Below are 106,469 nucleotides of genomic sequence, written 5' to 3' on the forward strand. Positions count from 1 at the left end.
CGAGCAGCCGCGTTGATGCGGGTGATCCAGAGACGGCGAATCTCGCGCTTCTTGTTGCGACGGTCGCGATAGGCATACTGCAGCGAATGCTGGACCTGCTCTTTAGCCGCACGATACTGACGGGACTTAGCACCGTAGTAACCCTTTGCGCGTTTGAATACGGTACGACGCTTCTTCTTGGCGTTAACTGCGCGCTTGACACGTGCCATGTTTATCAACTCCTACTAACAACTGAAACGGATACGGGCTTGCGCGCTTTACGCCTTGCCCAGATTCTTCTTGACGACCTTCACATCGGCCTCGGCGACAACCGTCTCGTGACGGAAGTTACGCTTACGCTTCTGGGACTTCTTGGTCATGATGTGGCTCTTGAAAGCCTTGCCGCGCATGATCTTGCCCGACCCCGTGGTGCGGAAGCGCTTGGCAGTGCCCTTGTGGGTCTTCATCTTAGGCATGGTGCTACTCCTTGTCTTCGTTTTCCTTGCCGGAATTCTTGCGTGCGTCCTTGGGAAGCGGCGCCACCATCATGTGCATGTTGCGCCCTTCCATCTTTGGCTGCTGTTCTACGACGGCGAGGTCCTTGAGGTCGTCGGCAAGCCTCTCGAGAATGGTCAGGCCCTGCTCGGGATGAGCCATCTCGCGACCGCGGAACATGATGGTGATCTTGACCTTGTTGCCCTTACCGAGGAAGCGAAGCACGTGGCCCTTCTTGGTCTCGTAGTCGCCCGTATCGATCTTGGGGCGGAACTTCATCTCCTTGACCTCGATCTTGGTCTGGTTCTTGCGCGCCTTCTTGGCCTTGACCGCCTGCTCGTACTTGTACTTGCCGTAATCCATGACGCGGCAAACGGGCGGATCGGCGTTGGGAGCGACCTCTACCAGATCGAGACCCTGGTCTTCGGCAAAGCGTTGTGCCGCATCGTTAGCCATCTCGTACTTGGTGCCATCGACACCGATGACGAGGAGCTGCGGCGCATGAATCTCACCGTTGATCCGTGTGTCCTGAGCTGCTATGACAAACACCTCCTAATAAAAAACCTGCCGAGCTGCATTCAGCCGACAGGCACACACAAAGACCCCCGAAGGGCTAATTGTAAGTGACCAGACAACTGAGCGCTTGCTCGTCGAAAGGTGGAAGGTAGCTTGCGCACCTTCACTTCGTAGATACGGACGCATAGTTTACACGTGCCCACGGGCACATGCAAGAAGTATTTCTAGCGTAGGTCGACGCTCAGCGTGCGGATGACGCTGTTATCGCCCACCGTAACGCCAGCCGTGTGATCGTACGTCTCGGTCACCTTCCAGGTGCCGGGGACGCCCTCGATGTTGGTGGGGCCGGTGAACTCGGCCACCTCCTGGGCGCTCGTGTCGCGCGAGAGCACCGCCTGGGGGTTTTCGACGATAGTGAGCTGTGCGGACTCGACGGCGGCAGGATCAAGGCCGATGCCCGCGAGAATCGAGGAGGCGACCACCTTGGAGGCGATGAGCTCGTCGAACTTCGCATCGGCGACGCCGAAGGCATCGAGGTCGAATGACGCGAAGATGTAATCGATGTCGCCCGCCGCATTGAGACCGAAGGTGATGCTCGCAAGCGTCTCGCCGTTGGGGCCGACAAGCCATCCATTGCGCGTCCTCACGACATTGGGCAGCGTCGCATCCGAGGCAGCCGTCGCCTCGGCATCGAGAGCAATCGAGTTGCCGCTTGCCTCGACAGCGGCCTCGGGCGTCATGCCGAAGTAGGTGATGAGATCGGGGATACGCGCAGCATCGATTGCCTGGAATTGCGCGGCGTTTGTACCCGCCGTCGAGGTTTGCAGAACATCGGAGTCCGGCTGCTTAACGCCCGGCGGTGTGCTGTTGCGCCAGATGAACAGGCCGATGACGGCGATAAGGACAAGCAGGATGATGATGAAGAAGACGAGCAGGTTGCGCAGACGGCGTCTGCTACGCATCGCGCGTTCGGCAGAAAACTCGTCATCGTCCTCGACGTATTCGACCGTTTCCTGCTCGGTAATGTTGATGGACTCGGAAAGCTCGTCAAGATCGGCGCTCTCAGTGAGACGGTCCCCCTTGCTGCGAGCCGCGACCACGTCGTCTACGTTGACGACGGCATCGGAAGACATATCCCCCGGATCGAAGTCATCGGCATCGGCGGCAGCTGCAGCGCTTATGCCATAGAGGCTATCGGACTTGATGTCATCGAGCATGGACTCGGCGGCCTCGCCGAAATCCACCGTGATCTCTCCCTGCGGAGTTTCCTCGGCAGGGCGACCGTCGTTAAAGTCCTCCTCCGCGAAGAGGTGGACCTCGACCTCGTTTTGCTCGTCGTTCTCGCGCTTATCCATATGCGTCCCTATACGAAGTGAACCCAGCTATTAACAATATACAGTATTGCGACAATTACGACGACGACTGCGACGACAATCAACGCCTTGTGTCCAGCTCCCATGGGCGGCGTCGTATCCAGCCCGTGGAACTCCTCTTCCTGCTCGGCGCTCATGTCGCCTTGCTCGGAAACGGGCTGTTCTGGCACTGCAGCCTCAGGCTCTGGTGCGACGGTCTGCGTCACGGTTTGCCGTGCCTGCTGTGCGCGACGCTCGACGTCTTCGATATGGCTGAGCTTGCTCATCGTGCCTCCTCGCCTCGCAAAGAGCCGATTATCCCTTGCTCACGACGTCGGCAACCGAGCGCACGACATTATGCGTGATCGGCTTCCACTCGACCTTCTTGAAGACGGCAATGAGGGCGATGGGGACGTAGGTGAGCATGAAGATCGGGAAGGTGAACAGATACTTGATCTTATCGGAATTCTTCGCGTGGATGTGATTCCACTCGGTGATCGTCGTAAGCGTGCCAAACACGAGCATGACGACCGCGAAGCTCAGGAAGCAGCCGGCAAGGGAGAGCACCGAGGTAACGATGGTCGCGCGTGCCTCGGCATAGGCGAGCACGGTCGAAACCTGGCTGATGTTGAAGGAGCTCAGCGGGTCGCCCTCGAAGACGGAGCCACTCATCATGCCCGTGGCCATCGAGAACCAATTGGGGTCGCTCGCCACGACACCAGCGCCCCCCGAGGTACTCGCGGCAACCGTTTGCACCGATGCCGCAATGCCTGCCATCTGCACGATGCCGGTGAGGCAGAAGACGAGGTTGACGGCGACGCCGGCCAAGGTGAGCAGCATGGCCGGCGCAATGGTCATGAACATGTCGTAGCAGGCGAAACGGCCCTGCTTGCCACGGAAAATGCCGTTGAAGAGGAAGGAGCCGTACTTGAGTAGCACCTGGTAGAAGCCCTTGGCCCAACGCATGCGCTGACGCCAGGAGTCCTTCATCGTCGTGGGCTGCTCGTCGTAGACGTAGGCATCGGCGCAGTAGCCGATGCGGATGCCATGCGCGATGCAATCCGTCGAGAACTCGATGTCCTCGGTGAGCAGGTGATGGATCCATCCGCCGTTGGATTCGAGGATATCGGCGCTGATCATGAAGCCCGTGCCGCTGATGGCGCACGAGCTGCCCATCATGTAACGGGCATTGGAGAGGAACTTGGCCTCGCGCAAGAACCAGAGGGCGCTGCCGGCGGAGATCCAGTTGGAGTCGTAGTTCTTCGAGTTGCGATAACAGGTGAGCACCTGGTAGCCGCGGTTCACGCCGCGGTTCATCGCCGCGACGAATCCGGGATCGAGCACGTTGTCGGCATCGAAGACGAAATAGGCGTCATAATCCGTACGCCCCGAGCAATCGCCGTAGAGCACGCGGATGCGATTGAGCGCGAAGTCGAGCGCATGGCTCTTGCCGACGACCAGGCGGTCGTTGCGGACGAGCACCTCGGCGCCAGCCTCCTCGGCAACCTGCGCCGTGTTGTCGGTACAGTTGTCGGCAATGACGAAGATGTCGATGAGCTCTTCGGGGTAATCCTGGTTCTTGATGCTGCGCACGAGCTCGCCGATAACGGCCTCCTCGTTGCGACCGGCAATCATCACGGCAAACTTGTGCAGCGGCTCGTCTTGCACGGGCGTGATCTTGCGTCGATGGTCCTTCACCAAGACAATGACGGCATAGACGGCCTGATACATGTAGCAAAGGCTGAATACGAAGAACAGAAACAGGTTAAAGGTGTTGACGAATGTCGCCATATTCCCGCTGCGGTACCCCTCCAGGTATTGTCTGCAGATTCGTTGTTGCATTGTAATGCAAGCCGTTAGCAAGCGCCAATCGCTCCACAGTTTGTGCACGGGATGTTAAGGGGACATTCAGGCGAGCAGATTGCAGACTTGCTCTCGCACTTGTTATTCAGCTCGCGCTGGCAAGCTGCATCGCTCCGACGGTCGCTTCCCGACAGCCCGCTTCGCGGTCTTTACGGCGCGCTCCCTTGGACCTCCGCTTTGCAGCTTGCCGGTGCGCTCAGATAGTCCTCGCAAGGTCGCATCGGGCTCAGCGCAACTCTCCTCGAGATGTCTGCAATCTGCTCGCCTTCATTTCTGTAAATTAAGGGACGGACATCCTCACAGAGCCAGCAACACAATAGCCATTTGCAGGTAGGTTTCGGGCTCGAGAGTTTCGCCGCGCACCGTGGGGGCGATGCCGCATTCGGCAAGCAGACGGTCGACGACGTCCTTGGGGTAGCGGCTGCTCATGGAGTTGCGGATGGTCTTGCGCCGCTGGGCAAAGGCCGCATCGGCTAGAGCGCTCGCGACTTCGAGCAGCTCGGGAGCCGGTGCGTCCTCGTTTCGCTCGATATGGACGACGGCACTCTCGACATGCGGCGCAGGCATGAAGCAGGCAGGCGGAACCTGGAAACGGTCGGTCACGTGCGCGCGCAGGCGCAGCTTGACCGTGTAGGCGCCGTAGTTCTTGGTGCCCACTTCGGCGCACATGCGATCCGCCACCTCGCTTTGCACCATGACCGTCATGGCATCGAGAAACTCGAAGCGCTCAAGCCAGTCGAGCACCACCGTGGCGGCAATACCATAGGGCAAGTTGGAGACGAGCTGATGCGGCAGAGGCGCATCAAGGGCCGCGCTGGCTCGCTCGACCTCGTCACGCGTCAGCTTCAATGCGTCCTTTTCGATAAGGACAAGACGATGGGAAAGGTCGGCAGTCGTCTGCGCGAGCACATCGAGAAGATCACGATCTCGTTCGACAGCGATGAGCTTGGCCCGCTCGAGCAGTGCGATGGTGAGCGTGCCGATACCCGGGCCAATCTCGAGCAGCGTGGGGAGCTCTTCGTCCGGCTGTGGATCATCGAGATGCGCGAGGTGCAGGATGTTACCGATGACGTTATCGTCCACGAGAAAGTTCTGGCCAAGCGCATGCTTGGCGCTCAGACCAAACTCCTGCAAAACACCCCTGGTCGCCCGGGGATTCGCCAGCGGCGAGTACGGCATTAGCGGCTCCTCGGTACGTCGGCCCGCACGGCACCGGCCACTTGGACGGCATAGGACAAGTCGAAGGCATCGCCGATAAGGCGATGGATGCGCTGGGGCTCGATGCGCAGATCAGCGCAGTTGAGCGCCGAGGTGCATATGGTCTCGAGGGGCTCGGTGCCAAAGGGGTCGCCGCCATCGCCGATGACGACAAGATGAGCCGGCCGCTTGCGCGGAACCCAATTCCTGAGCACGTACTTACGTGCCCAGTACATCTGGCAACGGTCAAGGGCGGCCTTGAGCCAACCGGAAGGTCCCGCAAAGTAGACAGGCGCAATAACGACGAGCGCCGCGCAGGAGTTCATGTGCCGCGAAAGCACGTTCCACGAATCGCCCTTGATGCAGCATTCGCCGGTCTGGCTGCACACGCCACAGCCCGTGCAGGCGGCAATTGGATACTTCGAAATCTCGAACAACGTGACGGCAAAACCTGACAGGCGCAGGTATTCCCTGAGCTTGCGGCCGAAGAGAGCCGACTTACCATCGCGATGTGGAGAGCCCACGAGGATGAGGACCTCGGGCGACTTGGAGGCATCCTCGGACTCGGAATCATCGGCGGACTCCGGGTCGGGACGAGCGGAAACCCCCTCGGCAGCCGCGTCGGTGCTGTCCGCATCAGAGGTGTGCACGACAGGCTCGTCGTTGAGCTGGGTAAGGGGCTTCGCGTTGACCTGATTCAGAAAGCTCTGAGGTGACTCTCCGAAGAGCTCCTCGAAGCTTTCCTCGTCCAGGGTGCCTTCGGGGCTTCCGTCGGGGTCGTCAACATTTCCGGCGCCAGTGACATCTCCGGCAAGCGAAACCGATATGCCGCCATCGACGTTGTATGTGGATCGGGTCGTGTCTTCGGTGGCGGGATTTCTCGACTCCGCTTCGCCGCGGTCGGAATGAGAATCGGGGGCGGTCCCCGATTCACCCGGTTTGGGAGCGCTCAGCTTCTCGAAGTCCTTCTCACTTGGGAGCTTCTGCCTTCTTGACTTCTTCGCCATGGAGGCTCCTCTCAGACGCGCTCAACATCGAGCAAATCGAGAGCGTTCTGGAAGACACGCTCGGCGAACTGCGGCTCGGTGAGCCCCCGTTGCAGGGTCGCATAGTCTGGCATGGACGTCACCGGCGCCACGGCGCCTTTGCCGATGTCGCTTTGACGCGGCTGCAGGAGCTCGAAGGCGTGCTCGGCCCCCGCATATCCAAAGCAATCGAGCAGCTCGCGCAAGGTGAAGACGGTCTGACTCGGCGTGCAGACCGTGCCGCGCAAGGGCTCGGGAGCCATGTAGGGAGCATCGGTTTCGGTTAGCAGGCGATCGACGGGAACATCGAGAGCGGCCGCACGCGTCTCCCAGCTCTTCTTGAAGGTGAGCGGCCCGCCAAAGGCAACGTAGCAGCCGAGTTCGAGAAACGGGGCCAGCGTTTGGGCGTCAAGGTTGAAGCAGTGCACGATGCAGCCAGCTTTGGGGACGCCCGTCTCGCGCAAGATGGCGAGCGCGTCGTCATGAGCCTCGCGCAGATGCAGGCTTACGGGAAGCCCGTGCTCCTGCGCCATTTGCAATTGCGCGGCAAAGACCTCGCGCTGCACATCGCGCGGGCTGAAATCGTAATGGTAGTCGAGCCCCACCTCGCCCAGGCAGCACGTCTCGGGACGGGCAAGCAGGACGATAAGCTCGTCTCGTGCCCGCTCGAAGTACTTGGCGTTGTGCGGATGCACGCCGCAGGCATAGCGCACGCGCGGCATGACGGCCTGCGCCATCCCCCACTCCTCGAGCAATGCCGCGGCATCATCAAACCACGAGCCGAGCCCATCGTAGGTATCACGCGCCGTCCGTCGTGTCACGTCTCCGTCGTCGCCGTCAAGCTCGGGTCTTGTCGGATCGGTCATGCAGCAGATGAAGTCGACGCCATGGGCCGCCGCCTGCGCAAGCGCGAGCCCTGGTTCGGGAAACATGCCCAGGTGACAATGCGTGTCGGCAACAAGCGTACCGTACGGCAATTCGGGAGCAGGCTTGACCTTGCCCTTCGAGTTGCGAAAGAGCGCGTCGCGTTCGTCGAAGTGTTTGAAGTCGTTGTAGCCCATTACTTCTCGAGACGCGGAAAGAGAGCGTCACCCTTGGTGACCTCGTTGCCGGCTGGAAGCCCGCCCCACAGCGCGAGCTCGGCGGCGTTGTCGACGGCGCACGGGTCTTCCAGGCCCAGACGCCTCCACAGCTCCGTCGACGTATTGGGCATGAAGGGGGCAAGGAGCAGCGCGGCGATGCGGCAGGTCTCCAGCGCGTTGTAGAGCACGAACGCCAGCTCGCCCTGGGTCTCCTCGCTTTTGGCGAGGTTCCACGGCGCACTTTCCTCGACGTAGAGGTTTGCGCGATGCAGAAGCTCCATGACATGAGCGGCGGCACCACCGAAGTCGATGTCGTTCATGCACGCGGCGTAGCGTTCGTAGAGCCCCTCGGCAATCTCCGAGAGCGGATTTTCCTCCAGGCCGAGCTCGACGGGGACCTCGGGTACCTGTCCATCGAAGTACTTGATGACCATATTGCTCACGCGACTGAAGAGGTTGCCGTAGGTGTTGGCCAGATCGGCGTTGTAGACCTGCGTGATGCGGTCGTGGCCAATATTGGCGTCGGAACCAAAGGTCACGTCACTCAGGAAGTAGTAGCGATAGGCGTCCACACCGTAGCGCTCGATGAGGTCGCGCGGATAGAGCGCGTTGCCCTTCGACTTGCTCATCTTGGAGCCATCAGCGGCCATCAGAAAGCCGTGCGCGAAGACGTGGCGCGGGCACTCCATGCCAGCGGCCATGAGCATGGCCGGCCAAATCACGCAGTGAAAGCGGATGATATCCTTGCCCACGAAGTGGAAGTTCGCCGGCCAGAAGCGTTCGAGTAGCGTGGTGTCATCGCTGCCGTAGCCGAGTGCGGTGAGGTAGTTGATGAGCGCGTCGACCCACACGTAGGTGACATGCTCGGGGTCGAATGGCAGCGGGATGCCCCAGTCGAACGCCGTACGGCTCACGGACAGGTCATGCATGCCGCCCTCGATGAAGGAGCGGATCTCGTTCTCGCGAATCTGCGGGCGAATGAAGTTGGGATGCTCGTCGTAGTACGCGAGCAGCTTGTCACCAAACTCGGAGAGCTTGAAGAACCAATTCTCCTCGTGGATGACCTTGACCTCGCGGCCGCAATCGGGGCACTTGCCGTCAACCAGGTCACCTTCGGTGAACTGCGTCTCGCACGGCGTGCAATAGTAGCCATCGTAGGTTCCCTTGTAGAGGTATCCGTTGTCATGGAGCTTCTGCATGAAGTCTTGGACGCCCTTCACGTGGCGCGGCTGCGTCGTGCGGATGAAGTCGTCGTTGGTGATGTCGAGGTCGCGCCACAGCTCGGTGAATTGCGTCACCTGGCTGTCGCACCACTCCTGCGGCGTCATGCCGTGCGCGGCAGCGGCCTCGGCGACCTTCTCGCCATGCTCGTCCATGCCGGTGAGGAAGAAGACGTCGCGCCCGTCCATGCGCGCGAAACGCGCGGTGGCGTCGGTTGCAACGGTGGTGTAGGCGGTGCCGATGTGCGGCTCGCCGTTAACGTAGTAGATGGGCGTGGTTACGTAGAATGGATCTTTGCTCATGGGGTCTTGGTCCTCACTCGAACGGATATGCTGGTGGAGATTATAGCGGCTACATCCCCAGGATGAGCTCGTAGAGCTTGTTTTTAGGAAGGCCAAGTTCGCGAGCGAGCTGCTTGGCGAGAGCCGACTTGGACGTGCCGGCGGAGAGCTCAGCGGCGATGCGTTCGCGCAAAGCGGGATCATCAAGCGAGGCTTCCTGTTGTGCCCGGACATCCGGCGGGGCGATGACGAGAGCGATCTCGCCCTTGACAGCATCGCGGGCGACGAGGTTTGCGGCAAGCTCGTCAGCAGGCAGGCGCAGGACCTCCTCGTGCAGCTTGGTGAGCTCGCGGCACAGCGCAACCGGACGGGCGCCATATGCCTGCGCGATGGATGCAACGGATGCGGTGACGCGATGGGGCGACTCGTAGAAGACGAGCGCGGCATCGAGGTTTGCCAGCGACTCGAGCAGCGCGGTGCGCTCGGCCTCCTTGCGCGGCAGAAAGCCCCCAAAGTAGAAAGCGTTGTACTTGAACCCCGAGGCAACGAGCGCAGTCGTCACGGCAGACGGACCCGGCAAGACGTCTACGGGCACATCCGCCTTGCGTGCGGCATCGATGAGCACGCAGCCCGGATCGCTGATGCCCGGCATGCCCGCATCCGAGCAAAACGCCACCGTCTCTCCATCGAGCATGCGGGCTACGAGGGCCGGTGACTTTGCGGCGATGACGTTCTCGTCACAGCGCTCGAGATGATTCTCGATGCCGAAATGTGCCAGCAACTTGCCGGTCACCCGCGTGTCCTCGGCGCAGACGACGTCAGCCTGCTCGAGCGCCTCAAGCGCACGGGCAGTCATGTCGCCTAGGTTGCCCAGCGGCGTGGGCACTATGATCAGCTTCCCGGTCATCGTCGCCTGCAAATAAAATGAGACAGTTGCTCTGAGCAACTGTCTCATTTTCATGGATTCGGCACTTACGCCACCAAGAACTTGGCAAGATCGATGCAACGTGCGGAGTAGCCCATCTCATTGTCATACCAGGAAATGCACTTCACGAAGTTACCCTCGCCGCCAAGCACCTTGGTGAGCTTGGAGTCGAAAATCGAGGAATGCAGGTCGCCGATGATGTCGCAGCTGACGATGGGGTCGACGCAGTACTCGAGAATGCCCTTCATCGGGCCTTCGGCAGCAGCCTTCATGGCGGCGTTGATCTCGTCGACCGTGACATCCTTCTCGAGCTCGGCCGTAAGGTCGACCATCGAGCCCGTCGGGGTGGGAACGCGGGTCGCGAAGCCGTCGAGCTTGCCTTGCAGGCTCGGAAGCACCAGGCCGACAGCCTTAGCGGCACCCGTGGAGGTGGGAATCATGGAAAGGGCAGCAGCACGCGAACGGCGGAAGTCCTTGTGATGCACGTCGAGGATCTTCTGGTCGTTGGTGTATGCGTGGATGGTGTTCATCAGACCGCGCTTGATGCCAAAGGAATCATTGAGGACCTTGGCAAACGGGGCAAGGCAGTTGGTGGTGCATGACGCATTGGAGACGATGTTCATCGTTGCCGGGTCGTAGACGTCCTGGTTGACACCCATGACGATGGTGGCGTCCACGTCCGTGCCCGGAGCGGAGATGACGACCTTTTTGGCGCCGTTATCGAGGTGCACTTGGCAGGCCTCGCCGGTCTTGAGGCGACCCGTGGACTCGATGACGACCTCGGCGCCCACGGCACCCCAATCGAGCTCCTTGGGTTCGCGCGTCTGGAACGCCTTGATCTCGTGGCCTTCGACGACGAGCGCGCCCTCCTTGGCATAGCACTCCTCGAAGACACGGCCTTGGCTGGAATCGTACTTGGTCAGATACGCCGCGCACTCGAGGTCACTCGGGTTGTTGATGGCGACGACTTCGACGTCCGGATCAAGCTCTGCAAGACGGAAGACCAGACGACCGATGCGGCCAAAACCATTGATGCCGATTTTGAGAGACATTCCAGATTCACCTTCCCTGAAAGGTTACATAACGACATAAGTATAACGGTGCTACTTTGGTCTCGCCGCAATCGTTCGGCAGGCGGGATAATGAACGGGCACCGGTTGATAGTGGGACAAATGACCTGTCCATTTGTCTCATTTAGAAGATGACGAGCTCGTCTCGATTGATGAACTCGCGGGCACCGTGCTTCCCAAGCAGTTCCGAAAGCTCGTCGGCGCCATACCCGGCAAGTCCGCGACCAATGATGCGTCCCTGCAAATCGACGACGTCGACCGGATCGCCTGCGTCGAAGCAGCCTTCGAGCGATGCAATGCCCACGGGCAGCAGCGAGCCGCCGTGGTTGAGCAGCGCATTGCAGGCGCCATCGTCGCAGGCAACGCGACCCTTCACCTTGCCACCGAGTGCAATCCACGACTTGCGCGCCGCAAGACCGTTCGAGCTCTCGTCGAAGAACGTCGTGCCGACCTGACGCCCGTGAACCGCATCGGTGATTGCTCCGCGACGATGGCCCTCGCAGATGACCATGGGAATGCCCGCCGCCATGAGCACGCGCGCAGCGGCAATCTTGGTGAGCATGCCGCCCGAACCGCTGCGGCTGCCAACGCCACCGGCACCATTCTCGATCTCCTCGCTCATCTTGCTCACGGTGTTGAGCAGCTCGGCGTCCTCGTTCTTACGCGGATCGGCCGTGTACAGGCCGTCGATGTCGCTGAGCAGCACCACAAGGTCGGCGTTGATGGATGTCGCGACCATGGCCGCGAGCGTGTCGTTGTCGCCAAAGCGAATCTCTTCGACGGCAACGGTGTCGTTTTCGTTGATGATGGGCACCACGCCGAGTTCGAGCAGACGCTCGATCGTGTCGCGTGCGTGCAAGTACGATTCGCGCTGCCCGGTGGTCGCACGCGTCATGAGGATCTGTCCCACCGTCACGCCAAAGCAGGCGAAGGTGTCGGTGTACTGGCGGATGAGGCCGACCTGGCCGATGGAAGCAGCAGCCTGCAAGGTGGGCATGTCATCGGGGCGTTCGCCGTGAATGCCGAGCACTTCGAGACCCAACGCGATAGATCCCGAAGACACGATGATGGGTTGGATGTCCTCGTCATGCATGAGGTTGGCGCACTCGGAGGCAAGATGCCCCACGAAGACGGCATCAACCTTGCCATCCTTCACGAGGGTGGACGAACCGATCTTGATTACCACGCGCTTCATCGCCTAGCCCTCTCGATCAATGATGTTATCGAACTCATCATCACCCCAGCCCGCAGGCTCGAACTCGAAGGCGATGTCCATGATGCGCACCTCGTCGCCGGCATGCGCCCCCGCTGCGGTAAGCGCGCGCTCGACACCAGCACGCTCCATGCGGCGCTGCAGGAAGGCGACGGCCTCGTCGTTGTCCCACTCGGTCTGGACGACCATGCGCTCGACGCCCTTGCCGTGCACACGCCATGCATGCGGCTCCTCTTCCTCGACCTCGATGGCGCGATCGCGCTCGAGGCGCTTGTGCTCCCAAATCTGGTCGTACTCGGGCATTGGGTCTTCGGCCGCTTGCTCACGCAAGCGATGGACCTCGGTCGCGGTTGCCGCGATGAGCGAGTCGATGCCCGTTTGCGTTACGGCACTCACCGCGAAAAACGGGATGGGATTGGGAATGTCTATGCCGTCGTCGAGCAGACGCTCGGAGAGCTCCTCGCTCTCGGCCTTCACGTGCGCGCGCAGGCGCTCGAGATTCTCCTCGGTCCCGGGCACGTCGACCTTGTTGCCCACGACGATGACGGGGCGATCGGCGAGCTCGGGGGCGTACAGAGCCAGCTCGCGTTTGATGATCTCGTAATCCTCGACCGGATCGCGTCCCTCGAGGCCGCCCGTCAAATCGACGACGTGCAAGATGAGGGCCGTGCGCTCGACATGACGCAGGAACTCGTGACCCAGGCCCTTGCCCTCGGCGGCACCTTCGATGAGACCGGGGACGTCTGCCACCGTGAAGCTCAGGTCGCCGTAGCGCACCATGCCCAGATTGGGTGTGAGCGTGGTGAACGGATAATCAGCGATCTTGGGACGCGCAGCCGACATGCAGGCGATGAGCGAGCTCTTGCCCACCGATGGCATGCCCACAAGCGCGGCATCTGCCATGAGCTTCATCTCGAGCTCGATCCAGAACGGCTCGGTCGGCTCGCCCAGCTCGGAGAACGACGGGGCGCGCCTCGTGGGCGTGACGAAGTGCGTGTTGCCACGGCCACCACGGCCACCCTTGGCGACGATGACGCGCTCGCCGTTATGGGTGAGGTCGGCGATTTCCTCGCATGGCTCCAAATCCTCATCGAGCAGGCGCACGACCGTGCCCACGGGCACTTTGAGGATGAGGTCCTCGCCGTTTGCGCCGTGCATGCGCTTGCCCTGCCCATGCGTGCCCTTCTGCGCCTTGAAATGGTGCTTGTAGCGATAGTCGATGAGCGTGGAAACCGTGGCATCCGCAACGATGATGATGTCGCCACCGCGGCCACCATCGCCGCCGTCAGGACCACCCTTGGGAACATGGGCCTCGCGACGAAACGAGGTGCATCCGGCACCGCCGTTGCCAGATTTGACCTGTATGCGAACCTGATCGGTGAAGGTTCCCGCCATGTTAGATCCCCTTGAAGTCCATGAGCGGTTCGAGATAATCCGCTTCGACGCCCAGGCCATCGGGTGCAATCTGGAAGAGCAGCCCAATCCAGCTCTCGAGCGTACGGCCATAGATCACGGCATCGAGCTCATCGGTAATCACAGCATCGATGGCATCTTCGACACTTTGCTCGGTATAGGGCCAAATGCCATCCTCGCCCACTCCGAGCGCGCGTTCAATGATGTCGAGATTGGTCTCGCCATAGAAAATGCCCTTGATGAGCGCGGCATATCCGAGCGCAACGTCGAAGGGCACCGAGTCGCCCTGACGAATCTCGACGTAGCGCTTGAGGCGCACGTCTGGCCACACCATGCTGAACAGGTGCTCGATATCGGCCTTGTCCATAGGCGCATCCGCATAGGCTTCGGCCGCGGTCATCGTTCCCGTGGAATGCACGTCAGGGCGCGTGATGAAGATAGGCGGAACGGAGAGCAGCCAATCCGCGTAGGCGGCAAAGCCGAATCCCTCGTCGAAGAGGCCCGGAATGGCACCGCAACGAGCAGGATCGACCTCACGCCACACCTTCATGCGACGAAGCGGCGTAGAGTTGGGCTCGCCTTCGAAGACGGGAACGTTATCGAGCAGATATGAGAAGACGGGACCAAGCAAAGTGGCGATGCGCAGCTTGCGCACGGCGTCGGCCTCGTTCGCGAAGTCAATGGAAACCTGCATGGAGGTGGTCGCGCGCATCATGCGCTCGGCGTGCATGCCAGGTAGCTTCGAGAAGTACTCGTCCATGAAGTGATAGCGCGGCTTGGGGATGATGGGAAGGTCTGCCGCATGATTCTTGGGGTCGTAGCCCAGTGGGACGAGCGTGTAGTCGAAGGGCCTGAGGATCTGCTTCATGCGCAAGGCGAAGTTGTCGTACTCGTGCTCGACGTCTGCTAGCGAGAGCATAGGCGATATGGAGACCTCAAGCTGTGCCGCAGGCTCAATGGTCACGTTGGAATCGAGGCGGAACAGTGACAGGATATCGCCCTCCTCGTTGCGCACGACCTCGGAATAGTACGGACTTAACTGCTCGAGAATGTCGCGCACGCCCAGACGGCCGTGCTTCTCGATGTAGGGTACGCGATCGCCGTCCTCGTCGAGCACGAACTGCTCGATCTCGACACCGATGTAGCCCATGTCACCGCCCTTGCACCCCGATTCGAGGTACTCGATGATTAACTCGCGATTGTCGAATTGGTCGCTCATGACAGCCTCATTCGTTGACGTTGTAGTTAACCCGATATGGTACCGCAACTCACTCACCCAGATACCTCGCAACGAGCGGATTGCTCTTGATGACGGCACGCAGGTTGTCGATGTAAGACGCGAGCAGACCGTCGAGCACACGATCCCTATGGATGAGATATCCCACAGTCATGGTGATATCAGTATCAAGCGGAATGGAGACGATGCCGTCCTGCATCTCGGGCGTGAGTATGCCCGTCGAAAGCGTGTAGCCATCGAAGTCAGTGAGCAGACTCGTGAGCGTCGCGCGATCGGAAATGCGAATCTTGCGCTTGTGCGGCACCTCGGAGAGCGGTTCTTCCGAGAAGAAGAAGGAGTTGGCGACACCCTGCTCGAACGAATAGCGCGGGTAATCTTCCAACTCATCGAGCGTGAGCATCTCACGATGCGCCAGTGGATGGTGCTCGCCCACGAACACGTTGACGGGTGCCTCAAAGAGCGGCGTGAACACGAGCTGGGCATCTTCGAAGGCGCTGCGCAGCACGCGCGCATTGTGTCGGTCAATGTAGAGAATACCAATGTCAGAGCGATGCGTGCGCACGTCATCAATAATCTCGCCAGTCGCCGCCTCGCGCATGATGAAGTCGTATTCCTCGTCATCGCAGCTATCCACCGTGTCGATGAATGCGCGGACGCAGAACGCGTAATGCTGTGTCGAAACCGAGAAGCGCGCCTCGTGGCTCTTGCTCGCGTAATGCTCCTCGAGCATGTTTGCCTGCTCGACGATTTGTCGCGCGTAGGCAAGCAGTTCGTTTCCCTCGTTGGTGAGTGCCACACCACGATTGGTACGCGTGAATATCTCGATGCCAAACTCGCGCTCGAGTTCCTTGACGGCAATCGAAAGATTCGATTGGGATGCGTACATGTGCTTGGCCGCTGCGCTCATGGATCCGGTCTCGGCAATTGCGATGAGATAACGAAGCTGTTGGAGGGTCATGGTTTCCTTCAATCGTATATATTGCTTATCAATCTATTTTATCAATAGCAAGGTATCGAAACTACGCATGGGCAAAACTCTATGCAACGAAGTCGAAGAGTGGTGAAATAGCGGACGTCTATCCGAGAGCAAGACCGATACCACACGAAAGGAGCTCGGCATGGCAAAGAAGAACGTTCCATATGACCAGGAGTACTACGACAAAGAGATCGAGACCATGCCGCGCGAGCAGCTTGAGGAGTTGCAGCTTGGCTATCTCAAAGACGAGCTGAAATTCGCCTACGACAACTGCCCCTATTACAAGCGCGCCTGGGACGAGGCCGGCGTCTCGCCCGAGATCGAGACCCTCGCCGACCTGCAGAAGTTCCCCTTCATCAACAAGCAAACCGAGCGTGACACGCAAGGTGTCGGCAGCTTCTTTGGCGAGCTGTGCGGCGTACCCGAAGACGACGTCGTCTACATGGCGACCTCATCGGGATCGACCGGCGTTCCCACGATGAGCCCGTTCACGCAGGGTGACTTCGAGGACTTCATGAAGGCCGAGAGCCGCCTGTTCTGGCAGGCAGGCATGCGTCCCAACGATCGTTACCTGCACGGCATGAACTTCGCGCTCTATGTCGGCGGCCCGTGCGTCATCGGCGCCCAGGAGCTCGGCGCGCTCGGCATCTGGGTTGGTGCCGTCCCGAGCGACCGCCTGCTGTGGGCCATGAAGCAGTACCAGCCCACGTTCTTCTGGTCGTCGCCCTCCTATGCCTGGCAGCTCGGCCAAAAGGCCATCGAGAAGGGTTACGACCCCAAGACGGACTTCGCCTCGCTCAAGCACATCATCATATCCGGCGAGCCCGGCGGCTCCATCGAGTCGACGCGCAAAGCCATCGAGGAGATCTGGGACGCGAGCGTCTACGACTTCTTCGGCCTCTCCGACATCTACGGCGCCTGCGCCGCCATGTGCGACGCCAAGGACGGCCTGCACATCATCGAGGACCAGATTCTCGTCGAGGTCGTCGATCCCGTTACGGGCGAGGTCCTGCCCGATGGCGAGCGCGGTGAAATCGTCTACACCACGCTCAAGAAACGCGCGCGTCCGATGATCCGCTTCCGCAGCGGCGACATCGGCCACGTCAACCGCGAGACCTGCGAGTGCGGCCGTACCATGACCCGCATCTACATCCAGGGCCGCAAGGACGAGATGTTCATCGTGAGCGCCGTCAACGTGTTCCCGAGCGATATCGAATACATCGTCCGCAACGACAAGGGCTTGTCAGGCGAGTACCTCATCCGCGTCTACGACGAGAACTACACGACGCGTTACGAAGTCTCCGTCGAGCGTGCGTTTGGCTCCGACGAGGCGTACGATGAGATCGCCAAGCGCGTCGAGAACGAACTCAAGACCCATACGGGCGTACGTCCGGCAAAGGTGCTCGTGTTCGACACCGACAAGCTCGGCACCTCGAGCGAGCACAAGGCCAAGCGCTTCATCGACGAGCGCAACCAGAACGCGTAGGAAGGCAAAGGAGACATCATGACCAAGAAATTCGCAATCTCCGGACAGCACTACCTGTTCGATGTTCAATCCTTCGCAAGCCTCGTGCTTTCGCTGGGCGGTGATGATTACGAGTACGCGCTGCGTGACCGCACGACCAGGCGCGTCATCGAAGACGTCGCGAATGGCGAGAGCGAGATCGGCGTGCTCGTCGAGACGACGCGCTCGAAAGACGGGCTCGAGGAGGCCTTCGCGGAGGCAGGCGTTGAATTCGTCGAGCTCATCGAATCGACCCCTCGTGTCGCGCTTCCCAAGAGCCACCCGTTCGTGAACGCCGAATCGCTCACACTCGATCAGCTCGAGGATTTCCCGTACATCTACTTCGAGCAGGAGGAGGATGCTCCGGTCTATTTCGCCGAAGAGGCCCTCGCGGACGAGAAGCGCCACAAGAGCATCGCCTGCACGGACCGCGCCTCGCTCTCCGAACTCATCGTCGCGCTCAACGGCTACACGGTGACGAGCGGCATCCTCGTCGGCATCTCCGATGGATCATCACTGGCCACGGTACGCCTCGACACGGACGTGACGCTGCACCTGGGCTACATCGTGAAGAAGGGCGCGGAGCTTTCCGATACGGCCAGGAAGTTCATCGAGAAGCTCGAAAGCAACCTCAAGAAGTACGCGAAGTTCTAAAAGCGACTCTCAGACTCGGCAGTCGCACAGGGGTGGCCCCTAAGGGCCACCCCTTTTTTGATGCTCCTGTCATCTCGACTGGAACAGCCGCCAGGCCGCGGAACGGAGAGATCTCTCGCTTCGCTCGAGATGACAGGGGAGATCAATCGTCGCTTATTCCAAGCAGCTCGATTTCGTACTCGAGCGTCTTGCCGGCAAAGGGATGGTTGAAGTCGACTTGGATGAAGTCCTCTGTCGCCTTCGTGCAGATGGCCGGAATCCTACGCTGAGATACCGGATTGACCCAACTGCCCACGAAACCTTCGTAGATGTCGTCACCATTGGGAAAGTCGCGGCGCAAAAATCGCTGCACGCCAGCCGGATCATGCTCTCCGTAGGCTTTCTCGGGCTCGATTACGACGGTGCGCATCTCGCCAATCTCCATGTCATAGAGTGCCTCGTCGATGCCGCGTATGACCTCACCCACACCCATGCGAATGGTCGTGGGCTCATCCCAGCAGACATCCTCGGGAGGTTGCCCCTGTACACCACCTCGATAACGCACGTGCGCCGTCTTCCCTGACCGCTCGATATTAGGAAGCGTCATAAAGACCTCCTTGCAGAGACGGAGCGCCCCTTTCAACGACACTCCGTCTTCGTTTCTAGTCTCTCAGCTTTTCGTATGGTTTGTAGACCGGCGTGAAAATGACCTGACGTCGCTGTCCGTCCATCTTCTGCGCAAGCTCGGTGACTGGTCCGTAATACATCACGTTGGCAAGACAGTGATGCACGCAAATGGGCTCTCGACCGCGGCTCGTGCGATCGATGCACAAGTCGCACAGATCCGTCGGCACCGGAATCTTGTTCCAGTTGTAGTGGCCGGGCTCAATCTCCCATGGGCCATCATCAAACACACGGATACCCCATTTGCCCACGGGGTAATCGTGCTCTTCCTTGCATGACACCTCGCATGATTGACAACCCGTGCATAGTTCGTAATCGATAAGCAGTCCCATTGCTTCCATGACTACCTCAACTCCCCGAATTTATCCTGGATAAGCTGCATGTCCGTATCAAAGTTCTCATCCGTGCCTTCGATATTGCAGAGCATGCATTTGAACGGTGCGCCGAAGCCCAGCTTGCCGACATGGAAATTCGGGATGAGATTGTTGATGTTGGAGCGGTATACACCGTAGTTATGCGGCGCATTACCGTCCTCCTCCGGGAACCACCAGCCGTGCTGCGCATGAATCACATCAGGCTTCACGGACACCGTCAGCTTCGCCTTGAGATAGGCCTCGCCAAACTGGTTGTACACACGGCACCATTGCCCATCGACGATGCCAAGCTTCTTGGCTGTCTCGGGATTAATCTCCACGAGCGGATTGGGGTTCAACTCGCGCAGGCGAGGAATCTGGCGATGCTCCGAGTGGAAGAACGCGTAGGTGCGCGCACCGGTCGTGAGCACGAACGGATAGTCTTTCAGGAGCTCCGGCGTGCTGATGGGGCTGAAATCGGGTTCTTCGTAGTACGGAAGCGGGTCGTCGCCGAACTGCTGAAACCCAAGGTTATAGAGCTCGACGCGGCCGGTCGGCGTATTGAAGCCAGGTGCGCCGTCAGGACGCATCAAGCCCTTCTCGTACTTGTAATACTCGTTCTTGCTCTGGATGCACACCTGCTCGCGCAGTTCCTCGAACGTGCGGCTCTTACCAAAGCGCAGGAATTGCAACAGGTCATAGTAGCTATCAAACTCCTCGAAGCGCTTGGGGTTGAGACGCTTGCCGAGGATGTAGAGCAGCTCGAGATCACCGCGGCAATCGCCCTCGTCAACGCATTTGTTCTGCGTGCCGAAGTACAGGGGCGCCGATCCATATGCGGCAGCCACCGTGCTGTCGCGCTCGACGACCGTGGCCAGCGGCAAGACGATGTCGCAGACTGCCTGGATGGACGGCGTCATGAAGCAGTCGAATCCGATGACGAACTCGAGTGAGCGGTTGATGGCCGCTTCCCAACGCTTGGGCTCGGCCGACGTGCAGGCAAGCAGGTTGTTGCCCGCAAAGGCGCCGATGCGCAGAGGATACGGATCATCGGTCTCCATGCAGCGTAGCGTGAGGTCGGCGTGCGAGTTCTGGCTCATGCCGCAGTATGCCGGGTACTCCTTGAGGCCTATCATCTTGGCGCGCAGCTCGTCGTCGTCAAGTGCCATGTAGGGCATGTACTCGTCGTCTTCCTCGGTGTCGGCGTCGAGCGCGACAGCGCCGCCTGTGGTTATCTGACCGCCGGGACGGTCGATGTTGCCCGTGATGGCCATGAGGGCGATGATGCACTGCGCCTGCTGCATGCCGTTGGTTTTCTGGTCGGTCGCAAGACCCCACTGAATCGTGGCGGCCTCGGCGTTGGCGTACATGCGCGCCGCTCCGATGATGTCCTCGGCGGGAACGCCGCAGATCTCGGCAGCCTTCTCGGGCGGCATGGTGGCAACACGCTCGGCGAGCTGCTCGAAGCCGTAACACCACTTCTCAACGAACTCATGGTCGTAGAGACCCTCGCGGATTATCACGTCGAGCATCGCCATGGCAATGGCCGTGTCGGTGCCGGGGCGCAATTGCAGGTGATAGGCCGCGCGCGTCGTGAGCCAGTTGACGCGCGAGTCGACCATAATGAGCTTGCTGCCACGCTTCATGAGGTCGATAACCGCATGACCAAACGCACCGTCCGGATTCGATACCGTGGGCACCTTGCCCCACAGCACGACTGCCTCGGGGATGTGGTACTCGGGATCCTCATAGCGGCCAGGCAGACAACCCGCGTAGTCCATCTCGGGGTAGACTAAGCCAGCAGACATGGTGCCAGCGGCCAGACGCGGGAAATAACACGCGTACCCTGACTGCGTATAGCAGGCGTTGGGCGTTTGCCACACCATCGCAGTGTAGGTCATGCACGAGACGCCGCCTTCGCGCCCAGTGCCTCCGAAGTTCACGAAGCTTTCCTTGCCGTACTTGCTCGTGATCTCGGTGTAGCGCTTCTCGATGAGATCGAGCGCCTCGTCCCAGGTAATCTCCTCCCACGCGTCTGCCTGCCCGCGCTTGTCGCGATCACGCTTCATCGGATGCAGAATGCGGGAGTTGTTGTACTCGTAGTCCTTCAGCGCAATGCAGCGTACGCAGAGGCGCCCCTGGGTGACGGGATGGTTCTCGTCTCCTTCGACCTTGACGAGACGCCCGTTCTCGTCGGTATAGAGCTTGAGACCACAGCCAACCGGATGACAACCCGGCGGCGACCACACGCAGCTCCTCGTAACGGTTAGCCCCGTGTCCTCATCTGTGAATCTCCAGGGCTTACCCAGGTCGTTCACGTCAGAGAGACTGTCCAGCTTGACAGCTGGTGACGCGGTCTTTCTTAACGCCATGTCCTGCTCCTCTCGCTCGAAATGCACAATGATTCGCCATAACGCAAGCATATGAGCGTGAAGGGGTGCCGAAAAGCTATCGCGTGGTGCCGTATGGCTGGACAGACCCGAACGCTGCGGCCAGTTGCGATGAGACCCGTACTCAGAGTACGGATTAGACAACATTTTCCTGCCTCCGAGTACAAGTGTCTACGGGTATTTCCAGGTGATAGCTATAATTCTACCGAGAGCCCGTGCGTTCGATTCCGTACCAATCGTACGGAATAAGTGAAATGAGATGGTATGTTCCTGAGCATGGAGATACTGGCAGGCGACCTTGCACAATGGCATGCGTCTGCACATGTGCGCAATGCGGAAGGGAGCAGGCAGATTCGCTATGTGACGCCTGCTGGCGCTCTGCCGCTTGATGATGCCACCGCCTTGTATGCCATGCGCGCAAACGAGCTTGCAAGTTGCGCGTCCCGAGCTAAGGATGGCACCAACCTATTGTGTGTGGGCATTCCTGATGAAGAAGACCTGCTTGCATGCGAAGCGCTCAACGTCCTGATACTCGATGCACCGGAAAGTGACTTTGATCGTGCCCTCAAAGACTGCGCCGAGGCCAGCGCCTGGTATGCGGACGGCTTTACGAACCTTGCCGATGCTGTTGAGCGTGGCGACGAGGAGGCGATGCGCCGTGCGGCTGCACTCTTGCGCTATTGCCTGCATGATGAACCGACGCAGGATGCCGATCCGAGCGCCTTGGCCGAGCAACTTAACTTGCTGCTGCATCGCAACATAACCTCGTGGCAACTGCTCGAGGACGCCATTGCCGATTGGGGTTGGGATCTGCTCGATGAGTACCTTTGCGTAACGAGCACAATTCCCGACGGGGCGTTTCGCTCAATGCTCGCAACCATTCAACCCGAGGTGACGGACAAGGCGCCTGCGCATGTGTATTTGCCTCAAGAGGAGTATCTAGTCGTCGTCGTGAATCTCACGCATGCCAAGATGGGGTATCGCGAGGCGGCATCCGAGATCGCCGCTCGCCTGCACACGCTCTCAAAAGAAGCGCACGTTGGGGCGAGCAATCCATTCAGCGAGCTGCAGGATCTCTACTACTACGGCCAGCAGGCCAAGTCAGCCGTGCAGATGAGCATCGCGTTGAGCGCCGACGAGGACGTGTCGATCTTTCACGACCGCTTCCTTGATTTCGTGGCGCTGCACCTATTGGAGACGTGCCCACCGACGACGCTGTTTCCACCAGGGTACAGTCGCCTGCGCAATTACGAGCATGGCCAGGCGCGCGCGGGTTCACTGCTGCACTTCCTCGATAGCTATATCGAGCATGACTTCCAGATGAAGCCCACGGTTGCGGCAGAATATTGCTCGCGCACGACAGCATTCGACAAGCTGCGTAAGATCAAGCAGATAACGGGCATGGATCTCGATGACCCCAATACGCGCGCAGCGCTGCGTTTGGCAACGCATGCAATCAGGCTCTCGAAGATATCGCCTCGTCAGCCGGAATAGGCGAGAAAGGGCGAGATTTCTCGACTACGGCGCTGCGCGCCTCCGCTCGAAATGACAAGGGGCGTTATTGTCATTCCGACCGGAGAGGCCATGGGGCCCCGAAGCGGAGGAATCTCGCCATTCTGCTCGAAATGACAGCGGAGTGCAGCCGCGGAACGAAGAGATTTCTCGACTCCGCTTCGCTCCGCTCGAAATGACAGCGGGGCTATTTGCGGGCGTTGAGGGCGACGGCCTCGAAGCGGACCGTTTCGGTGGTGGGAACAGTCTCGACCACCGTGCTCGAGGTGAAGCCACGATCGGCTTCGACCGAATACGAGTCGACGACCTCGACATCCGCGAATCCCGCGGCCTCCATCTGGCTACGCAGCAGATCTTCGGTACGTGCCGCTTGGATGCTATTGCCGATGCCGCGCGCCGCCTCGACCACCGCATCGTCGCGCGTGACGTCGGAGACGATCGTCTCGCAGATGAGCAATCCGCCCGGTTTGAGCACACGGTAGAACTCCTCAAGTGCTTTGCCCTGGTTGTAGAGCAAGGTCATAACGTTGTTGATGTAGACGACGTCGACCGTGCCCTCCCCGATGCCAGCCTGCATGAGGTCCTCGGGGTAGGCAACCTTGAAGCTCATGTTATTGGCCTTGAGGCCGTTCTTGCGCCACGCCTTCTCGGAATCGACAATGGCCTCCTCGATGTAGCTCGGCGACCAGTCGACGCCGATGACGTGACCCGTACCGCCCACCTTCGCGCTGAACTTGAAACAACCCTTGCCACGCCTGCACGCCACGTCGAGCACGGTCTTGCCCTTGAGCTGCGCAGCATCGGGCAGGGTCATCTTGCTCATGGACGCAAAGCCATACTCGAACTGCTTGCCGCCGTAGTACTCGGCGATCGTCTGGCCACCCGTCGCGGCAGTCTCGCCCGGCTGCATGGCCTCCTCGGCGTTGATGTCGAGCGTACGCACGCGCTCAGCGAGGCTACGGCGATGTTCATCAACCTGGAGCTCGTCATTGTGCGCGTAATACTCCTCATTGCCATAGTGAGCGATGAACTGAGTGGTCGTTTGGCGCGTCGTAATCTCGGCGATCGCAACGAGCATCTCGCGTCCGTTGCCCCAGGCCTCCTCGATGAACTTGATCGCATTGGTCATCTGCGTGTCCGCCGTCTTGACGAGCGGATCGATTGCGTTGACCTCATCGCGGTACGCATCGCTGATGGTCGCGAAGGCATCCTCGCCAGCCACCGTACCCGCAAGTCTGCACTGCTCCACGAGGCGTTTGAGCTTGGCGATGACGAGACCCTCCTTGCGCTCGAAGCTCGGCTTGGCAGTGCCGGAAGCAACCTTGCGCGCCAAGCTCTGCTCGCGCGCCGAGATGACGACTCCAACGGTATCATCCACCACTGCCCCTTCGAGCAATCTCGGCTTGGCATCGCGCAGGATGTCGCGCAGCTCGATGACGACCTCCTCCTGCTCAAGGGCATGCGCACACGACGTAGAGACTGCATCGAGCATGAGGCCTAGCAACGCCACGCGCTCATCAAACTCGGCACCACGCGCACGGTTAATGATATCGAGTCCCGCCTCGCCGGCGAGAATGCTCATGATCTGGTAGTCAGAGCGGTACTTGTCGAAGAGGTTGTAGTACACCGAGAAGCTATCGGCGATGTCGTCGTCGCGCAGGAACTGTCCGATAAGATCGCGGCTGATCGGCTTGCCCATTTCCTCGTAGAGCGCGATGGCCTCGGCCAAATCCTCCCAACCGCGTGCGGTGACGAAGCTCTTGCCACCACCGGGCTTGGACTGCACGAGGTAGAAGCAGTCGGGCTTGGCCTCGAGGAAGGTCGTTACCGCCGGATGTATGCCCTTCTGCGTGGCGTAGCGCTTCCATGCGGCATACTCAGGCTCGACCTCGATTTCGCGTAAGCGGTCGAGCGTAACGATGTCGAATTCATGTACCGACTTGTTGTACTCAGGCGGGTTTCCCGCACAGACGATGATCCAATCATGCGGAATGCGATGACGTCCAAAAGTCTTGAACTGCAGGAACTGGAGCATCGAAGGATATAGCGTCTCGGAGACGCAGTTGATCTCGTCGAGGAACAGGATGCCCGCATGCAGGCCTGTCTCGCTCATGTAATCGTAGATGGACGAGACGATCTCGCTCATCGTGTACTCGGAGGAGTCGTACTCGAAGCCCTCGAACTCGTTATGCACGATGCGCGGCAGACCCAGCGCGCTTTGACGCGTGTGATGCGTCATGGAGTACGAAACGATGCCGATCTGGAGTTCCTGGGCAATCTGCTCCATGATGGCGGTCTTGCCAATGCCCGGTGCGCCAATGAGGAAGATTGGCCGTTGGCGCGCGGGGTTGATCTTGTACATTCCCGCGTCATCCTTGAGAAGGTAGGCCTCGACGGAGTCCTTAATCTGTTCCTTTGCGTCGGCAATGTTCATGGCCTTGATCCTTTCTTCGAGACCGTCTTATCACGAATAGGCGCGCTCGGCGCTCTTGAATCGGTTGATGCCGTCCTCATCTATCACGACGCGCATGGCCCACGGCGGCACACTTGGCAGATGCGTTTCGCCGTTGTCGATGAAGACGAACGCCACGTCATACGGTGGCATCTTGTCGGGGTAATAGCCCAAACCGTCCGTAAAGTACAAAAGCCCCTGCAAGTTTTCGAGCTCTCCGCGGTCTTGCAAGTCGGACACATAGTCGAAGACCGGTCTGAAATCGGTGCCGCCGAAGCCTCGCACATAGAAGTTGGCGAGGTAGTCCTTGAGCTGCTCGGGGTTCGTGATCTTGGTGTCAGATTGCACGCGCGCATCGCATTGGATGATGTGGATGTTCACCTTGGTACCGAATTCCTCGGAGTTCATGAGAATGTCAAAGGTGTGCTCGATGAAACGCTTGCAAAGATCGCCGCTCACAGACTCGGAGGTATCGATGGCGATGACGAAGTCACGCACGCTCTTCGTCTCCTTGTACTCAAGCGGCTCGACAAGTGGCATATTGCCGTAGAGTTCCAGCCCGTAGGTGTAGAAGATGTAATCGAACTCATCGTCATTGATGCGCATGTCCTCGTGCACTGTCGCGAAACGACGCAGGAAATCGCTGTAGTCGTAGGTCTTGCGGTTGGCGATAGCCAAACTCGAGATGAGATCACGCGCCTCGTCGCCCCATTCCTTGGAGAAGGTCTCGAGGTTCATCTCGATCTGACGGCTGATCTCCTCCCACTCCTTTTCCTCGTGAGCGGTCTCGTCGTTGACCTGCTGCTCCGTGTCAATCTCGCTGCTCGAACCCTCAAGCTCGTCATCGCTCGTATCGAGCCCCGAGCCATCGACGTTAGAGCTCGCGTCCTCGGCATCGTCGTCTTCGGAAGCCTGCTCGTCATCACCATCATCCTGACCTTCTTGTTTCTGGTCGGAGGAGGGGTCGGACTGGCTCATGTCCATATCGCTCGTCGACTGCAGGCTCTGGTCACTCGTATCCGCCACCTCGTCGGCGTTGTCGTCCTCCTCGCCGATCTCCTCGATATCACCAGGCTTTTCTTCGCCCTCCTGGTCATTGAAGGCTGGCCACGACTCATGGTTGTCGCGTTCGAACAGTGCCTGCATCTCGACGATGTTGCTCTTCGAGTAGTTGAAGTAGCTCGTCCCCTCCGGATTCTTCATGATGCGGTCGAACAGGTGGTAGAGCTTGGCCGGCATGAGCGTGCCCACGGTCTGCCTTACCTGCGAGAGATATTGCTCGCGGTCCGCATCCTGCTCGCTCGTGAAGCGCGTCGCGCACATCTCCATGGCAACGCTTTCGACAATGACGTCGCAGGCTAGCGACCATGCCTCCCGGTTGCGTAGATAGTCGCGATTGTACGGATGGCGAAAAATGCAGTGCAGGACCAGGTGCAGGTAATCACGCACCGCCTCGTCGAAGGACTCTCCAAAGCGCGCCAACACGCTGTAAGGTTCAAAATAGATGTTCTTGCCGTCCGTCGAGAGCGGATAGCGGGCATGCGCGTGCACGGGAACGAGCTCCATGCGCCATAACGCAAGGTCGAGAAAGCGGAACTTGAGCATGAGCTGGACGCGACATTCCTCGATGATATCGGTGGCGAGACGCGCAGCCCGATTGAAGCGCTCGGTCTTCTCGTCGGTAATGTGCGCCACGCCGCGTCCCCTTACAAGTCGAAGTCCACGGCGCTTCGTTGGAACAGCCGCCGTTTTATCTCAAGAAGGTATCCCGTCATTGCCGCATCTTGAAGCTTGCCGATGTGGTCAATGACATCAAGCAGATTATCCTTGTTCAGAATCTCCAATTCAAGAAGCTCGTCAATTGCCGTGCGATCGTCATGGCGCGTAATCGCCTCGCACACTTCCTCAAGGTTTTTGGTAAGGACTTGCGTGAGCATAATCTTGTTGGTGCTGCTCATGAGGATGGGATCAGCCAGGCGCTCTATCGCGAGTTTGGCCTGCCCGTATACGTCGAAATCATCGTGCGCACCACTCGTCTTCTTGTCGAATTCGTGCATGTTGACAATCGCGCTGTCGTAGTGCTTGAAAATGCGCGCCAGGTCGACCGAGCTGCTCAGGTTAAACGCGAGCTGGATTTCGTGCGCGCTACGCGGGGCATCTGGAAAGTAGAAATCGAAGCTTGCATGGCCCTCATGGGGCTCGTCCAGATCGATGTGGAAGTGCTCCACAAAGCAATCGAGGCTCAATCCGCGCATGCCGACGTGCCGAATGCGATCGCTCAGGAACAGCTCACGCAGATGACGAGCGCCGCCAAAGGCATAGGGATCGATGGCACTCACATCCTCGGGAATCCTCACGCTTTCAACGCCATCGGCATAGACGACGACGTGCGAGCCACCCTCATCATGGCGCTCGATGAGCAGCCCGGGGACGGAATAGAAGCGCTCGTTGCCCTCCTCGACGCCGATGCTCGTGAGGGAAGGGGCCTCGTCACCGTTGTGCGCGCCATGCGTGATGAGCGCGGTGTTGCCAAGGCGCTTCAGCTTGCGGGGAATGAAGGCGCGCGAAAGCGAGGTGTCGAGGAAGGCCTCGTCGCCCACCTCCTCGAGCGTCGAGGGAAAGTCGGCGATGGCAAGCTCGTGGCAATCGCGAAACGCCGCATCCCCGATGCGCAGCAAGCCCACGGGCAGCGTGACCTTCGTGACGTGCGCATGATGCGCGAAGGCATGCGGCTCGATTTCGATCGTGCCGGGCTGCACCGCGTACTCACGTGCCTTGTCATCGAGCAGATGCACGAAGTGCTTGCCCTCGGGCGTGTTGCGGTACAGGCCGCCCTCGCGGTCGATTTCGAGAATGCCACCTGCGGCGATGGAAAAGCCCGCATCATCCCCGGAGAAGCCGAGCTTGGTGTCGGCCGCGATGCTATTGCCCAGCGTCTCGAGCGTCGCGGGCACGCGCAAGGTCTCGATACCCGTCCCGGTGAACGCGTCGTCGCCGATGGACACGAGCCCTTCGTCGAGGGTGACCTGGGTGAGCTTGCGGCAGCGGAAGAAGACGCGCTCGCCGATGGTGCGCAGGTCGCGCGGAGACGTAAAGCTCTCGAGACCCGAATAGGAGAACGCGTAGTCCTCGATCGTGGTGATGGTGTCGGGGAGCTCGACTTCGTAGAGCTCGGAGCGATTCGCAAAGGCCTTCTTCTCGATGACCTCGCAGCCATCTGGCACGGCGTAGCGCTCGCAAGACAGCGCCAACACGCGCAAATGCGTGCCTTCGTGCGCGAAAATGGCTTGCCCGTCGGTCGTTATGTAGGGATTCTCATCGTCGATGCTAATCTGCTCGAGTGCTCCCTGCGCGAAGAGCCCAGGCGCAAAGTCATAGGTGCCAAACCCGATGACAAGGGCGCGTAGCTGGCCCTCGTCGAAGATGCTCGAAGTGACGCGCGCGAGCATGCCGGGCAAGACGAGCTCCGCGAGCTCACGACAACCGCGAACCCACGACGAGTCATAGGTCTCGACGTTGCGGGGTAAGACGAGGCGCTCGAGCTTCATGCACGAGCGAAACGCGCAGTTGCCGATCTTCTCGATCTGCGGCGAGCAGATGATCTCGCGCACCGATTCGAGATACGAGCACGCATCGACGGCTAGCTCGGCCACCGGTTTGTCCTCGATGGTGGCGGGAATCTCGAGCGTGGTGGCATCGGTCTTGCAGCCGATGATGCGCACGTACTCGTCATGCACGGTCACGTACTCCCACAGCGTACCGTCATCGAGCATGAGCGCGCGCTCCTCCGAGCACGCAGCCGCATCCTCGCGAACGAGACGCTCGTGTTCGTCGTGGTTGCGCGCGAAGATCTCCTGCATGCGCTCGACTTCCTCGACGCTTCTCAATCCATCGCTCAGAGCCACGACAGCCACTTCCTTGATTCTCGAGAACTCCTCGTCGCCTTCGGCGTCAAGGCCACCAGTCATAACCGGCATTTCCCTACCCCAGCCCATCTCTAGCGAAAATCGCTCATGTCCTTGAGCAGGAAGGCCTGGTAGTCGAAGCCACCGAGCTTCTCGACGTTCACGACGCAGCTCGTGAAGCGCGCCTCCTCGTCCGTCTCGACAATGGGCGCCTGCCCGTCTGCGGCCACGGCGTCGCAGGGCTGGATGGGACGCGCCTCGAGCGTCTCGTAGGTGGGCATGTCCATACCGGCGTTATGCAGCCAGAGCGCGAAGTTCTTGCGATTCGGGGCCGCCTGGACGACGTTTCCGATTGCGCACGCTTCGGCGATGACCTTCTTGTCGCGCGGTGTCGTGGCGAGCACCGTCTGGCACACGAGCTTGCCGCCCGGCACGAGCAGGCGGCCGATGAGCTTGATGACGTACGCCGGATCGTAGAAAAGGTTGAGAGCGCTGTTGACATAGACGTAATCGAGGCTGCCCTCCTCGATGCCGATCTGGTCGATCATCTCAGGATAGGCGACGACGAATTCCATGTTGCTCTTGGTGAGCTTGTTCCTCTCGACTGCATGAGCCTCACCCTCGCGGGCGCGCTCGATGAAGGGCTTGCGCCAATCGATGCCGATGACATGGCCGGCCGGACCCACGTGATCAGAGAGCTTGTAGGCGCCCTTGCCGCGGCGGCATGCCAAGTCGAGGACGGTCTGATCGTTCAAGCCGCCGGGAACGAACATCTCGCAGCGACTATCGAGGCCACCTGCCTCGGGAAGCTGCGCGTAATATGCCGCAAGATCGTCGAGCGTGAACGCCATAGATGCCTCCTAGAAGAAAAAGGCCCGCGACGCGGGCCCTGGGTTTTGCAGGGTGACTCATTATTGTACGCGACCATCATCCTGCCGCATGCTCAATTTGTAAGCTGGGGGATGAGCGTATCCGTAATCATATGTCGCAGACATCGTGGCACTAGGCGCGCGGAAGGCCTTAGACGGAGTCTCCACCAGCCTTGTTGGAGAATTTCGGCAGCAGAATGACGAAAACAAGAGCAGAACCATAGATGCAACTGAATATCGTGAAGTTCAATCCGTAGTCTGCTCCGGCAATGGCGGATACGGCTATAGGCAACGCGAATGACAGCAGCAGGCTCACCTCGGCTATTATTCCGCCGGCGCTCCCGGCATAGCGCGGTCCGATCTTGGGCAGGATGACTGGAAGCGCCTGGATGACCGGACCAAGCAGGCTCGTCGTGAAACCATTGAGCAAAAGTACCGCAAGGAGAGAGACGCCGTTCCCCGGCATCATCCACGTTGCGAGCATGACCAGGGTTCCGACCACGCCCATGCATACAAGATAGCCGCGCGTCGATGGAAAGCGCGAGCATAAGAAGGGAGTGACAATGCAGCCAACCATGCTCGCGAGCGTCAAAAGGGATGCCATCTGGCCTGCTGCCAGCGTATTCAAGCCACGATCGAGTTCGAGAGCCTGAGGAAGTATTCCCGCAAATCCCGTAGTAGCCGCCAGTGTCAGTCCAGCACATAGGGCAATGAGCCAGACGTCCTTGTTCTTGGCGGCACGACCGAACGCGGGAGCAGATGCAGCATTCTCGGGCAGGGGCACGCCTTTAGGAACATTGCGGTCAAGAACCCACCACAAAACGACAATGGCTGCAAGGGCGATATCTCCCATGAGGAAACTGCCCTCGATGGAACCGGCAAGACCTGCTGTCGCCTGCGAGGCCGATATGCCCAGACATGAAAACGCGTAGTAGAAGCCCATAGCGAAGTCGGTGTGCCGTCCAAACCACAGCCCGAGAGTCTTGGCGTTGTTCGCCGTAAGTGCCGTCATACCGATACCCACGCAGAACATGGAGACAAGCTGCAGAGGAAAGTTCGAAAGGTCGGCGAGTCTGATTACGCCGCCGAGCAGCGCGATGAGAAATGCAATTCCCACCACGCGTTTCGGACCAAACTTATCACCCAGCACGCCGAAGGGAATGCTAAAGAAAACGGCGGCAAGCATCGGAATGAGAAAAAGAAGCTGGAACCCTGCGGTATCAATGGTTAGAACTTCCATGATCCCGACAGCGAGCGCAGAAATCTGATACTGCAGATAATTTCCCATGAAAGCAAGGGCACATGCCAGCGCAAGTATCACGAAGCAGTATGGCCGTCTTCTGTCTTCATCCATGGCTGCTCCCGTTCTAGCAGGCTCGCCGGCAAGCGCCTAGAGAACGGGCTTGCCGGCTTTTACTCCGCTTACGCGGCTATTTCCGCGAGGGCTTTTCTATTTCAGTTCGTTTGCCTCACCGGGAAACTCGTTGACGCCGACCTTCGCGTCGCCGTCGCCCAAGTCCTCACCGGGAAGCCCCAGCTTGCCTTCCTTTGCGAGCTTGCCATTTTTACCAGTCTCGGGAAGGAAGAGGATGGGGATGAGGCTCGCCGCAAACAGAGCAGCGCACACCAGCAAGTTCAATACCCAGTTGTCGCCGCAGCAAGCAGCAATGATGATGGGGATGAAATAGGCCATGAGCACGCCGATAGTGGTATTGAGGCCACCGGCACTGCCGGCGTACTTGGTGCCGATGCCGGGCAGCATGGGGATCATCGCCTCGATAACGGGACCGGAAAGCGCGCTGAAGAAGCCATTGAGGATGAGGACGGTCCACATTGCCGGACCGAGCGGAACAAACCAGTTCACGCCCATGACGACGGCACCAAGTATGGTGCTCCAGATGAGGAACGGCTTGTTCTTGCCGCGCCACATGACCCATGCGGGAGCTGCGAAGCAGGCAAAGAAGCTGCCTATCGTGATAACAGATGCCATCGTTCCGGCAGTCTGCATCTCGATGCCCATACCGAGCTCAAGGGCGCTGGGCAAGATGGAGCAGAACTGCGTTGTCGTGCCCAGGGTCAGTCCGTACGCGATGGCGATAAACCAAACGTTGCGGTTCTTTATGGCAACACCCAGATATTTAGTGATTGGCTCGGCAGGAGGCAGCTCCTCGCCGACGGGAACGTTGCGCATGAGGATAATCCACATCGCAGCAACCACCGTTAGGGCAATCGCAGCGACAAGGAACGACATGAACATGGTGCCAAACATGGTGGAGCATGCCTGGGCGAGTACGATAGCCGTGCATGATGCCGCATAGTAAATGCCGACGGCAAGACTCGTCTGCTGCTTAAACCACACGCCGAATATCTTCGTCATGTTCGCGTTTAGCATGGCGATGCCAAAACCGAGCGTGAACATCGCGACCATCTGAACCGGATAATTGCCAATCATGAACGTACGGATGTAGCCACCGATTACCGCCACGATCATGCCCACCGTCACGACGTTCTTCACGCCGTACTTATCTGCCAGTGCACCAGCGGGAATCGACAAAACGACACCAGCCATCATCGGCAACAGCATCATGCTCGTAAGGCCGGCCACATCAATCTGATTGATATCCATCACCTCGACACCCCAGGCGGATATCTGGTACTGCATGTAATTTGCCATGAAGCAAATCAGGCACACGACGAGCAGTACCACCCAGCGATAGCCAGGCAATTTATTTGTCCCTGCCATGATGAACCTCCTTTTTCATCACTTACGACGCCTCCCCGTGGGCGCCGATTGCCTACTCGTTTATGAGAACGTCGCACATTCCGCGGAATAGGGCGTTGTTCTTCTCGTTGATGTCGCGTTCCTGAATCCATGCCTTCTCGTCAATCACCATGGCAGCGTGGAACTCGGCGGTATAGGGGAGCCAGGGCCTGCCATCGGGCATGACGGGAACACCGCGCTTGGCAAACGAATACCAGCACGCGCTCATTTCATGGGATAGGTGCTCAGGCGGATTAGGACCCGTGAATTCGAGACCGTTGGGCGTATCCAAGTTGTTCAAGACAAAGGGGACCTCTATGGCATGGCACGATCCCATACCCTCGATGGTCGATTTGTATCGGAACAAATAGTCATAGACCAGGTTATATGCTGACTGCATCTCGGCCATGTAATCGCCCATCACGCGAAATCCGGTTTGGTTCATGAACTCGATGTAGTTCTCGATGAGGTCAAGCTCCGGATATGCCTCGACAAAGACCTTTTCCCAGTCGCGTATGTCCAGCTCGCCATCGAAGTGAAATGGCGTCTGTCCGCCCCAAAACGCAGGCATGTCCTCTGGCTTGAAATAGAACTTGAAGTAGTTGAACTCGTCTTCAGTGCTGCCAATCATGAACTGTATGTCCTTGGCAGCACCTTCCTTCCATGCCTTCATGGGCTTGCGCGGAAGAAGCGTTCCATCGCAGACCGGAGCATATGTGAGCGACACCTCGAATGGATGACGATCACAGAGCACCTGCATGGCTTCGATGAGCTCGTCAGCGCTCTTCGCCACCATTTGTTCTACGTTCGTGCAATCAAGAATCTCCATAAGTTCCCGGGCGTAGGGGGCTCCCTTTTCTGGAGTCTTGTAGAGGTCGATGGGACCGGATTCCATGATGACGCGTCGGAACAGGCCTTTCGCTGCCGGGCATACGGAAAGAAGCGCCGCACTCGACGATCCAGCCGATTCGCCAAACAGCGTGATGGTGTCCGGATCCCCTCCGAAGGCGGCAATGTTATCGTTTATCCATTTTAGAGCGCATATCTGGTCAAGGATATTGAGATAGCCCGCCTCCCTGTAGGCTTCGCCACCAGGCAGAACATCGAGACACAAAGATCCAAAGAGGTTGATGCGGTAGTTCAGGCTAACCATGATGACCGGATGCTCAGCCACGAAGTTGGCTCCGTTGTAGAGCGGATCGGCCGACCCGCCGCTGAAGTAGGCGCCACCGTGGATGTACACCATGACGGGAAGCACCTCGTCGCATACAGAATCGTGTCCCGCAGGACGCCACACGTTGAGAGTCAGGCAATCCTCGCTCTGACGATGAAGTGATGCCGGTTCCACCGGATCCTCGAACTGCATGGCCGATGCGCCGAATTCATCGCATCGAATCACCTGGTCCGATGGGCCCAAAGCCACTGGCGGTTTCCAGCGCAAATCACCTACCGGCGGCTGTGCATAGGGAATCCCAAGGAATGCTTCGACTCCGTTGTCGAGTTCTGCTCCCTCAATTACTCCCGTAGCAGTTTTGACGCTCATATTGCTGCTCCCTCCATAGCTCGAGTTGGCGGGAACATCGTAAGGTCAGGACAAGAACCGGGGTCAAGGGATTATTTCGAGTAAATTGCAGATCTTTGAACTTGTGTTTTATGATTTTTCGATTCAGGGTGACTCAAAAAGCGTACAATAACCTTTGGGTCAACCCAAAGGTTATTCAGTCTGCAAATTCAATCAAGGAAACCATGGAAGAGCCCTTATCCTACACCTATAGCATCAAACAAACGGCGACGCTCTATCGCATCAGCATCGATACACTTCGCTATTACGAGGAAATAGGGCTTGTCGTCCCCTCGCGCAACCCGAAGAACGGCTATCGTCAGTATCAAGCGCAGGATTTCAGCCGACTCAATATCATATCGTCACTACTCGAGATGGACTTCACGCTCGCGCAAATCAAGGAACTCTTTGATAATCATAGCCTCTCGAAGAGCCTTGACCTCATCGCCCTGGAGGCAGGCAAGCTGACCGCACAGATTGATACCTTGACCAAAAAGCGTAAGAAGGTGGAGTCCTGTTTGCTCGAACTCGCGCGGTCTATTCATGCGGCACCAAACGAGACTATCACGCTCAAATCATATCCCGAACGCCCATACCTGAACGTCGGGTCATTTCACGGCAACTCAAACGTAATACCCCTCGCAGTCGCTCTAAAGGCACATGAGCTTGGCTTCCCAATCGACGCGTTTCACAGCATTCCCTGTTTTTTGCTCAACACCGAACAGGTCGACGACGAGGGCAACTATTCGTCTAGCGAAGTCTTCATGTACTCTGCTTCGCCATCATTTTCCTCGGAAGATAGCTTCCCGGCTGGAGACTACGTTTGCGTCACCTTTTCCGGTGGCGCGGCAAAGACGCCTCATATGTACAAAAAACTATGCCAGCACATGGAGAAGAACCGCTTGATACCCGATGGCAGCCCCATCGAATTCTGGCATGTGCACGAGTACATTTCCGATAATCCAAGTGAATACATTCAGACGCTCGAGCAGAAAGTGACACAAAGATAGAAGACCAGCTGCAGGAAGCAGCTGGCCCTGGGTTTTGGTGGTGCCGACGAAGAGACTCGAACTCTTGACCCCCGCATTACGAGTGCGGTGCTCTACCAGCTGAGCTACATCGGCCTGGCGCGTATCGCGCAGTTGCAAAGTCTAACAGACTTACATGCGCTTGTGGGAAGAAGTTCGGTGGCGGTTGCAGAATCGTGATAATGAGACAGTAAGACTGAGCATTTGTCTCATTCCCGTTGCTTGAAGTCCCATTGAGCGGGGCGTATACTGGGAAACCCGCTTGAGCGGGCGTTCCTTGAAAAGGGTTTGAAACTGGGGGTGACTGGTTTCGACAGGATAGTTTGAGCGAAGGGCAGCAGGCCGTGGTCTCCTCGCCACGTTAAACAGGGGTAAAGCCAATTAACTGGCAAAGTTGTTTCTTTCAAGGGTGCACAGGCTCAGCCTGTCGCCCTGGCTGCCTAATTTAGGTTCAGCCCTCCCAACCAGTTGCTAAGCCTCTGGCGTCTGCACGGGATCATTTAAAGGGGGCTGCTCCCGGGGACGTAGTCGGTATGCCCCGGGCTAAGATCGAACCGACAGGAAGCTGGCAGGTTTGTCGGTGTACCAGCTAGCTTCCTACCGAACATCGACTGAGCTTGGAGACACCTTTCGCAGGATTATCGTGGACCGGAGTTCGATTCTCCGCACCTCCACCAACACAATGAACCCGGCAAGCTGCGGATTCGTTCGCGGCTTGCCGTCATTTCAACCCAAGTCACATCATCATAGGAGGATTGCCGTGTCCGAGAAGGAAGGCAACCGTTTTCATGCCTTTTCCGAACCTCTTCGGGAGGGAATCATCCTCGCACGCCCCAACCGCTTCATCATGGATATCGAATTAGATGGCGAGGAGCTGCGCTGTCATTGCCCCGTGGTCTCGCGCATCGGCGGCTTGGACCTGGCCGGCAGGCCCTGCCTCGTTTCGGACAGCCATAACCCCAAGCGCAAGTTCGCTCGCACCGTCGAAGCGTTCTCGCTGGCACGCCCCGAAGATGACGCCAAGCCCTGGATCGGCATCAACCAGAACGCCTCCAATCGCCACGTGGAGCATTTCCTCGAGCGCGGCGCCCTTGCTAAGGTCACGGGTCCGGTGCATGCCCTGCGTCGCGAGGTCTCACTCGGTGACTCGCGCCTGGACTTCCTTGTCAATGACGAACTATATCTCGAGGTCAAGACGCCGCTCGTGCAGATTCAGGCCGACGTGCCCACTTACGTGCCTCATCTGCCGGAGGCGCCCTTCAATTCCACGGATCGCGCCATGCGCCACTTGCGTGAGCTCGCCGCGAGCCTCGAAGACCACGAGCGGGCAGTCATCCTGTACTGCCTCTACTACGACAACTTCGGCTTTCGCTACTACCGCGGCACCACCTACGATGAGGTGATGAGCACCGTGGATGCCTGCTCCGCAGCTGGCGTCGAGCTTTGGCAGGCAGACTTCAAGGTAAGCCCCGCAGGCGTGAGGTTCAAGGGTGTCCATCGCATGGAGGAGTGGTAGCGCGACGAAGGCGCAAGTGTTGAGGAGTATATACATAAGGTATATACTATCTCTGCCAGCAAAGCCCAAAGGATGTGATGGCGATGATTACGGTGCCAAGCAAACCGCAAACAAAGATTTCGACATGGGGCAATTCCGATGCCGTAAGAATTCCCTGCGCCATATTGCGTGCGGTCGGCCTTTTATCAGGCGATGACGTTGAGCTCGTCGTAAACGAGCGCAACAACATCGAAATCGTCCCGGCCGGAAAAGCGCATCGCAGCGTGCGCCCCAAGCGCGGCGTCACGTTCGACGCGCTGTTCGCTGGCTATGAGCCTCATGAGCAAGATTCCGCCCCCGCCTGGCCCGATGATGACATGGTAGGTGCCGAACTGGAGGCGTGGACTCGATGATATGCGAACAGGGCGACATTGTCTCGCTAAACTTCAATCCCTCCCACGGTCACGAGCCCGCAAGTCGCCATTACGCTATCGTGCTCAGCCCCTGGCGCGTCAACAGCATGTGCACGCTCACTCTGCTTGCTCCCGTCACCTCCGTTGACAACGGCTATCCGCTCCACGTGCGCATCGCCGACGACAATCCCATCCACGGCTTCGTCCAATGCGAGGCGATTCGTGCGATGGACCTCGAGGCAAGAGGAAACATCAACTCAGTCGAGCGCGTCGGAGCAGTGGACGACGAAACCCTTTCGGAAGTGCTCGCCCATGTTCTGATTGTCCTCGGGCTCGAAGAGCAGTAGACAGCACCAGCGCAATACCCCTTAACATCTAAACCCAAGAAAGCGGTGAATTCATGGCATACGAATCACGTGACGAAATCGAAGAGCGCTATCGCTGGGACCTCTCCAGCATCTACGCGGATGACGAGACATTCCTCGCCGCTCTCAACGAGGCGAGAGGCTATGCGGCCAAGCTCGCGGCGTATCGCGGCGCGATATCGCAATCGGCCAACGACCTGCTCGCCTACCTGCGACTGAGCGACGAGGCGGGCGTCGAGCTCGGCAAGCTCGTGAACTACGCGCAACGCAAGCTCGACGAGGACACGCGCAACGCCACCTACCAGGACTACTCCGCGCAGGTCATCTCCGTCTACACGGAGGTCTCGAGCGCGACGAGCTGGTTTTCGCCCGAACTGCTCAAGCTCGACGATGCGCAGATGGAGCAGTTCTTCGCGAGCTGCCCTGAGCTCGAGCTCTACCGCCGCGCCCTGGATGTCGTCTTTCGCCAACGTGGCCACATACTTGGCGATGCCGAGGAAGAGCTGCTTGCCCGCTCGCAGGAGATGGCCATGCAACCCGAGCACATCTTCTCGCTCTTCAACGACGCCGACCTCAGGTTCGAGGACGCCATCGACGCGCAGGGCGAGGCTCATCCCGTCACGCACGGCAGCTACGTGCCGCTCATGATGTCGGACGACCGCGAGCTGCGTCGATCCGCCTACGCCTCGCTATACGCGGCCTACGAGCAGTTCCGCAACACCGCCGCGGCAACGCTCGGCGCTCAAGCCAAGCAGCTCAAGTTCTACACGGACGCGCGCAAGTACCCGAGCTCGCTCGAGTACTGCCTCGACCAGAACGAGGTGCCCACTGCGGTCTACACCAACCTCATCTCATGCGTACACGAGCACTTCGCGCCCATGCACAAGTACGTCGAGCTGCGCAAGCAGGTGCTCGGCGTCGACGAGCTGCACTTCTACGACCTCTACGTGCCCATCGTCGAAGACGTCGACATGAGCTTCACGTACGAGGAGGCATGCGAGCTCATCCTCGAAGCACTCGAACCCATGGGCGAGGAGTACCTGCAGATTGTGCGCGAGGGCCTGTCCCAGCGCTGGATTGACGTGTATGAGACGCCCGGCAAACGCAGCGGCGCGTATTCCGCCGGTGGATACGGCATGCATCCGGTCATCCTTCTGAACTTCCAGGGCAAGCTCGATGACGTGTTCACGCTCATTCACGAGATGGGCCATTCCATCCACACCTATCTGAGCTGCAAGACCCAGCCGGCCGTCTATTCCGATTACGTGATATTCGTCGCCGAGGTCGCCTCGACGGTCAACGAGGCCCTGCTCACACAGCACCTACTCAAGACGAGGACCAATCCGCGCGAGCGCGCCTACATCCTCAATCACTTCCTCGAGCAGTTCAAGGGCACGCTGTACCGCCAGACGATGTTCGCCGAGTTCGAGCTGGCCTTCAACGAAATCGCCGCCCGAGGCGAGGGCATCACTGCCGAGGCATTGGGCGAGATCTACCGCGAACTAAACGCCAGCTACTATGGCCCGGACATTGTTGTCGATGACGAGATTGCCGTCGAGTGGGCACGTATCCCGCATTTTTACTACCAGTATTACGTGTATCAATACGCGACGGGTTTCTCTGCCGCCATTGCGCTGTCGAACCGCATCCTCAATGAGGGCGCTCCCGCCGTGGCCGACTATCTTGGCTTCTTGTCCGGCGGCTCAAGCAAAACGCCCATCGAGCTTCTCAAGGGTGCGGGTGTCGACATGACTACGCCCGAGCCGACGGCGGCGGCGCTCGCCTATTTCGATGAGCTTATCGATGAGCTAGCCGATGCGCTAAGATAACGGGGTTATGAACAACGCCCCGATTGGCATATTCGATTCCGGCTTTGGTGGCCTCACCGTCGCGCGCGCCGTCCACGAGCGCTTGCCGCAGGAGTCGCTCATCTTCTTCGGCGATACGGCACGCTGCCCGTACGGCCCGCGTGACCTTCGTGAAGTGCGTGGTTTCGTGCATCAGATCGGCAGCTGGCTTTCCCAGCACGACGTCAAGCTCATCATCATCGCCTGCAACACGGCAACCGCGGCCGGGCTGGCGCTTGCGCAGATGGAGTTCGACGTGCCGGTCATCGGCGTGGTCGAGCCGGGAGCGCGCGGGGCTGTTCGCATGACGCGCAACCGCCGCGTGGGTGTCATTGCTACGCAGGCGACGATTGATTCGGGTATCTATCCGGACACGATTCGCAATCTCGACGCTGGAGTGACCGCGTTTTCCACGGCAACGCCGCGCTTCGTCGAAATTGTCGAGGACGGTATCCGTCGCTCCAATAGCCCCATCGAGCGGCTCACAGCCGAGGCGAGTGACGTGTACCTGCGCCCGGCATTCCAGACGATCGCGCGCGATTATCTCGATCCCATCAAGAAGGCCGGCGTCGACACGCTTGTCCTAGGCTGCACGCACTACCCGGTGCTTGCCCCGCTTATTCAACAGGCCGTGGGCGAAAACGTCTCCATCATTTCCTCGTCGGAGGAGACAGCCAAGGAGGTTGTCGAGACGCTTTCCTATCGTGGTCATCTGGCCGACGGCTCGATACCGCAACATAGCAGTTTCTATACCACGGGTGAGGATTTGGACGATTTTCGTACCATCGGCGGGCATATCTTCGGCCAGCCTATCGAGGACCTTACCTATGTGGGTGTCAACGAACTCTAGACAGGAGAGAACATGACGGTCAATATCGGTTTGGGACGCTCCTATGGGCGCGGCCCCGAAGAGAAGCGCCCCACTAAGATCACGCGGCACTTTCTCGATAACGTCCCCGGCTCGTGCCTCATCGAGACGGGCGCGACTAAGGTCTTGTGTGCGGTCAGCATCGAGGAGCGTGTCAAGGCGTGGCGCAAAGGCGCCGGTGCCGGCTGGATAACCGCCGAGTACGCAATGCTTCCGGCATCAACTGCCAAGCGCACGTCGCGCGAGCATCTTACGCGACGCGGGCGCAGCATGGAGATCGAGCGCCTCATCGGACGCAGCCTGCGCTCGGCAGTCGATATGACCGGCTTGGGCGGCGAGGTCACCTTCACCGTTGACTGCGACGTGCTGCAGGCGGACGGCGGTACGCGCACGGCGGCCATCACGGGGGCGTGGGTCGCGCTGCACGACGCGCTCGAGATGTGGCAGAACGCCGGCAAGATCAAGACGAGCCCCATCATCGACCAGGTCGCCGCCATCAGCGTCGGCCAGGTGGACGGACGCATCCTGCTCGACCTCGACTATCAGGAAGACTCGCGCGCCGAGGTCGACCTCAACCTCATCATGAACGCGCGCGGCGAGATTATCGAGGTCCAGGGCACGGGTGAGCAGTGCTCCTTCGATCGCAGCAAGCTCAACAAGATGCTCGACGTTGCGACCGTTGGCATTGAGGAGCTGCTCGCAGACCAAAGAAGAGCCTTGGAGGAATAGGCATGGCTACGAAGAAAGTCGTTATCGCGACGAACAACGCCCATAAGCTCGATGAGATTTCTCGCATGCTCACACCGGTGACGGGTTGGGAATTCGTGAGCCTCAAGGACTGCGGCACGTATCCGGAGCCCGTGGAGGATGCCGATGACTTCGAGGGCAATGCCCGCATCAAGGCACTGGCTGCGCGTGACAATACGGGACTTCCTGCGCTTGCCGATGACAGCGGGCTGGTCGTCGATGCGCTCGACGGCGCACCCGGCGTCTTCTCGAGCCGCTTCGCAGGCGAAGACGCGACCGATGCCGACAACAACGCCAAGCTGCTCGAACTGCTGGCAGACGTGCCCGATGACGAGCGCACGGCGCGCTTCGTCTGCACGCTCGTCTTCGTCGATACGGACGATTCCGAAATCGTGGCGCACGGTAGCTGCGAGGGAAGGATTGGCTACGAGGAGCGCGGCAACAACGGCTTTGGCTACGACCCACTCTTCTATGCCGATGCCTTTGACGGCAAGCTCACCACAGCCGAGGTGCCCTCCGAGCAAAAGGATGCTATCTCCCATCGTGGCGAGGCGCTGCGCGCCTTCATCCGCGCGTTCGAGAAGCGGTAGCGGGACGCGGGTGAGACACATTGGACAGGTACATCTGTCTCATTCGCGAATGAGACAGATGTACCTGTCCAATGTGTCTCACCCGCCGTATCATCCGCATCATCGATTGCTGTTCTTCATCGAGCGGGCGATCTCGCGCTTGGCGTCGCGCTCCTTGATGGAGGCGCGCTTGTCGTAGAGCTTCTTGCCCTTGCAAACGCCGACCTCGACCTTCACGCGGCCCTCTTCCGTGAAGTACATCGAAAGCGGGATGAGCGAATAGCCCTGCTGGGATGCCTCTTGCTCGAGCTTGAGAATCTCCTTTTTGTGCAGCAGAAGCTTGCGCCGGCGCTCGGGCTCGACGTTGAAGATGGAACCGTTGCTGTAAGGAGCTATGTGCACGCCGTTAAGCCAGGCCTCGCCTTTGCGAATCGTGATGAAGCAATCGCGCAGCTGCGCCGAGTTCTCACGTAGCGAGCGAACCTCGGTGCCCGTGAGTACGATGCCAGCCTCGACGCGATCCTCGACGAAGTAATCGTGTAGTGCCTTACGGTTCTTGGCGATATATGTCCGTTCCTTTTTCACGTGCCGTCCGCCTGTCATGTTTATCCGTACGTCATGTAAGCCATTCTAGAATACTATCCCCCGTTTACGGCTCAAAACCGCCCGTAAATTGTTTGCGAATCGTTTTATCTCTGCAACAGAATGAGGTTTCTTTATAGTAGGTTCGGTGTCATAGCTTCGCTGCGATTTCGTGTGAGGGGCACGCGCGGCGAGTTTGATTGGAAGATGGAGGTATCTATGCAAGATTCGTTTATCGAGTCGCTTGAGTCGCGTGGTTTGACACGTCGCGCCTTTCTCGGCTTCTGTGGCACGATTGCAGCTGCAATCGGCATTGAAGGCGTAACGGCTGCCGATGTTGCCGAAGCCATCGAGAGCAACTCCCTTATCGGTACGAACGGAGGTTTGGGCCAAGGCGGCCTCGCACCAGTCATCTGGATGGAGCTTGGTTCCTGCACCGGTTGCACCGAGTCTTTTGCCCAGTCTGATAACCCCGATCCGGCAACGCTGCTCCTCGAGTATCTCGCGCTCAACTACGCCGAGACCCTCTCTGCCGCTGCTGGCTACTCCCTCGAGGAAGCTCGCGAGGAGACGATCGAGGCTGCTAAGGGCAAGTACGTCGTCGTCATCGAGGGTGCTGTCATGACCCGCTACGATGGCGAGATTCTGCGCATCGCGGGTGCCCCCACCTGCGCTCCGCACGAGAGCCACCTGCTCCACACCTGCAAGAACGCTGCTGCCGTCATCGCCGCAGGTTCCTGCGCTGTCGACGGCGGTTTCTGCGCGGCATATCCCAACCCGGGCAATGCCGAGGGTATCCAGAAGTACCTCAAGGACAATGGTGTATCGACTCCTGTCGTCAACCTTCCCTCTTGTCCCGTCAATCCCGCCAACCTGGTTGCAGTCATCGTTCAGTACCTGCTGCTGGGAGCCGAGTCCGTCGTTGCCGGTCTCAACGAGTTCAACATGCCGAGCTCCATGTATGGCCAGACCATCCATGACAACTGCGAGCGTCGCGGCCACTTCGAGAACGGCGAGTTCGTCTACGAGTTCGGCAGCGAAGAAGAGGCCAAGGGCTACTGCCTGTACGCTCTCGGCTGCAAGGGTCCGCAGACCAAGGCCAACTGCCCGCAGGTTCGCTGGAACCGTCGCGTGAGCTGGTGCGTCGCCTCTGGTGCTCCCTGCATCGGCTGCTGCAACGGCGACCCGCGCGTCACGGTCCGCAACTGGATCGACGTTGACTCCCCGTTCCTGGGCCGTCTCAAGACCCTCAGGCTCGGCAGCATCGCATTCCAGCCGACCCCGATTGCACTCGGCGTCACCGGTCTTCTGACCGCCGCCCTCGTCGTCCATGGTATCGGCATGAAGGCTACGGGCCGCACCAAGGGCGGTGCTCCGTTCGAGAAGGAGCGCGAGTGGGACGTCAAGCACGGCAAGAAGGAACCCTCCACCGTACCTGTCGTCGAAGAGCAGGTCATCGTTGACATTGAGGAGGGTAAGTAAACATGGCTAAGCATTCTATTATCGATCCGGTTGATCGTATCGAGGGCCACCTGCGCGTCGAGATGGAAGTCGAGAACGGCGTCGTCACTGACGCTTGGGTCTCCGGCGGCCTTTTCCGTGGCCTCGAGCTCATCGCCGAGGGTCGCGATCCCTATGACGCGGCCATGCTCGCCCAGCGTGTCTGCGGCGTCTGCCCTGTCTCGCACTGCCACACCTCCGTCTTCGCGGCTGAGGAGGCCTACGGCATCCAGATTCCCGAGGGCGGCCGTCTGGTCCGCAATCTCATCGAGGGTGCGCAGTTCATGCACAGCCACATCCTGTGGTTCTATCAGCTGAGCGCACTCGACTACGTCAACCCGCTGCACGCACTCGAGGCTGACGTCAACAAGACCTATGCCCTGTGCGAGACCCTCGGTCTTGCTCAGACCGACTTCGCCGCGCTCAAGGATCGCCTCGCGAAGTTCGCCGAGAATGGCCAGTACTCCTGGTTGTCCGGTGGCTGGTTCATGGAGGGCCTGGCACCCGAAGCCTACAAACTTCCGGCCGAGGTCGACCTCATCGCCACGGCGCACTACATCGAGGCCATCGACATGCAGGCAACTGCCGACGAGATCTCCGCGATCATCGGTGGCAAGATGCCGCACGTTCAGACCTCGATTCCCGGTGGCACCGCCTGGTACCCGAGCGTCGAGAAACTCGATGACATCCTGTTCCGTGCCAAGAAGCTCAAGGACTGGGTCGACAACGTCATGATCCCCGACGCCATCGCCATCGCAAGCGTCTACCTCAATGACGTTGCCACCATCGGCAACAACAAGCATGGCAACTTCATGGCCTACGGCGTCTTCGACCGTCCGTCGCGTGAGCTCGAAGATCGCTTCTTCCCCGCGGGCATCGTCCGCATGAAGAGCGGCGCTCCGGTTCTCGAGCCGTTCGATGGTGCCTACATCACCGAGGGCACGACGCATGCCTACTACAAGGACAGCGGCGAGCCGCTGCATCCCACGGTTGGCGTAACCGAGCTCCCCGAGACCTTCCCCGGCTACTACAAGAACGAGGCCGAGGAAATCGTCAACGACAAGTACACCTGGTCCAAGGCTCCTCGCTACGACGGTGAGCCCATGGAGGTTGGCCCGCTCGCTCGCGTGCTCGTCTCCTACATGAGCGGCAACCCGGAGATCATCGCCGGCGTCAACGCCGTTCTCGCTGGCCTCAACCTTCCGCAGACCCCGGCCAGCATCATGGGCCTCAACTCCGCGCTTGGCCGCCTGGCCGCCCGCCCCATCGAGGCTTCCGCTGTCGCTGGCTACATGATCGACTGGTGCGGCGAGCTCGTCGAGCTCCTCGGCCTCATCGAGGCCGGCGCCGTCGAGGGCAACCCCTGGTTCGCCGAGCGTGTCCGTGACACGGGCCTGGGCGAGGGCTTCTGGGAGGCTCCGCGTGGCGCTCTCTACCACACCGAGACCCTCTCCGGCAATACGATCACGCATTATCAGGAGGTCGTCCCCACCACGTGGAACATCTCTCCGCGTGACGAGTACGGCGTGCCTGGCACCATCGAGCAGGGCCTCATCGGCACCCCTGTTGCCAACATCGAGGCTCCGATCAACGCCCTGCGCATCGTCCACGGATATGACCCGTGCGTTGCCTGCGCGGTCCATATCGTCGAGCCCAAGACGGGTCGCGAGTTCAAGATGCACACGAGTCCTTGGGGAGGTCGATAATCATGGCACATCTCGTACACTATCCTGAGGCACATCCGTTCGTCTTCCGCTTTACCCACTGGGTCAACCTCATCTGCATGCTTCTCCTTATCCTCTCGGGTATCGAGATTCACTACCCGGTTGTTCCTGGCCTGATGGGCATGGCTCGTGGCGTGCACATGTTCTGCGCGTTTGTGATCCTCATCAACCTCATCTTCCGTATCGTCGCCGCTGGCTTCATCAAGTCCGCTCCGGCTTACGGCACCCGTGAGACCAAGCTGGATATGTACACGTTCTTCCCGCAGAAGGACAACCGCCACCAGCTCTGGCCGTGGATCAAGTACTATCTCTTCTTCAAGAAGGACCATCCCCTGGGTGGCAAGTACGGCGTACCGCAGAAGCTGTCCTACATCCTCATCGCTGTAGCTCTCCTCTTCATGGGCTACACGGGCTTCTGCTTGTGGGTTCCGACGATGAACATCCCGTTCTTCGCTGGCTTCACTGCGCTCGTCGGTGGTCTGATGAAGGTGCGCGTCATCCACTACTTCATGATGTTCTTCTTCATCTGCTTCACGCTCATCCACATCTACCTCGCCAACATCGAGGGTATCGATCCGACCAAGGTCATGCTGCTTGGCACCAAGCCGCATGGTGGTCTGACCTATAGCCTGGAGACCATGAACGTCTCCGGTTACGATCCCATGGACGAGGAGATCATCGTCATGGAGGACAAGGTGGTCCTCGAGAAGGAGTAAGCGCTTCTCCACAAGATGACGATGGGGCCCGCGGGAAATCCTGCGGGCCCCATCTTTTTCGAAGCGTGCGCATTTCTGGCGGATGTCTAGCGACGAAAGGCGATTGCAAGCGCAGAGATCGCGAAAGTCTAGGATTTAAACGCTTGAACCCTAGACTTTCCTCATAAATGCGCACGCAGGTAAGCCAAATCCTAGAGATTCGCGAAAAGTGCGCAACGCAGAGCAACAAGGCTAGACATCCGCCAGAAACGCGCATCCCTTCGCATGGGCAGCGTTAACAGCGAGCATCTCGTTGATGATAAGATTGTGCCCATGCAAAAACACGACAACATCACGCTCATTGGCATGCCCGGTGCTGGCAAAAGCACGCTCGGCGTTGTGCTCGCCAAGAAGCTCGGGTATCGCTTTGTCGATACCGACCTGCTCATCCAGGAAGGCGAGGGCATGTTGCTCTCGGAGATACTGGAAGCACGCGGCACTGAAGGCTTCATTGCCTGCGAGAACGAGTTGCTCGCGAATCTCTCGTGCGCTCGCCACGTCATCGCGACAGGCGGCTCGGCCGTGTATGGTACCGACGCCGTTGCAAACCTGAAGTCGCTGGGAACCGTCGTCTTCCTCGATTTGAGCCTCGACGAGATCTCCCGTCGGCTTTCGCCCGACCTACTCGACCGCGGGGTCGTCATCCACCAGGGAAACACGCTCGAGGACCTTTACGAGGAGCGCCACCCGCTCTACGAGAATGCAGCTGACCTCATCGTGAAGCTTGACGGGCTCAGCACACTCGAGTCGGTCGAAAAGCTCGCGGCAGAGCTTGCATCATACCTGCAGGCATAACGAAGGAGACTCTGTGGAAGATATCAAGCAGATGGTCGTCTGCGTGGGAAACATGCTCATGCTCGATGAAGGTTTTGGCTCGCACATGGCCAAGGTGCTGACTAATTACGATGTCGCCCGAGAAGCCTTCGATGATGCCCATGCCCGGACGCTTGTCGAAACCTTTCGCGAATACGATGCCCATGACGACGACGGAGCTGACGAACGCATCCCCGTCATGGATGCTGGCACCATGGGCATGGGGCTCATCCCGTACATTCGTGATTTCGACCGCCTGGTCATCGTAGATGCCGTGGATTGCGGACCCGATGCGGCTCCCGGCACCTGTTACACCTTCACACCCGAGGATATGGCAGCCTATAGCATCATGCACTCGCTGCACGACATGCGCGTCTCGGACGTGCTCAATAACGCACGTCTGGCTGGGCATGACTGTGACATCCGCTGCGTGGGCGTGCAGAAGAAGGACATTTGCCCACGGGACTTCACCATCGATCTAACACCCGAGGTAAAGGCGGCCGTGCCCTACGCAGTAGACGCGGTGCTCGAGCTACTGGAAATCAGCCTGTAGGTGCTGAGATTTCTCGACTCCGCTACGCGCCGCTCGAAATGACAAGAACGAGCGCTCAGTTGAAAGACACAAAAAGGGGCTCACAACAAGAAGGCCCGCAGATGCGGGCCTTCTCTTGCATATATGTCTCTCGAAACTTAGCGCTTGGAGAACTGCGGACGCTTGCGAGCCTTCTTGAGACCGTACTTCTTGCGCTCGACCATACGCGGATCGCGCGTGAGGAAGCCAGCCTTCTTGAGCTCGGCACGATAGTCACCAGCCTCAAGCAACGCACGGGCGATGCCGTGACGCAGAGCACCAGCCTGACCGGAGATGCCACCGCCATTGAGCGTGGCAATGACGTCGAAATGCTTGACCGTACCCGTCACGGTGAAGGGAGTCATCGCATACTCGACGAGCGCCTTGCGGCCGAAGTAATCCTCGGCGTCGCGCTTGTTAACGGTGACCTTACCGGTACCGGGGACGAGACGAACGCGCGCGATGGCGTTCTTGCGGCGACCGGTGCCATAGTAGATGGCTTCTTTCTTGGTATCTGCCATGGGTTATGCCTCCAGGTCAATCTTGCGGGGATTCTGCGCCTGATGCGGATGCTCGGGGCCTACATAGACCTTGAGCTTCTTAGCCATCTGACGTCCGAGCGTGTTCTTGGGGAGCATGCCCTTGACGGCGTGCTCGATGACGCGCTCGGGATGCTTCTCCATTGCCTCCTGGAAGGTCTCCTGACGCACGCCGCCGGGATAGCCCGTGATGCGGGTGTACACCTTATCGGTGACCTTGGCGCCAGTCACTTTGATCTTGTCGCAGTTGATGACGACAACGAAGTCGCCCGTGTCAACGTGCGGCGTGTACGTCGGCTTGTTCTTGCCGCGCAGAATCTGCGCAACGGCGGAAGCAAGACGACCAAGGGTCATGTCGGTCGCATCGACCAGAAGCCACTCGCGCTGGACTTCGCCGGGCTTCGCATAGTAGGTCTTCACGTGTGTTCCTCCAACTAAACTACCATGTTGTTCAATCACAGAGTTTCACGGGGCTCTGAAAGCGAACCCGTTAAGAATACTCGTGGTGCGACACGAAAGCAATAAAAATATGCTAAGTGGATGACGCTTTTTGCCCTCTAGAGCTTGTCCTCAGACTGACGCTCCGTCATCTCATCCTCTTCGGAGACGACAAGATTGGGATCGACATCGTCGACAAACGGCGACGCATCTGCATCCTTCGCGTCGTCACCCGCCTCAAGCGCAGCCTCGGGATGCTCCGCATCTTCTTCCGCGGCGATAATGCCAGCCGCCGCCTCCTCGGGCTCGGCCAACTCGGGATCGACAACGTCGACGTGCGTTGCCTCATCGCTCACGTTGTCATCAGCCGCATCGGATGCAGGCAGCTCGGGCTCGGCGTCAAGTGCCTCGGCGACCACCACGGGATTGAGCGCCGCAGGGACCTCGGACGCAGCTGCAGAAGCTGGTTGCGGAGCGGCAACGTTCACAGGTTCACCCGTGGGCGGAGCAGGCATATCACCAGATGCAGCCGGAGCATGGGGCGGATGGGGCGCATCGGGCTGTCCACCGGCAACCTCAAAGGGCAGCGGGTCATCCTTCGTACCCCAAGCAGACACGTCAAACTGACGCGTCCAGTAACCTACCGCCCTGGCAACGAGCAGTTCTATAAATGCGCTGTACACAAACCAGACGTAGGAAAGGACGAGGACAACGGGGAACATCGTCATGATGAGGGTCAGGACATAGCCGAACATCGCCGAGTCAGAGTACATGCCGTTACTCGACATGAAAATGAGCGGTGCAACGGTAGCACCGAGCACGGCCACCACGATGATGAGAGCAACGATGCCGATGATGATGCCACCGACAAGGTCGAAGAGAATCGCCATGCCGAAGATGCGCATGAGGCCGCCGAAGTCCTTTTTGATCATGGTCCAGATCTTGCCGAATTGCAGGCCCGTACCCAGGCGATCGTACATGGTCATGCGGATGGTGCCCACCCAGATCATGACGCTGGCAAAGACGGTGAGTACGATACCGGCAACGTAGAGAATCCAGCCGATGCCGGCAAAGACGAAGTTGCCCGGCGTGACGACCATGTAGCGGCCCGTTGCCGTGTAGATACCGGTCTCCATGCCCATCGAGCTAAACCAGCCGCCGATTGACAAGACGATGCCCGGAATGATGGTCATCACGATTGCGATGACGAGCGCAAACCAGCCCCAACGCAGCATCTTGCTACCCGGACGACCGTAAATCTTCTTGGGCATGGGCGATTCGACACCCCATGCCGCTTTGTGTGCCCACTCCCAGGCGTATCCATAGACGGTCATCTGGCCGAATATGGGGATAAACGAGATGAGGCCGAGCAGACAGATTTTGCCAAACCAGCCTTTCGATGACTTGATGTCACCATAGCTCGTACGGAAATACTTCCCGCTGTAGTTCGTCTGATCCATAATTTCCTCCGTTTAAACGGTTATGAGATTAGTCTTTGCTTCATAGTATCATGAGCTGCGTCTTCAAGAGCATCATCAAGACGAGAAAGCTGCACCCCGGGATATCTGCGTTGCAGCGCAAGCTCGATGAGCGCATCTGCCACACGTGGATTTTTGGGCAGAAGCGGGCCATGGCTGTAGGTCGCAATGACATTGCGGTAGCGTAGGCCCTCGGTGCCGTCCTCGCCATTGTTGCCGAAGCCCTTCACCACCGTGCCGAGCGCTCGTGCCCCCTCGCGCAGATGTGTGCGGCCTGCATGGTTCTCGAACCCGACGACCACGGGCGCGCCCTCGATGGCGTCTGCCGTGAAGACGATGTTGCCGATGAGACGCGTATCACCCGCCTCGGTATACATGGGCAGCGCGCCGATATAGGAAGCCTCGTGGCCTTCGTGATCGACATAATACTCGCCGAGAATCTGGTAACCGCCACATATGGCGAGTACGGGGACATCGTTCTCGATGGCCCGCTGCAAACGCGAGGCCTTAGAGCCGGCAACCCCCACGCCCAGATCTGCCAACAGCGTGCGCTGGTCGAAGTCCTGGCCACCCCCGATAAAGAAGAGGTCGATATCCTCGAAATCCGCATCCTGGCCTGCGCCCAGGTCAACCACCTGCGCATCGATGTCACGCCATTCGCAGCGCTTGGTGAGCGCAATCGTGTTGCCACGGTCTCCGTAGAGATTGAGCAGGTCGGGGTAGAGATGTCCGATCGTGATGTGCATGCGCCCGTCAGTCACTGCCTAGCCCTCCCAGAATCCCGCGAGGCCCAGAACGCTTGCCGCTTTCGCGCGAAAGCCGAGCATCGCCGAGTAGTTGGCGACGACCGTCACCGCATGGTCCATGCGATTAAGCTCCTCGATGAGCTCGCCATAATCGTGGATGATGCGGATGCCGGAGGCGGGCATCCCCGCATACTTGAGGCGCAGCGCCATGTCCTCGGCGCGGTCGCCACTGCAGATGGCCTCGGACTTGCGTGCGCAGATCGCCTCCCAGCCGGCATCGTAAATCCACGAGACATCCGTCCCGTCGCATTCCTGGTCATTGAGTATGCATACGAGACCCATACCCTCGTCGGTCTCGTTGAGCAGTAGGTTGATAATCTGATTGCAGCCTGCCGGATTCTTCATGAGCATGAGACGCACCTTGGTGCCGTTGATGTCGAGGACCTCCGAGCGACCGAAACCGTGCTTGAATTTGCCAAGCGCCTCGAAGGCCTGCTCCTTGGAAAAACCAAACGCCAAAAGGCCAGCCACGACGCATGCACAATTGTAGATATCGTAGCTTGCAGGCACATCAACCGGCACCGCCGAGCTTACGCCGTCAACACTGATCTCGAGCACGCAGCTATCGCTGTGTCGCTCGAGAATCTTTTCCACCGCGACTGCGGGAACGGGGCGAGCATAGCCGCAAGCCGGACAGCGAAATCCGCCCAAATGCGCAAACGTGACATAGTCGTAGGCATATTCGGCACCGCACATGATGCAGTGCGTCGCATCCGAAAGGTCGGCTACGCGCTCGGGGTAAATCTCGCAGCTCACGCCATAGAAAATGACATCGTTATCAACCTTGTCGGCAATCGAGGCAACCATCGAGTCATCTGCGTTGAGGCACAGCGTCGCATGCGGAGAATTCGTCACGCCCGCCATGATGTTCTCGAGCGTGTGAGTGACCTCGCCGTAGCGGTCGAGCTGGTCACGGAAGACGTTCGTGACCACGAGCACGTCCGGGTCAAGCTGCTTGCACACGCGCCGCAACGCGCCCTCATCGCACTCGATGGCGGCAAGCTTGTAGCGTGGCTTGCCCGTGATGCTCGAACGGATCGCAAACTCCGTCGTGATGCCCTGGATGAGGTTTGCGCCACTACGGTTATAGAACGCTTGCTCGCCCATGTTCTCGAGCGCCTGGGCAACGATATGCGTGGACGTCGTCTTGCCGTTGGTTCCCGTAATCACGATGGTACGGACGCCACGGCTCAGGCGGTGCAGATATTCGGGATCAATCTTGAGGGCAAGCTTACCTGGCAGCGAGGTGCCACCACGTCCGAGCAGGCGTAGCATATGGTACGTCGCCTTGCAGACGAGCGCCGCACAGACCGTCCTGGCACTCATGAGCTAGTCCTCGTCCACCGTGTCCTGGCTTGCGCCTTCGGCACGCTCGAGGAGACGCGCGATGCGCTCGGTGTAAACGGGGTCCTCGATGCCCGCGAGAGCGACATCCACGGTGGGAGCCGCATCCCAAAGTTGCTCAAGACGGTAGTAATCACGCGGACCAGGTTGGAAGATATGCACGACGATAGGACCGTAGTCCATGAGCACCCACTCGCTCTCGTCGAGGCCCTCGATGCTCACCGGCTTGATGCCGAAATCCTTGAAAAGCTGCTCCTCGACTTCCTCGGCAATCGCATCGACGCGACGATTATTGGCTGCCGTGCAGATTACGAAATAGTCGGTGACATTGAGAAGGTCTGACACATCCTGGATGACTATGTCGGTGCCCTTCTTCTCGTCGATGGCGCGCGCGGCAACGAGTGCCTGCTCCTTGAATGCGCTGTGCTCGGTCAACGTGCCCCCTTTACGGACATGCAAGTTTGCTTGCGTTAATGATAGCGAATTGTATTACAAGACGACGTCGGGGTCGCCCTGACGCGATTTGTCGATGGGATGATGGCGCTCGACCAGGCTGTTCCAGATGTCGAGAGCAACCGGGTCAATGAAACGCTTGCGCTCGATGAGCGACACCATCGTCGTTGCATAGGCCTCGAAATACAGCTCGTCGAGCGATGCCTCGCCTACCATCTTGCGCAGCCGCTTGATCTGCGGGCGCCCCTTCGTCTTTCGAAGCGGTTCGATCATATCGGCCGTGAAGATGATTATGTCCAGATCACTCATTTCGAAATCGCCAAGTGTATGCTTGTGAATGGCGCTGATGATGTCATCGCTGAGCTCGGGGAACTCGCGTTTGACGGCGGCGGCGCCTGTGAAAGAATGCAGGACCGGATACAGGTACTCGATGTTTGCGGGACGTTCGATGCCCAGCTCGTCAAGACGTGCCGGCAATTCGTCATCGGTCAGCAGCTTGTCCCAGTCATGCAACAGTCCCGCGATGCGAGCGTCGAATTCATTGGCTCCGTATATGCGTGCAAGCTTGGCAGCGCACTCGGAAACCGAATGGACGTGCTCGAGACGCTTGCCCGACAAGCGCTTGTCCACCGCCTTGGTCACACGTTTCAGCAGTTTCTTGTCTTCCTTCACGTTCACAAACCTTCTCTCTCGATATGCGGGTCGGGGTGATGAGACAGTTGCTCAGGGACGTTGTCTCATTTGAAAATGAGACAACGTCCCTGAGCAACTGTCTCATCACCCCGGTATAAGCCCATCCGGGAAATATATGCCCCGACAGGCGCCGGGATCATGTCGCTCACGTCCCTGCCACATGCTATGTCCTCGCGTAACTGGGTCGAGGACACGTCAATCTGCGGAACGTCGAGATACATGACATCGAAGTCGACGGGGCTTGCCCCAAGGGCCTCGCGCACGCGCTCAGTGGATTGCCCCGGGCGCTTCGCCACGACGATGGTGCACAGCCGCGCGACATCATCGGCTCGCTTCCAGCCTGGCAAGGTAATTGCCGAATCGGTGCCCATGATGAAGAAGAGCCGTGCACCCTCATAGCGCTGTGCCAGCTCTTCGAGCGTGTCAGCCGTATAGGTGATGCCCCCGCGTTCGACTTCGCAGAGGTCAAGCGCAAAGAGCGAGTCATCCGCAATCGCGAGCGCGACCATGTCGGCACGCTGCGATGCGGGCGTGACCTCTTGATCCTGCTTGAAATGAGGATTACCCGCCGGAATGAAAAGCACGCGGCTGAGCTCAAGTTGCTCGGCAGCGCTGCGCGCGATGACGAGATGCCCATTGTGCACCGGATCGAAGGTGCCGCCCATAATGCCTATGCGCGCATCTTTCTCCACACCTTAGCCTCGAATCTGGCCCTCACCGCTCACAAGATACTTGACCGATGTAAGCGCAGCCGCACCCATGGGTCCGCGTGCGTGAAGCTTCTGGGTGCTGATGCCAATCTCGGCGCCTAGCCCGAACTCGCCACCGTCGGTAAAGCGCGTCGAGGCGTTGGCATAGACAACAGCCGCATCGACCTGACGCTGAAACGCGTCAACGGCACTCACGTCCTGAGAGATGATGCTCTCCGAGTGGCCCGTGCCATATGCGTTGATATGTGCAATCGCCTCCCCGACACCGGTGACGCACTTGACGCTGATCTCCATGTCGAGGTACTCGGTGCCCCAATCCTCCTCGGTCGCGGCAGTGGTTTCGATGCCGTGCGCGGAAGCAATGGCAGCGGCAGGAGCATCGGCGTGGATGACGACGCCTGCGCGGGCAAGTGCCATAAGCAACGTGGGCAGGAAGATCTCGGCGACCTCTTCGTCGATGAGGATGCTCTCGCAGGCATTGCAGACACCGGGGCGCTGCGTCTTCGCGTTCATGATGATAGGCTCGACATAGGCGGGGTCGGCCTGCTTGTGAATGTAGACGTGACAATTACCCGTGCCCGTCTCGATGACGGGCACGGTCGCGTTCTTCACGCAGTGCTGGATGAGGCCAGCGCCACCACGCGGAATGAGCACGTCGACCAAACCGGCGAGACTCATGAGCTCATCGGTTGCCTCGCGGCCAGGGTCCTCGATGCTCTGGATGCAGTCAACGGGCAGGCCGGCACTGGCTGCCGCCTCCGCAAGAATGTGCGAGATGGTAAGGCAGGAGCGCTGTGCCAAGCTACCACCACGCAGAATGCAAGCATTGCCCGTCTTGATGCATAGGGCAGCGGCATCGGCAGTGACGTTGGGGCGTGCCTCGTAGATCATCGCGACGACTCCAAGCGGCACGCGATACTTGATCATGCGCAGTCCGTTATAGAGCTCGCTTCCCTCGAGGACTTCGCCGAGCACCTCAGGCTGTGCAGCAACCTGTCGCAAACCGTCGGCAATGCCGTCGATGCGTTCATGTGAGAGCATGAGACGATCAAGCAATGGACCGGGCGTACCCTTCTCACGTGCAGCGTTCATATCGGCTTCGTTCGCCTCGAGAATCTGCGCCGCCTGCGCAATAAGCGCATCGGCCATCTTGTTGAGCGCGTCGCAGCGTTGCGATGAGCTCGTCTGTGCCAGCTCGCGCGATGCGATGCGTGCCTTTTTCGCCTTTTCCAGTGCCTCGCCCATGTGCCGTGCCCTTTCTCCTGCAGTCCCTTGCTCTTGCGTTCCAGCCATTATACGGGAGCGTCAGCTCTCTTCCTCGTCAATCATTGCCGCAATGCGCCGCATGCGATGATAGACCGCGCTCTTCGACAGCGGCGGATCAGCAAGCTCGCCAAGTTCCTTGACCGAAGCATCGGGATGCTTGATACGCAGCAGGGCAACCTCGCGCAACGATGCGGGAATCGCCTCGATGCCCTTCTGGCCCACGAGGCGTCGTATGCACTCGATTTGCCGCAACGAGGCCTTCGTGGCCTTGACCTGGTTGGCGATCTCGGCGTTGACACGACGGTTCGTGTCGTTTCTCACCGACTTGATGACACGCGCGTTCTCGATGGTGAGCGCGCCTTGATGAGCCCCCACAAACGCGAGGAAGGCGATAATCTGCTCGATGCCCTTGATGTAGATCGCGTACATGTTGTGACGGCGAATGTAGCGTGCCTTGATGCCATGCTCGCGCATGAGCTCAAGACAAGCCGCGATCAGCTCCTCAGACGGCCCCGCAAGCTCGAAGTGAAAGGCACCGCGCGGATCGGCTATGTAGCCGCCGCCAAGAAAAGCGCCCCGCAGGTAGGCGCCGGCGCAGCAGGCGCCTTCGACAAGCTCGGGACGTATGCCGCCCTCGAAGCCCTCATCGCCGAGAATGCCCATGTCGCGTAGGGCGTCGGTGAGTCCAGCCTGCGGCGGTACGGTGATGAGGTAGTTGTGCGTCTTGTGCAAAATGCTGCGGCGCACGGTGAGATTGGTGGCGAGCTCGTAAACGCTATGGAGCAACCGAATCGCCGTGCGGGCAACGCTCGCCGTCTCAGTCGCAAGCTCGAGGCGCGGACCCTCCCCGCTGATGGAAAGCGTGCCCTCGATGCGGATGAGTGCGGAGAGCTCGGCGCGATCGCAGCGCGGGCACGTGGGTTCGATGCGGGACAGCTCGTCTTTCACCTCTGACGTGAATGACACGCTGCCAGCACCTCCTGAAACGCCTTGGCAAGCTTCTCGCGGTCGTGCCAGGTGGGACGCACCGGATCGACCAGATCACGCACCATGGGTTGCACGCCAAGCTCCATGACCCTTCCTACCGTCTCGTTGCTCGCCTCCACATGGGCGAGTTTGCCGGCCCTGCGCCCCTTCGTGTACTTGCGCGCATCGGAGTAATCGGTGATGGCGGGAAAGACGCCGCTCGCCATTGGGCTCGTCTCGGAATTGCGATGGATGAGCGCGATGTCGAGCAGGCCGCGCATGCCGTGACGAAGAAGCGCATCGACATAGTCGTAGCAGTTCATGCCCCAGGTCTCACCCTGCATGTCGGCAAGCGAGCACACGAAGAGCGTGCAAGCCGGATCGTTCTCGCGGTCATGAGCCTCGCGGATTGCGTCGATGACGCCGGGGACGAGCAGGTTGGGGATGATCGAGGTGAACAACGAGCCTGGGCCGAGCACGATGAAGTTGGCTTCTCGGATGACGCGTAGCGCCGAAGGATATGCCTGCGCATCGGCGGGATGCAACGAAACGTAGCGCATGCTGCAATCGGCATCGCTTATGACGGCCTGGCCTTCGAGCTCGGTGCCATCGTTGGTGAGACCGTAAAGGCTCACATCATGCAGCGTTGAGGGATACACGTGGCCACGCGCTTCGATGAGTCCCTCGCACACGCGAATGGCATCAGGGAAGGAATTGGTCTCGTCTGCGATGGCCGTGAGAATGAGGTTTCCGAGCGAGTGATTGTCGAGATAGTCAAAGCGATGGCGAAACGCACGTGCGAGTATGCCCTCGTAATTGGCCGACATCGCGCTGATGCACTTGCGGATATCGCCCGGCGGTATCACACCACCACGTTCACGCAGGATGCCCGTCGAGCCACCATCATCGACCATGGCGACGACCGAGGAGACCTTGCAGCCCATGTCGAGCAGCGTGCGGATGGAAGCGGGTGCGCCCGTGCCACCACCTATGACGACGGCATTTGTTCGATTCATGGGACCTCCTAGTTGACCTCGGCAAGCGCCAGGTCACGATGAGCGGTGTTGACGTGGAAGCCCGCCTGCGAGAGATGCTGACCAGTCATGATAGCAAGCGCAACGCTGCGATGCTGGCCCCCCGTGCAGCCCACACCGATGGTGAGGTATTGCTTGCCCTCCTGGATGTAGCCGGGAATGATCTCGTCGAGCAAGGCGTACCAGCGCTCGAGAAAACGCTTGGTCTCGGGCTGTTCGAGTACGAACTCGGAGACCTCACGATCGAGACCCGTCTTGGTACGCAGCTCCTTGTCGTAGTACGGATTGGGAAGGAAGCGTACGTCGATGACAATATCGGCGTCGATAGGTGCGCCGTGTTTGAAGCCGAAGGAGTAAACCGAGATATGCATCTCGTCGATATCGTTCTCGGACGCAAAGAGCGCGCGAATCTTTGCACGCGTCTCCTGGGGGCGCGTGACGCTTGTGTCGAGCACGTAATCGGCTTGCGTGCGCGCCTCATCGAGCAGCTCTCGTTCCTTGCGAATGCCATCGAGAATTGACATGTCGCCCTCGCAAAGCGGATGACGACGTCGCGTTGCCTTATAACGATTCAACAGTTGCTCATCTGTCGAATCGAGGAAGAGCACCTTGGTGGAGATTCCCATCTCGTCGAGCTTGTCAAGCTCGCGAGCCAGTTCGGGGAAGAACTCCTTGGCGCGCAAATCGCAGACAACGGCAAGCTTGCGCGAGGAACCAACGTTGAGACCGGCGAGGCTCACAAGGTTGAGAAGCAGCGAAGGCGGCAGGTTGTCGATGCAGAAATAACCAAGGTCCTCGAAGGTGTGCATGGCCTCGGTGCGGCCTGCGCCGGACATGCCGGTAATGACGATGAGGTCGGGACCAAGCGTCGAAGGGCTAGGCTCCTCGACAGCGTCTTGCTGAGCCATGAGACTCCCCTTTATCGAAATTGCAGGAGCTCACAGTATACCGCGAGTGAATGGCTTCATGTCATCTCGACCGGAGGTGCGCAGACACCCCCTGTCATCTCGACCGAGCGAAGCGAGTGGAGAGATCTCAGTTTTCTTTGCGGCGGGAAGATCGAGATTTCTCGACTTCGCTCACTGTGTTCGCTCCGCTCGAAATGACAAGGGAGGCATTGGCGTGTCCTCGCTCGAAATGACAAGGGAGGGCGTCCGTGCGTCTCCGCTCGAAATGACAAGGGAGGGACGGAATCACGCCCCATGCTCGGCATCGAAGTCGAGGATGACCGCGTAGAGGTCTTCGGCGACCTGCTTGGGAATACCGGGCACGGCTTCGATCTCCTCGAGACTCGCCTCGCGCATGCGCTTGACGCTGCCAAAGTGCTTGAGGAGCTGCTTGCGCCGTTTGGGACCCAGGCCGGGAACATCGTCGAGGATGGAGGCGACCATGCCCTTGTCGCGTAGCTCGCGGTGGAAGGTGATCGCAAAACGGTGCGCCTCGTCGCGCACGTGCTTGACGAGGTAGAGCGAGGGGCTTCCGCTTGGCAGCACGACGGGACCCGTATCATCCCAGGGCACGTAGAGTTCCTCGTCCTTCTTGGCCAGACCCGCCATGGGAATGTCGAGACCGAGCTCGGAGAGCTCGTTAATGGCAGCCGTGAGCTGCGGCTTGCCGCCGTCGAGGATGAGCAGGTCGGGCCGTGAGCCAAAGCGCTCGTCAGCCATGCGCTCGGGTGCATAGCGACGACGCAGCACCTCGCTCATCATCGCAAAGTCGTTGGCCTCGCCGTATTCCTTGCGAATCTTGAAACGACGGTACTGCGACTTATCGGGCTTGCCATTGGTGAAGACGACCATCGACGCGACGGAATAGTTGCCGTGGATGGTCGAGATGTCGAAGCATTCGATGCGCATGGGCGGTTCGGGCAACGCGAGCGCGCTTTCGAGCTGCAGCAACGCAAGATCGAGACGTTCCTCGTCGTAACGGGTGCGCATCTTGTGGCGCATGAGCGCGTGCTTGGCGTTGAGCGCCGCAAGGTCGAGCAGCTGATTGCGCTCACCGCGCTCGGGGACGACCACGTGCACTTTTGCGCCATGGGGACTCGCGAGGCGCTCGGTGAGCCACTGCTCAAGCGGCCGGGTCACCTCTTCGGGCAGATGTTCGGCGATGACGACCTCGTGTGGAAGCTCGGTCGTCTGGTCATAGAACTTGGAAAGGAACTGGCCCACGAGGTCTGCCTCGGGCACGTTAAGGCCCTTGTCGAGGACGAAATCGTTGCTGATGATGATTCGCCCGTTTCGCACGACGAAAACATGCGCCGCCGCAATCGTCTCTTCGCGGAAGAATCCGATGACGTCGATGTTGAGCGGACGCGAAAGCACGGCTTTCTGCTTCTCCTGCAGTGCCTTGATGGCCTCGAGACGATCGCGCGCACGTGCGGCATGCTCGAAATCGAGCTCGGCTGCCGCCTCCTTCATCTCGGCCTCGAGCTCCCCCACGAACTCGTCACGCTCACCAGCCAGAAAACGCTCCACGCGGGCAACAAGCGGCGCGTACTCCTCGGGCGTGATAGCCGCGCAACAGGGACCCGTTCCCTTGCCAATGTGGTAGGCGAAGCAGGCCTTGTCATCGGACGTGGGCCATCTGCCCGCCTCGATCATGCGCGTCATCTTGCGATACTGCTCGCAGGACACGGCGCAAATCGGCACGATGCGTCGCACGGTATCGATGGTCTCGCGGGCCGCACGTGCATCGGTGTAGGGCCCAAAATAGCGTGTGCCGCTCTTGTGCTTCTCGCGCGTGAACTTGATGGCGGGATATGCGGCGCTCTTGGTGATGGCAATGAACGGGTAGCTCTTGTTGTCGCGATAGTCGACGTTGAAGGGCGGATTGTACTGCTGGATGAGGTTCTTCTCGAGAACGAGCGACTCGGTCTCGTTGTTCACCACGATGTAGTCAAAGGAGGCAACCTGTTCCATCATGAACGGAATCTTGAGCCGCTCGTCTTGCCCAGAAACGTACTGCATCATGCGCGCACGCAGATCAACGGCCTTGCCGACGTACAGGATCTCGCCCTGAGCGTTCTTCCAAAGATAGCAGCCAGGAGCCTCGGGCACGCTCTTCAGCTGCTCACGCAGGTCGGGTGCAGAGCTATTGTCCGTGCTGCTCGTCATGACGTGCCTCGTGTTCGGGGTCGATGCCCTCGGTGTCGTATATGACGTCACCACGCCCGTGGCGCTGACGCACCGGATGGAAAAGGCCAATCTTGTACACGATAATGGCCGAGGCAATGAGCAGGAGAATGAAAATCACCATCTTGGCCGTCCCGCCGAGCACCCACATGAGCAAGGTGCCGACGCAGAGAACGGCCGTCCACAGATAGATGAGCAGGACGGCCTTGCGCTGCGAATAGCCACGCAGCAGCAGGCGATGATGGATATGGCCGGCGTCGGGCGTGGCGATGGATTCGTGCTTGCGCAGACGACGCACGATGGCCGCAGCCGTGTCGATAATGGGAACGAGTGCCACGATGACGGGAACGATGAGTAGCGTGATCGAGAGCAGGCGCGTCGTACCGACAAGCGAGACCGACCCAAGCAACAAGCCGAGGAGCATGGAGCCCGAATCCCCCATGAAGATACTTGCCGGGTAGAAGTTATAGACGAGGAAGGCACCGGCCACAGCGGCCGTGATGGCAGCGAGCAGCGCGGCCTCCGTCTGCTGCAAGGTCATGAACATGATAAAGAGCGTGATAGCCGCCATGCCCGTAATGCCCGCAGCCAGGCCATCGAGGCCGTCGATGAGATTGATGATGTTGACGAAGCAGACAAGATATATGACCGTAATGGGATAGGCCCAGAGCCCGAAGTCGATGACAGCAGAGGAGCCGGGAATCTGAAACGCGTGCAAAATGGTTCCCGTGCCTGCAATGATGCAGGAGGCAAACAGCTGTCCGAGAAACTTCACACCTGGGCCAAGACTGCGCACGTCATCGATGATACCCACGATCACGATGACCGCAAGGCCGATGAGCACACCAAGCGACCTGACGTTGACCTCACCTGGAATGTAGAGAGGGCCATGCCAAAAGCCAGTACGCTCGCCAATGTATTCGATGATGACGGCGACGAGCAACCCTCCGAACATGGCGACGCCGCCCAGACGTGGCACGGTGCGACGGTTGACGCGGCGAGGCCCTGGCTCGTCAACGATACCGCGCGCGATGGCAAAGCGCCTGACAGGGGGAACAAAAGCGGCTGTCGCGGCAAAGGCGATGGCAAAGATCAGCAAGTAGTGTATCCACGTTTGCATGCGGCTAAGTATACGGCATTCTCATACGCTGCGTGGATATGAGCCGATAACCTTGACCTCTCGCATCTTCATGCGCAGGCAATTGAGGGCGACCTGGATATTGGGCTCGTCAGCATAGCCATCGATATCCATGAAGAACATGTAATCGCCGAGTTCCTGCTTGGTGGGTCGCGACTGCACCATCGTGAGATTGACGCCGGCGAAGAAGAGCTCCGACAGAATCATTTGCAGCGTACCCGGACGGTCGGTATTCATGAAAAGAGCAAGCGTGCTCTTGCCCGGTCCATCGTGCGCCACCGGCCCCTTGCCGATGATGACAAAACGCGTCTGGCTGCTCAGGTTGTCCTCGATGGCTTCCTCGTAGACATTGATGCCGCAAATCTCGGCGGCAAGCGGCGAAGCGATGGCTGCAACGCTCTTGTCAGCGGCGGCCATCTCGGCAGCGGCGGCTGTCGAATCAGCAAGGCGCAGCTGTCGATTGGGAAGGTTCTGGTTAATCCAGCGACGGCATTGCCCAATGCCCTGCGTATGCGAGGCGATGGTCGTCACCTCATCGAGCGTGGCATCGGGATTGAGCAGCAGTGCCTGATGGATGTCAATGGCAATCTCTCCGAGAATCTCGGCGCGCGAAGTAAAGGCAAAGGCATCGAGCACTGCCGTAACCGAGCCCTCGAGGGAGTTCTCGATGGGGACAACACCGTAGTCGGCCTTGCCGCGCTCGACAGCCTCGAAAACCTCGGGCAGCGAGTCACAAGGCAGTGACTCGTAATCGGCAGATAGTGAACCGCGCTCGACGAGGGCACGGACAGCCATATCGGAGAACGTCCCGGCAGGACCGAGAAATGCATAGGTGAGCTTATGCTGAGACATGATGCGAGACCTTTGTTTAGCTTGCGATGACAGGGCATTTTAGCACAGCCTGGCAGACGCCTACTCCGCGCAAAGCCACGTATCTCCCTGACGTGCGATGAAGCCTTCGCGCTCAAGCTCGCACAGGATTGCCTGAGTCTCCTCAGACGACGGTGCCTCGCGTCCAGCCTCCAGTTCGCTTCGCGCCAAGCTCTCGGCAAGCTCCTGGCTCGTGAGCGCGCCATCGATGACGCAACGCAGCAGGTAGGCGCGCTTCTGACGATGACTGCCCTCGAACTTGGACTGTCGCGTATATTGCCTGCTCTTTCGCGTGGGGTTAACGGTGGTCTTCTTCAAATAGGCACCGTAATCGAGCAGCGCATAATACCAATCACGCACGCGACGACCATCAGGGCAAGTTGCTTCAACAAGCGGAACGAGCTCCTTGTCAGACACGGTCTCGTACTCACTGAAAAACTCGTGGATAAACACGGCACGCACATTGGTCTCGAGGTACATATCAGGCTGCTGGAATGCAAATATGCGCACACCCGCAGATGTCGAGGGTCCGATGCCCGGCAACGCAAGCAGCGCCTTCTTGTCGTATGGAATCTCGCCGCCGTATGTGGCGACTACTTCCTCGGCGCAGCGCTTGAGATTGAGCGCGCGGCGGTTATAACCCATGCCCTGCCAGAGCTCGAGCACAGGAGGCAGGGGCGCCATCGCCAAATCGGCAACCGTGGGAAAAGCTTCAAGCCACTGCTCCCAGCGCCCAAGCACGCGGGCGACCTGCGTCTGTTGAAGCATGATTTCGGAAAGCAGGATCGCATACGGATCGAAAGTGTTGCGCCAGGGCAAGTCGCGATAGAGCTCGCGTCCGCGACTCCATACTGTCTCGGTGAATTCGCCGAGCCTCACGGGCGACACGTCCATCGTTACGAATCCCAGTCGGCAATTTTCCAGCCACGGCGCTCGGCGATGCGCTTGAGCTTTTTGTCCGGATCCACCACGACAACTTCCTTGGCATGCTCGAGCATGGGAACATCGCTGTAATGGTCGCTATATGCGCGCTCGAGCACCCAACCATGCGGACCAAACTTGTCATCACACAACTGTACGAGCAGACGCAATTTCTCGCGGCCCTGAACGGGAACGCCCATGACCCGTCCCGTGTAATGGCCATCCTTTTCCTCCATGATGGTCGATACCTGGCCATCAAAGCCAAGCTCCTCGACGATAGTCGTCGTGATGGGTTTGAAGGACGCGGATGCCAGCACCACCTTCATGTCCTCAGCGCGGCAGCGCTCGATCTCGCGAATCGCACCGGGGCGGATATGCTTGCGAATGCGCCTGTTGAAGACATCCATGATCTCGGCATCGACTTCCTCGACCGTCGGCTCGGTGAGCGCCGAGAACAGGAGCTCTCGTGGCGTGGATTCGACCAGCGGCAGACGCAGACGATAGCGAATACCCCATATGCCCATGAGGAAGGCCTTGTGTATGGGTAGCTGGCGATGGCGCAGCAGGCTCGTCGTGAGCTTGAGAGGCGACTCTCCGTCGAGAATCGTCCCATCTAGGTCAAATGCGGCTACGCGTATCAATGCGCCTCTCCCATACCTGAAATAACAAACGTGCGTGCGCATTATACGCTAAGGGAGGGACGGATGAGACACATTGGACAGGTACATCTGTCTCATAAGCCCCAATGAGACAGATGTACCTGTCCAATGTGTCTCATCCGTCCCCTGTCACCTCCCCGGCGCTAGTAATCCACCTCGTCGATGCAGTCGCTGAACTGCGAGTTGTAGAGCTCGGCGTAGAAGCCGTCTTGCAGCAAGAGCTGCTCGTGCGTGCCCATCTCGACGATGTCGCCGTCCCTCAGCACCAAGATCAAATCCGCATCGCGAATGGTCGAGAGCCTATGCGCTATGACGAAGCTCGTGCGCGTGCTCGTGAGCTCGTTCATCGCCCTCTGGACGAGGCGCTCCGTGCGCGTGTCGATGGAACTCGTCGCCTCGTCGAGAATGAGGATCTCGGGGTCCGCGAGCAGGGCACGCGCAATGGTGATGAGCTGGCGCTGCCCCGCTGATATGTTGGATGCCTCCTCGTTGATAACGGTATCGTATCCCTCGGGAAGCGTATGGATGAAGTGGTCGACATGCGCGGCCCTCGCTGCACGCTCGATGGCTTCGTCACTTGCGTCGTCGACGCCATATGCGATGTTGGCGCGAATGGTCCCGTTAAATAGCCACGTATCTTGGAGCACCATACCCATATGACTGCGCAATTCGTCGCGCTTGATGGTGCGAATATCGTGGCCATCGAGCAGAATAGCGCCCGCATCAATCTCATAGAAACGCATGAGCAAGTTGACGAGCGTGGTCTTGCCCGCGCCTGTGGGACCGACGATCGCGACCATCTGACCAGGCTGCACGTCAATGGAGAGATCATGGATGACGGGCTTTTCCGGGTCATAGCCAAAGCGCACGTGCTCGAACTGCACATGTCCCCTGCGTGGCGTCGTGTCGGGGAGCAACGCCGACTCATCGCTCATCTCGGGCTGATCGAGAATCTCGAAGACGCGCTCGGCGCCGGCAATCGTTGCCTGGAAGGTGTTGATAATACCCGCCAACTGGCTGATGGGCCGCGTGAAGTTGCGCATGTACTGCGTGAACGCCTGCACCTCGCCAACGGTGAGCGCACCGACAACGGCCTGCCAGCCGCCTATGCATACGATGGCGATGTAGGCGAGGTTGCCCACGAATATCATGAGCGGGCGAATCAGACCCGAAACGAATTGCGCGCGCCAGGCATGACCGAAGTACTCGTCGTTGATGCGCTCGAAGTCCTCGATCGCGCCTTCCTCGTGGGCAAACGCCTTGACTTCGGTATGACCGCCGTAGGTCTCTTCGATATGCGCATCCAGCACGCCGAGCGCGGTTTGCTGGGCGAGGAAGAACCTCTGCGAGCGCTTTGCGACAACGGCCGTGAGCGCGATGGAAACGGGCAGCGTGCATAGGGCGACGATCGTGACGAGCGGGCTCATGACCATCATCATGACGAAGACGCCGATGATCGTGATGACCGACGTGAGAGCCTGCGTCATGCCATCTTGCAAGGTCGTCGAAATGAGGTCGATGTCATTGACGACGCGCGAGAGGATATCACCCTTCGCATGCGAATCGTAGTAGGACAACGGGATGCGGTTGAGCTTCTCCTCAGTCTTCTGGCGCAGCGAATAGACGACGTTCTGCGCCACGCGCGCCATCACGAACGATTGCAGATACGTAAATACCTGATAGCAAACGTACAGGATGATAAGGACGAGCAGGATCTCCCTAAGCAAATCGAAGTTCACGCCCGCACCCGGCTCGCCATTGGCAATCGCGACACCGGCCCTGAATATCTCCGTCGTGGCCAAACCCAACTGGCGCGGTGCGAATATGTCGAAGACCGTGGCGATAATGGCACAGACGAGCACGAGGACGATTTTGGGAATCTCGGGCTTGATGAACGTGAGCAAGCGACGAAACGTCCCCTTGGCGTTCTTGGCCTTCTGCGTCGGCATGGCGGCATGGGGACCATGCGGGCCATGGTGACCAGGGCCGGGACCAGGCCTGCTGCCCGCCATGGGATTTTTGTGCTGCGGAGACATCTACCGACTCGCCTCCTCGTCCGTGATCTGGGAAGCGACGATTTCGTTGTAGACCTCGCTCGCCCCAAGCAGCTCTTCGTGCGTACCGATCGAGTCGATCCGCCCCTCGTCGAGCACGATGACCATGTCGGCATCCATGGCAACGGAGACGCGCTGTGCCACGATGAGCACCGTGGCCCCTTTCGTCGCCCGTTTGAGGTTGGCACGAACCTGGGCATCCGTCTTAAGATCCAACGCAGAGAAGGAATCGTCGAAAACGTAGAGCCCCGCCTTCTTGGCGAGGGCGCGCGCAATCGCAATGCGTTGCTTTTGCCCGCCGGAAAGGCCGCCACCGGCCTGGGTGATTTGCGTCTCGAAGCCATCGGGCTTTTCCATGATGAAGTCATACGCCGCTGCTTCGCGCGCAGCCTCGGCGACTTCCTCATCGCTGGCATTCCTATTGCCATAGCGAATGTTGTCGGCGATCGTGCCCGTGAACAGCGTGGTCTTTTGCGGGGCATACGAGATGAGCGCGCGCAGCTGCGCCTGCGGAATACGCATGATATCGATGCCGTCAAGCAGAATGCGGCCGTTCGTGGGGTCGTAGAAACGCTCGATGAGATCGACGAGCACGCTCTTGCCCGAACCCGTCGCCCCGATGAGCGCATAGGTCTTGCCCGCTTCGAGTTCGAAGCTGATGCCATCGAGCGTGGGCTCTTCGGCACCCTCGAAACTGAAGCTGACATCCTCGAAGCGCATGGAATGCGCATGGGCGGATGTGGGAACCTCCATACGCTCGGCGGTGTCGGGATCGTGCACGGTCGGCTCGCATTGCAACACGGCCGTCACGCGCTCGGCGGCAGCCTGCGCGCGCGGCCAGATCATGAAGATCATCGAGAGCATCATGACCGACATGAGCAGCATCATGGCGTATTGGATGATCGCCATCAGATCACCCGCCTGGAAACTGCCCAGATCGACGAGGTGACCGCCAACCCAGGCGATGACGATAATCACGAGGTCCAGCACGAAGCCGATGAGCGGCATGAGCACCGACATGCGACGCGCGACGGAGACGTTGGTGTCAGCGAGCACCTTGTTGGCAATCGAGAAGCGTCTCTCCTCGAAATCCTCCTTGTTGTACGCCCTGATGACGCGAATGCCCGTGAGCCCCTCACGAGTGACGCGATTGAGGTCGTCGATACGAGCCTGGAGAGAGCGCAGGAGCGGAACGGTGAACTTCATCACAATCGCCACGATGATGGCCATGACGGGAATGGCCGCAAACACGGCTATCGAGAGCTCGACGCTCTTCTGAAACGCCATGAGCGCAGCCCCGACGAACATGATGGGTGCCATCATGGCTATGGTCATGGTCATCAACGCGAAGCGCTCAAGCTGCTGGATATCGTTGGTCGTGCGCGTGATGAGCGAGGAAGTGCCGAACTCGCCGATCTCGCGCAAGCTAAACGCGGTGACACGCTTGTAGACGGCGCTGCGCAAGTTGCGCCCGAACCCCATGGACGCGCGCGCGGCGCACAAACCCGCCGCGATATCGGCGACGACGCAGCCGAGCGCCCAGAGCAGCATGACGCCGCCCGTCTGGAAGATGTAGGGCACGTCGTTGCTCGCGACGCCCGCGTCGATGACCTCGCTCATGAGGTTGGGAATCATGAGGTCACAGCCAACGCGGATGGCCGTAAGAACGAACGCCCCTATAAACAGGGGCGTGAAGCGCATGAAGTATGTCCTGACAAGCCCGAGCATGATGCTTGGATTAGCTCCTGTACCCATTGGGGTTGGCCTGCTGCCAGCGCCACGAATCCGCGCACATGTCCGCGATGTCGTATTGAGCTCGCCAGCCGAGCTCATTGGCCGCCTTGCTACAATCGGCATAGCAAGCTGCTATATCTCCCGCTCGGCGCGGCTTGATAGCATAGGGAACCTCGACACCGGTCGCATCTTGGAAGGCGTGCACAAGCTCGAGAACGCTCGTGCCGTTGCCCGTCCCCAGATTGTAGATATACAGACCACCCTCGGGCTTAATCGCCTTGAGCGCTGCGACGTGCCCGCTTGCAAGGTCCATGACGTGGATGTAATCGCGCACGCCAGTACCATCGGGCGTGTCGTAGTCATCGCCGAAGACGCCGAGCTTTTCGAGCTTGCCCACGGCAACCTGCGTAATGTAGGGCATGAGATTGTTGGGGATGCCAGAAGGATCCTCGCCCATGGTGCCCGACGGATGCGCGCCGATGGGGTTGAAGTAGCGCAGCAGGACGACGTTCATGTCCGGGATGGCATGCTGCACATCGGCGAGGATATCCTCGATCATGGACTTGGTGCGCCCGTAAGGATTGGTCGCCTCGCCCTTGGGCATATCCTCGGTCAGGGGCAGCTCCTGCGGCGTGCCATAAACCGTAGCCGAACTCGAGAAAATGATGTTCTTGCAGCCCGCATCGCGCATGGCTTCGAGCAGCTTGACCGTGCCGCCAACATTGTTGTCGTAGTACTCGATGGGCTTTTCGACCGATTCGCCCACGGCCTTGAGGCCGGCAAAGTGAATCACGCAGTCGATGTCATGCTCGGCGAAGACCTCGCGCAGCTTTGCCTCATCGCGGATATCACCCTCGATAAAGGGGACGTCGACTCCCGTGATGGCCTTGATACGGTCGAAGACAACCGGAGATGCGTTGCACAGGTTGTCGTAGGCAATGGGCTCATGACCAGCTTCGATGAGCTCGATGATTGTATGACTCCCGATGAAGCCCGCTCCACCCGTTACAAGAATCTTCATTGCTCTTCCCATCATTCCACTCTCCAAAAACAGGATTCACGATAGCACAGCGGAAGGGCCGCAAAGGTACATTTGGGTAACGACTTGTGGTTACTTGCGCAGACCCCACGCATAAAGCGCAAGCATGATGATGGAGCAGGCGCCCATGACGATGGCCAGGCCGCCCACATAGCTCGTCCATGGCAAGGTCATGACGACGGTGCCCGCAGCACCAAGCATCGTGTACACGAAATTGGCAAAAGCGCTGGCCGACCCGACTTGGTCAGGAGGTTGGTCGAGCAACACCACGAAGGCATGTGGACGAATGATGCCCTCCATGAGAGCGTAGGGCACGAAACAGCAGAAGAATGCAAAAGGGCCCCAGATGCCAAATACGGCCATGAACGCAGCTGCCACCAAACCGAGCACGGCGCACAGGACCGTGAGCGCGCGGGGGCTCATCATCTTCGAAATGCGCAGGTACACAAAAGGCGCAAGCACGCTCACGCCACAGATTCCCGCATAGACGAGGTTGTATATCACATATCCCGAGTCAAAGTCATCGAGCAGGATATACGAGGCCACGGCTATGTAACCCATATATGCCAGGCCTGCGACACCCACAATCAGCGCCATGGCGGTAAACGAACGCTTGGAGAGCAGCGAGCGCACGCGCATCATCATGTCGCGCAAGGCTGGAACAACACCGGCGGCAAGGCGATGATCCGCGTGCATGGTCTCGCTAATGACGAGCGCGATAACCAGCCCGATAATGCCCATAACGGCAAGAGCGACGAAAATCTCGCGCCAGCCACCTATGGCGAGCAGTAGCGTGCCCAGAAACGGAGCGAGCACCGGTCCGACAATCACGAGCGATTGCAGGAGCGACATCGCGAACTTGAGGTCCTTGTCGGTGTAGGCGTCCTTGATCATCGCGGTCACGTCCGTCTCGACCAAGCCAAAGCCGATAGCCTGGCCGACGCGGAAGACCGTGAGCATGAGCACCGAAGTCGAAAGCGCGCAGCCGATGGAGGAAGCGCCAAAGACGGCACAGCTCACAATGAGGATGGGCTTGCGGCCAAACTTGTCCGTAAGCGGCCCCGCGACGAGAATGGCAAATGCCGAGACAAGCATGAACATGAACATCGTAAGGTTGAGAAATGATGCACTGGTGTCGAATTCCTCGAGCAAGAGGGGCAATGCCGGCACATACATGTCGATGGCGAGGATGAACGACGCGTTGATGACGAGCACGCACGCCAAGAAGGTGCGCGGGCCGAGGTGTTTTTGTGGTGTCGCAAATTGCATGGGCCATAGGATAGCGCAATATCCCTCCACCTAGCACTTGCGCACGGTCGGGCAATAGCTCCCGCATGACGGGCAAATCGGGCGTACAATATCTCCTCTCGGACTACTGCACCATGAGGAGGTTCGGCAATGCCCACGAGCCACGTCATGACAACCATGCGGAGGATCATCGCAGCCTTCGCTTCCATTGCCCTCATCACCGCATTTATGCCGGTGACAGCCATTGCTGCGCCCACCCAGGACGCTCCGCTCACCGCACAGGCCGCCGACATCGCCCGGGGTACGAGCGGGACATGCTCGTGGGTCATCGACGGCTCGGGCAAGCTCACCATCCGCCCCACGAGCGGTGATAGCGGCACGCTGGGGGAGATGGATGGAACTGCGCCTTGGACTGAGATCTCACCTTGGAGGGCACACGCCGCCAAGATCACCTCTGCCGTCATCGAACCCGGCGTCAAAACCGAGGGCAGGGTTCGGGGGCTATTTGCTGGCTGCTCGGCCATGACGTCCATTGACCTATCGGGACTCGATACGTCTAGTGCATGGGCGACGGACGGCATGTTTTCAGGCTGCTCATCACTCGAGTCAATCGATCTCTCCACCCATGACCTGCAGAACATCAGCGCCACGAGTGACATGTTCAAAGACTGCACCTCACTTGCGTCACTCGATCTTGGCGGATTCCATGCTCAAAACACAAAGTACATGAACTCGATGTTCGAGGGCTGCGCCGCCCTCGAGTCCCTCGATCTGTCGGGCCTGGCGGGTGCCAACCCCACCAGCATGCGCTCCACCTTCGCTGGTTGTTCCTCGCTCACGACGCTAGACCTTTCCAACCTCGACACGTCCTTCGTCACGTGCATGGCAAATCTCTTTGATGGGTGCGCCTCCCTGACCACACTTGATATCTCGAACTTCGATACCGCAAAAGTCCTTGAAATGGGTTCGATGTTCAGGGGTTGCGCGAAGCTCACGCAGCTCGACCTCTCGCACTTCGACACGACGCTTGTCTCGGACATGGAGGCCATGTTCGATGGCTGCGCATCGCTCACCTCGCTCAATATCTCGAATCTCAACACCTTGCGCATATCGAACATGACGCGTATGTTCGCGGACTGTGCTTCGCTTCCAAGGCTCGACGTCCGCGGTCTCTCGACCTCGGCAGCCATGTCCATGAGCTCGATGTTCGAGGGCTGTGCCAAGCTCACGCAGCTCGACCTCTCCAGTTTCGACACCACCCAGCTCACCCTCGTGAACTCCATGTTCAAGGGCTGTTCATCGCTCAGCTCGCTCATGTTGCCCAACTTGAGCACCGCAAACATCATCGACACGAGCTCGATGTTCGAGGGATGCGCTGCACTCACTTCGGTCGAGCTGGCAAGTTTTAACATGGCGAGCGTGGGAAACATGGCTCGCATGTTCAAGGATTGCTCCTCGATTGCCACCCTTAGTCTTTCCGGTTTGAACATCCCGGAGGCAACGAGCCTCGAAAGCCTGTGCGAGGGCTGTACCTCGCTCATGTCGCTGAATATTTCGAACCTCAACGTACCAGCTGCAAAGAGCACAAGCGGCATGCTCAAAGGCTGCACCTCGCTCAGGACCCTGAGTTTTGCAGGAGTCGCCACTTCGGGTGTAACGGACATGAGCTCGATGTTCGAGGGATGCACCTCGCTCTCCGCCGTCGACATCGCGGGCCTTGACACGAGCAGTGCGTCGAACATGAATGCCATGTTCAAGGGATGCACTTCACTCAGCGGGCTTGACCTCTCGCACAACAACCTTGCGCGAGCCATGGACGTAAGCTCGATGTTCGAGGGATGCAGCGCCTTCGCATCACTCATCTTCGCCAGCGATGCCGACACGACGTATCTCAGGAACATGAACGCCATGTTCAAAGGATGCACGCGTCTGCCCTCGGTTGACGCATCAGGAGTCACGCATATCAATCTTGACGGCGTTTCGGATACGAGCTCGATGTTCGAGGGCTGTGTGAGCCTCCGTGCATCGTCGCTTTCCGGACTGGACACTTCGAGCTTGTCGAACATGAACTCGATGTTCAAGGGATGCGCAGCGCTGGAATCGGTCGAGTCCCTTGGCCTGGCCGACATCAACACCGTCTACGTCCGTGACATGAGTAGCCTGTTCGAGGATTGTTCGGGACTGCGTTCCGCCGACCTCACGGGCTTCAAGACTGCCAACGTGACGAACATGGACTCGATGTTCAAGGGATGCAGCTCGCTTCCCTCCATCGACCTTTCCACCATCGACACAGCCAACGTCGAGAGCATGGGCTCCACGTTCGCAGGCTGCTCCGCCCTTGAGTCGGCTACGCTTACCGGCATCGACACGACAAAGCTCACCTCCTTGCATGGCATGTTCTCGGACTGCCTGCAGTTGACCTCAATCGATCTTACCGACGTGGCCACTCCCGGCGTTACGGACATGGGCGCGCTGTTCTCCGGCTGCTCCAAGCTCGCGAAACTTGACCTTTCGAGCATCGATAGCTCCAAGGTCACCGTCATGGACGGCATTTTCGAAGGGTGCGAGGCGCTCGACAAGCTGACCCTGGGCGAGAAGTTCGTCTTCGTGGGAACAGCAAGCGAGCTTCCCAAGGCGTTCTGGCAGGCGGCATCCACGCAGAAGATCTACAGCTCGCATCAAATCGCCACCGAATGCAAGGGCGTCGCGGACACCTACGCCAAACGCCACGACATCAAGGACGAAGTCCCCACAATCACAGCTGGCGCGAACGCAAGCTGGCATCGGGGCATGACAAGCGGGGCGGAGTTCCGCTCGAGCGCACCTCTTATCATTTTCACGCATGTAAAAGTCGATGGTAAAGTGATCGAATCGAGCAAGTATGATTTGCGCGAGGGGTCGACCATCGTCACCCTCAAGCGCGACTACCTTGTCTCGCTTCCCAATGGCAAGCACACGCTCGAGATCGTCTCGGCCACGGGCGCGGCAAGCACGACCTTCACGGTTGGTGACGACCCAAGCGTCAACCCGGGACCAGACGACCCGACCCCACCGGGCCCCGATAATCCCGATGATTCCGGTCCAACTCCGCCGGGACCGGATAACCCATCTGGCCCTGATGATCCTTGGCAGCCGCCAAGCAACGAGGGCTATCCGATGTACCGCCTCTATAACCCCAATTCCGGCGAGCATTTCTACACGTCGAGCATCGAGGAGCGAGACCACCTCATCTGGTGCGGATGGCGCGGCGAGGACGTGGGCTGGACCGCTCCGGCATGGGGTGACCCCGTCTATCGTCTCTACAACCCGTACGCTGGCGAGCACCACTACACGCTTTCGGTCGAAGAGCGCGACTCCCTCATCTGGGCAGGCTGGAATGACGAGGGCATCGGCTGGTACTCCGACACCGCATATCGCACGCCACTGTATCGCCTATACAATCCCAATGCCTTTTCGAATAACCACCACTACACGACAGATGTCGGCGAGCGTGACATCCTGCTTTCCATCGGTTGGCAGGACGAAGGCGTTGGCTGGCACGGCATCAGTCGATGAGTTAACAATGGAGTGGAGAGATTCCTCCGCTCCGGGGCCTGGCGGCCCCTTCGGTCGGAATGACATTGACCCCTTTGTCATTTCGAGTGGAGCGAGCAAAGTGAGTAGCGTCGAGAAATCTCGATCCTCGGGTTTCATCGGCAAAAGGAGCAGATGATGAGTATGGGCACGTTAAAACGAATCGGAGCATATGTTCTTGCGTTGGCACTCGCGGCAACCTTTATGCCGACGATGGCGCTTGCGACACCAGAGCAGGCAAAGAACCACGATGCACCCCTTATCGCCCAGGAGGCAACCGACGCCCAAGCCTACGGTGACCTTCTCTGGCAGATCGACGATACCGGCAAGCTGAAGATTTGGCCTGTCAACGGGGAAAGCGGAACACTGAGCATTTCTGGCAACGCACCATGGCAAGCGCAGGCCGCTAGCATCACAAGCGTCGAGCTTGCCGATGGCATCTACGCCGGCAGCCTGGGCGGCATGTTTCGCGGGTGCTCCTCGCTCGTCACCGTCGACTTATCCAATCTCGACACGACCGACGCATCCAACATGAGCAGTATGTTCTCCGCTTGCAGCTCCCTGCTCATGGTTGACCTCTCGTCGTTTGATACCTCAAATCTTATGCGCATGGGCGGTATGTTCGCTGGTTGTACCTCCCTTGTTGCCGTTGACCTGTCAAGTTTTGATACGAGCGCATGTTCGGATATGAGAGGCATCTTCTCCAACTGCAATTCCCTCGTCCGCGTAAAGCTTGGCGACAAGTTCCGTTTCACGAGTGAGGAGAGCAAGCTTCCGGAAAGCGAATGGCAATCTGCAACAACAGGCGAAACCTATACTTCGGAGCAGATTTATACCGACCGCCAAGGTATTGCAGACACATATACCAACCTCAAGCCCGCGGTCGAGGCTCCCGTCATCACCGACGAGACGGCGGTCACCTGGACGAAAGGCTCCAAGGACGGCTTCTCGCTTCGCTCGGATGCGAATATCCTGCTCTTCGAGAGCGTGAAGGTTGACGGCACCTCCGTTGATGCCGCAAATTACGAGGTCACTGAGGGCTCGACAATCGTCGCGCTCAAACCCTCATATCTCCAGACGCTGACCGAAGGCGAACATGCCATCGACATTGTCTCCATCACCGGTTCGGCAAATGCGAAGTTCACGGTTGCTCCCGACCCCACCGCCGTCAAGCCCGATCCAGAGCCGGAGCCCAAGCCCGAGCCAAAGCCCGATCCCGAGCCGGAACCCAAACCCGAGCCCACACCAGACCCCGAACCGATTCCCGATCCCGAGCCGCAGCCAGACCCCAATCCAACGGATCAGGGCCAAACCATGTACCGCATGTACAACCCCAACTCGGGTGAGCACTTCTATACGGCAAGCGTCGAAGAGCGTAACGACCTCATGTGGCGCGGCTGGAAGCCCGAAGGCATTGCGTGGACCGCTCCCTCATGGGGCACCCCTGTGTTCCGCCTCTACAACCCCAATGCGGGCGAGCATCACTACACGACAAGCGAAATCGAGCGCGCCGTCCTCATATATGCGGGATGGAACGACGAAGGCGTTGGCTGGTATGCCGACACCGAGCAGCGCGTGCCGGTTTATCGCGTATACAATCCCAACGCCTTCTCAAACAATCATCACTACACGACTGACTGGGGCGAGCGCGACGTCCTCATCGACATGGGCTGGCGCGACGAGGGCATCGGCTGGCACGGCATCGACTTCTAGCGGTCGACCTACATCTTGCGGAAGGCAAGGTTTCCGCTTGCCATATCCACGTCAAAGCGTCCCGTGACCTCGGCACTCGCATCACCGTAGACAGTGCTTCCGTTTGAGTTGGGCGGTCCGGCATAGGGCGTGCCCGATCGCACGGAAAAATCGCTATCAACTCGACCCGACAGGGCATCGTAGGAGAGCTCGAAAGCGCTCTGGCCTGGAAGCGTAACGTTTGCCGAGCCGCTCGCGATGTCCAGCTTTCCGCTCTTGGGACACTGCCTAGTCGAAATGCTGACATCGCCGCTGGCCATTTTCAGATCAAGCGTATCGGTGAAATCACCGGCCAAGGCAACGCGTCCGCTCGCAATGTCGGCTTTGAGATTCTGGACAACCGCATCGGTCACCTCAACGGTACCGGAAGCGATGCCGAGTTTCACAGTCTGACATGTCAGACCCTCGACCGTGTAATCACCCGAAGCAACATCGAGCTCGAAGCGAACGAGCGCCTGTGCGACGCTACGCGGAATCTTGACCTCAAGCTGCTTGGAGCCAAAGCTCGAACAACCGAAGATGCCGTTTTTCAGGCTGTCATAACTGATATAGAGCGTACCGTTCTCGCAGGTCCAGCGCAGAGGATGGCTGCGTACGGCCGAACCCGTCTCGGTAAAGACCACCTCGCCATTCGTCTCGGCATCGTCGCAAACGGTGACGATCGCAGAGCCAGCTGCCCAGGCGATGGCGACGTTTTGAACATCCGCACCGGCGACAGAACCCGCGCCAGTCTCGCGCATGGTGACATCGTCGTAGGAATAGTCGAAGTCGTAGCTTGGCGTGCAGCGCGCGGAGCAACTAACGATACCACCGCACAGCACGATGGCCAGGAGCACAAGAAGGCCTATCTTCACATATGAGGAATTGGTCAATCGTGTCATGATCATCAGCCCCTCGAAAACGTGTCATCATGGGATGCACGCCAATTGGGGTCATCCTCGACAACACGCACTATCCAGTAATAGATGGGAATGGTGAGAAAGACCACCCAACCAGGATGCCACCAGCCAAAAACGAAGCCCATGACCAAATAGATGATTACGCAGGCGATAGGATACGGAAATGTCGCCCAGGGGCTGCGTGCAGGGTGTCCGGATGTTGGCGAACCTTCTGGAGCCTGCGGTGCATAGCGCGTCTTTGGATCGGGCGGTGGCGGCTGCGGCGTATCGGGCGCTTTGGGTTGTGCATCGGCCGCTGCCTGCGCCACGGCGTCCTTCAGCTCGTCCTTCAGCTCGTGCACCCGTGCAGCCGCCTCAGCACGGGCCGCTGTCGCCGCTGCACTTTCGGCTGCCGCCGTGATCGTCTCAGCGGTTACTTCGACCGTCGTTTCCTTGTCCGCCTCCTCGAAGCGGACATCGTCGGCGATGTCGACATCTACGCGTACGAGCTCATCGAGCGTCACACCGTAGAGATCGGCCAACGCGATAAGGTTCCCCGTGTCGGGCGATGACTCGGCCCGTTCCCATTTCGAAACGGCCTGACGCGAGAGCCCGAGTCTGTTGGCAAGCTCCTCTTGGCTATAGCCCTTCTCGCGACGCATGGCTGCAAGACGCTGCGCGATTTCGACGTTCATGCGTGGTTCCCTTCGTTTTGGTGTCATGCGTTTTCCTCTCGCCAAACATACGGTTTACGCCCTGGTTGCACTAGCATCTCTCGTAGTCAATTTGCATTTTATCGGCCGCAACCGTCGGTTGCACCTGTCAATAAGCGGGAATAATGCATGCTATAGCCCGGCATCCCGGTCGAAATGACAAGGGGAGCGCCTTCGGCCCCTTCGGTCGAAATGACAAGGAGAATGGAGTATATTTTTCGGAGACTAATTCACCTCAGAGAGGGGTGCACCATGAACCAGACCGATCTGATGGGCAAGCGCGTCGTCATCGCCCTGGGTGGAAACGCCCTGGGGGATGACCCCAAGGAGCAGCGCGCCCATATTGCCGATAGCGCCAAATTCATTGCCAAGATGATCAAGGAGGGCATCAACGTCGTCATCACCCACGGCAATGGCCCCCAGGTCGGCATCATCAACCAGGCCTTCGAGGTGGCCCATGACGATGATCCCGCCCACGTGCCCTTCATGCCGCTGCAAGACTGTAACGCCATGAGCCAGGGATACATCGGTGCCCAGCTCACCTGCGCCCTCATGAATCAGTTGCACGAGTTCGATATCATGCGTTCGGTAGTCGATGTCGTGACCCACGTGGTGGTGGACGATGACGATCCCGCGTTCAAGGACCTGGAAAAGCCCATCGGCGCCTTTATGACCAAGGACGAGGCGGAGAAGCTCTCCAAAGCCGAGAACGTGCCGGTCAAGGAGGATTCCGGTCGCGGTTGGCGTCGCGTCGTGGCAAGCCCCCGCCCGCAGCACATCCTCGAGATCGACCAGATCCGCGACCTCATGGATGCAGGCTACGTAGTCGTTGCCTGCGGAGGCGCCGGCATTCCCGTCGTCGAGAACGACGACCTCTACACCGAGGTCGAAGCCGTCATCGACAAGGACCTCACGAGCTCGATTCTGGCTTGGAAGCTCCGGGCGGACTTCCTCGTCATCCTCACCGCCGTTGACAAGGTATGCCTCAACTTCAACACGCCGCAGCAAAAGGAAATCGACGCAATGACGGTGCACGAAGCGCGGGAGTACATCGAGCAGGGGCAGTTCGCCCCCGGTAGCATGCTGCCCAAGGTGCAGGCTTGCGTGGAGTTCGTCGAAGCGCATCCCGGCGGTCGGGCCCTCATCGCCTCGCTCGAGCACGCGGCAGAGGCCCTGCGTGGCGAGGGCGGCACCCTCATTACGGCATAGGGAACAGCGGCCGAGAGGACTGAAGCTCTAATACCCCATCTCGTGGAGACGCGCGTCATCCAGACCGAAGTGATGGCCGATCTCGTGGATGACGGTCTTGCGAACCTCTTCGGCGATTTGCTTGCGCGTGGAAAAGCAACGCTCGTGCGGACCCTTGAAGATGGTGATGACGTCCGGGAAGCCGCCATCCATGTCATCGTAGTAGCGCTCGGTGAGGGGCACGCCGCTGTAAAGGCCCAGAATCTCCTCGCCATACCAGGTGCCAGCCGGCCGTCCATCGTCATCGATACGATTGAGCTCGTCTTCGGTGGGCTCGTCGGCGATGACCACCGCGACGTTCTCCATGTCTTCCATGAATTGCTCGGGCATAGCATCCAGCGCTTCCTGGACAAGTTCCTCGAATTCGTCATCGCTCATGTGAACCATGGGTCCTCCCTATTTCGTGCCGAAGATGCGGTCACCCGCATCGCCCAGACCGGGAACGATGTAAGCATCCTCGTTCAGGCCCTCGTCCACGGCGGCGACGTAGATGTCGACATCGGGATGGGCCGCGCGCACCGCTTCGATTCCCTGCGGTGCGGCCACCAAGTTCACGAGGCGGATGTTGTTACAGCCGCGTTTCTTGAGACTCGAGATGGCGTCGACCGCGCTTCCGCCGGTAGCCAACATGGGATCGACCACCATGATGACGGAGCTTTCGTAGCCCTCGGGCATCTTGTAGTAGTACTCCTCGGGCAGGTGCGTCTGCTCGTTTCGCACGAGACCGATATGACCCACGTGGGCAAAGGGCATGAGCTCCAGCAGGCCGTCGACCATACCGAGACCGGCACGTAAGATGGGCACGATGGTGAAGAAGTCATCCTTGAGAACGGGAAAGGAACCGCGGCAAATCGGCGTATCGACCTCGCGTAGCTTGGTGGGAAAATCGCGCGTGATCTCATAGCCCATGAGGATGGAAATCTCCTTGAGGAGCATTCTGAACTCAGGCGAGGTCGTATCGCGATCGCGCATGTGCGTGAGCTTGGCCTCGATGAGCGGATGGTCGATGACGTGCACGCTTGCCATGGGTCTGCGCCTTTCGCGAGAGATGGTGTCGTGAGGGATATTGTAGCCGTTGACGATGGCGCTGCGATGTCGATTCCGAGGAACAGAGATCGTTTTGCTACCGGGAAGCTTTGCGGCCCATAGCGGATTGCTCGCACATCAAGAAAGGTCATTCGACAAGCGGCCTAATGATGATTCATGTCCTGAAGAGGTTTCTAAACTTTCAATCGTGTTTGGAAATTCACTGAATAGGGTGGCACACTTTCAAGTACCTTTTGAGCTTTCCAGCAAAATACATATCTCGTAATACGACAGGTTCAACCCTTCCCGTCTCATTGCTCACGTATAATCCCATACATGAATGAGCGGCATGGGAAAGTCATCATCGACGGTGCTTGCGAGGTCTGGCCTCACGAGCTGCTGACTGCCGAAGCACTTGCCAGGGCGGGTCACACCGTGGAGTTTATTCCAAAAAGCAACGTCGCATATAACAAGACACCCGATGTGCGCATTAATGGGATTCGTTACGAAATGAAATCTCCAACGTCCTCGCATCTTTCCGTTGTAGACAAGAACGTCAAGAAAGCCCTGTCGCAAAGCACGCACATCGTATTCGACTCAAAACGAATGAAAAACGCAAAGGATGCGCAAGTGCTCCGAGAGCTGAAGAAGTCCATCGCCACCAGACGCAAGCTGAAATCGCTCATTTTCGTTGACAAACGCAGAGCTGTCCATCGATTAAAGTAGATGCTATACTGAATCCACTAGAACCGAGACACGGTGACAATTGGGTCCCTACCGTCTCGGTTCTCTTGTATGGCGTGGCTCTTGAACGGCGAGCCATCCATCGACCCGAGCGGCCTTTCTATCAGACCCCACCCCATCTCTCACGGTACGCGTTAATCGCCTTGTGGGCTGCGTCGCCAAAGGCCCGAATCTCATCGGCTTGTATCCACCGACCATCCTCGCGGTAGCGCAAGGAGCAGTCGCGCTTGCGCGGACGCTGCAGACCGCCAATGGTGAGCTGGGCGTTTCCGCAAATCTCCCGTTTGTCGGTCTCGACCCGCACGCTCGAACCACCAAGTGCCCAGCGTGCCAAAGCGGCGTCGGTGAGGCCGCCCGTCTCCTGGAGTACGGCAAGCGCGGCAAGGTCGCCGAAGCCATCGTCCTCCTCCTCGATGAGGTTCGTGCTGCGCTCGGTACGGCCCGGCGTCACCGCGCAGACCACGAAGGAACGGTCAGTGAAGCGATACAGCTCGCCGTTCACGCGTATGCCCGCGCTCGTCACCTCCCACAAGCCGGTGCCGTCTGTCGCAGTGAAACTTGCCAGCGTGGGACTTGTCATGATTCTCCTTGGTAAGGGCCGTTTGCTGCTTGGGAAAACTCCTGGATGAACCCTTTCGGATCATCCAGGCTCAGCCCGATTGCGAGGGGCCTCTTCGTCCCCAAAAGGGTCCGCACCTCAACGGGATCATGCGTCACAACCCACACGTTTGCCTGGTAGAAGGTGCCGTAGTTCAGCCTATCGGACTTGTCGATATCCGCAGGCTCATGGCAGCTCACGCTTGCAATGCCGCTCAGGGATATCGTCCCCTTCATCTGAATGCCGCATTCGATTCGCAGCTCGCCTTTCCCCAGAACCACCGGACGCAGGACACGCGCCCTTGCATCACCCACAAGCCAGACAGCGGCATAGAGAGAGAACAGCGTCACGACCATCGCGACCGCCACATTCCATTGCGAGAGGAGCATGTGCATGGCGACAATCTCGACCGGAAAGGCCAGCCCAAGCCCCAGCATCATGCTCATGTAACCGCCTGCGTTGTGATAACTGTAAGCCTTGTCGCCCGCTTCAACGCTCGGCTTCTTGCGCCAGGAAAGCAACGCGTAATACCAAACGCCCAGTTCTGCTGCCATCATGCGCGCAGGCAGCTCTCTGCGCACCAGATAGCATGTCACCACGTAGAACCACTCCAGCGGGTCTGCGCTCTGCGTCTTCGCGCCTCTGAACAAGCATGCGAGATGAAGAATCTCCCTAACGGCAATCGCAACTTCCACCGGGAAGAGGGCCGCGAGCAATACGGGCAAGATGCCGGCAGCTAGCGAGCCGAGCGCAAACGCACTCAGGCCGTACCCCAACCAGATGACCGAAAGCACTGCCAGAGGCGTCATCTTCTTCGGACGCAAGACGACGAGATAAAACGCCAGGGGTATCCCGACCATGAAGTCGAGCGGAAGCGCCACGGCAACGACCTCTGCGGGAATCTGACTCGCCGAGATAACGCCGTAGATATAGAGTGCCAGCACTGCGGCAAGAAAAGCGAACGAAAGCCACGTTCGGCGTGAAAGAACCACAGGAAGACCTTCCTTTGAGGGCACTTGTTCAAGATGCCATATAGCTTATGACATAGATAACGCCCGAACGATATGCATTGTACCTCTCGGGCGTGCCCATAGCTTGGCGGCGGCCTTCGCAGGCGCCTCAAGCCATAACGTTATGGTCCCTTCGCATGGTCACCGACGCACATCACTTGGCAAGGGCTCCGATAAGTGCCTCGTTATGTGGCATGGTGGTCGGCGATGTGGCCACGGGAGCACATCGCTTGGCAGAAACGGGGTTATAGGACAAAACGTGTTGATGGCTAATCCCATTCGGCGCGCCATGGGAGAGCATGCCTGAGTTCTGCCCAGACTAGCCCATCGCCCCACTCTTCAGGACCATCGGTTCTCTGAGATTCTGTCGATACTTGCCTGCACAGTTCCTCTATATCGTCATCCGTAGGCATGGTTTTCAGAATCTCAGCTGCCGGAAGCGGGACTTCCGTATGAACATAGCACCACCAAAAGATAGCCTTCGCCCTTCTCATCAAACTCAGCCCTCGATGGTCTCTCAGCATGCGTCTGAGCTGTGCGTTGATTCCTCCCTCGATCTTGTTGTTCATGCTCGGGATTGGCCCGTCGCAGGTAAGCTCTGGATCCAGGAAGGTGAACAGCAGGTTCTTGCTCACGAGCCTGTTCAAGCCGTTCCTCGCCGTTACCAGCCTCTCATGCGTCCAGCGCATCCGTCCGCTTTCCTCATCGAGGGTCCTTTCGGCGAGGAAACCCTCCCACCTGGAACACCATGCGCTATAGGCTTCAAGCCAGGCCAATGCTGAAGCCACCTCCTTGATCGCGAGCAGCTCCTTGGCCAATCCGTAGAGTTCGACTCCGGCTTGCAGCTTGGGACGTGACGTCGTCTGCGCCCTGACTTGGCAAAAAGCATGGAAGGTGCAGCGTTGGACGCGGGTTGTCGGCCATACCCTCTTGCGCGCTTTCTCGAATCCCGTGCCGCCATCGCAGACCACGACATCCGGCGGGGGTATCTTGCCCATGAGGGCAGCCCATGACCTCGAGTTCTCCGAACGCGCGAGATACCAGCCGATCACATGCTCTTGGGTGCAGGCGATCAAGACGACGACGTTGCGGGCCAGATAGATGCCATCTGCGAAGACGACATGGTGGACCTCCCCTGTGATCGGAGCCAGCGGCCAGATGCTCCAGAACTTTGAACACTTGCGTCTGAACGTACGGCCGCCACCGGCCATGTCTGCCTGGCGCTCGTTCGAGAGAAGCCATTTGAGGAAGGTCTTTAGCTGCTTTGCGGTGTTATCTAGTTTGTGCGTGGTGGTCGCCCTGCAAGACTTGCAAAGCCAACGCTGCGATCCTGCAGCAGTCTTGCCGTTCCGTACCATCTTGCCCCCGCACACAGGGCATTTGATGTTGTTCATGCCCGTAATTCAAACACGGGCAACTTTCAGAGGGATTTTATGGCACCTGATCTGGGGATATGCTTGAATCTATCAACACGTTTTGTCCACCCTCATAATTGGACGCAGACAACTTTGAAGGCACTTTTACGCACTCTCACCTGGAGAAACAGATGAAATCAGGGCTATGTTTCAAAAAGTGTGTCCGAATAAGACCCGTTACCCCAGTTGAACACAAGCAAATCAGGTCCTTGAGTTGGAATCGCCCAACTCGAAGGTGTTTCAAAAAGTGTGTCCGCTTTCCTCTTGACGTGCCTGTTCAGGCAAGCTTTCCGAAGGGAAAAGTTGCCTAGTGGACAGGATGACGCCTTGAGTAGCCCGAGATGCGACGTTTGCGGAAGCGAGATGAAGGGGAACGGATACACGAAGGCAGGGACCAAGCGCTGGCGGTGCAAGTCGTGCGGTGCCTCCAAGACGAGAAGGATTGACAACGCCGCCAAGCTGCTCCGGGCCTTCCTTGCCTGGATCCTCTCCAAGAGGTCGATCGCCGATCTCGGATACAGCAGGTCGACCTTCTGGCGAAAGTGCGCCGGGTTCTGGGAGCTTTGGCCCATCGCCCCTTTCACCGGCGAGGTCTTCGACACGGTCTTTCTCGACGGCATCTGGTTTTCCCACGACGCCGTCGTGCTCGTCGCGCGCTCCAAGGAGCACGTGATCGCATGGCACCTGGCGCAAAGGGAGTGCTCGAGCTCCTGGGCGGCGCTGATGATGAGGATACCCGCTCCGATGCTGGTGGTGTCGGACGGATCCACCGGGCTCGCGAAGGCGGCGCGCACCGTATGGCCCGGCACCAGGATACAGCGCTGCGTCGTGCATGCCGCGCGCCAGGTCAAGCGCTACACGACCAAGAGTCCCAAGCTCGAGTGCGGCCGCGAGCTCCTGGGCATCGCGAACCGCCTGACGAGGGCCAAAGACGAGGACGCGATGAGGGAGTGGCTCGTCGACTACGCGCAGTGGTGCTCCGATTGGAGCGAGTTCCTGAAGGAGTTCACGGTGAAAGACGGCAGGAGGGTCTACACGCACGAGAGGCTGCGGCGGGCCAGGGGAAGCCTCAACCGCCTGGTGAAGGAAGGGACGCTTTTCACATTCATCGAGATGCAAAGGGAGCGCGGCGGGCGCTGGGATTCCACCAACAACCCGATCGAGAGCCTGAACGCGCAACTGAGGGAGATGCTCAGGCTGCATCGGGGATTGCCGCTGCTGCACCGCGTGAAGGCCGTCATGTGGTGGTGCTACATGCACACCGAAGAGCCCGAGAGCCCGGCGGAGATCCTGCGCCGCATGCCGAGGGACGAAGACGTCGACGGGCTTTTCGCAACCGTCTCGGGCGAGGGCCGGCATTCGGATGGAAGCCCGGAGAGGTATGGGAAGGCCATCGACTGGAACGAGTTTCACATGCCGACGAGGTACCGTCAGTGATGTCCCGCCGGACACACTTTTTGAAACATAGCCCTGAAATCATCAACACGTTTTGTCCTATAACCCCAGAAACGCCACGAATTGCGGCGTGGTGGCCATCGGCTCAACCACCAGCACACATTACTTGGCGATGGCTCTCGCAAATGCCACGAATTGCGGCGTGGTGGCCGCGATGCGGAAACCTACAATAAAAAAAGCCGCTCGAAAGCGGCTTCTCGAAATTCTGATGTTGGCGGGATTGACGGGGCTCGAACCCGCGACCTCCGGCGTGACAGGCCGGCGCTCTAACCAGCTGAGCTACAACCCCGCGTCAACAGCGAAAGCAATACTACAGAAACTTGCCCCGTTCGTAAAGAAGGAAGTCGAAAAAACTTCAGCTATGCGTCGGTGGTTGGCGTACTCGCACCACTGGTAGCCTGTGCGTTCGGCTCGCTCGGCGTCACGGGCTGCGGCTTGAGCTCATCAAGCGCCGTATATTCGGGATGATTGGCGTTATTGACCTGAATGTGCGTGTGATTGCCGTTATCGCCTTCGGCCGTATAGTTTTTGAGCTGCATCGAATCGCCAAGATACTGGAAAACATCGCGGATCTTGGCCATGGGCGTCACGCCCGCCGTCACCTTGTCTCCAGCCTTCACCGTCACGTCAGTCAGATGAATGAGCACCACGTCCAAGTCGGGGCGCCCCTCGGGACGGATATGTATGCGATAGTCATCGATCTCGTTATAGAGCTTGTACTGCTTGACGAGGATAACCTCTCCCGTAACCGGCGCATACACCGTCGCCCCCACGGGGCCGCCGCAGTCGATCGCGCTCATGACGGGGCCGGCGTTGCCTTCTCTGAAGCAGCGGATGAACTCGCCCGTCATCCACTTATCACCCGTGGGCTGCTCGGAAGCCACGCGTCCCGTTCCGTGTGCCGCGATGATGTCCGTGTTCTTGGCCTCTTTGAGCTGCGTCGTGATTTCGTTTGCATAGGCATAGGAAGCGTTGTGAATCAGGACCTCGGTCAGGTCCTCCATCGCGACGGCAGAATGCATGGTGATGCCCGAACTCTCGGACATGATGGGTGTAGGCAAAGACGCCTGCTTTGCGACGGAAGCCGTGGCGCCCTGCGTTTGGCCCGCATCTGCATCGCCCTGCTGACCGCAAGAGTTAAAGAGGCTCACGAGTATCACGATGACAAATATCGCAGCGATGATGGCGATGATCTTAGGCGATATGTTTGGCAGCTTCGAACTGGAGCTCCTGTGACTGCTTGGCGTGCGGTCGACGTTGGGACGCCGATCGAACATCGACTTCCCCGAATGACCCGCAGGGTTTACCGTGAAGGAGCCTTTCTTGCGACTCGACCCGTAGCTCTCGCGCGCATAGCGGCTCGTCGCCTCGAGGTCGCCGAAACTCGGTCTATACGCCGACTGCCGTCCTTGCTGTTGTGCCCAGGGCTGAGCCTGCGACTCTGCCTCTTGCGAAACCTGCGGCTCGAATGGGTCGAGCTGGTCCTTGGAATGCTGCCCGAGGCCCTGGTCGACTCCCCATTGCGCCTCGTGCGCCTGCTGCGCCTGTCGTGCCTGCGCATATGCGGATGCGTGCTGCGTCTCCTCCGTCTGCTGCACGCGCGGCATGTGCCGCCCACCGTGCGCAGCGGGAACGACCTGCGCGTCAGGGGCTTCCTGCGGCTCCTGCACGCGGCCTGCCTGGGGCTGTGTGCGTGGCTGCCACTCGTCATGCTCCTGCACCGCCTGCTCGCGCTGCACCGAGCGTTGCTGGCGCATGTGCTGCTGTGGTTGCTCCTGCGCAGCCTGACGTTGGACCCGCTGTTGCGCCTGACGCTGCGCGTCAGCCTGTGTCGGCATCTGGCGCAGAGGACGCTGCGCTCGCTCATGCTCGTATGCCGATGCCTGCGCTCGCGTGCTATGCGTCGAGCGCTGGTAGTCGTATTGTTGGCGTGCCTGCTGGGTGGCTCGTGCACGTTCCAGGCGCTCGGGGTTCGGGCGTGGACTCTGACGACCAAAACGCCCCTGCACGTTCGTCTCGGGTTCGAGCGGCCTGTTACGACGGCGCTCTTCCTCCTGCTGACGGCGCATCCGCTCCTCGGCAGCCTGTTGCTGCGCCATCTGACGACGACGTCGCTGCTCGGCGGCTCGGCGCTCGGCAGCCTCGCGACGTTCGCGCTCCATCTCGGCAGCCTCGAGCTCGGCTTGCTCGCGTAGCGTCAGCTTGCGAGCGGCCTGCTTGCGCTCCGCCTCGCGCCAGTCCTCCTGGCGCCCAAAGCGACCCTGCACGCCCTCGCTATCGTAGTCGGGGCGCCGGCCCGAGCGGGAGTCTCCATATGAACGCGCATTACGCTGATCCATGGCACTACCCTCGGTTAAACCTGTTCATGGCAGTTGTCGCGCCCTCGTCAATCGCGCAAAGCGCGGCATCGGCGGCAAGTGCAACCGCATGCTCGAAGTTCTCCGCCTCGGCCCCCTTGGGCACTTGAAGCACGAAATCCGTCACGGGCTTGCGTCCCGGCGGATGCCCCGTACCCACGCGCACGCGCGTGTACGCATCGCTTCCAAGCTTGGCGTGAATCGACTTGAGGCCGTTATGGCCACCATGGCCACCACCCACCTTCACGCGTATCGTCCCCGGTTCGAGATCCATCTCGTCGTGGATGACGAGCAGCTCGGCAGGGGCGATCTTGTGCGCAGCGGCAAGCTTGCTGATGGGACCACCGCTTGTGTTCATATACGCCTGCGGTTTGACAAGCAGCAGCTCCTCGCCACCATGCTGCACATGCGCGACGAGCGCTCCACTCTCGTTCTTCCAGTAACGCGCTCCCAGCTCATCGGCAAGCAGGTCAAGTGCGAGAAAGCCAGCATTATGCCGCGTGGCCTCGTACTCGGGGCCAGGATTGCCCAAACCTGCTATGAGCCTGTAGTCCATCGTTACAGCGCGAAGTCCGGGTCGAACAGGGTCGAGACCGAGCCGTTATTGAAGACGTTGTTAATCGCCTGCGCGAAGAGCGGAGCGATGCTAATCTGCTTGATTTTGCCGGTAAGGCGCTCCTCGGGGATGGGAATCGTGTTGCACACGACGATCTCGTCGGCGACCGAGTTCTCGAGACGCTCGTAGGCGGGACCGGAGAAAATCGGATGCGTGGCACTGACGCGCACAGACTTGGCACCGCGATCTTTGAGCACCTTCATGCCCGCGCAAATGGTACCCGCAGTGTCGATCATGTCATCGTTGAGGATGCAGTTCTTACCCTCGACATCACCGATGATGCTCGTGATCTCGGCCACGTTGTGCGAAGGACGGCCCTTGTGCATGATGGCGAGATCGGCGTTGAGCAGGTCGCTCATCTTCTTGGCGACCTTGGCGCGACCCACGTCCGGGCTCACGACGCAGAGGTTGTCGAGTCCGAGACCCTCGAAGTAATCGGCGAAGAGGTTGAGCGCCGTCAGGTGATTGACCGGCTTCTCGAAGAAGCCCTGGATCTGGCCCTGGTGCAAGTCGATGGTCGTGATCGAGTCGATACCCGCCGTCTCGAGCATGCGCGCGACGAGCTTGGCGGTAATCGGCTCGCGTGCGGCGGCTTTGCGGTCCTGACGTGCATAACCGTAGTGCGTGACTACGGCATGGATCCTTCCCGCGCTGGCACGCCGGGCGGCATCGGTCATGATGAGCAGCTCCATGAGGGCGTCGTTGACATCGCCCGAAATCGACTGGACGAGAAAGACGTCCTCGCCGCGTACGGACTCCATGAAGCGCGCGTAAGTCTCGCCATTGGCGAACTTTTCGAGCGTGATATCACCCAACTCGACATCAAGGTGACCTGCGATCTCATCGGCGAGCTCCGGATACACCGAACCCGAGAAGATATGCAGCTTGCGCTCTGCGGCCCTGCTCCGCCTTTTTCCCATCGTTACAATCCCTTCGTTAGCTCGTGCGCTTGCTCTTGAAATGCCGCGCGGTCCAGTCCTCGATGATCTTCTGCTCGTTGCGCTCTACGGCGAGTGCACCATCGGGCACGTCCTTGGTGATGCAGCTCGCGGCACCCGTCACGACATTGGAGCCGAGCTTGACGGGAGCGACGAGCATCGTGTTCGATCCGACGAACGTGAAGTCGCCAATGACTGTTTGATGCTTGTTCACGCCATCGTAATTGCAGGTAATCGAGCCAGCGCCGATATTGACGTCAGTCCCGATCGTCGCGTCGCCGATGTAGGAAAGGTGCGGCACCTTGCTGTCCGGACCCACCGTGGACTTCTTGATCTCGACATGCGTACCCACATGCGCGCCCTCGCACAGATAGGTGCCGGGACGTAGGTAGGCGCGGGGACCGACCGTAACGCCGGTCTCGGTGGTCGTCTCGATACCCACGACTTCCTCGAGCACGTTATCGGCACCGATAGCGCAATCGGTGAGACGCGTGTTGGGACCGATGACGCAACCGCTCGAGACGCGCGTGCTGCCCCAGAGCATGGTCATCGGCAGCAGCTCCACATCGTTCTCGACAATGCAGTCGGGACCAACCCACACAAGATCGGGATCGAGCATCGTGATGCCACCTGCCATGAGCTGCTCGTTGATGCGGCGCTGCGCAATCTTACTCGCGGCGGCAAGCTGCGAGCGCGAGTTGACGCCAAGGCACTCGTCGTCATCCTCGACGACCATGCTCGACACGGTCAGACCATCGGCTGCCAGCAGCGCAAGCATGTCCGTGAGGTAATACTCGCCCTGGGCGTTATTGCGATCGAGCTTGTCAAGATGGCTCAGAAGCGCGGGAGCGGAGAAGCAGAAGACGCCGGAGTTACACTCGCGGATGGCGCGCTGCTCGTCCGTGCAGTCCTTCTCCTCGACGATGCCGCACACGTTGCCGCTCTCGTCGCGCACGATGCGCCCGTATCCGAAGGGATTGGCGGGCTCCATCGTAAGCACCGTGGCGGCAGAGCCGGTGGCCTCGTGCGCTGCGATGAGCGCCTCGATGGTGGCCGGCCTGATAAGCGGCGAGTCACCACAGAGCACGACGACGTTGCCCTCGAAGCCCTCGAGCTTGTCCGCCGCGCACATGACCGTATGACCCGTGCCGAGCATTTCGAGCTGGTACGAGATGACGCAATCGCCGAGCAAGGGCTCGACTTGCTCACGACCATGGCCAATGACCACGTGAACGTCTTCGCAACCAGCCTGGCGTGCCGCATCCACAACCCAACGCACAAGCGGCTTGCCCAACATCTCGTGGGCGACCTTCGGTTTGTTGGATTTCATGCGGGTTCCAGCGCCTGCTGCAAGAATCAAAGCTTTAGCTTCCACATGCGCTCCCATTGAAGTAATTGAATGGCTGGGGCAGAAGGAATCGAACCCTCATTCGCGGTACCAAAAACCGCTGTCCTACCGTTGAACGATGCCCCAGTAGCCTGCCTGCATGATTCTAGTGAACCGCGGCACGATTCTCAAGCGGCGATGCGGGGAACGCGACATATGCGAACCCAGTCGCACACGGGAGCGATGTCATGCGCGAAACGTTGCGCACCCGCCTCGTCGGCGCAGATGGCAAAACTCGTCGATCCACTTCCCGAGACGAGCGCGTTGAGCACATCGGGATGCCCATGTGCCATATGAAGGCGCTGCTGAATAAGCGGGTCGGCCGCACAAGCCGCGGGCCCAAGGTTGTTTGCGCAGAGTGCGGCAATGGCGGCGGTGTCGTCTGTGGCCATACGCAACGCTTGGGCGAGCGCATCGGCATCGGGCGCAGGCACGGGGTCATCGTCGAAGGCGCGGTACACCGCTGCCGTGGAAAGGCCATCGTTGCTTCCCATGAGGACGATGGGAGCTGCAAGCGGTGGCAGCGCACACTCGAACAGGTCACCGCGTCCGCCCATGAGGGCGCATCCGCCGTAGAGGAAGAAGGCGACGTCGGCACCGAGAACACGGGCAACCGCAACAAGGCGCTCATCGTGCACGGGAATGTCCGCGAGTTGCGCGTACGCCTTGAGCGTCGCAGCCGCATCGCTCGAGCCACCGCCGAGCCCGCCACCTGCTGGGATATGCTTCTCGACCTCGATGACGAGCGTGGCACCGTCAGCGACTGCCACAGGCCCGCAAGCTTGCTCGGCTGCGTCGATGGCGCGAAAGACGAGGTTATCACGCGGATCGAGGCCGTCGACGTCGCATGTCAACAGCACATGCGTTCCCGCCTGCGTTTGCAGCGCCTGCGAAGCAATACCAGGCTCGATATGAACGCGCACGACATCGTGCAAATCGAGCTCCTGGAAGACGGAGCGCAGCGAATGGTAGCCATCGACTGGCGGATAGGATATCGCGAGACACAGATTGACCTTGGCGCGAGCCTCAAGCACCAACGCCTCTGATTGCGGATTGCCCATGTGCGAATAGGCTAGATGGCCTCTTGCTGAAGCGCCGGGAAAAGCGGTTGCTCGTCCTCGGGGTTGGTAAGCTCGACCGTGCCCGTCAGGACATCCACGTACTGATAGGACTGACGCGCCTTGCGACCGCGCTTCTCGTCCGTCTCGACGATGAAGAGCGACTTGTGAGCTTGGGTGAGCACGCCTTCGCGCTCGATGATCTTGGAGCGCCCCATATTGGCGCGAATGCGCAGACGCCTACCCGTAAAACCGACGAGCGTCTCGTGGATGCTGTTAACGTAAGCGACCTGTCTATTGATTATTTCTTCCATGAAGAGTCCTCCTGATACAAAGGAGACATAATAATAACACGCCGCACGAGATTTTGCATGCATTATACTTACCAACACTATTTTTGTCCGCGTCAACGGACAATGCAGGTCGTATCGTACCAAGGAGCACGTATACATGGCGTTTATCGATAGTTCTGAGCTGGGGCACTGCCCAACCGCCCAGCTTCTCATCGAGAATGAAGTTCCCTCCCGCATCGCAGCAAAAGATGGCTCTGCCTTCAACTTCTCCGCAGAAGTCGCGGATTATGCGGCAACCCGTCTTGGTTGGACCACATTGGCAAGCAAGCCACCATGCGATCCGTCAGAGATAGCCATCATCGCGCAGCAGGCGCGAGGCGAAGGTCTCGATGCCGTCGTCCTCATCGGTCAGGGCGGCTCGACGCAAGCCCCGCAGACGGTCACCAAGCTCTACAGCCTCGAAGTCACTGACGAGGTCCCGTTCAAGACGATGGACGCCCTCTCGCCGGTCTACGTCAATCACATCCTCGGATCGTCGGACCCGGCACGCACGCTCTATATCGTGTCGAGCAAGTCGGGAACCACGCTCGAGCCAACCGTGCTCTCGCACGTGTGCTGGAAGTACGTCTGCGCTCACCTGGGTGCCGAGCGCGCCGGCTCGCGCTTTATCGCAATCACCGACCCGGACACCGAGCTCGAGCACGTCGCCCGCAAGAACCATTGGCGCGCCATCATCCACGGCGAACCCGACGTGGGCGGCCGCTACTCCGCACTCTCGGCCTTTGGCCTGCTCCCCATGGCAGCCATCGGCATCGACATCGAGCGCATGCTCGAGGACGCCGTCCCCATGGAGAAGCTCTGCGCCTCGGATTCGCCCGAAAACCCGGCAATCTGGCTCGCGGCTTTCCTCTACGACAACCTCAAGGCCGGTCGTGACAAGTTCTCGCTGCTCATGCCGCCGAGCAAGCAGGTCTTCGGCCTCTGGGTCGAGCAGCTCGTTGCCGAGTCTCTTGGCAAGGCAGGCGTTGGCATATTGCCCAACGTCGAAGTCGACGCGGGCATCCTTTCCGACCCGCACCACGATCGCTGCGCCATCCTCTGCAACATGGACAGCGATGAAGCATTCGAGCATGCTCGCACCTGCGTGCACCCGGATATCCCGGTCTTCCGTCTGGATATCCCCGATAGCACGGCCATGACGCGCTACTTTCTCATCTGGGAGTATGCCGTCGCCTTCTGTGGTTGGCTCATGCAAATCAACCCCTTCGACCAACCTGACGTCGAGAGCACCAAGGCGGCAACGCGCCAGATCCTCTACAACCAGGGCGGTCACTTCGATGTCCCGGAAGATGTCTGGGGCAAGCCCGCTTACGAAGAGTTCGAGCTTGGCTCCTGCAACTACGCCGATCGCGTTTACGTGAGCTCCGCACTTCTCGATGCATTCGACGGCTCACATGAGAACATCGACGCAAACGCCGCGTTGCGCATGCTGTTCTGCTCGATCAAGGACGATGATTATTTCAGTCTCAACGCGTTTCTGCCCTTCAAGGGCGTCGGGCGCCGCGAGACGCTTGAGAAGGTACGCCACCGCGCAGCCGATCGCCTCGACGTGTGTTCATGTCTCGAAATCGGCCCCCGTTATCTGCACTCCACCGGCCAGATGCACAAAGGCGGCCCCAACACGGGTGTCTTCCTTGTCGTCAGTGCCGACGAGCCCTTCGACATCACGGTGCCCCATGAGGACTTTACACTCGGCGACGTGGCAAACGCCGAAGCGCTCGGCGATTTCTCGGCGCTGGCAAGCCGTGGCCGTCGTGCCATCTACATTCATCTGAAGGATAACGACGACAAATACCTATCATCGTTTGCCAACGATGCTTGTTCGGCTATCTCAGCTGCCTACGCCCTGCGGACGCGCTAGAAGACGGGGCCGCTCATGATGCTCTACGCATGCGCGAGCTGCATCCTGGGATGGGCGGGCATGACGGGCATCGCCCAAGCTTCCCTGCGCACACGTGGATTCGATGCTGCGCTCGGACGTGCTCTTCGCGTGCTCATCACACTCGTGTGCATGAGCGGCGCGCTCGGTGCCTGGCTCCTGCTCGACAACGTCATCTGCTGTTTGAGCTTCTCGTTTGCATGCGCGTGCATGGCTGCACTGCTCGTCTGCGATTTGCGTGAGCACATCCTGCCATCCGAGCTTGTCGCTGTGATGTTCGCATGCGCTCTTGTCTTTCGCGTGATGGAGGGCGGCGTTATGGAAACGATTGCAATCGTGCTGCCCACGGGAACGATTGCCGCGATCGTGCTGCTGCTCAACTACCTTCGCATGCATCGTAGCGCATGCGAACTTATCGGCTCGGGTGATGTGCGCATGCTCATGCCGCTCGCGCTCTTCTCGGGAACCGAGGGCCTCATGTGCGGTGTCTTTGCGTGCGCAGTGCTCATAGGCGCGCTCGCGCTCGTACAACTTGCCACGGGCCGCGCGGACCGCCACTCGCATATCGCGCTTGCTCCCGGTCTTGCCGCCTGGCTCTTCGCGGGGACGCTGCTTCCGCTGCTATGAGACAAACGTGCCTGGCACGCTGTCTCATATCCTAGTCAAAGAGAGGTTTTGACTACCGACGCGACTCGGATCCCATCGAGCGCGGCCGACATGATGCCGCCGGCATAGCCTGCCCCCTCGCCGCACGGATACACGCCATGCACATGCGTCGACATGAGCGTATGAGAGTCGCGTACGACACGCACCGGCGACGAGCTGCGTGCCTCGATACCCGTGAGCAGTGCGCCGGGGTCGGCAAAGCCGCGCAGGTTGCGATCAAGCACCGGCAACGCCTCGCGCAGGGCCTCTACCGCAAAATCCGGCAGACAGCCCGCAATCGGCGCCTCAACCACGCCGAGCGGATAGCTCGCCTCGGGCAACGTGCGTGGCTTGCCCGCGATACCCGCGAACTGCCCCACGCGTTGCACGGGGGCGTGCCAATCCGCACCACCCGCGGCAAACGCCGCCTGCTCCCAGCGACGCTGGAACGCGATGCCCGAGAGCGGATCGACCGCATCACCGAAATCGTCGGGCGTCACGTTGCACAACAGCGCCGCGTTGGCGTTGGCCCCATCACGCGCCTGACGTGACATGCCGTTTACCGTGAGGCCACCTTCCTCGCTTGAAGCCGCAACCACCTCGCCACCGGGACACATGCAGAAGGTATAGACTGAGCGACCGTTCTCAAGATGGCACGCAAGCTTGTAATCGGCAGCTCCGAGCGCAGGGTGCCCCGCCGCCTGCCCGTACTGGGCGCGGTTGATGAACTCCTGCTCGTGCTCGATGCGCACGCCAATGGAAAAGGGCTTGGGCTCGAGCTCGAAACCAAGCTGCTTGAGCAGCGCGAAGGTGTCGCGTGCCGAGTGCCCACAAGCAAGGATAAGCCGCGATGCTTCGACCTCGTATCGAACTCCGTCGCCCTCGAGCGTAACGCCATGCAGCATCCCTGCCGCATCGATATCCATCCCCACGAGCTGTGTATGAAAGCGTACCTCGCCACCACAGGCGATGATGCGTTCTCGCATGCGCTTGACAACACCTGCGAGCACGTCCGTGCCAATGTGCGGCTTTGCCTGCCACAGAATCTCGAGCGGTGCTCCCGCCGCGACGAAGGTCTCGAGCACGTGCGCAATCTGCGGAGAGTTTTTACCCGTCGTGAGCTTGCCATCAGAGAAGGTGCCGGCTCCGCCCTCGCCAAACTGCACATTGCTCGCCGTGTCGAGCACGCGCGTGCGGTGAAAGCGCTCGACATCTGCCGCACGCTCCTCGACGGGTGCTCCGCGCTCGATAACGAGCGGACACAAACCTGCCTCGGCAAGCTCAAGTGCGGCGAAGAGTCCCGCCGGCCCCGTCCCCACGACCATGGGGCGCGTGCGACCAAGGTGACACTCGGGAAGCGGGCGCTCCTCGATGGGCCGTACCGGCTGTGGCGCACCCATGCCCTCGCCGATACCAACGGTCGCGACAAAGTGCACGTCGCTCTTGCGACGCGCGTCGATGGAGCGGCGCAGCAGGTAGGCGCGTTGGACGCCGAGGATATCTGCAAGCACTTGCGAGGAGCGATCGGGCTGCAGATCGCGCACGACCGCAAGACCCTGATCAAGCGTCAATTTGATATTGGGGCGTTTCTCCATCGATAATGCTCCTGCCGTCACGGCATTAGTCGCGCTTTCTGGTGTAGCCATTGTAATACGCCGCTTACCGCATTCTCTTGCCACCGCACATCTACATGTCACGACGCGCAGGCAATCCCGCGCCAACGACGCCTACGAGCCTGATATAGTTTACGAGCACACACGCCTGGTAGGGGAAAACGCAGCATGCAACGACTTGTAGACACATTCCAACAAGATTCTGTCCCGTATGCTTCGACGCAGCAGGCAAAGCACGCTGATTGGCGCATCTTGCGGACTGCCCTTATTGCGGTTGCCCTCATGCTGGCCGTGCTTATCACGATGGCCTCTCTCGCAAGGCCTGCGCACGCTGCAGAAGAACCGTCAGGCAACGATGTCGCTCTCGAAACTCCCGAAGTGGATACACCCCCATCAGCTGACACAGGCGCGGCGCCTGTCACCGATATCATCCTCGCGCAGGATGATTCGGCGCCATCTGATATTGAGCTAGTCGACGTCGTCATCGACGAGCAACCTGCTCCGGATCCCGAACCCGAGCCTGAGCCTGAACCCGAGCAGCCGCTCACTCAGTCGGAGGAGACCGTGCCGCTGTACCGCATCTACAATGCGCAGACGAGCGAGCATTTCTACACCACGGACTGCGCGGAGCGCGATAGCATCTGCAGCATCGGTTGGGTCTACGAAGGCGTCGGCTGGATGGTGCCGCTCTTCTCCGACCTGCCGGTGTTTCGCCTGTATAACCCCTATGCGGGCGATCACCACTACACGCTCTCCGTCATCGAGCGCGACAATCTTGTCGAACACGAATGGCGCTTTGAGGGCATCAGCCACTATTCGGCCGTTGACGAAGCGATTCCCGTCTATCGCCAGTACAACCCCAACGCATGGACAGGTACGCATAACTTCACCATCTGGCCCGACGAAGACCAGATGCTCACGGGCGCCGGCTGGCATTCCGAAGGCGTGAGCTGGTATGCCGCCGCGCTTCCCGTACACGAGGACGGGCCGGGCATCAACACCGCGAACCTCCGCTGTCTGGTTGCGGGAAGACCCGACTGGGGCTTTTCGACATATGGTCAAATCAACATGGATCAGCGCGGGACGTGGGAACATCACATGTGGAATGGGGATGTGGCCTTTGTCGCGATTAACCACAACACCGGCGCCTGCATCTCTTACAACGCAGGCAAGGACTACTACAGCGCATCGTCCATCAAGGGTCCCTACATCGCATCGCTTTGCATGAACGACGCACCTGGCGTTTGGGGCGTACGCAACACGATCAACGAGACGATCTACTACTCGAGCAATACAGGCTATAGCTCGCTGTATAACCGCTATGGCCGCTGGTACATGAACAAGATCGCAGGTGATAGTGGTGTCGAGATACGCATGAACCGCGGGCATTACACCGATATCACGCCCCTGGAACTTGCCGAGCTCTGGATCACCATCGACGAGTACCTGCGCTATGGCGGTCCCAATCGTGACTTACTTGCAGACGCCTTCCGCGATCACTGCTATTACAAGGAAGGCTGGATTTGGGGCGCCAACTACGGCGGTGCCCTTGACGTGCTCGGAGGTGTCGAGGGCGATTGCATCTACGCGGTCGCGACGCACTACTCCTACGGCGACGGGCGCCTCTGGGATCTGAGAAACGCGGTGTTGTCAGCCGTGTGCTAGCGGCCCTTCTTGGCTTTGGCGGCAAGCTCCTCGGCAGAGAGCTGCGTCTCCTCGAACACCTTGGTGCCGTCGAGACCGAACGCCGTGTGCAGCAAGCGCACTGCCTCCTCGGCGCTCTCGGCCGGAATGACGACGCTCGTGCGGATGTCAGAGGTCGAAATCATCGTGATGTTGATGCCACCCTCGGCAAGCGTGCGGAACATCTGTGCCGCGACACCCGAGTTGACCTTCATGCCCGCACCGATGATGGAGACCTTCGCGACTTCCTCGGTGATGAGAAGCTCGCGTGCGCCGAGCTCGCGCACGATACGATCCATGACTTCGGTCGTCTTCTCGATATCGGCACGCGGGCTTGTGAAGGTGATGTCGGTGTGCCCGTTCTCGGAAAGGTTCTGAATGATCATATCGACACCGAGATTGGCGTCGGCCATGGCCCCAAAGACCCTGGCGGCTACACCCGTGGTGTCGGGCACGTCACGAATCGTGAACTTGGCTTCCGAGAGGTCGTGTGCGACACCGCTGACAATAGCCTTTTCCATAGTGGGGTCATACTCCTTCACTATCGTGCCCGGCTCATCGCTGAATGACGAGCGGCAATGTATCACCACGCCAAAATTACGCGCGAACTCGATGCAGCGCTTGTGCAACACGCCCGCGCCGCCCGCGGCCATCTCGAGCATTTCCTCGTAGCTGATCTGGTCAATCTTGCAGGCGCGCGGAACGATGCGCGGATCGGCCGTGTAAACGCCGGCAACGTCCGTGTAAATCTCGCAAACGTCTGCCTTGATGCCTGCCGCGATGGCGACCGCCGTGGTGTCCGAGCCACCACGACCGAGCGTCGTGATATCGCCGGCAGCATCGATACCCTGGAAGCCGGCAACGATGACGATGCGGCCTTCGGAGAGCGCCACGCGAATGCGGTCGGCGTGAATCTCGCGAATCGATGCCTTGCCGTGCACGCTATCGGTGATAAGGCCAATCTGACGACCAGAGAGGCTGATGGCCTCCTCGCCAAGCTCGGCGACGGCCATGGCCAAAAGCGACATCGAGACCATCTCGCCCGTGGAGAGCAGCGTGTCCATCTCGCGCGGGTCGGGTGACTCGGAGATGGAGCTGGCAAGCGCCACGAGGTCGTCGGTCGTCTTGCCCATGGCAGACACGACGGCAACAACGCTATCGCCAGCACGCTTGCGGCTGACGATGCGCTGGGCAACGCTCCTGATGCGCTCAGGATTCGCGACGGAAGTTCCGCCGAATTTTGCAACAACTACAGACATGCTCGGAATGGTAGCAAATAATCCCCGCGTATCAGGCTCGATTTCTCACTTCTGCATACTTTTGGTACTATATTCGCCATGAATACTGCAGAAGAAAAGGCTGCGCTGCGAGAAAGCATGCGCGCCAAACGTGGTTCGATCGCAGCTGATGTTCGCAAAACGTATGAGGCAGCATTAGAAGATAGGCTCTTCAATCTTCCAGCCCTCAGGCATGCGAAATGCATCGCCGTCTACTATCCCACCGGGTCAGAGGCACGATTTGTCTCAAATCGGGAAAAGCTGTTCCTGTTTGACCAGCGTCCTGTCATCGCCTTTCCCGTCGTTCGCTCCGAGACGAACATGTCGTTCTTCGCCTTTGACATGAACGATGATTGGAGCGTCCTCGAAACGCCGCGAGAGATAGTGACGGAGCTCGACTCCTCCCGGCACATTCCGCCGGAAAACATCGATCTCATACTCGTGCCAGGCATCGCCTTCGACAAGCACGGCAATCGCCTGGGGCAGGGCGGCGGATTCTACGACCGTTTCCTCCCCTATCTAAGCGCGGAGAGCATGACGATTGGCATCGCATTCGACGAGCAGATTGTTGACGAGGTGCCACGCGAGGCGACCGATTGCCGGGTCGACTACATCGTGACCCCCACGCGCGTCATCACCGCAGAGAAATAGCGCCAGGCACAGGCGCGAAACCAGACAAAAGTGCCCCGGCGAGGTTTGTCTGGTTTTAGTACCTGTTGTCGAAGATGCGCGTCGTCTTCTTCTCGCTGCGCGGCAAATCCTCGATATCGACGGGCTTGACCTGCGGCGTAAAGCCGATGCGGTTCTTGAACTCCGTCGCGATGGTCTCTTCCATGTTGTACTTGTTGGCACTGGGCTCGACTTCGACAAAGAGCGTGGCGATGTCCTTGCCGTTGAGATGGTCGATCATCATCTGGTACTCGCTACTCGCGCCGTCAACTGCGGCGATGACCTCCTCGATTTGCGCGGGGAACATGTTGACGCCATGCACCTTGACCATGTCGTCGGTGCGGCCGGTGATGATGTCGATGCGCGGATGCTCGTTGTGTCCGCAGGCGCAATCACCCGGCACGATACGCGAGAGGTCGTGCGTACGGAAGCGGATGAGCGGCGCACCCTCTTTTTGCAGCGTCGTGAGCACAATCTCTCCCGGCTCGCCGTCGGGAACGGGCTCTCCCGTGACAGGGTCGATAATCTCGAGGTAGACGTAGTCGCTCCAGATATGCACGGCGCTATCGGCCTGGCAGTTGATGCCGATACCTGGACCGTAGACCTCGGTGAGGCCATAGATATCGTAAAGCTCGACGCCGAGCTCGTTAGCGATACGACGACGCATCTTCTCGCCCCAGCGCTCCGAGCCGATGATGCCCTTGCGCAGCTTGATTTGGTCGCCGATGCCGCGCTTGGCGATTTCCTCGGCAAGGCGCAGCGCATATGAGCTCGTCGCGCAAAGCACCGTGCTCTCGAGATCCATCATCATCTTGAGTTGCTTGTCGGTGTTGCCCGGACCCATGGGAATCGCCATGGCACCAAGCAGCTCACAGCCAAGCTGGAAGCCGATGCCGGCAGTCCACAGGCCGTAACCCGGCGTGATGTGCACGCGATCTTCCTTCGTGACGCCTGCATACTCGTAGCAGCGCGCAAACTGGATGGCCCAGTCCTCGACGTCCTTCTTGGTGTAGGGAATGATGACGGGCGTGCCCGTCGTACCCGAAGAGCTGTGAATGCGCACGATTTGCTCGGGCGGAACAGCGGCGATTCCGAGCGGATAGGCCTCGCGCAAATCGCCCTTGTCGGTAAAGGGAAGCTTCTCGAAATCGCTTTGGTCCTTAATCGCGTCGATGTCGATACCCGCAAATTTCTTTGCATAGAAGCCATCGGGGATTGCAACGAGCTTCTTGAGCTGGGCCTTGATGATGTCAAATTGCTCTTCGGTCATGTGCATGGTGCGTAAAACCTTTCAAACTAGACGTCGACGCCAAGGAATGTGCGAACAGCGTATCCCAAAACGAAGGACAGCGCCGCGACACCAAGGGAAATCGCGCACATCTGCCCAAAGTTTTTGCCAAACGATACATCACGCGCAACGGAGGTATAGAAATTGAAGCCTGCCAGAATCAGCACCACGAGAACGAGCATGATACCCATGGCCAGCAGGTACATCTTGTCATCGAGGATGAGGTAGGGCAGCAGCAAGATGACGACGGTGATGAAGTACGCGCCGCCCGTCATGAGACCCGATTTGGCCGCATCGCCCTTGCCGTCACTGCGCTCGGCCAGATACTCGCTTGCGGCCATCGAAAGCGTCGCGGCGACACCGGTGATGAGGCCGGAGAGCGCAATGAGGCGCGTGTTCTGCATGGCGAGCGTGAGACCGGCGAGGGTGCCGGTGATCTCGACGATGGCATCGTTCATGCCGAGGATCATCGCGCCCACGTACGAGAGGCGCTTCTCGGAGAGCAGGGCGAAGAGCTTGGCATCGCGGTCGCGCTCGTCAGCTTCCATCTTCTCGACTTCGGGCACCTCGTCGAGCAGCTTCTTGGAATGGTTGACGAACTTGATCTTGCGCCGGTCCATGAGCTTGGCGGCGAAGGTGAAGCCGAAGAGCCGCGCCATACGCGCATAGCGCTTGACCTTGCGCTCGTCTGCGGCAAGTTGCTTGTTGGTGTAGGTCTCGAGTGCCTTGGCCTGACTTGCGACCTCATCGGCGACTCTGGCGAGCGCCTCGCGATTATGCTCATCCTTGATGGCGTCGGCCATCGCATGATAGGCGGCGGCTTCCGTCATCTCGCTCTGCTGGATACGCAGAAGAATCTTCTGGATGTCCGCGCTGTATGCCATGCGATGCTCCTCCCGTCGAGTGCAAGTTCATTATAGCCAATCAAGATGGATGAGGATTTGTCCGAAGCGCTTCTCTCGTTGCGCTGCTCAAGGGAAGGGCTAGGGAAGTCGGCCGAGGCATAAAAAAGACCGCCTGATGAGGCGGTCCGAGTGGTTGATGGTGGCTAGAGAGGGACTTGAACCCCCGGCACAGGGATTTTCAGTCCCCTGCTCTACCAACTGAGCTACCTAGCCATGGCGCTTAACAGCAGCGGTTAGTTTACCAAAACGAGCGTTGCGGTCAAGCTTCGTCTCTCAAGAGGTCGACAGCCTGACACGCAAGGTCGCGAATCTCGTCGTCATCGCACTCCGAAAGCTCGAGCAGTGGTTCGAGCGCTGCAAGATCCTTGAAGTGCGCAAGGGCTTCGATGGCGTATCGCACGACCCACTCGTAGTCGTCGTCGAGTGCCTCGATGCACAGCTCCGTAGTCTCTTTGTCTGCGGGGAAGTGCCCAAGCGTCCAGATGCACGCCGCGCGCAACTCGCCTTCCCTGTCACCGAGAGCGCCAAGCAGCGCGATGCGCGCTTGCTCGATGAGGGCATCATCTGTCGTGATGTCGAAGCCTGCGAGCTCGGAGCGCTCGCCGATAGCCGTCACGGCGGCAACGCGTATGGAAGGCGCGATTGTCTTGTCCGCGACGATCTCGCAGAGCTTGTCGAGGCAGCGCGTGGTGGGAATCTGGCCAAGCGACCAGGCGCAGTTCACGGCAACGCGCTCGTTCGGATCATTCAAGCATTCGACCAAAGCCTCGAACGCACGGTCGTCGCCGAAAATGCCAAGCGCCGTGGCAGCAGCCGCCCGCACCTCGTCCACCGGGTCAAAGAGACAGACAAGCACAGGCGCGAAGCCGCGCACGTCAGCAGCCTTGGCCAGGCCCGCAACCGCCATGGCACGAGCACGGGGATCATCATCGTGCGTAAACTCGATGAGCAGTTCAATGTTCTCAGCGGGCATCGTGCCCCTCCATTCTCCATCTGTACTTTGGAGGATTTTACGATAAAATGCCAAGGCACTGGGCGATTAGCGCAGCGGGAGCGCATCTGCCTTACAAGCAGAGGGCCGCAGGTTCGAACCCTGCATCGCCCACCAGAGATTTCTTCGAGCCGCTCCGTGCGGCTCGTTTCATTGGTACGGCCATTTCGATTGAGAGCATGTGCATATGAGAGTAATTCAAACATCGGAGATTACGAATGCGGTGAGCGAGCTCTGTATCCGGGCCAACTGCGTCATGAACGAAGGACTTTTGAACGCACTGCATGAGGCACGTGACAGCGAAGAGTTGCCCGTGGCCAAGGCGACGCTCGGCTGCATGCTCGAAAACGCCGCCATTGCCGCTGGCGAAATGGTGCCTATTTGCCAAGACACGGGTGCGGCCTGCGTCTTCGTCGAACTGGGCCAGGACGTACATATCGAAGGCGGCTCGCTCGTCGATGCCATCAACGCAGGCGTTGCGTTCGGCTATACCGAGGGTTACCTACGCAAGTCGATGGTGGCAGACCCGCTGCGTCGCGTGAACACGGACGACAATACGCCCGCGCTCATCACCGTCGATATCGTGGATGGCGACGCTCTCAAGATTACGCTTGCGCCCAAAGGCGCTGGCTCGGAGAACATGGGGCAGCTCAAGATGCTCAAGCCGGCTGACGGTATCGATGGAGTGCGAGACTTCGTGCTCGACGCCGTCAGGCACGCCGGCCCCAATCCCTGCCCACCCATCATCGTAGGTGTGGGTGTGGGTGGCAACTTTGACCACGTCGCTTCGCTCGCCAAACGCGCCCTGCTTCGGCCCGTGAGTGTGCACAACCCCGACCCCTTTTACGCGCAGCTCGAGGTCGAATTGCTCGACGCCATCAACGCCTTCGGCACCGGCCCTGCTGGCTTCGGTGGTGCGACGACAGCCCTCGCCGTCAACATCGAGCAGGCTCCCACGCACATCGCCTGCTTGCCCGTCGCAGTCAACATCAACTGCCATGTCGCCCGCCACGAGGAGGTAGTGCTGTAATGGGAATGCCTGAAGCACAGCGCATCGACGGAGACATCACCCGCGAGCTTGCACAAACGTTGCATGCAGGGGACCAAGTGCTCTACAGCGGCATCATCTACACCGCGCGCGATGCGGCGCACAAACGCCTCGTCGAGGCGCTCGATGCTGGCGAGGAGCCGCCCATCAGCATTGACGGTGCCATCATCTATTACGCCGGTCCTGCACCCGCCAAGCCTGGCTACCCCATAGGCCCTGTTGGCCCGACTTCAAGCTACCGCATGGATCCGTATGCCCCACGCCTGCTTGACCTTGGCCAGCGCGCGATGATTGGCAAAGGTGCCCGTAGCCAGGAAGTCATCGATGCGGTCATCCGCAACGAAGCAGTCTACTTTGCCGCAATCGGTGGTGCAGCGGCGCTCATCGCCAAGAGCGTCAAGCGTGCCGATGTGATGGCATACGATGATTTGGGGACGGAGGCAATCAGGCGCCTCGAGGTCGTGGATATGCCGTTGACCGTCGCCATCGATTGCCATGGCGGCAACATTTACGAGACAGGTCCAGCAGAGTACCTGGCAAATTACCGTCATCTCGACTGAGGTGACCGCCAGGACGTCCCCGTACTGTCATTTCGACCGGAGCGACCGTAGGACATCCCCGTACTGTCATTTCGACCGGAGGCGCGTAGCGCCGTAGCGGAGAAATCTCGGGACGAGAGATTTCTCGACTCCGCTTCGCTTCGCTCGAAATGACAGAGGGGCTCGTTGTGCTCGAAATGACAGAGGTGTGGCCGTCAGGCCGCGGCCTACTCCAGGAAGCACTCATTGGGATGCAGCCCATAGCGTGCGCAAACAGCGCGTAGCTGCTCGTCGCTCACCAGGTGTGGCGGCTCTGCTCCTCCGTTTGCGGCACGAGCCTCCAGATAGATGGCTGCCGACTTCTCGACTGTCTCAATCGCGCCGAACGCCTTCTCGAAACTAGCCGCTCGCGACATGATGCCATGCTGCGTCCAAATGCAAACGGTGTAGTGCGCCATGAGCTCGCAGGTTGCCGTGGCAAGCTCGGGGCTACCCGGCACCATCCACGGCAACACGCCAACGCCTTGGGGAAACACGATGATGCCCTCGGTCATGATGCGCCACAGCGTACGCGTCCACATACGCGCCTGCGGCTCGAGCAACGTCGAGAGCGCGATGACATGCGGGCAGTGCGCATGATAGACCACGCGATCGGCACCGTCACCAGCACGCAGGGCAACATCAAAAGCGGCTAGATGCGTCTCGAGCTCGCTCGAAGGACGGACGCCATCTTCGAAGCCCCAGCGAATGCGCCAGGCGCTGCCATCAGCATCGAGCTCGATGACGCCACATCCACGTGAGCCATCGTTTGCAAGGCTGCTCAAGTATGCACCCGAGGCGGTCATGAGGAAGTGCATGCCGGCAAGCTCGGGGACAGGCTGCTTAAGTGCATGCCACGCATTCTCACGCTTGAATAGGGACGCAAACATGCGCAGGTCTTCCTCGGTCAACCGGTAGCTCAGATTGCCCCCATTGGCTTCATGCCAACCTCGTGCGGATGCCTCAGTGCATAGACGGACGAAGCCCCATAGGCACGGAGGCCACGCGGCATACATGGGTTCATCGTATTGGGCGGTCATTGATGCGATGCGCGAAGCAGGCCGCTAGCCGATGCGCGGCGGCGTGCTGGCAGGCGGAATCGGCGGTACGAGCGGAGAGCCCATTGGAGGTGCTGCGGGTGCAGGGCGTGGTGCGGTAGAAGACTGCGTCTGCGTGGCAGGCTGGGAAGCCTGTGTTGTCTGCTCGGCATGAGCTTGCTTGGCGCTCTCAAAGAACTCGTTGCGTTGCTCGCGAGCCTCCTTGACAGCGTCGCCTTCCTCTCCAAGCTCGCTTTGCAACGAGGAAATCATCTGCTCGAAATACATGCAGAGCTGGTTTTGCGCGCCCTGGTTGAGCTTGCCAAAGATAATCTCGGGCATCTTTTGATCCGGAAGCTCGACAGCCTTGCCCTTGTCCGTAAGCCAGACAAGCATGACGCGCCTATCGTCTGGTGAAGCGGAACGCTCGACATAGCCATCCTTCTCCATCTTACCCAGAACCTCGTTGAGGGAGGAAACGCGAATGCCCATGACGGTCGCCATTTCCTTTGTGCTTACGCCATCCTTCTGCTTAAGAAGCGCGAGAACACGACCACGACCACGTGTCGTATCGCCAAGAGGGCCCAACTTGCTGGTGTTTTTATTGCGAACAGCTTCCACCATCTGACGAATTAACATGTACTTGTCAAAAAGCTCGCCCTCACGACCCATGGCTTCCTCCGTTTATATATGGTACCTGTAAATAACTACTATAAATTATACGGTGGCTGTACGAAATGTCAAGGAGCGAAGCGGTATCTTTCCCGCTTAGATGCTATATAATCACCAATTGCACAACCCATAGCACAATTCGCATGGAAGGGAGTTCAAGGTGTACTACTCAAAAGAGATCGAGCTCATGTGCCCGGTCGCGAAGGGAGCCTATCACGGTCCCGCCCCCATCCCCGAAGAGGGCAAATGGGTTCAAGCGAAGGAGATTTCCGACATCAGCGGCTTCACGCACGGCGTCGGCTGGTGCGCTCCGCAACAAGGTGCCTGTAAGCTCACCCTCAACGTCAAAGACGGCATCATCGAAGAGGCTCTGGTCGAGACCATCGGCTGCTCGGGCATGACGCATTCCGCTGCCATGGCAAGCGAAATCCTCCCCGGCAAAACGCTGCTTGAAGCCCTCAACACTGACCTCGTCTGTGACGCCATCAATACCGCCATGCGCGAGCTCTTCCTGCAGATCGTCTACGGACGCACGCAGACCGCCTTCTCCGATGGTGGCCTTCCCATCGGCGCCGGTCTTGACGACCTCGGCAAGGGCTATCGCTCGATGGTCGGCACCATGTACGGCACCAAGCTCAAGGGTTCTCGTTATCTCGAGCTCACGGAGGGCTATGTCACGCATATCGCACTCGACGAGAATGACGAGATCATCGGCTATGAGTACGTCAACTTCGGCAAGATGATGGATGCCGTCAAAAACGGTGTCGACGCCAACCAGGCGATCAAGGACGCA

The 106,469-nt window shown here is 59.3% G+C and carries 96 protein-coding genes, 5 tRNA genes and 1 other RNA gene (1 of these 102 running past the window's edge); 30 read left to right on the forward strand and 72 right to left on the reverse strand.

The genetic code is table 11. The annotated features are described in order from the left end of the window. The 16 genes from rplT to OIM11_09035 form a co-directional block, all read right to left on the reverse strand. A protein-coding gene (gene rplT, locus OIM11_08960; GenBank protein HJJ01249.1) for a 50S ribosomal protein L20 crosses the window boundary here: on the reverse strand, positions 1-209 show its 5' portion. 148 nt of this gene lie to the left of the window's left edge; the window shows 209 of its 357 coding nt (coding positions 1-209); its start codon is at positions 207-209; its stop codon lies off the left edge, out of view. Between the two features lie 48 nt (positions 210-257). Continuing rightward, complete coding sequence (gene rpmI / locus OIM11_08965) at positions 258-455, reverse strand: 50S ribosomal protein L35 (protein HJJ01250.1); 198 nt, start codon at positions 453-455, stop codon at positions 258-260. Positions 456-459: 4 nt separating this feature from the next. Then, the gene (gene infC / locus OIM11_08970) at positions 460-1,023 is read right to left on the reverse strand and encodes a translation initiation factor IF-3 (protein HJJ01251.1); all 564 of its coding nucleotides are present in this window, start codon (positions 1,021-1,023) and stop codon (positions 460-462) included. A gap of 191 nt (positions 1,024-1,214) precedes the next feature. Next, positions 1,215-2,345, reverse strand: a complete 1,131-nt coding sequence (locus OIM11_08975; GenBank protein ID HJJ01252.1) for a hypothetical protein — start codon at positions 2,343-2,345, stop codon at positions 1,215-1,217. Positions 2,346-2,353: 8 nt separating this feature from the next. Then, positions 2,354-2,629 carry a hypothetical protein gene (locus tag OIM11_08980; protein ID HJJ01253.1) on the reverse strand — a complete coding sequence of 92 codons (276 nt, stop codon included), beginning with the start codon at positions 2,627-2,629 and terminating at the stop codon, positions 2,354-2,356. Positions 2,630-2,657: 28 nt separating this feature from the next. Then, positions 2,658-4,133 (reverse strand): glycosyltransferase family 2 protein, encoded by a 1,476-nt coding sequence (locus OIM11_08985; protein HJJ01254.1) that lies wholly within the window; start codon positions 4,131-4,133, stop codon positions 2,658-2,660. Positions 4,134-4,502: 369 nt separating this feature from the next. Next, on the reverse strand, positions 4,503-5,384 hold the full coding sequence (rsmA, locus tag OIM11_08990; protein HJJ01255.1) for a 16S rRNA (adenine(1518)-N(6)/adenine(1519)-N(6))-dimethyltransferase RsmA: 882 nt from the start codon (positions 5,382-5,384) through the stop codon (positions 4,503-4,505). After that, positions 5,384-6,409 carry a flavodoxin family protein gene (locus tag OIM11_08995; GenBank protein HJJ01256.1) on the reverse strand — a complete coding sequence of 342 codons (1,026 nt, stop codon included), beginning with the start codon at positions 6,407-6,409 and terminating at the stop codon, positions 5,384-5,386. Before OIM11_08995 ends, rsmA begins: the two co-directional genes overlap by 1 nt. Before the next feature lie 11 nt (positions 6,410-6,420). Then, positions 6,421-7,488, reverse strand: a complete 1,068-nt coding sequence (locus tag OIM11_09000) for a TatD family hydrolase (GenBank protein HJJ01257.1) — start codon at positions 7,486-7,488, stop codon at positions 6,421-6,423. Next, on the reverse strand, positions 7,488-9,032 hold the full coding sequence (gene metG / locus OIM11_09005; GenBank protein ID HJJ01258.1) for a methionine--tRNA ligase: 1,545 nt from the start codon (positions 9,030-9,032) through the stop codon (positions 7,488-7,490). The genes OIM11_09000 and metG overlap by 1 nt, the downstream gene beginning before the upstream one ends. 49 nt (positions 9,033-9,081) lie before the next feature. After that, the gene (gene rsmI, locus OIM11_09010; GenBank protein ID HJJ01259.1) at positions 9,082-9,918 is read right to left on the reverse strand and encodes a 16S rRNA (cytidine(1402)-2'-O)-methyltransferase; all 837 of its coding nucleotides are present in this window, start codon (positions 9,916-9,918) and stop codon (positions 9,082-9,084) included. Positions 9,919-9,983: 65 nt separating this feature from the next. Continuing rightward, entirely contained in the window at positions 9,984-10,988 is a 1,005-nt protein-coding gene (gene gap, locus OIM11_09015) for a type I glyceraldehyde-3-phosphate dehydrogenase (GenBank protein ID HJJ01260.1), read from the reverse strand. Between the two features lie 142 nt (positions 10,989-11,130). Next, the gene (gene proB, locus OIM11_09020) at positions 11,131-12,201 is read right to left on the reverse strand and encodes a glutamate 5-kinase (protein ID HJJ01261.1); all 1,071 of its coding nucleotides are present in this window, start codon (positions 12,199-12,201) and stop codon (positions 11,131-11,133) included. A gap of 3 nt (positions 12,202-12,204) precedes the next feature. After that, positions 12,205-13,614 (reverse strand): GTPase ObgE, encoded by a 1,410-nt coding sequence (gene obgE, locus OIM11_09025; protein ID HJJ01262.1) that lies wholly within the window; start codon positions 13,612-13,614, stop codon positions 12,205-12,207. A gap of 1 nt (position 13,615) precedes the next feature. Beyond that, a complete protein-coding gene (locus tag OIM11_09030; protein HJJ01263.1) occupies positions 13,616-14,851 on the reverse strand; it encodes a glutamate-cysteine ligase family protein in 1,236 nt (411 codons plus the stop codon). Positions 14,852-14,900: 49 nt separating this feature from the next. Continuing rightward, complete coding sequence (locus OIM11_09035) at positions 14,901-15,827, reverse strand: LysR family transcriptional regulator (protein HJJ01264.1); 927 nt, start codon at positions 15,825-15,827, stop codon at positions 14,901-14,903. A 160-nt stretch (positions 15,828-15,987) separates the two neighbouring features. On the opposite strand from OIM11_09035, the gene OIM11_09040 reads away from it, so the two are divergent. Continuing rightward, positions 15,988-17,331: an AMP-binding protein gene (locus OIM11_09040; GenBank protein HJJ01265.1), complete on the forward strand. Its 1,344-nt coding sequence runs from the start codon at positions 15,988-15,990 to the stop codon at positions 17,329-17,331. Positions 17,332-17,349: 18 nt separating this feature from the next. Then, positions 17,350-18,003, forward strand: coding sequence for a LysR family transcriptional regulator substrate-binding protein (locus OIM11_09045; GenBank protein ID HJJ01266.1), 654 nt, complete (start codon positions 17,350-17,352; stop codon positions 18,001-18,003). 142 nt (positions 18,004-18,145) lie between these two features. Here the strand turns inward: OIM11_09045 and OIM11_09050 are convergent, their stop codons facing one another. Genes OIM11_09050 through OIM11_09060 form a run of 3 tightly spaced genes read right to left on the reverse strand, consistent with a single transcriptional unit; the run spans position 18,146 to position 21,391 of the window. Continuing rightward, the gene (locus OIM11_09050) at positions 18,146-18,589 is read right to left on the reverse strand and encodes an FKBP-type peptidyl-prolyl cis-trans isomerase (protein HJJ01267.1); all 444 of its coding nucleotides are present in this window, start codon (positions 18,587-18,589) and stop codon (positions 18,146-18,148) included. A gap of 55 nt (positions 18,590-18,644) precedes the next feature. Continuing rightward, a complete protein-coding gene (locus tag OIM11_09055) occupies positions 18,645-19,007 on the reverse strand; it encodes a hypothetical protein (GenBank protein ID HJJ01268.1) in 363 nt (120 codons plus the stop codon). 2 nt (positions 19,008-19,009) lie between these two features. Continuing rightward, positions 19,010-21,391 carry a molybdopterin-dependent oxidoreductase gene (locus OIM11_09060; GenBank protein HJJ01269.1) on the reverse strand — a complete coding sequence of 794 codons (2,382 nt, stop codon included), beginning with the start codon at positions 21,389-21,391 and terminating at the stop codon, positions 19,010-19,012. Between the two features lie 282 nt (positions 21,392-21,673). Between OIM11_09060 and OIM11_09065 the strand changes: the two genes are divergently transcribed. After that, positions 21,674-22,903, forward strand: a complete 1,230-nt coding sequence (locus tag OIM11_09065; GenBank protein ID HJJ01270.1) for a helix-turn-helix domain-containing protein — start codon at positions 21,674-21,676, stop codon at positions 22,901-22,903. 205 nt (positions 22,904-23,108) lie between these two features. Here OIM11_09065 and OIM11_09070 read toward each other — a convergent pair whose 3' ends face one another. The 7 genes from OIM11_09070 to OIM11_09100 all read right to left on the reverse strand — a co-directional run bounded on the left by OIM11_09070 (position 23,109) and on the right by OIM11_09100 (position 34,451). Then, positions 23,109-25,355: a methyltransferase domain-containing protein gene (locus OIM11_09070; protein ID HJJ01271.1), complete on the reverse strand. Its 2,247-nt coding sequence runs from the start codon at positions 25,353-25,355 to the stop codon at positions 23,109-23,111. A gap of 30 nt (positions 25,356-25,385) precedes the next feature. Next, on the reverse strand, positions 25,386-27,068 hold the full coding sequence (locus OIM11_09075; protein HJJ01272.1) for a VWA-like domain-containing protein: 1,683 nt from the start codon (positions 27,066-27,068) through the stop codon (positions 25,386-25,388). Between the two features lie 11 nt (positions 27,069-27,079). After that, the gene (locus tag OIM11_09080) at positions 27,080-29,350 is read right to left on the reverse strand and encodes a leucine-rich repeat domain-containing protein (protein HJJ01273.1); all 2,271 of its coding nucleotides are present in this window, start codon (positions 29,348-29,350) and stop codon (positions 27,080-27,082) included. A gap of 20 nt (positions 29,351-29,370) precedes the next feature. Next, complete coding sequence (locus tag OIM11_09085) at positions 29,371-30,129, reverse strand: class I SAM-dependent methyltransferase (GenBank protein HJJ01274.1); 759 nt, start codon at positions 30,127-30,129, stop codon at positions 29,371-29,373. Between the two features lie 169 nt (positions 30,130-30,298). Further along, positions 30,299-31,501, reverse strand: a complete 1,203-nt coding sequence (locus OIM11_09090) for an MFS transporter (GenBank protein HJJ01275.1) — start codon at positions 31,499-31,501, stop codon at positions 30,299-30,301. Between the two features lie 96 nt (positions 31,502-31,597). Then, positions 31,598-32,890, reverse strand: coding sequence for an MFS transporter (locus tag OIM11_09095; protein ID HJJ01276.1), 1,293 nt, complete (start codon positions 32,888-32,890; stop codon positions 31,598-31,600). Between the two features lie 52 nt (positions 32,891-32,942). Next, the gene (locus OIM11_09100) at positions 32,943-34,451 is read right to left on the reverse strand and encodes a carboxylesterase family protein (GenBank protein HJJ01277.1); all 1,509 of its coding nucleotides are present in this window, start codon (positions 34,449-34,451) and stop codon (positions 32,943-32,945) included. 203 nt (positions 34,452-34,654) lie between these two features. Between OIM11_09100 and OIM11_09105 the strand changes: the two genes are divergently transcribed. Continuing rightward, positions 34,655-35,479, forward strand: a complete 825-nt coding sequence (locus OIM11_09105; GenBank protein ID HJJ01278.1) for a MerR family transcriptional regulator — start codon at positions 34,655-34,657, stop codon at positions 35,477-35,479. A 38-nt stretch (positions 35,480-35,517) separates the two neighbouring features. On the opposite strand, the gene OIM11_09110 is transcribed toward OIM11_09105, so the two are convergent. Beyond that, positions 35,518-35,593 (reverse strand) — tRNA-Thr (locus tag OIM11_09110). Positions 35,594-35,793: 200 nt separating this feature from the next. Between OIM11_09110 and ssrA the strand changes: the two genes are divergently transcribed. The 8 genes from ssrA to rdgB all read left to right on the forward strand — a co-directional run bounded on the left by ssrA (position 35,794) and on the right by rdgB (position 41,822). Next, positions 35,794-36,174: a transfer-messenger RNA gene (ssrA, locus tag OIM11_09115) on the forward strand. An 83-nt stretch (positions 36,175-36,257) separates the two neighbouring features. Further along, complete coding sequence (locus OIM11_09120) at positions 36,258-37,013, forward strand: DNA/RNA nuclease SfsA (protein HJJ01279.1); 756 nt, start codon at positions 36,258-36,260, stop codon at positions 37,011-37,013. 83 nt (positions 37,014-37,096) lie between these two features. Further along, positions 37,097-37,405, forward strand: a complete 309-nt coding sequence (locus tag OIM11_09125) for an AbrB/MazE/SpoVT family DNA-binding domain-containing protein (GenBank protein HJJ01280.1) — start codon at positions 37,097-37,099, stop codon at positions 37,403-37,405. Further along, the gene (locus OIM11_09130; protein ID HJJ01281.1) at positions 37,402-37,752 is read left to right on the forward strand and encodes a type II toxin-antitoxin system PemK/MazF family toxin; all 351 of its coding nucleotides are present in this window, start codon (positions 37,402-37,404) and stop codon (positions 37,750-37,752) included. The genes OIM11_09125 and OIM11_09130 overlap by 4 nt, the downstream gene beginning before the upstream one ends. Before the next feature lie 53 nt (positions 37,753-37,805). Beyond that, entirely contained in the window at positions 37,806-39,599 is a 1,794-nt protein-coding gene (pepF, locus tag OIM11_09135) for an oligoendopeptidase F (protein ID HJJ01282.1), read from the forward strand. A gap of 7 nt (positions 39,600-39,606) precedes the next feature. Further along, positions 39,607-40,467, forward strand: coding sequence for a glutamate racemase (murI, locus tag OIM11_09140; protein ID HJJ01283.1), 861 nt, complete (start codon positions 39,607-39,609; stop codon positions 40,465-40,467). Between the two features lie 12 nt (positions 40,468-40,479). Next, entirely contained in the window at positions 40,480-41,214 is a 735-nt protein-coding gene (gene rph / locus OIM11_09145; GenBank protein HJJ01284.1) for a ribonuclease PH, read from the forward strand. 2 nt (positions 41,215-41,216) lie between these two features. Next, positions 41,217-41,822 (forward strand): RdgB/HAM1 family non-canonical purine NTP pyrophosphatase, encoded by a 606-nt coding sequence (gene rdgB / locus OIM11_09150; protein ID HJJ01285.1) that lies wholly within the window; start codon positions 41,217-41,219, stop codon positions 41,820-41,822. 99 nt (positions 41,823-41,921) lie between these two features. Here rdgB and smpB read toward each other — a convergent pair whose 3' ends face one another. Continuing rightward, a complete protein-coding gene (gene smpB, locus OIM11_09155) occupies positions 41,922-42,386 on the reverse strand; it encodes an SsrA-binding protein SmpB (GenBank protein ID HJJ01286.1) in 465 nt (154 codons plus the stop codon). Positions 42,387-42,602: 216 nt separating this feature from the next. Here smpB and OIM11_09160 point away from each other — a divergent pair, with 216 nt between their 5' ends. The 5 genes from OIM11_09160 (at position 42,603) to OIM11_09180 (ending at position 47,728) form a co-directional block, all read left to right on the forward strand. Next, positions 42,603-43,865 carry a hydrogenase small subunit gene (locus OIM11_09160; protein ID HJJ01287.1) on the forward strand — a complete coding sequence of 421 codons (1,263 nt, stop codon included), beginning with the start codon at positions 42,603-42,605 and terminating at the stop codon, positions 43,863-43,865. A gap of 2 nt (positions 43,866-43,867) precedes the next feature. Then, positions 43,868-45,589 (forward strand): nickel-dependent hydrogenase large subunit, encoded by a 1,722-nt coding sequence (locus tag OIM11_09165; protein ID HJJ01288.1) that lies wholly within the window; start codon positions 43,868-43,870, stop codon positions 45,587-45,589. A 2-nt stretch (positions 45,590-45,591) separates the two neighbouring features. Continuing rightward, positions 45,592-46,323 carry a cytochrome b/b6 domain-containing protein gene (locus tag OIM11_09170; GenBank protein HJJ01289.1) on the forward strand — a complete coding sequence of 244 codons (732 nt, stop codon included), beginning with the start codon at positions 45,592-45,594 and terminating at the stop codon, positions 46,321-46,323. 264 nt (positions 46,324-46,587) lie between these two features. Continuing rightward, positions 46,588-47,157 carry a shikimate kinase gene (locus OIM11_09175; GenBank protein ID HJJ01290.1) on the forward strand — a complete coding sequence of 190 codons (570 nt, stop codon included), beginning with the start codon at positions 46,588-46,590 and terminating at the stop codon, positions 47,155-47,157. Positions 47,158-47,170: 13 nt separating this feature from the next. Continuing rightward, the gene (locus OIM11_09180) at positions 47,171-47,728 is read left to right on the forward strand and encodes a hydrogenase maturation protease (GenBank protein HJJ01291.1); all 558 of its coding nucleotides are present in this window, start codon (positions 47,171-47,173) and stop codon (positions 47,726-47,728) included. Between the two features lie 137 nt (positions 47,729-47,865). On the opposite strand, the gene rpsI is transcribed toward OIM11_09180, so the two are convergent. The 21 genes from rpsI to OIM11_09285 form a co-directional block, all read right to left on the reverse strand. Next, positions 47,866-48,267 (reverse strand): 30S ribosomal protein S9, encoded by a 402-nt coding sequence (gene rpsI, locus OIM11_09185; protein HJJ01292.1) that lies wholly within the window; start codon positions 48,265-48,267, stop codon positions 47,866-47,868. 3 nt (positions 48,268-48,270) lie between these two features. After that, positions 48,271-48,705 carry a 50S ribosomal protein L13 gene (gene rplM, locus OIM11_09190; protein HJJ01293.1) on the reverse strand — a complete coding sequence of 145 codons (435 nt, stop codon included), beginning with the start codon at positions 48,703-48,705 and terminating at the stop codon, positions 48,271-48,273. A 137-nt stretch (positions 48,706-48,842) separates the two neighbouring features. Then, entirely contained in the window at positions 48,843-50,183 is a 1,341-nt protein-coding gene (locus tag OIM11_09195; protein ID HJJ01294.1) for a DUF4013 domain-containing protein, read from the reverse strand. Between the two features lie 20 nt (positions 50,184-50,203). After that, positions 50,204-50,962, reverse strand: coding sequence for a glutamine amidotransferase (locus OIM11_09200; GenBank protein ID HJJ01295.1), 759 nt, complete (start codon positions 50,960-50,962; stop codon positions 50,204-50,206). A 3-nt stretch (positions 50,963-50,965) separates the two neighbouring features. Then, complete coding sequence (locus tag OIM11_09205; GenBank protein ID HJJ01296.1) at positions 50,966-52,333, reverse strand: MurT ligase domain-containing protein; 1,368 nt, start codon at positions 52,331-52,333, stop codon at positions 50,966-50,968. A gap of 3 nt (positions 52,334-52,336) precedes the next feature. Then, positions 52,337-52,786 (reverse strand): ribosome silencing factor, encoded by a 450-nt coding sequence (gene rsfS, locus OIM11_09210; protein ID HJJ01297.1) that lies wholly within the window; start codon positions 52,784-52,786, stop codon positions 52,337-52,339. 54 nt (positions 52,787-52,840) lie between these two features. Further along, entirely contained in the window at positions 52,841-53,476 is a 636-nt protein-coding gene (yqeK, locus tag OIM11_09215; protein ID HJJ01298.1) for a bis(5'-nucleosyl)-tetraphosphatase (symmetrical) YqeK, read from the reverse strand. Between the two features lie 65 nt (positions 53,477-53,541). Then, positions 53,542-54,189 carry a nicotinate-nucleotide adenylyltransferase gene (gene nadD, locus OIM11_09220; GenBank protein HJJ01299.1) on the reverse strand — a complete coding sequence of 216 codons (648 nt, stop codon included), beginning with the start codon at positions 54,187-54,189 and terminating at the stop codon, positions 53,542-53,544. Positions 54,190-54,192: 3 nt separating this feature from the next. Then, on the reverse strand, positions 54,193-55,452 hold the full coding sequence (locus OIM11_09225) for a glutamate-5-semialdehyde dehydrogenase (GenBank protein HJJ01300.1): 1,260 nt from the start codon (positions 55,450-55,452) through the stop codon (positions 54,193-54,195). A 60-nt stretch (positions 55,453-55,512) separates the two neighbouring features. Beyond that, complete coding sequence (gene whiA / locus OIM11_09230) at positions 55,513-56,439, reverse strand: DNA-binding protein WhiA (GenBank protein ID HJJ01301.1); 927 nt, start codon at positions 56,437-56,439, stop codon at positions 55,513-55,515. Beyond that, positions 56,418-57,455, reverse strand: a complete 1,038-nt coding sequence (locus OIM11_09235; GenBank protein HJJ01302.1) for a YvcK family protein — start codon at positions 57,453-57,455, stop codon at positions 56,418-56,420. Before OIM11_09235 ends, whiA begins: the two co-directional genes overlap by 22 nt. An 8-nt stretch (positions 57,456-57,463) precedes the next feature. Further along, positions 57,464-58,381: an RNase adapter RapZ gene (rapZ, locus tag OIM11_09240; protein HJJ01303.1), complete on the reverse strand. Its 918-nt coding sequence runs from the start codon at positions 58,379-58,381 to the stop codon at positions 57,464-57,466. A gap of 285 nt (positions 58,382-58,666) precedes the next feature. Beyond that, on the reverse strand, positions 58,667-60,589 hold the full coding sequence (gene uvrC, locus OIM11_09245; protein HJJ01304.1) for an excinuclease ABC subunit UvrC: 1,923 nt from the start codon (positions 60,587-60,589) through the stop codon (positions 58,667-58,669). Further along, positions 60,567-61,706, reverse strand: coding sequence for an undecaprenyl/decaprenyl-phosphate alpha-N-acetylglucosaminyl 1-phosphate transferase (locus OIM11_09250; protein ID HJJ01305.1), 1,140 nt, complete (start codon positions 61,704-61,706; stop codon positions 60,567-60,569). Before OIM11_09250 ends, uvrC begins: the two co-directional genes overlap by 23 nt. 42 nt (positions 61,707-61,748) lie before the next feature. Then, complete coding sequence (pheA, locus tag OIM11_09255; GenBank protein HJJ01306.1) at positions 61,749-62,597, reverse strand: prephenate dehydratase; 849 nt, start codon at positions 62,595-62,597, stop codon at positions 61,749-61,751. 60 nt (positions 62,598-62,657) lie between these two features. After that, the gene (locus tag OIM11_09260; protein ID HJJ01307.1) at positions 62,658-63,509 is read right to left on the reverse strand and encodes an adenine glycosylase; all 852 of its coding nucleotides are present in this window, start codon (positions 63,507-63,509) and stop codon (positions 62,658-62,660) included. Between the two features lie 2 nt (positions 63,510-63,511). Next, positions 63,512-64,177, reverse strand: a complete 666-nt coding sequence (locus OIM11_09265; protein HJJ01308.1) for an HAD-IB family phosphatase — start codon at positions 64,175-64,177, stop codon at positions 63,512-63,514. Between the two features lie 161 nt (positions 64,178-64,338). Beyond that, a complete protein-coding gene (locus OIM11_09270; GenBank protein HJJ01309.1) occupies positions 64,339-66,231 on the reverse strand; it encodes an ABC transporter ATP-binding protein/permease in 1,893 nt (630 codons plus the stop codon). After that, positions 66,232-67,977: an ABC transporter ATP-binding protein/permease gene (locus tag OIM11_09275; protein ID HJJ01310.1), complete on the reverse strand. Its 1,746-nt coding sequence runs from the start codon at positions 67,975-67,977 to the stop codon at positions 66,232-66,234. A 10-nt stretch (positions 67,978-67,987) separates the two neighbouring features. Beyond that, entirely contained in the window at positions 67,988-69,004 is a 1,017-nt protein-coding gene (gene galE / locus OIM11_09280) for a UDP-glucose 4-epimerase GalE (GenBank protein ID HJJ01311.1), read from the reverse strand. A gap of 90 nt (positions 69,005-69,094) precedes the next feature. Next, positions 69,095-70,237, reverse strand: a complete 1,143-nt coding sequence (locus tag OIM11_09285) for an MFS transporter (protein HJJ01312.1) — start codon at positions 70,235-70,237, stop codon at positions 69,095-69,097. A gap of 183 nt (positions 70,238-70,420) precedes the next feature. On the opposite strand from OIM11_09285, the gene OIM11_09290 reads away from it, so the two are divergent. Both OIM11_09290 and OIM11_09295 read left to right on the forward strand, forming a co-directional pair. Then, positions 70,421-73,825 (forward strand): BspA family leucine-rich repeat surface protein, encoded by a 3,405-nt coding sequence (locus OIM11_09290; GenBank protein HJJ01313.1) that lies wholly within the window; start codon positions 70,421-70,423, stop codon positions 73,823-73,825. A gap of 162 nt (positions 73,826-73,987) precedes the next feature. Then, on the forward strand, positions 73,988-75,556 hold the full coding sequence (locus OIM11_09295; GenBank protein HJJ01314.1) for a BspA family leucine-rich repeat surface protein: 1,569 nt from the start codon (positions 73,988-73,990) through the stop codon (positions 75,554-75,556). An 8-nt stretch (positions 75,557-75,564) separates the two neighbouring features. On the opposite strand, the gene OIM11_09300 is transcribed toward OIM11_09295, so the two are convergent. Beyond that, entirely contained in the window at positions 75,565-76,476 is a 912-nt protein-coding gene (locus OIM11_09300) for a DUF4097 domain-containing protein (GenBank protein HJJ01315.1), read from the reverse strand. Between the two features lie 5 nt (positions 76,477-76,481). Next, entirely contained in the window at positions 76,482-77,168 is a 687-nt protein-coding gene (locus OIM11_09305; GenBank protein HJJ01316.1) for a helix-turn-helix transcriptional regulator, read from the reverse strand. Positions 77,169-77,438: 270 nt separating this feature from the next. On the opposite strand from OIM11_09305, the gene OIM11_09310 reads away from it, so the two are divergent. Then, a complete protein-coding gene (locus tag OIM11_09310) occupies positions 77,439-78,395 on the forward strand; it encodes a carbamate kinase (GenBank protein ID HJJ01317.1) in 957 nt (318 codons plus the stop codon). 27 nt (positions 78,396-78,422) lie between these two features. Here OIM11_09310 and OIM11_09315 read toward each other — a convergent pair whose 3' ends face one another. Both OIM11_09315 and upp read right to left on the reverse strand, forming a co-directional pair. Then, positions 78,423-78,821: a metallopeptidase family protein gene (locus tag OIM11_09315; protein HJJ01318.1), complete on the reverse strand. Its 399-nt coding sequence runs from the start codon at positions 78,819-78,821 to the stop codon at positions 78,423-78,425. Positions 78,822-78,830: 9 nt separating this feature from the next. Further along, positions 78,831-79,460 (reverse strand): uracil phosphoribosyltransferase, encoded by a 630-nt coding sequence (gene upp, locus OIM11_09320; GenBank protein HJJ01319.1) that lies wholly within the window; start codon positions 79,458-79,460, stop codon positions 78,831-78,833. A 336-nt stretch (positions 79,461-79,796) separates the two neighbouring features. Between upp and OIM11_09325 the strand changes: the two genes are divergently transcribed. Beyond that, complete coding sequence (locus tag OIM11_09325; protein HJJ01320.1) at positions 79,797-80,186, forward strand: hypothetical protein; 390 nt, start codon at positions 79,797-79,799, stop codon at positions 80,184-80,186. 121 nt (positions 80,187-80,307) lie between these two features. On the opposite strand, the gene OIM11_09330 is transcribed toward OIM11_09325, so the two are convergent. From OIM11_09330 to OIM11_09340, 3 genes are all read right to left on the reverse strand, one after another. Then, on the reverse strand, positions 80,308-80,784 hold the full coding sequence (locus tag OIM11_09330) for a hypothetical protein (GenBank protein HJJ01321.1): 477 nt from the start codon (positions 80,782-80,784) through the stop codon (positions 80,308-80,310). Further along, on the reverse strand, positions 80,781-81,794 hold the full coding sequence (locus OIM11_09335; GenBank protein HJJ01322.1) for a hypothetical protein: 1,014 nt from the start codon (positions 81,792-81,794) through the stop codon (positions 80,781-80,783). Before OIM11_09335 ends, OIM11_09330 begins: the two co-directional genes overlap by 4 nt. A 287-nt stretch (positions 81,795-82,081) precedes the next feature. Further along, positions 82,082-83,206: an IS1249 family transposase gene (locus OIM11_09340; protein HJJ01323.1), complete on the reverse strand. Its 1,125-nt coding sequence runs from the start codon at positions 83,204-83,206 to the stop codon at positions 82,082-82,084. 270 nt (positions 83,207-83,476) lie between these two features. Here OIM11_09340 and OIM11_09345 point away from each other — a divergent pair, with 270 nt between their 5' ends. Continuing rightward, positions 83,477-84,664 carry an IS1249 family transposase gene (locus OIM11_09345; protein ID HJJ01324.1) on the forward strand — a complete coding sequence of 396 codons (1,188 nt, stop codon included), beginning with the start codon at positions 83,477-83,479 and terminating at the stop codon, positions 84,662-84,664. A gap of 230 nt (positions 84,665-84,894) precedes the next feature. On the opposite strand, the gene OIM11_09350 is transcribed toward OIM11_09345, so the two are convergent. The 8 genes from OIM11_09350 to OIM11_09385 all read right to left on the reverse strand — a co-directional run bounded on the left by OIM11_09350 (position 84,895) and on the right by OIM11_09385 (position 91,352). Continuing rightward, a tRNA-Asp gene (locus tag OIM11_09350) sits at positions 84,895-84,971 on the reverse strand. Between the two features lie 70 nt (positions 84,972-85,041). Then, on the reverse strand, positions 85,042-87,021 hold the full coding sequence (locus tag OIM11_09355) for a M23 family metallopeptidase (protein HJJ01325.1): 1,980 nt from the start codon (positions 87,019-87,021) through the stop codon (positions 85,042-85,044). A gap of 4 nt (positions 87,022-87,025) precedes the next feature. Continuing rightward, entirely contained in the window at positions 87,026-87,595 is a 570-nt protein-coding gene (gene pth, locus OIM11_09360) for an aminoacyl-tRNA hydrolase (protein HJJ01326.1), read from the reverse strand. A 2-nt stretch (positions 87,596-87,597) separates the two neighbouring features. Beyond that, positions 87,598-88,575: a ribose-phosphate pyrophosphokinase gene (locus OIM11_09365; protein ID HJJ01327.1), complete on the reverse strand. Its 978-nt coding sequence runs from the start codon at positions 88,573-88,575 to the stop codon at positions 87,598-87,600. Between the two features lie 16 nt (positions 88,576-88,591). Continuing rightward, positions 88,592-89,968: a bifunctional UDP-N-acetylglucosamine diphosphorylase/glucosamine-1-phosphate N-acetyltransferase GlmU gene (glmU, locus tag OIM11_09370; GenBank protein HJJ01328.1), complete on the reverse strand. Its 1,377-nt coding sequence runs from the start codon at positions 89,966-89,968 to the stop codon at positions 88,592-88,594. A 25-nt stretch (positions 89,969-89,993) separates the two neighbouring features. Then, positions 89,994-90,067: transfer RNA gene (locus OIM11_09375), tRNA-Gln, on the reverse strand. Between the two features lie 41 nt (positions 90,068-90,108). Beyond that, positions 90,109-91,014 carry a hypothetical protein gene (locus OIM11_09380; protein ID HJJ01329.1) on the reverse strand — a complete coding sequence of 302 codons (906 nt, stop codon included), beginning with the start codon at positions 91,012-91,014 and terminating at the stop codon, positions 90,109-90,111. Positions 91,015-91,052: 38 nt separating this feature from the next. Further along, the gene (locus OIM11_09385) at positions 91,053-91,352 is read right to left on the reverse strand and encodes a Veg family protein (GenBank protein ID HJJ01330.1); all 300 of its coding nucleotides are present in this window, start codon (positions 91,350-91,352) and stop codon (positions 91,053-91,055) included. A 136-nt stretch (positions 91,353-91,488) separates the two neighbouring features. Here OIM11_09385 and OIM11_09390 point away from each other — a divergent pair, with 136 nt between their 5' ends. Together OIM11_09390 and OIM11_09395 are read left to right on the forward strand one after the other, a co-directional pair. Next, positions 91,489-93,252, forward strand: a complete 1,764-nt coding sequence (locus OIM11_09390) for a hypothetical protein (GenBank protein ID HJJ01331.1) — start codon at positions 91,489-91,491, stop codon at positions 93,250-93,252. Between the two features lie 15 nt (positions 93,253-93,267). Beyond that, a complete protein-coding gene (locus OIM11_09395) occupies positions 93,268-93,897 on the forward strand; it encodes a prepilin peptidase (GenBank protein ID HJJ01332.1) in 630 nt (209 codons plus the stop codon). Positions 93,898-93,932: 35 nt separating this feature from the next. Here the strand turns inward: OIM11_09395 and OIM11_09400 are convergent, their stop codons facing one another. Beyond that, entirely contained in the window at positions 93,933-95,561 is a 1,629-nt protein-coding gene (locus OIM11_09400) for an FAD-dependent monooxygenase (GenBank protein ID HJJ01333.1), read from the reverse strand. Positions 95,562-95,696: 135 nt separating this feature from the next. Between OIM11_09400 and OIM11_09405 the strand changes: the two genes are divergently transcribed. Further along, positions 95,697-97,193, forward strand: coding sequence for a hypothetical protein (locus tag OIM11_09405; protein HJJ01334.1), 1,497 nt, complete (start codon positions 95,697-95,699; stop codon positions 97,191-97,193). On the opposite strand, the gene OIM11_09410 is transcribed toward OIM11_09405, so the two are convergent. After that, a complete protein-coding gene (locus OIM11_09410) occupies positions 97,190-98,470 on the reverse strand; it encodes an aspartate kinase (protein HJJ01335.1) in 1,281 nt (426 codons plus the stop codon). The genes OIM11_09405 and OIM11_09410 overlap by 4 nt on opposite strands. 78 nt (positions 98,471-98,548) lie before the next feature. Between OIM11_09410 and OIM11_09415 the strand changes: the two genes are divergently transcribed. Next, on the forward strand, positions 98,549-99,139 hold the full coding sequence (locus tag OIM11_09415; GenBank protein ID HJJ01336.1) for a 5-formyltetrahydrofolate cyclo-ligase: 591 nt from the start codon (positions 98,549-98,551) through the stop codon (positions 99,137-99,139). A gap of 55 nt (positions 99,140-99,194) precedes the next feature. Here OIM11_09415 and OIM11_09420 read toward each other — a convergent pair whose 3' ends face one another. The 4 genes from OIM11_09420 to OIM11_09435 all read right to left on the reverse strand — a co-directional run bounded on the left by OIM11_09420 (position 99,195) and on the right by OIM11_09435 (position 102,323). Beyond that, positions 99,195-100,433, reverse strand: a complete 1,239-nt coding sequence (locus tag OIM11_09420) for a phenylacetate--CoA ligase (GenBank protein HJJ01337.1) — start codon at positions 100,431-100,433, stop codon at positions 99,195-99,197. A gap of 20 nt (positions 100,434-100,453) precedes the next feature. Continuing rightward, on the reverse strand, positions 100,454-101,329 hold the full coding sequence (locus OIM11_09425; GenBank protein ID HJJ01338.1) for a VIT1/CCC1 transporter family protein: 876 nt from the start codon (positions 101,327-101,329) through the stop codon (positions 100,454-100,456). Positions 101,330-101,487: 158 nt separating this feature from the next. After that, positions 101,488-101,563: transfer RNA gene (locus OIM11_09430), tRNA-Phe, on the reverse strand. Between the two features lie 46 nt (positions 101,564-101,609). Further along, entirely contained in the window at positions 101,610-102,323 is a 714-nt protein-coding gene (locus tag OIM11_09435) for a HEAT repeat domain-containing protein (GenBank protein HJJ01339.1), read from the reverse strand. A gap of 60 nt (positions 102,324-102,383) precedes the next feature. Between OIM11_09435 and OIM11_09440 the strand changes: the two genes are divergently transcribed. The 3 genes from OIM11_09440 to OIM11_09450 all read left to right on the forward strand — a co-directional run bounded on the left by OIM11_09440 (position 102,384) and on the right by OIM11_09450 (position 103,949). After that, positions 102,384-102,458: transfer RNA gene (locus OIM11_09440), tRNA-Val, on the forward strand. A 70-nt stretch (positions 102,459-102,528) separates the two neighbouring features. Next, a complete protein-coding gene (locus tag OIM11_09445) occupies positions 102,529-103,371 on the forward strand; it encodes a fumarate hydratase (GenBank protein HJJ01340.1) in 843 nt (280 codons plus the stop codon). After that, positions 103,371-103,949, forward strand: coding sequence for a Fe-S-containing hydro-lyase (locus OIM11_09450; protein ID HJJ01341.1), 579 nt, complete (start codon positions 103,371-103,373; stop codon positions 103,947-103,949). Before OIM11_09445 ends, OIM11_09450 begins: the two co-directional genes overlap by 1 nt. A 206-nt stretch (positions 103,950-104,155) precedes the next feature. Here the strand turns inward: OIM11_09450 and rhaD are convergent, their stop codons facing one another. Both rhaD and OIM11_09460 read right to left on the reverse strand, forming a co-directional pair. Then, entirely contained in the window at positions 104,156-104,983 is an 828-nt protein-coding gene (gene rhaD, locus OIM11_09455) for a rhamnulose-1-phosphate aldolase (protein ID HJJ01342.1), read from the reverse strand. A gap of 48 nt (positions 104,984-105,031) precedes the next feature. Further along, entirely contained in the window at positions 105,032-105,676 is a 645-nt protein-coding gene (locus tag OIM11_09460; GenBank protein ID HJJ01343.1) for a MarR family transcriptional regulator, read from the reverse strand. 160 nt (positions 105,677-105,836) lie between these two features. Between OIM11_09460 and OIM11_09465 the strand changes: the two genes are divergently transcribed. After that, a partial coding sequence (locus OIM11_09465) for a hypothetical protein (GenBank protein ID HJJ01344.1) occupies positions 105,837-106,469 on the forward strand: 633 nt, incomplete at its 3' end.

Source organism: Coriobacteriaceae bacterium, assembly GCA_025992705.1.
Taxonomy (GTDB): Bacteria; Actinomycetota; Coriobacteriia; order Coriobacteriales; family QAMH01; genus QAMH01.

Excerpts from the sequence above, each read along its gene's own strand:
- rpmI (HJJ01250.1), bottom strand. The coding sequence starts at position 455 with ATGCCTAAGATGAAGACCCACAAGGGCACTGCCAAGCGCTTCCGCACC.
- OIM11_08975 (HJJ01252.1), bottom strand. The coding sequence starts at position 2,345 with ATGGATAAGCGCGAGAACGACGAGCAAAACGAGGTCGAGGTCCACCTC.
- OIM11_08980 (HJJ01253.1), bottom strand. The coding sequence starts at position 2,629 with ATGAGCAAGCTCAGCCATATCGAAGACGTCGAGCGTCGCGCACAGCAG.
- OIM11_08985 (HJJ01254.1), bottom strand. The coding sequence starts at position 4,133 with ATGGCGACATTCGTCAACACCTTTAACCTGTTTCTGTTCTTCGTATTC.
- rsmA (HJJ01255.1), bottom strand. The coding sequence starts at position 5,384 with ATGCCGTACTCGCCGCTGGCGAATCCCCGGGCGACCAGGGGTGTTTTG.
- OIM11_08995 (HJJ01256.1), bottom strand. The coding sequence starts at position 6,409 with ATGGCGAAGAAGTCAAGAAGGCAGAAGCTCCCAAGTGAGAAGGACTTC.
- OIM11_09000 (HJJ01257.1), bottom strand. The coding sequence starts at position 7,488 with ATGGGCTACAACGACTTCAAACACTTCGACGAACGCGACGCGCTCTTT.
- metG (HJJ01258.1), bottom strand. The coding sequence starts at position 9,032 with ATGAGCAAAGATCCATTCTACGTAACCACGCCCATCTACTACGTTAAC.
- rsmI (HJJ01259.1), bottom strand. The coding sequence starts at position 9,918 with ATGACCGGGAAGCTGATCATAGTGCCCACGCCGCTGGGCAACCTAGGC.
- gap (HJJ01260.1), bottom strand. The coding sequence starts at position 10,988 with ATGTCTCTCAAAATCGGCATCAATGGTTTTGGCCGCATCGGTCGTCTG.
- proB (HJJ01261.1), bottom strand. The coding sequence starts at position 12,201 with ATGAAGCGCGTGGTAATCAAGATCGGTTCGTCCACCCTCGTGAAGGAT.
- obgE (HJJ01262.1), bottom strand. The coding sequence starts at position 13,614 with ATGGCGGGAACCTTCACCGATCAGGTTCGCATACAGGTCAAATCTGGC.
- OIM11_09030 (HJJ01263.1), bottom strand. The coding sequence starts at position 14,851 with ATGAGCGACCAATTCGACAATCGCGAGTTAATCATCGAGTACCTCGAA.
- OIM11_09035 (HJJ01264.1), bottom strand. The coding sequence starts at position 15,827 with ATGACCCTCCAACAGCTTCGTTATCTCATCGCAATTGCCGAGACCGGA.
- OIM11_09040 (HJJ01265.1), top strand. The coding sequence starts at position 15,988 with ATGGCAAAGAAGAACGTTCCATATGACCAGGAGTACTACGACAAAGAG.
- OIM11_09045 (HJJ01266.1), top strand. The coding sequence starts at position 17,350 with ATGACCAAGAAATTCGCAATCTCCGGACAGCACTACCTGTTCGATGTT.
- OIM11_09050 (HJJ01267.1), bottom strand. The coding sequence starts at position 18,589 with ATGACGCTTCCTAATATCGAGCGGTCAGGGAAGACGGCGCACGTGCGT.
- OIM11_09055 (HJJ01268.1), bottom strand. The coding sequence starts at position 19,007 with ATGGAAGCAATGGGACTGCTTATCGATTACGAACTATGCACGGGTTGT.
- OIM11_09060 (HJJ01269.1), bottom strand. The coding sequence starts at position 21,391 with ATGGCGTTAAGAAAGACCGCGTCACCAGCTGTCAAGCTGGACAGTCTC.
- OIM11_09065 (HJJ01270.1), top strand. The coding sequence starts at position 21,674 with ATGTTCCTGAGCATGGAGATACTGGCAGGCGACCTTGCACAATGGCAT.
- OIM11_09070 (HJJ01271.1), bottom strand. The coding sequence starts at position 25,355 with ATGAACATTGCCGACGCAAAGGAACAGATTAAGGACTCCGTCGAGGCC.
- OIM11_09080 (HJJ01273.1), bottom strand. The coding sequence starts at position 29,350 with ATGCCGGTTATGACTGGTGGCCTTGACGCCGAAGGCGACGAGGAGTTC.
- OIM11_09085 (HJJ01274.1), bottom strand. The coding sequence starts at position 30,129 with ATGGCGTTCACGCTCGACGATCTTGCGGCATATTACGCGCAGCTTCCC.
- OIM11_09090 (HJJ01275.1), bottom strand. The coding sequence starts at position 31,501 with ATGGATGAAGACAGAAGACGGCCATACTGCTTCGTGATACTTGCGCTG.
- OIM11_09095 (HJJ01276.1), bottom strand. The coding sequence starts at position 32,890 with ATGGCAGGGACAAATAAATTGCCTGGCTATCGCTGGGTGGTACTGCTC.
- OIM11_09100 (HJJ01277.1), bottom strand. The coding sequence starts at position 34,451 with ATGAGCGTCAAAACTGCTACGGGAGTAATTGAGGGAGCAGAACTCGAC.
- OIM11_09105 (HJJ01278.1), top strand. The coding sequence starts at position 34,655 with ATGGAAGAGCCCTTATCCTACACCTATAGCATCAAACAAACGGCGACG.
- OIM11_09125 (HJJ01280.1), top strand. The coding sequence starts at position 37,097 with ATGATTACGGTGCCAAGCAAACCGCAAACAAAGATTTCGACATGGGGC.
- OIM11_09130 (HJJ01281.1), top strand. The coding sequence starts at position 37,402 with ATGATATGCGAACAGGGCGACATTGTCTCGCTAAACTTCAATCCCTCC.
- pepF (HJJ01282.1), top strand. The coding sequence starts at position 37,806 with ATGGCATACGAATCACGTGACGAAATCGAAGAGCGCTATCGCTGGGAC.
- murI (HJJ01283.1), top strand. The coding sequence starts at position 39,607 with ATGAACAACGCCCCGATTGGCATATTCGATTCCGGCTTTGGTGGCCTC.
- rph (HJJ01284.1), top strand. The coding sequence starts at position 40,480 with ATGACGGTCAATATCGGTTTGGGACGCTCCTATGGGCGCGGCCCCGAA.
- rdgB (HJJ01285.1), top strand. The coding sequence starts at position 41,217 with ATGGCTACGAAGAAAGTCGTTATCGCGACGAACAACGCCCATAAGCTC.
- OIM11_09160 (HJJ01287.1), top strand. The coding sequence starts at position 42,603 with ATGCAAGATTCGTTTATCGAGTCGCTTGAGTCGCGTGGTTTGACACGT.
- OIM11_09165 (HJJ01288.1), top strand. The coding sequence starts at position 43,868 with ATGGCTAAGCATTCTATTATCGATCCGGTTGATCGTATCGAGGGCCAC.
- OIM11_09170 (HJJ01289.1), top strand. The coding sequence starts at position 45,592 with ATGGCACATCTCGTACACTATCCTGAGGCACATCCGTTCGTCTTCCGC.
- OIM11_09175 (HJJ01290.1), top strand. The coding sequence starts at position 46,588 with ATGGGCAGCGTTAACAGCGAGCATCTCGTTGATGATAAGATTGTGCCC.
- rpsI (HJJ01292.1), bottom strand. The coding sequence starts at position 48,267 with ATGGCAGATACCAAGAAAGAAGCCATCTACTATGGCACCGGTCGCCGC.
- OIM11_09195 (HJJ01294.1), bottom strand. The coding sequence starts at position 50,183 with ATGGATCAGACGAACTACAGCGGGAAGTATTTCCGTACGAGCTATGGT.
- OIM11_09205 (HJJ01296.1), bottom strand. The coding sequence starts at position 52,333 with ATGAGTGCCAGGACGGTCTGTGCGGCGCTCGTCTGCAAGGCGACGTAC.
- OIM11_09225 (HJJ01300.1), bottom strand. The coding sequence starts at position 55,452 with ATGGGCGAGGCACTGGAAAAGGCGAAAAAGGCACGCATCGCATCGCGC.
- OIM11_09235 (HJJ01302.1), bottom strand. The coding sequence starts at position 57,455 with ATGAATCGAACAAATGCCGTCGTCATAGGTGGTGGCACGGGCGCACCC.
- rapZ (HJJ01303.1), bottom strand. The coding sequence starts at position 58,381 with ATGGCTCAGCAAGACGCTGTCGAGGAGCCTAGCCCTTCGACGCTTGGT.
- uvrC (HJJ01304.1), bottom strand. The coding sequence starts at position 60,589 with ATGACGAGCAGCACGGACAATAGCTCTGCACCCGACCTGCGTGAGCAG.
- pheA (HJJ01306.1), bottom strand. The coding sequence starts at position 62,597 with ATGTCTCAGCATAAGCTCACCTATGCATTTCTCGGTCCTGCCGGGACG.
- OIM11_09260 (HJJ01307.1), bottom strand. The coding sequence starts at position 63,509 with ATGGACGTGTCGCCCGTGAGGCTCGGCGAATTCACCGAGACAGTATGG.
- OIM11_09270 (HJJ01309.1), bottom strand. The coding sequence starts at position 66,231 with ATGTCTCCGCAGCACAAAAATCCCATGGCGGGCAGCAGGCCTGGTCCC.
- OIM11_09275 (HJJ01310.1), bottom strand. The coding sequence starts at position 67,977 with ATGCTCGGGCTTGTCAGGACATACTTCATGCGCTTCACGCCCCTGTTT.
- galE (HJJ01311.1), bottom strand. The coding sequence starts at position 69,004 with ATGAAGATTCTTGTAACGGGTGGAGCGGGCTTCATCGGGAGTCATACA.
- OIM11_09290 (HJJ01313.1), top strand. The coding sequence starts at position 70,421 with ATGCCCACGAGCCACGTCATGACAACCATGCGGAGGATCATCGCAGCC.
- OIM11_09295 (HJJ01314.1), top strand. The coding sequence starts at position 73,988 with ATGGGCACGTTAAAACGAATCGGAGCATATGTTCTTGCGTTGGCACTC.
- OIM11_09300 (HJJ01315.1), bottom strand. The coding sequence starts at position 76,476 with ATGACACGATTGACCAATTCCTCATATGTGAAGATAGGCCTTCTTGTG.
- OIM11_09305 (HJJ01316.1), bottom strand. The coding sequence starts at position 77,168 with ATGAACGTCGAAATCGCGCAGCGTCTTGCAGCCATGCGTCGCGAGAAG.
- OIM11_09310 (HJJ01317.1), top strand. The coding sequence starts at position 77,439 with ATGAACCAGACCGATCTGATGGGCAAGCGCGTCGTCATCGCCCTGGGT.
- OIM11_09315 (HJJ01318.1), bottom strand. The coding sequence starts at position 78,821 with ATGGTTCACATGAGCGATGACGAATTCGAGGAACTTGTCCAGGAAGCG.
- upp (HJJ01319.1), bottom strand. The coding sequence starts at position 79,460 with ATGGCAAGCGTGCACGTCATCGACCATCCGCTCATCGAGGCCAAGCTC.
- OIM11_09325 (HJJ01320.1), top strand. The coding sequence starts at position 79,797 with ATGAATGAGCGGCATGGGAAAGTCATCATCGACGGTGCTTGCGAGGTC.
- OIM11_09330 (HJJ01321.1), bottom strand. The coding sequence starts at position 80,784 with ATGACAAGTCCCACGCTGGCAAGTTTCACTGCGACAGACGGCACCGGC.
- OIM11_09340 (HJJ01323.1), bottom strand. The coding sequence starts at position 83,206 with ATGAACAACATCAAATGCCCTGTGTGCGGGGGCAAGATGGTACGGAAC.
- OIM11_09355 (HJJ01325.1), bottom strand. The coding sequence starts at position 87,021 with ATGGATCAGCGTAATGCGCGTTCATATGGAGACTCCCGCTCGGGCCGG.
- pth (HJJ01326.1), bottom strand. The coding sequence starts at position 87,595 with ATGGACTACAGGCTCATAGCAGGTTTGGGCAATCCTGGCCCCGAGTAC.
- OIM11_09365 (HJJ01327.1), bottom strand. The coding sequence starts at position 88,575 with ATGGGAAAAAGGCGGAGCAGGGCCGCAGAGCGCAAGCTGCATATCTTC.
- OIM11_09385 (HJJ01330.1), bottom strand. The coding sequence starts at position 91,352 with ATGGAAGAAATAATCAATAGACAGGTCGCTTACGTTAACAGCATCCAC.
- OIM11_09390 (HJJ01331.1), top strand. The coding sequence starts at position 91,489 with ATGGCGTTTATCGATAGTTCTGAGCTGGGGCACTGCCCAACCGCCCAG.
- OIM11_09395 (HJJ01332.1), top strand. The coding sequence starts at position 93,268 with ATGATGCTCTACGCATGCGCGAGCTGCATCCTGGGATGGGCGGGCATG.
- OIM11_09400 (HJJ01333.1), bottom strand. The coding sequence starts at position 95,561 with ATGGCTACACCAGAAAGCGCGACTAATGCCGTGACGGCAGGAGCATTA.
- OIM11_09405 (HJJ01334.1), top strand. The coding sequence starts at position 95,697 with ATGCAACGACTTGTAGACACATTCCAACAAGATTCTGTCCCGTATGCT.
- OIM11_09410 (HJJ01335.1), bottom strand. The coding sequence starts at position 98,470 with ATGTCTGTAGTTGTTGCAAAATTCGGCGGAACTTCCGTCGCGAATCCT.
- OIM11_09415 (HJJ01336.1), top strand. The coding sequence starts at position 98,549 with ATGAATACTGCAGAAGAAAAGGCTGCGCTGCGAGAAAGCATGCGCGCC.
- OIM11_09420 (HJJ01337.1), bottom strand. The coding sequence starts at position 100,433 with ATGCACATGACCGAAGAGCAATTTGACATCATCAAGGCCCAGCTCAAG.
- OIM11_09425 (HJJ01338.1), bottom strand. The coding sequence starts at position 101,329 with ATGGCATACAGCGCGGACATCCAGAAGATTCTTCTGCGTATCCAGCAG.
- OIM11_09435 (HJJ01339.1), bottom strand. The coding sequence starts at position 102,323 with ATGCCCGCTGAGAACATTGAACTGCTCATCGAGTTTACGCACGATGAT.
- OIM11_09445 (HJJ01340.1), top strand. The coding sequence starts at position 102,529 with ATGAGAGTAATTCAAACATCGGAGATTACGAATGCGGTGAGCGAGCTC.
- OIM11_09450 (HJJ01341.1), top strand. The coding sequence starts at position 103,371 with ATGGGAATGCCTGAAGCACAGCGCATCGACGGAGACATCACCCGCGAG.
- rhaD (HJJ01342.1), bottom strand. The coding sequence starts at position 104,983 with ATGTATGCCGCGTGGCCTCCGTGCCTATGGGGCTTCGTCCGTCTATGC.
- OIM11_09460 (HJJ01343.1), bottom strand. The coding sequence starts at position 105,676 with ATGGGTCGTGAGGGCGAGCTTTTTGACAAGTACATGTTAATTCGTCAG.